Below are 115,343 nucleotides of genomic sequence, written 5' to 3'. Positions count from 1 at the left end.
TGTGCGCGTGTTCTTTGATCTGGTCAATGATGGCGAGGCGCGTTCAAGCAACCTTCGGGTATTTCTTCTTCACAAGGACAGGGTCCTTAGTGAAACCTGGACCATGCCGTGGGTTTTTTGATCCCGGATTTTCCGGACCGTGCCGTTCACACAGATGCGACATTCAGGTAGATGCAGATGAGTCAGAAGTCTGACCATAGAAACGAAAACATTTCAGAGACCCAGTATGACCCGACGGTCCAGTTACGTGGCCCCGGTGTTGGTCAGCGGCGTCTGTTTTTGTTCGGAGCGTCGATTGCTGCCACGGCCTATGCCGCATGGCTGATGACAGATGTTCTGGGTGCCGATCAACTGACCATCATGGAAATGGTGGTGGTGGCATTCTTTACCATCAACTTTGCCTGGATTTCACTTTCGTTCTTTACCGGGATTGTCGGGTTGATCCTGCGCGGGCTCAAGCTTGATGCCATCACGTTAAAGCGCCTGAAACCGATCGTGCGCAAGGGACCGCTGCGTTCCAAAAACGTTGTCGTGATTCCGGTTTATAACGAAGACCCCAACCGGGTCTTTGCCGGTTTGCGTGCAAGCTATGAAAGTCTTGCCAAAACCGGCGAGCTTGAAGCCTTTGACTTTTTTGTTCTGTCTGATACCCGCGATCCCGATATCTGGATCGCCGAGGAACTGGCATGGGCAAAGGCCTGTACGGATTTGAATGCGCGCGGGAAAATCTTTTTCCGCCGTCGTCCGGAAAACACCGAACGCAAATCGGGCAACCTCAAGGAATTCTGCGAAACCTATGCGGCCAATTACGATCACATGATCGTTTTCGATGCCGATAGTGTGATGTCGGGCGAGGCCATGGTGAATATGGCCTATCTGATGGAAAACAATCCGGATGCCGGTATTATCCAGAGCCCGCCGCAACCGACCGGTCGCCAGACCCTGTTTGCCCGAATCTTGCAGTTCATTTCGCGTGTGCATGGTCCGACCATGTCGGCGGGTTTGTCATTCTGGTGCATGGGCAGTTCGAACTATTGGGGCCATAACGCGATCATTCGCACCAAGGCATTCATTGAATGTTGCGGGCTTCCGGTTCTGTCGGGCAAACCGCCGATGGGTGGCCATATCCTGAGCCATGATTTCGTCGAGGCCGCCTTCATGCGCAAGGCAGGCTGGCGGTGCTGGCTGATCCCACAGCTGGAAGGCAGCTGGGAAGAATTGCCGCCCAACCTGATCGATTTTGCCATCCGTGACCGTCGATGGTGCCAGGGCAATATGCAGCATGCGCGCCTGATGGTTGCACCCGGTTTCAAACCGCTTAGTCGTTTGCACTTCTTTATGGGGGTGATGAGTTTTGTCTCATCGCCGCTTTGGCTGTTGCTGTTGCTGAGTTCGACCATTGCGACGCTGCAAAACACACAGCTGACATACAGCTTCTTTCCGGGGCATTTCACCATGTTTCCGCAATGGCCGGTGGACCGGTCGTTCGAGATGCTGGTGTTGCTGATCTTTACCATCGGGATGCTGGTTTTGCCGAAAATCATCTCGATCCTGATGGTGTGTCTGGGCCGTGACCGCAAGAAGTATGGCGGGGTCATGGTTCTGTTCAGTGGCTTGTTCGAAACGATCTATTCGGCCTTGCAGGCCCCGATCATGATGATGCTGCATTCCCAGTTCGTGTTTTCGGTTTTGACCGGCAATCAGGTTGGCTGGGATGCGCAGGAACGTGACGATGCCGGTGTGCCGTTCAAGGCAGCGCTTAAAACCCATCGGACGATCATTGTCATCGGTCTGGTCTGGGGGGCGGTTGCCGTCTTTGTCGATACGGCGTTCTTCTGGTGGCTGTCACCGATTCTGGCTGGACTGGTTCTGTCGCCGTGGCTGACCCATTATTCGAGCAGTCTTGCAATCGGCAAGGCCGCACGCCGGATGAAGCTTTTCCTGACGCCGGAAGAATATGACAGCCCCGATGAACTGCGCGGTTTGGCGCGGATCAGCGCCGAGCTGGTCGACGGGGACGTCAAGGATGGCCTGATGCGCCTGATCGAGGACCCGTATGCCAATGCCCTGCATTCAGCATTGCTTCCGGTCCGCAAACCCGATGCGCGGACCACGATCGAGATCGGCATCATCTATGAAAAGCTTGCCCGGCTGGGCATCGAAAGTCTGACACGTGATGAAAAAATCCTGATCCTGTCCTGGCCGGTCAAACCGCTTGACCAGATCATGGCGGGCCGGGATGTCAACGGGTCCTGATTTTCAAAAGCGCTTTGTCTAACCAATTGTTTTAAAAGAATCTTGTGCGCCACAAAAACGCCCAGATTCGAGCAAATTATCCCGCGTTTTTTCAGCGATGCTTATCCTTAACGAAGCGTTAATCGCCGATGATCGTTTACTGCCCGGAGGGCCAAACACATGACTGATATGACCGTTGCATCACAGGGTTTTTCCTATGCCGCATTTGAGTCGGCCGCAATGACCCGTCTGATCGAAGACACAGCACGCGCCTGGCTTCGGTCATTTGGAATCATGTCCGATGCACAGGCCAATCAGCGTCTGATCAATGCCCTGCGCGATGCGCTGGCCGCAGACAGTGTTGCAAGTCATGACCGGGCAAGCATGCAGGATATCCTCGATCAGGCCGCACATGACGCGATTGCCGGATGGCTTGCCCGTGTGACCGGTCAGCAGGATTGCTATGGATCGGCGTCATTTTCCATGTTGCGCTGCGCTTTCCTGTCGGCAAACCGTGACGGCATCTGGTCGAGCCGGTTCCTTGATCAGGATGGTGATCATCGTGATCTTGCCATGGCACTTTCGGTTCAGATGATGCTGCCGACACCCAGCCTTAAGGCCTGTGAGATGCCGCGCCAGACACTGGAAAAACGGGCACTCGAACGCCGGGCATCGTAACCCGGTAAATCCTTCGCCCACGCTTTTTCATCTTTACCCTCAACGTTAATGCGTTTTGCGAAGGTAGACACCGCCAGCAATTTGGCGGTGTCTTTATGTGTAACGGCCAAAGATTTTCAAAAAAAGAACCCGCCCCAAAAGGGCGGGTTTAGTTCAGCGGGCGAGAGAGCCCGATTTTCCGTGTGGGGTTTCCACGCTCGTCAAATCAGGCCCCTACCAGACGCCGGGACACACACTTCCCCGACGCCAAATCTTCAGGCTGCTTTGTGAAAGCGGCCCAGTTTTTCAAGAAGCCCTGCAACCGCGGGATCGTTCTTTCCGTTGCGATCAAGCTCAAGGAAGAAATCCGGATAGGGCGGTTTGCCCGGTGTCAGGTTGTAGGGTTCGAAATCGGTAATTCCGATGGCTTCAAGCACGGATTCATCGGTAAAGAAGCCGCCGGTCACTTCGCGTGCGGGCGCGGTCAGGATGGCGTGTGCGGCATCGGCCAGAATTTGCGGGGTGCGCGCGCGGCCCTGTTCCAGACCGGGGATCATATTAAGGGCGGCAGTTTCAATCACGGTGACCGGCCAAAGCGAATTGACGGCCACCCCGTCATCAGCAAATTCGGCCGCCAGACCAAGGGTCACCAGGCTCATGCCGTATTTCGAAATGGTATAGGCCGTGTGATTGGCAAACCATTGTGGTGACAGGTTGGGCGGTGGCGACATGGTCAGGATATGCGGGTTATCCGACTTCAAAAGATGCGGCAGGCAGGCCTGTGCGCAGGCAAAAGTCGCCCGTGTATTGACCTGATGCATCAGATCAAACCGCTTCATGGGTGTTTGCAAGGTCGGGGTCAGATTGATCGCGCTGGCATTGTTGATCAGGATATCGATGCCACCGAATGTTGCGACCGTTTTGGCAACAGCGTCGGCAATCTGTTCTTCGTCGCGAATGTCGGTCTTAAGGGCCAGGGCCTTGCCACCCGCTTCCTCGATCTCGGCAGCAGCCGAATGGATCGTGCCGGGAAGTTTGGGGTGAGGTTCATCGGTTTTGGCGATGATCGCGACATTGGCACCGTCGCGGGCTGCGCGAAGGGCAATTTCCTTGCCGATACCGCGAGATGCACCGGTGATGAACAGTGTTTTGCCTTTAAGACTAGTCATCGTTTATTTCCCTGGGTTCTTTTTATGATTTGCCAAAGCGCGGATTGCGTTTTTCAACAAAGGCGGTAACGCCTTCGCGGAAATCGGCACTGACGGCGCACTCGGCAAATGATTTGGCTTCGGCTGTCAGTTGTTCTGTCAGGGTTGCCTGTGGGGCGGCATTCAGAAGCGCCTTGGTACGTGCAATGGCACCGCGCGGACCGGATGCCAGACGGGCTGCATAATTCGCCGTCGCCGATGCCAGTTGATCGGCGGGCACAACCTTGTTGATCAGGCCGCAATCATGGGCTTCGTCCGCGCCGAAACGATCACCGAACAGGGCAATTTCCTTGGCCTTTTTCATGCCGACCAACCGGGTAAGCGAATGGGTCGAACCGCCATCGGGCGAGGTGCCGATATGGATATAGGCCAGGGTGAAAACGGTTTCTTCCGCAGCGATGGCAAGATCGCAGGCATTCATCAGGCTGACGCCAAACCCGGCAACCGCACCTTCAAGCTTGGCAATCACCGGACAGGGAAGGGCAGTCAGGCGGATAACAATGTCATGCACGCGGCTGATCATGGCATCAATCACCGAACGGGTTTCCTCGGCAGATGATTGCGTCATCTGATAGAAGAATTTGACATCGCCGCCTGCCATGAAAGTGCCACCCGATCCTTCAAGGATCACAGCACCGATTTGGCTGCTTTGAGCTTCGATCTTGTCAAGCGCATCGGAGAAACCGGCGATCATTGCGTGATCAAGTGCATTCATCCGGTCTGGCCGGTTTAGCGTGATCGTCGCGATGTCATCGGTGATGTTCAGCAATACGGCGTCGGTCGATGTCATGTGATTTCCTCCCGCGGGGTTGCCGCTTTTTTTGTTCCGGCTATCGTGGATTGGGCCGGTATTAAATCGCAAGCCGGGCTTCTATTGCGCTTTCCATATCGGGCCAGCCCGATAGCCAGTCGGGCATGACAGGCGAATTCTGGTCCGCCCCGACCAGACGACAGACTTCTTGCGGGGTGACGATACCTTCCGGACCGACAAACACGGCCTTGACCACGCCAAGCGCCAGGGTTTTGCCATCAGAAACAAAGCGTTGTTCAAGATAAAAACCCTTGTCATCCCAATAGAGTGCCTGGGTTTCGAGGGCGAATTTCTGGAACGGCTTGATCGCGCGCTTGAACCGCATTGTTGATCCCGACACCACCGGTTGCCATTTGCGTTTCAACATCTGTTTGGCGATGCCATTGCGGACAATAAGTTCGGTCCGGCCCAGATCCATAAGCGCGAAATAGCGCGAATTGGTCATATGGACATTGATATCAAGATCCAGTGGCCATGCCCGGAAATGCAGGCAGGATGGATCAAGCGGATGCAGGCGGGGCCGCAACAGCGACAGGATCACCACACGGATCAGCCGGAAAATCAGGTTCACGACATGTCTCCGTTTTCTGATGTGGTCTGACGATTTATGCGGCCCGCAGCCATGATCAGAACAGCTCCTCGTCGAGTGCCATCATGGTCGAAGACCCTGACATCATCTGACTGAACAGGGCACCTGATTGCGGCAGGATACGTTCCATATAGAACTTCGCCGTGATCAGTTTGGCCTTATAGAAGCCGTCCGGGTCATCATCCTGTTTTGCCAATGCGACTTCGGCCATCCGGGCCCACATGAAGCCAACTGCCACCAGACCGAACAGACGCAGGAATTCGGTTGCGGCGGCCCCGGCTTCGTTCGGGTTTTTCATGCCGCGCTGTGCCAGTTCACCCGTAGCCTGTTGCAGGCGCATGAACGCCTTTGCCAGCGGCTGGACATAGTCGCCAAGACCGTCCTTGGAGACATTGGCTTCGATATATTCCTGAACCGGGTGGAAGAAACGGCGAAGATAACGGCCGGCCTTTGTCGGCATTTTACGACCGACAAGGTCAAGCGCCTGAATACCGTTTGTACCTTCGTAAATCTGGGCGATACGGGCGTCACGGACATATTGCTCCATGCCCCATTCGCGGATGTAACCGTGACCGCCAAAGACCTGCACACCAAGGTTGGTATTGTCAAAGCCCCAGTCGGTGAACAGTGCCTTGACGATCGGTGTCATCAGCTGAACGAATTCGTCGGCTTCTTCGCGTTTGACCGGGTCTTCATGATGTTTGGCGGTATCAAGGGCACGGGCAACCCACATGCCCATCGCACGGCAGCCTTCATTGGTGGCCTTCGCGGTCAGGAGCATACGGCGCACATCGGGATGCACGATGATGGAATCGGCGGCCTTGTCGGGCGATTTTGCACCGGTCAGAGCACGGCCCTGAAGGCGGTCCTTGGCATAGGCACGCGCGCCCTGATAGGCGGCTTCGCCAAGACCAAGTCCCTGAATGCCGACTGACAGACGTTCCTGGTTCATCATGGTGAACATGGCGGGCATGCCCTGATGGGGTTCACCGACCAGATAGCCAATTGCGCCATCAAAGTTCATGACACAGGTGGCAGATGCCTTGATGCCCATCTTGTGTTCGATGGAGCCGCATTTTACCGCATTTCGATCCCCAAGCGATCCGTCATCATTGACCATGAATTTCGGAACAAGGAAAAGCGAGATGCCCTTGGTGCCCTTTGGGGCATCGGGTAATTTTGCCAGGACCAGATGGATGATGTTTTCCGTCAGGTCATGTTCACCTGCGGAGATGAAAATCTTGGTTCCCGTGATGGCATAGGACCCGTCATCGAGCGGTTCGGCCTTGGACTTGATGATGCCAAGATCGGTACCGCAATGGGGTTCGGTCAGACACATCGTCCCGGACCAAGTGCCTTCGACCATTTTCGGAAGGTATTTGTCCTTAAGTTCGTCGGACGCATGGGCATGCATGGCGGCATAGGCACCAAACGAAAGACCCGGATACATCCCGAATGACAGGTTGGTCGAACAAATCATTTCCTCGACCAAGGCATTGATCGATTTCGGTGCGCCTTGACCACCATAGGCCGGGTCACAGGCAATGCCGGTCCAGCCGCCTTCGGCAAAGGTCTGATAGGCTTCCTTGAAACCCTTGGGGGTGGTGACAACGCCGTCATCCCAGGTACAGCCTTCCTCGTCGCCCGACCGGTTGATCGGGAACAGGATTTCTTCACAGACCTTGGCGGCTTCTTCGAGAACGGCGTCAACGACGTCGGGGGTGAAATCCTCGCAACCGGGCAACTGATTGATATCGTTGTAATCAAACAGTTCGGTCAGGACGAAGCGCATGTCGCGCAGGGGTGCTTTATATTCAGCCATTTTACTTTTCCTCCCGGACCGGTTAGTTGCGCAACGGCTTGCCGGTCAGAAGCATATGCTCCACCCGGGCCATGGTGCCTTCGTTGCGGACCAGACGCATGAAACCTTCGCGTTCCAGTTCAAGAATGTCGTCTTCGGACAGTTCCTCGGTCACGTCGGTGTCACCACCGGCAAGAACCTTGGCCAACTCACCGGCCACCACGCGGTCATAATCGGTTGCCTTGCCAAGACGATGGAAACCATCGACAGCCATTTCAAAGGCAACCCGTGCAGACTCGCCCGGCAGGCGATAGGTGAATTCTTCGGGGGCGTCGTACCCATCGACCATCGAAAGTGCGCGTTCCTTGGCATCGGCCAGCAAACGGTTACGGTTCATGGTGATGCCATCCGTTTCGCGGAAGAACAGGTTTTCCTTGGCTTCCATCGCCGATTTGGCAACAGTCGCGACCGAGATGATTTCAAACGCCTTGGCACTCGGGGCCATCGGGCCTTTGACGAATTTCGGATTTTCCGCCCAGCGACGGATCATTTCCTTACACCCGCCCCAGGCCGGGATCAGGCCAACACCGGGTTCAACCAGCCCGATATAGGTTTCCCCGTGCGCCTGAACCGCATCGCAATGAAGCAGCACTTCACAGCCACCCCCAAGGGCAAGGCCACTTGGCGCACCAACCACCGGGAAAGGCGAATATTTCAGCGCCTTGTAGGTTTCCTGACCGGTTTCAACGAGGTTTTCGATTTCCGGCCATGCGGCGATATTGGCGGCAAACAATGCCAGACCAAGGTTTGCACCGGCCGAGAAATTGCTGGCTTCATTATAGATCACCATGGCCTTGAACTGCTTTTTCACAGCCCGGATCGATGTCTTGATCGCACCAAGAACGTCCGCATCAAGTGCATTCATCTTGGTATGGAATTCAAGGCAGGCGACACCATCGCCAATATCCCAAAGCGATGCCGCACGGTTACCGGCAACCGGTTCGGATTTGCGTTTGATGTCTTCAAGCAAAAGAACGCCGTCCGGGCGGGTGACCTTGGTGTAGTCGCCATCAAAGCCGAGGTAATAAAGTTCACCGTCTTCGACCTTGTAGAACGATTTGCCAGCAGCCTTTTTCAGCAGGGCCGGGACTTCAATGCCGTCTTCTTCGAGCATTGAAATCAGGACATCAACGCCAATGGCATCAATCAGCTCAAACGGACCGGTTTTCCATGCATAGCCGAGCTTCATCGCATCATCGACATCAAGGATGGAGTTTGCCGCGGACTCGGCAATAAAGGCAGCATAGGCAAGGGTTTTACCCATAACGGCACGGCCATATTGACCGCCCTTGTCGGTTGCTTCCATCATCTTGCGCGGGTCCTTGCCGGCGGCGCGAACACTGCTGATGCGAGCCTTTTCAGATTGGGAAAATTCGCCGGTTTGCAGATCAACCGATTCCTTGATCTTTTCACCGCCATCACGGTTCAGGCGATAGAACCCGCCTTTGCCCTTGCGACCGGTATAACCATCGGCAATCAGTTTGCCGACCAGTTCACTTTCGCGGTAAATGGCATGGAACGGATCTGATTTATCGAGAAGCCCCGCCATGCTCGACTGCACATGGGGCATCAGATCCAGACCAACAAGATCCATCAGGCCGAAAACACCGGTTTTGGGAATGCCAAACGGGCGGCCAATGACGCTGTCGGCTTCCTCGACGGTCAGTTTGCGATCCATGGCTTCGACCATGGCCGCCTGAATCCAGTAGACACCCAGACGGTTGGCAATAAAGCCCGGCTCGTCATGGCAGGTAACACAGGTCTTGCCCAGTTTGCGATCAGCAAAATCGGCAACCATGTCAATAACGCCATCACGGGTGACACCCGATCCAACCAGTTCCAGCAAACGCATATAGCGCGGCGGGTTGAAGAAATGGGTGATGATGAAGTCCTGGGCAAAGCTGTCATCCATGCCGCCAATCAGGGTGGCAAGCGGAATGGTCGAGGTGTTGGATGAAACGACCGATCCCTTGGCGCGGACGGCATCAATCTTGCGATACAGATCCTGCTTGATATCAAGGCGTTCAATGACGGCCTCGATGATCCAGTCACACTTGGCGATTTTATCAAGGTCATCCTCGATATTGCCGCATGTGATCAGCTTGGCGACCCGTTTGGACATGAACGGGGCCGGATCGGTTTTCAGCATTTTGGCAACCGCGCCTTCGGCAACCGCGTTGCGGTTTTTTGCCCCGTCGGGAACGATATCAAGCAGCAGGACCGGGGTCCCGGAATTGGCGATATGGGCAGCGATCCCCGCGCCCATCACACCGGCGCCGATAACGGCAACCTGTTTGATGGTGGTCATTACATCGCCTCCAGAATGGTCGCGATCCCCTGACCCCCGCCAATGCATTGCGAGGCCAGCGCATATTTGCCGCCGTCACGTTTCAGGATGCTTGCCGCCTTGCCGACGATACGCGCACCGGTCGCCCCCAGTGGATGACCGATGGCCAATGCACCGCCATCGATATTGACCTTGGCACCATCAAGTCCGAGATCGGAAATGCTTGCCATTGCCTGGGACGAAAACGCTTCGTTCAGTTCGGTAACGTCAATGTCCGCCGATGTCAGGCCGGCACGTGCCAATGCCTTTTTCGACGCGCCAACCGGACCAATGCCCATGATTTCGGGCAGGCAACCGTCAACCGCAACCGATTTGATGCGGGCAAGCGGGGTCAGACCGTTTTTGGCTGCAAATTCTTCGGAGCATACCAGAACCGCAGATGCACCATCGGTCAGTGGCGACGAGGTACCGGCAGTCACCACACCATCAGCGCGGAAGGCCGGTTTCAGGTCTGCGAGACCTTCGGCCGTTGTGTCACCACGAATGCAGCCATCTTCGGAAACGACGCCATCTTTGGTCTGGATCGGGATGATTTCATCAACGAACTTTCCGGCAGCCTGCGCGCTCGCCGCGCGTTTGTGGCTTTCGACCGCAAAAGCTTCCTGATCGGCACGGCTTAGGCTGTATTTGGCGGCAACGTTTTCGGCGGTATCGCCCATGCCCATATAGGCTTCGGGCATGGTTTTATAAAGTTCCGGGTTGGGAAGCGGGTTAAAGCCCATCATCGGGACACGGGTCATGCTTTCAACACCGGCACAGATAAATGCTTCGCCTGCACCAATGGCAATTGCGCCGGCAGCCTGATGGATCGATTGCATCGACGATCCGCAGAACCGGTTGACTGTGACACCGGCAACAGAGCGCGGAAGACCTGCAAGGAAGGTGACCAGCCGGGCAACGTTGAAGCCCTGTTCGCCTTCCGGAAAGGCGCAACCAAGAATCAAATCTTCGATTGCTTTGGGATCAATGCCGGTCTTTTCGACCAGACCTTTTACGACCTGTGCCGCCAGGTCATCAGGACGGACCTTGGCAAGGGCCCCTTTGCGGGCCGGGGTGAATGGCGACCGGACATATCCGGCAATAACGGCGTTGGTCATGGCTATGTCTTCCTTCCTGAGCTGTCCTCTGATCCGGGGATCTTGTTACGAATCCGGATTGATTCCTTTTTCTTCAAGCGCATCAATCGATTGTTGTTCGATGTCGCGCAATTCATCCAACGTGACGTCCAGTGCCTGGCGCTGTTCCTCCAGATCGGAAATCCGTCCCCGGACACGACGCAGCAACATTTTGATCTGTTCTGCCTGTGTGGGATCCGCGCCATAGAGATCCAGATAATCTGCAATCTCGTTCAGGCTGAACCCCAGTCGTTTGCCGCGCAAAATGATCAGAAGCTTCGCACGGTCCTGGCGGGTATAGACCCGGGTGGTGCCGGCACGCTGCGGATTTACAAGGCCCTTTTGCTCGTAAAACCGGATGGTGCGCGGCGTGATCCCCAAATCCTTGGCCAGTTCGGGAACGGTGTAAAACCGGTCATCAAGTTTGGTCATTTTTCGCCCCTAATCGTATATATTTTTATCTTAACGTCAATTAGTTTACGTTAACGTCACTTGGATTTTTTCCAGTGTGTGTTTGATGACGCTAACGCACTGCAACTAAGACGTTTTTCCCTCTCGCTTCAGGCGTTCTTCCTCGACCAGTTCTTTTTTCGACAGTTTGCCGACCATGGTTTTTGGAAGTTCCTCGCGAATTTCGATTTCGCGGGGCATCTCGATTCTTGAAATCTTGTCATCCAGAAAGGCACGCAAATCATCAGGGGTCACATCGGTGACACCGTCTTTCAGCCGGACAAAGGCTTTTGGGGCCTGACCGCGATATTGATCGGGAACACCGATACAGGTGACTTCTGCAATCTGTTCATGCAGATACAGTGCTTCCTCAATCGCACGAGGATATACGTTATAGCCGCTGCACAGAATGACATCCTTCAGGCGATCAACAAGGAAAGTATATCCCTGATCATCCTGATATCCGACATCGCCGGTTCGGAGCCATCCGTCGATGAAGGCATCTTGCGTTGCGGCGTTGTTCTGCCAGTAACCCGGCATAACCTGTGCACCGCGAATGCAGACTTCGCCTTTCTCGCCGACCGGCATGGTCTGGGACGGGTTGGCAAGTGACCTTATTTCGATTTCGGTACCTGGCAATGGCAAGCCGATGGACCCTTCCTTGTTTTCGCCTTTGACCGGGTTGCAGGTGCAAACCGGGCTGGCTTCGGAAAGTCCGTATCCTTCAACCACTTTCGAGCCGGTGATGTCTTCAAAGCGGTGCTTGACCTCGACCGGCAGGGGGGCACCACCGGAAATGCAGCACCGGATATGTGACAGATCGTGTTTGGGTGTTTCAGGCGAATTGTTGATCGCCGTATAGATGGTCGGAACCCCCGGGAAGATGGTGACCTTTTTCTTGTCGAGCGACTTCAGAAGGGCGCCGAGCTCAAACCTTGGATGCAGTACAAGTTCTGCTCCAAGATTGATTGAAGTATTGAGTGCCACTGTCATTGCGAACACGTGGAAAAACGGCAGAACACAAAGCGTGACTTCGTGTCCGGGATGGGCATCGGGCATCCAGCGGGTCAACTGATCGACATTGGCGCTCAGATTAGCGTGGGTCAGCATTGCCCCTTTGGGGCGACCGGTGGTTCCGCCGGTATATTGCAGAACGGCAAGGTCTTCGACCGACACATCGGCTACAGTTTCAACCGGCTTGCAGCCAATGACCCGCTCATAGGCAATATGACGCAGATCATTCGGGACTTCGGCCAGTTCGCTGCGTTTGAACAGCGAAAACAGAACGCTTTTGACCGGCGGAAGGATGTCGCTCATCTCGCAAACAACAATGCGTTTGAGACAGGTTTCATCCAGGCAGGCAGCAACCTTGGGGTAAATCTGTTTGAGGTTCAGCGTCACCATCATGCGACAGCCGGAATCCTCGATCTGATAGGCAATTTCACGCTTGGCATAAAGCGGGTTGAAATTGACCACCACGCCGCCGCATTTCAAAATCGCGTAATAACATACGACATAATAAGGCGTGTTTGGCAGGCAAAGGCCGACCTTGTCGCCTTTGCGCACGCCCAGTTGCTTGAACCCTTCGGCGGCACGATCAACCTGCTCGGCGATGGTTTTGTAATCATAGATCCTTCCCAGAAAATCCAGACACGGGCGTTGCGGAAACCGCTTGGCCGCGGAATCAAAAATCTCGTGAACCAGACGCGTCTGAATGGGCGTGCTGACATCAACGCCGTTTATCAGGATAGGGGATTCTTGAACGTTTACTTTGTTCACTTGCGTTAACTCCATTACGTTAACGTCACTTTGCGGGCAAAAAAAAGCAACCCGGTCGGGGCGGCTATTGCCGCCCCATGCCAGGCATTATAGCAGATCAGAACTTGAAATTCGCCTGCAGAGCGATGATGTCGACTTTTGCATCATAGTCTGCTGCATAGTTACCAAGTGCTGCAGAGGTGTGATCTACCCGTGCAGACTTAGCGAAAATGTGGGTGTATCCAAGATTCACATCCACCCAGTCAGCAACCTTGTAGGTGGTGCCAAACGATACCCAATAACGATCGGAATCGGGTAAGCGCACATTACGGTTGCGGGTTTTGATCGGGGTCTCGTCATAAGCAATACCCCCGGTGAAGGCCCAGTTTTCATCATGCTGGTAACGTGCACCGAGTGCCCCGAACCATGACGATCCCCAGTTGTAATATTCGGTTGTGCTGCCGCTGGTGGAAAGGTTGCTGTTGATTAGGCCGTCATAGTTAAAGACCAGCTCACTCACCGAGTTCCAGTTCGTCCATTGGACGTCGCCCATAATTGTCCATTGATCGTCGATATCGTGGGACATCCCGAATGCAATGGCTTCTGGGGTTGTGATCTTTGCCGAAGCATTGCGATCAGTATAAGGGGTCAGAAGGCCTTTCGCAGCGCTGTCAAACTTGATCTTGCCTTCGAGTTTGTGATCGACTTCGGAATTGTAGGACAGACCAAGGCGGGTTGCGTCGGTAAGCTCCCAGTTAAGGCCAGCTGTCCAGCCATACCCGATATCATCGCCTTTAAGCGATGAGTTCCCTTCCGTCTTGGCACCGGCCAAAGATGGAACAGCTTTGTCCAATCTTGCTTCAAAACGCTGAATTTGCGGCCCAGCTCCGATGCTCAGGCCGTTGTCAAAGCGATACGCCATCACGGGCTTGATATTGACGGTTTTGATTTTGGATGTTGTACCAAAGAAACGCCCTGCGAAATCTGAGTCGTTATCTGTTACCAGACCCCAAGGGGCAGTGATTGATACACCGAGATTAATTTGTTCGTTGAGTTTCCAGACTGCATGGGCATTCGGAACAGCAGCATCTTCTGCCATGTCCTTATAGCCGCCGCCAGTTTGGGCAATGGTTGTACGTGCACCATCTGTTGCGACAGTATTGGTCGCTTTTGCGACTGGCCGAATTACGGTGACGCCGGCACTGTATGTTGTCTCGGTGTATTGTCCGACCGAGCCGGGGTTGTAGGACATTGTGGAAGCATCGGTGGTCAGTGTCGACATCCCTGCAAAGCTTGACCCTTGCAGTGTGCCGCTGGTTTCGCGGACCTGGAAACCCGAAGCGTGTGCAGTGCCAATGGTTGCCAATGCACACAAAATTGCAGTACCCGAAGCTGCCCCCCAGAGGCAGCTCATCTTGAGCTTTGACATCAGTTTCTCCCTTAATCTTAAACGCTTCAAATTCTTAATTCGAAACGCCCGCTTTTATTTGTGAAGGCTCATCGCATCAACCCGAATGAAGTCGATGTCGTAACCCTTTCGTTTGAAGCTGGTTTTCAGCAGTTTTTTGTCAGGACCGTACCAAAGGTCGCGCTGGACATCCCCTGACATGATGTAATGTGTCGCCGGTGTTTCCCGGTTTTCGATCATTACATTTTCTGTGCCGACCTTCCGGATTTCTACGCCATAAGGTTCGGCATCAATGACGCTATAGAGGCTGGTTTTGGTTGTGACGTCTTCGGACCACAAACTTAGGGGCCAGGCACCGTCACAGGCGTCGCGTTTTCCGACACCCTTGCCGACAAGCTGGTAACAATCACCATCATAGCTTGCCTGCCAGCTATAGTGTGTGCCGTCATCATTGGTGGTGGTTTCGACCGAAGCCAGCGCGTCGTTTTGCCAAATCTCGGTGCGCTGATGGTCGTAATGGAACTTCAGGAACAGCACGCTGACATCGGTCAGGGTTTCTATCCTGACGGTATGTCCCGTATCTGTCGGTGTGATTTCGACTGTCTCGTGACCAATCGGTTCGCCGTCCTTGAGGACGCGAAAATTAAGGGTCTCGCCTGCTGATGCCATTGAAACAATGGCAGATTGGGCGAGTATGCCTGCTATCAACCCCGATACGGTGCGCTTCCAGTTGTGTTGGCGCATGTTTCCCCCGCAGAACGGATCATCCGGCCGCGTCAATCCAGCATGGATGACAATTTTGCCGCTATTCCCATGGATCCCTTGATTTTGAGTTTGCCAAGCGTGAAGGCAAGCATCGGGTCAAGTTTTCCGGCGATCAGTTTTTCGAGGTTGGCTTTTTTGATTTTCAAGATGCAATCCGCATCCGAAAGATCATCATCGCTGATGACCGGCTCGTCACCGGTGGCATCGACAACAATATGACCGTCATCCCCGCAATCAAATGCGACAACGGCATTAAGTCCGCGAAGCTGTGGCAGCTTTTCTTTTACGGTTTCGAGGATGTCATCCACGAACGCCTCCCTCATTTGGACGTATTTTTCTTATGATTGTGATCAGACTGTAATACAAAGTGACGTTAACGTAAATCAAATTACGATATGGACACTTCGTCAACGAATAAGGCATTGATTTCAAGTGATTTTAAGATGCGTATTTTCAAGGGCTGAATATAAAAAAAGACCCGGAAATACCGGGTCTTTGTATGTTTGGTGATCAGGTTTTAGAAGAAGGATGCGCAGCACATTCAGGATACGATTTGCCAGGATCCGTCAGCCTGACGGCATGCGGTGCCATAGGTTTCGTGCGGTGTTCCGCCAATATCTGCGGTTGCAGTATATTCACGGCAATAGCGGCCATCGCTGTTTTGCCAGCTTCTTGTCGGCACAACGTTATAGCTGTTCCCCGACTCCGGATTAAGCCACCGCACCGGCCGCCCATCGGGCACAGTTTGCAAGGTATATCCGGTACAGGCCACATCGCTTTGATCAAGGGTCTGACCAATATTATAGCCGCCCAGCATTCCCAGAATTGCCCCGCCAATCATCGCAGCAGTACGACCGTCACCCTTACCAATGGTTGAGCCGAGCGCCGCACCGGACCCGGCCCCGATCACCGCACCGATCATGTCGCGGTTGCAGCGCAGATAGCTGCCATTGGACACAAAGATGTCCTGATCGGGTCTTTGTTTGGGGTGATGTTTGTCGCCACGGCCATCATGGTGTTTGGTGCGATAACCATGCGCCGGGGCCCATGGCGGTGGATCGGCCCGGGCGACGTCGGCAATACCGACCGGTATCGCAAGGCCCAGTGCCGCAGCGATCATGATCGATTTTCTGATCATTTCCGGGCCTGTTCGTTTTCATGCATGATGTAACCGACACCGGTACCTACCGCGCCGCCGATCACGGCACCACAGGTGACGCATCCACCAGTGATAACGGTGCCGACTGCACCAACACCTGCACCGATGGCGGCACCACTTAGCATTTTCTGATTTCGGTCATTCAATCCGCTACAAGCTGAAAGCCCCAATGCGCTTGCAACGGCCAAGACAATGGCTGCCTGTCGCATTTCCCGTGTCCTTTCCGTCAATTTGGAACAGATCGTTTGAAAGCCTGTCTCCTGACTGGATCGTGACCGACAATTGCGAGAGAGGTTTGACCTTATTGGGGGATAATTCGGGCAGATATGACAATAAAAAGGCATCAAATCCCGGTAACGCGGCGGTTTGATGCCTTTTAAGGTCGGTTTTCTCAAGAACCGGGGACTTATCGCTCAAAAGTACCACGCAACAGCCGTTCCTTGCCGATCATTGCCACTTTGCCGCGCGCGATGACCGTTTCAGGTGCCAGCGCATCATCAAGAACCAGAATATCGGCATCATGCCCGCACCCAAGGTACCCTTTTGAACCGCCAAGCCCCAGCATCCTTGCCGGATTGCAGGTAATCGGCGCAAGTGCGGTAGGGATATCAAGCTTTTCGGATTCGACAAGATCGGCAAATTCACGCCCGACAGTGTCAAATCCGGCCACCGAAAGCCCGATCATTTTGCCATTCTTGTCGAAATCAGGCAAAGAACCGTTTCCGTCCGATGTCATGGAAATACGATCAAGGGGCACGCCATCTGCCAGGCATTCTGCAATGCCGGCTGATGTCTTGACCGACCCGGTTGGATCGCTTTCGGCATCAATCCCGGTTGTGAAATCGATATTGCCACCACGTTTGGCCCAATCCTTTGCCGCATCGAGCAGGGCACGTTTGCGGTTTACGTGGGTTGGAATGAACTGACCAATCGGGATTTCAGTATTTTCAACCACCCCGATCAATGGATCAAAGTGGCCGTCGCCATCGCCAAGATGAACGACCACGGCGCCGGATTTTCCCGATGTCATGCCGCCAATACGTGATTGGGATGCGATGCGGGCCAGTTCGTCAACGGTGCTTTGACTGCTGCGATGGTCCGAAATTGCGGTCTTAAGGCCGATACAGGCATCAAGGAATGTGACGTCATCGCCGATATTTCCGGTCAGCGTTGGCGATGGAACACGATACCCGCCGGTAAAGAACCAGGCCGAAAGGCCTTCGGTGCGCAGGGCTTTGGTTTTGGCATAAAGGGACGCGATATGGCGGGTTGCGGCATCCGTGCCCAGCAACCCGCAAATTGACGTGATACCGGCTTCGATCAAGTCGCCAATCGCCACTTCGGGGGTGCGGGTGGCAAATCCGCCTTCACCGCCACCGCCAATCAGATGTGCATGACCGTCAATGAAGCCCGGTACTGTCGTTTTTCCCCGAAGGTCAATCGTCCTGATTTCGGCCGGAACCGAGACCACAAGATCAGGGGCAATGGCGATAATCTTCTCACCACAGATCAGGATGTCATTGATCCCGAGTGCGGCAGGGGCGAACAGATTGGCGTTTTTAAGCAGCAGAAACATCGTTTGAAACCGTCTTTTGCGGGGAATTCCCGGTCATGTGCAGGGTGGCGCAGTCGGGCATCATAGCGACACTTCATTTCCGTTGAAACGGTTCTGCCAAGTATATAGCTTTGCAGGCAAACAAGGCGGGACCCAAGCCCGCGCCACCAAAAGGAAACGTCATGAGTTTTGCCGCCTGGTTGTCTGTGGCAACCATTTGTGTTCTGGGGGCGATGACCCCGGGGCCGAGCCTGGCTGTTGTTCTGCGCTATTCGGTCGGGCAGTCCCGTCAGGCAGGTTTCGCCTGTGCATTGGCGCATGGTCTTGGTATCGGCTTTTATGCCGTGATCTCCATGACCGGGCTTGGCATCCTGTTTCAGACCGTACCGGTATTTCACAATGCAGTCAGCATTCTGGGGGCGCTTTATCTGATCTGGCTTGCGATCAAGGCATGGCGTGCGGCAGGATCAGGAGCAAAGTTCAATGTTGACGGCACAGCCAAGCTTTCCGGATCAATCGGGCAGGCGGCGCGTGACGGGTTTATGATCGCGTTTCTCAACCCCAAGATCGCGCTGTTTTTCCTGGCCTTGTTTAGCCAGTTTGTATCCCCCGAATTCGAATGGAGCGGCAAGTTCCTGTTGGCATTTACCGCAGCGGCAATTGATGCGGGCTGGTATTGCCTGGTGGCGATCGGTTTGTCCCATGGTGCGGTATTGCCATGGCTGCGCGATCATGCTGCCTGGATTGAACGAATTATCGCCATTCTGTTTGTGCTGATCGCCCTTCGGGTTTTGTGGGGTGTTACCGCATTTGGATAAAGAACGGGTTCTTCCAACCTGTAATCAAGATGATCAGATCGTGCCACCATCACGACGTAACGCGGATCGTGTGTGATCCTGACGGAGTTTTCCGATGACTGACAAAACTGCCCCGACCACCGATCCAGCCCATGATGCGGGACGCGGGTTTAACCGCCTTGGTGCGCATATCGGCTTTTTGCTGGCTGTGTTGCTTTTGGCGGCCAATATGCGTGGAAGCATCGTCGGGCTTGGCCCGCTCGCCGAAATTATCGGCACCGATTTGTCTCTTTCGGGAACGGAGCTTGGCCTGTTGACCACATTGCCGGTTCTGAGCTTCGGTGTCTTGTCGATCTTTGCGCCGCGTCTGGGCCAGAAATTCGGTCTTGAGGCAACCTTGATGACCATGTTGCTGTTCATTGCGGTGGGGCAGGGGCTTCGGGCCAGCGGGGCCTATGACATCATGGTGATCGGGACCATCATTCTGGGTGCGGCGATCGCGGTGATGAATGTTCTTACCCCGTCACTGGTGCGGCGGAGCTTTCCGACCCATGTGGCTTTTGTGACAGCCCTTTATACCTTCACCATGTCAACCGGGGCCACCGTCGCTGCATTCATTTCTATTCCGATCCGCAATGCAGCCGGCGGGGATTGGCGCTGGTCGCTTGGCGTTTGGGCGGTGTTTGCGGCAATCGCCTTTGTGTGCTGGTTGCCGATGCTGCGATACCGGCACAAGGCTGCTGCACCGGCATTGACGGCCAAAATATCGCTTTGGAAAAATGTAGAAGCCTGGTGGCTTGCCCTGTTCTTTGGTTGTCAGTCCCTGATGTTTTACACAGGGGTCGCATGGCTAGCGAAGGTCTTTATTGATCACGGAATCACCGAGGCCGAGGCCGCGACACTTTTGTCGATCTTTAACGTATTTGGGATTCCCGCAGCCTTTGCCGCACCGCTGATCTATTCGAAAATTGCCAACAAGAAGCTGGCAATGCTGGTGTTGCATATCCCGTTGATCATCGCCATTCCCGGGTTCGTTTTTGCCACAACCGAACTTCCCTATATATGGGCGGTATGTCTTGGTCTGGGACAGGGCAGCATGATCAGTATTGCGTTAACGCTGGTGGGGATGCGCGGCGCGGACCCGCAAACATCGGCACGTTTGTCAGGCATGGCGCAATCGGTCGGATATCTGTTTGCGGCGATTGGCCCGGTATTGTTTGGTGCTCTTCACGACCTGCTTGGGGATTGGCAGGTCGCGCTTTATTTCCTGTTTGTTGTCGTGGCGATTCAGCTTGTGGCATCGATGCGTGCCGGATCACCAAACAAAATCGGCGAAGCCTGAGCGCGCAAATCAAACGACCAAAAAGACCCTGATCCCGATCATGAGGCTGCATTTCCTGTGTGGAAATGTGGCCTTTTTCACATTGAGCCGGCTTTGGGGGTAGAAGTTGCGAATTCGACGCAATTGCGCAGTTGACTTGCTTTCGCAAAATTCTATAAGAATGCAAATCATTATCAATTAAGGTGTCATTTGGACAAGGAGTTTGCGATGCCTGACATCGCAGCCAAATCAGAAAAGCCGGGAAAAACCGGTCAGGCAAGACAGATCCAGGTGGAAGATCTGATGGGAATGGATCGCGAGATCATCATTCTTCATCAGGGGGATGAATACCGCCTGCGCATGACGTCAAACAACAAACTTATTCTTACGAAGTAGGCGTCGCCCGACGCCCGACAATCAAATCACCAGATTTGCCAGCCAGCGCGCCAGTGCCCTGCACAAGCCAGCCAGCCAGCCGAAATCGGAAAAAAGCTGCCTTAGGGGAAGATCATGGCTCTTAGCAATTCTGCGCGCCTGCTTATGGCGACAGTATCCACATTTGCGCTTGCAACAGCGGTCCAGGCCCAGGACGCGGCATCGTCAACAAACGGCCAGCCGACCGAAACCGAAACGACTGCGGAAACTTCCGCGCAAACCGGAACAGTCGCCGTCGTCGCACTTGATGCCATCACGATTACCGCCAACAAACTGGAAACGTCGGTTATTGATGCCCCGGCATCCATTTCTGTGGTCGATGAAGAAGAACTTGAACGCCGTCAGGCATCTGATCTTTCCGATATTTTACGCGGAATGCCGGGGGTTGAAATTCATGGTGGTCCGCGCAGCACTGTACAGGAACCGATCATTCGCGGATTGACCGGTGACCGGGTTGTTGTGCGCGTGGATGGTGCACGCGCCAATATGAGTGTCGGTCACAAGGGTCGGTTCTTCTTTGATCCGGAGGTTCTGAAATCGGTCGAGGTGTATCGTGGTGCGGCATCGACCATGCAGGGCACCGGGGCACTGGGGGGTGTGATCGCCCTGACCACCAAAGATGCCAACGATCTTCTTGATCCCGGTCAGACATTGGGTGCGCGGGTAAAGGTTGGCTACGCATCGGTTGATCACGGCCTGACGACCAATGGCATGGCGTATGGCCGTCCGTCCGATAACACCGATCTGCTTGTAAGCGTGACCCGCGAAAGTACCGGCAATTTTGAATCCGGTGATGGCGACAAGCAACCCTACACCGATGATGACTACATTAACGGGATGCTCAAAGGTGGTATCGACATCAATGATGCTAGCCGGCTGACCCTGACCGTGCAGCGTTATAACGATGACCATCGCCTGCCGTCGGCACCCGATAGCGGTGCTGCACTGAGTACCAGCAACTATCTTGTGAATCGCGAAAGCGAAGAAACATCAATGGTGCTTGGCTATCGTTACCATGACTCCGCAAATGACTGGATTGATGCCAATTTGAATGCCTATGGCATGCGCACGGATCTGGATGAAAAACGGGTCAGTGACGGTCGTCACGATGAACGTACCCTTGATACCATTGGTCTGGATGGCAGCAACACATCGCGCTTTGATCTGGCGGGACGCGATCTGGCGGTGACCGTCGGTGGTGAAATCTATCAGGATTCCCAGGAAGGCCGTCGTAACGGTGTCGCCGTTTCCAACCTGTTTCCTGATGCCGAAATGACCATTTATGGCGTCTATGTCGATAATGCATTGGCGCTGACCGATGCGCTTGATGTGACCGCCGGGGTTCGTTTTGATTCCTACGATCTTTCCGCGGACGGGCAGCGTGCCCGCGAAGACAGCGCCATTTCACCGCGCTTTTCGGCAAGTTATCGCCTGACATCCTGGATGCAGCCCTATGTCAGTTACGCCGAGGCGTTCCGCGCGCCGGCAATGACTGAAATGTATGCAAGCGGCTATCATTTCCCGGGGAATAATTTTGTCGCCAACCCCGATCTCGAAGCCGAAAAGGCCAAAACGTGGGAATTCGGGACGAACTTCAAATCCGACAATCTGTTGACACATGGTGATGCGTTCCGCGCCAAGGTCGCCTATTTCCACAACAAAATCGAAGACTATATCGAACAGCAAGGCGCAACGTTTGGCAGTTCGGAAACCAAAAGCGTCAACGTTCCCGAAGCCGAGATTCAAGGGTTCGAAGCAGAGCTGACTTACGATACCGGTGTGATCTTTGGCGGATTGGCTGCATCGCGCATTCGCGGGGAAAATACCCGCACGGGTGCAAATCTTTCCGACATTCCCGCTGACAAGGTTGCCTTGTCAGGCGGCTACCGTTTCCAGGATCACGGTGTCGAGCTTGGTGGACGGGCCAATCTGGTTGATCGGTTGACCCGGATCGCATCGGGCAGCGAGGTTCCGGGATATGCAACCTTTGACGTTTTTGTCAGCTGGGATGCACATGAAACAGTGCCCGGCCTGACCGTCAATGCCGGGATCGATAACATTCTTGATCACAATTATCAGACAGCTGATCAGGGCCTGTATGAGCCGGGCCGCAATCTGAAAATTTCTGCAAGCATGAAATTCTGATGTCACGGGATCAGACGATGCAGCTTTTGCATCGTCTGATCTTTGAGGAGGTATTTAAACGCCATGAGTGAAAACAATTTCAAAACACCGCTTGAAGCCTGGTCGGCCTTTTCTGCCGGGGAGGCAAAGGGCTATGCGGTGGATATCGCAGCCGAGCTTGGCCTGACCGAAGGTGAGCTGGTTGCAGCGGGTATTGGCAACAATGTCGTGCGTCTGGATGCTGATTGGGGGGATCTGATCAAGCGCCTAGAAGAACTGGGCGAGGTCAAGATCCTGACCCGCAATCCCAGTGTTGTTCATGAAAAGATCGGAACCTTTGGCAAGGTCAGCATCAATGGCGAAATGGGCCTTGTCCTGAACGGCGATGTGGACCTTCGCCTGTTTTTGGGGCGCTGGGGGCACGGATTTGCGGTTGAAACCAACAATCCGCGCGCAGGGCGTCGCCGCAGCTTGCAGTTCTTCGATCATGAAGGCAAAGCGATCCACAAGATTTTCCTGACCGACAACTCAAACGCAGCGGGTTACGAGGCGCTGATTGCGGAATTCCGTGCCGGGAATCAGCAACCGGGTATCGAGACCCTGCCGCCATTGCCCAAGGCCGTGACCCGCAAGGATGAAGATGTCGATGTCGAGAACCTGCGCGCCCACTGGCGCAAAATGACCGATGTGCATCAGTTCCACGGTCTGCTTAAGGATTTCAATGTCGGGCGTCAGCAGGGCATGCGTCTTGTCGGCACCGAGTTTGCCGAACGACTGACCAACGATTCCCTTAAAACCATGCTGGAATCGGCATCCGAAAGCGGTTTGCCGATCATGGTGTTTGTCGGCAATGCCGGTGCGATCCAGATTCACACCGGCCCCGTGAACACCATCCGTGAAATGGGGGACTGGATCAATGTCATGGACCCGCGTTTCACCCTGCATCTGCGCATGGATATGATCGCCGAAGCCTGGATCGTGCGCAAACCGATCCGCGAAGGTGTGGTGACCACTGTTGAATTGTATGACGCGGACCTTAACAACTTCGCGATCTTCTGTGGTGAACGCGCGCCAAAAGAACCCGAAAACCCTGCCTGGCAGAAACTGGCGGAAGGACTTCCGCGATTTGATGCCGCTAAACAAGCTGTTGCGGAGTAACTGATGCGTCGTTTTATCGCATTCCTGATTGTCCTGATGTCCGGTACCGGTCTTGCTGTGCCAAGCCATGCCGACGAGCGTCCGGCGCGTGTCATTACTGTCGGTGCACCGGCAACTGAAATCGTCTTTGCACTTGGTGCCGGGGACAGCGTGGTTGCAACCGACACCACCAGTACCCGACCCGATCCCGTGCCGACTTTGCCCAAGGTTGGCTATATGCGGCAACTGGCATCAGAGGGGATCATCAGCCTGAAGCCCGACCTTGTTGTTGCTGTTGAAAAATCCGGACCCGAAAACGTGTTGCAGGAACTTGGCAATCTGGGAATACCGGTCGTCAAATTGCCGTCTTTGGACGAGATCAAGAACCTGCCAGATGCAATCGCGGTTGCGGGCAAGGCTCTTGGGCGCGACGAAGATGCGAAGTCACTGATCCAGAAAGTCCGTGACGATATTTCGGGTCTTGCTGCACGTGATGAAGCCGGACGTCCAAGCATCATCTTTCTGATGGCGGTTGGTCATGGCAAACCGCTTTCGGCAGGAAGCCACACGACGGCTTCAGAAATCATCGATCTGATTGGCGGGACCAATCCGATGGCAAGTTTTGACGGGTTCAAACCGGTTTCACCGGAAATCATTGCTGCCGATCAGTCTGATTATGTGCTGGTGCCGCAGTCGACGGTTGACCATTTCGGTGGCCTGGACGGTTTGAAATCCGACCCGGTTCTTGGTCTGAACAAGGCGGTTGCCAATGGCAAGGTTTTGACGGTTTCGTCTTCGACCATTCTTGGTTTCGGACCGGAATCGGCGTCAGAAATCCGTGATGTGGCGAAATCCCTTCATCAACAAGAACACGGTCAATGAAGTCTGTGAGGCAGGTGGAAACATCGCTTCGGCAATACTGGCAAATCAATCGGCCGGTGATGGTTCTGGTTCTTTTGATGGTTGCGCTGCTGGTTCTGGTGATCATTTCGCTGGGCACCGGCGGGGCGCGCATCGAACTTGGTGATGTGGTTGCGCATATCGCGCACCGGATTGGTGTCGCGGGTGTCGGCATTGATGCATTTGATGCGCGTGTCCTTGATACCTTGCGGTTGCCCCGGATTGCGCGTGCGATTGTGATTGGTGCGGGACTTGGTCTTGCCGGGGCGGTGATGCAAAGTCTGTTTCGCAATCCGATCGCGGATCCGGGCATCATCGGGGTATCTGCCAGTGCGGCCCTGGGGGCGGTTGCAATGATCGTGACCGGCCATATCATTCTGGGCAGTTATTATCCGGTTGTCGGGCCTTATGGTGTTCCGCTCGCGGCCTTTGGCGGGGCGGTGATCGCAACTGCCTTCATCCGGATTCTGTCACGTCAGGATGGCCAGACAGATGCCGCAATCATGTTGCTGATCGGGGTTGCCATCAATGCGATGGCCTTTGCCGGTGTCGGTGTCTTTACCTATATGGCCGATGACGCCCAGTTACGCAGCCTGACCTTCTGGCAGATGGGGGCACTTGCCGGGAACGGCCCGACCGATACACCAGCACTGTTCATCATGGCACTGGGCATTGCCTATCTGATGACGCTTGGCACGCCGCTTAACCTGTTCTTACTGGGCGAGGCCGAAGCACGCCATCTTGGCGTCGAGGTCGAACATCTTAAACGCCGGGCGACGGTGGTAACGGCCCTTGTGGTCGGTGCAGCCGTGGCTGTTTCGGGCATTATCGGATTTGTCGGGCTGGTGGCACCGCATCTTGTGCGGCTGGTTACCGGGCCTGATAACCGTTATGTCCTGCCGGCATCGGCAATTTGCGGGGCGATCATGCTGACCGGGGCCGATGCGGTGGCACGGATCATTGTTCTTCCGGCCGAACTGCCGATCGGTCTTGTGACCGGGATTGTCGGCGGGCCGTTTTTCCTTGGATTGCTGATGCGCGAAAAGAAAAGGCGTCGCCTATGAGTTTGGTGGCACAAGACGTTAGCTTTGTGGCGCGTGGCCGTTATTTGCTGCGTGATATTTCGCTTGAAGTCACACCGGGCGAGGTGCTGGCCGTGCTGGGGCCAAACGGGGCGGGCAAATCGACCCTGCTTCGGGTATTGGCCGGTGAATATCGGGCAACCAAGGGGACCATACGGCAAAGTGGTCAGGACATCACGGAAACCACGGCATTGGCGCTGGCCCAGTCGCGCGCCGTGATGCCACAGGCCGCCTCGATGACCTTTCCGTTTGCAGTGCGCGATGTGGTTGCGCTGGGTCGTGCACCATTTCGCAAGATATCAACCAGGCAACTTGATCAGAAGCTGGTTCGCCATGCGATCAGGCTTGCCGATATTGATCACCTTGCCGACCGTGCCTATCCGGCATTGTCGGGCGGGGAAAAACAGCGCGTGCATCTGGCCCGTGCCTTGGTTCAGGTCTGGGGAATGGATGGGCCGGAACGCAATATGGTTCCCAAAACCGGTCATGAGGATCGTGACCGGTTTTTGTTGCTTGATGAGCCGACATCGGGTCTGGATGTTTCCCATCAGCATGCGTTGCTTGGCGTTGCCCGGCGCGAAGCCCATCAAAACAGGGTTGGTGTTCTGATGATCTTGCATGATTTCAATCAGGTCACGGCCTATGCCGACCGGGTTGTTGTTTTGCAAAACGGGGAAATGGTTGCAAAGGGTGCGGTTGACGATGTCATGCGCCCGGATTTGTTGTCGGCCGTGTTTAAAAGCCCGATCCGCGCCATCCCTGATCCCGAAGGCGGTAGCGTTCTGGTCAGTCAGGCCGGTTGACCGGTTTTTCCGTCAGGTGCTGCTTTTTGAAACTGTTTGCGATGCTTCATCGGCAAGCTGCTTAAGGGCTGCAAGCACATCGGTCGTTGCGGCCTCCATCCTGGCAAAGGCCGCTTCGGCAGCCGGAATGTCATTATTGGCATAGGCCGCAATTGCGTCATGCCCGGCTTTGTGCTGATTTTCATGAGGTTGGCGCACGGCAGCAAATCCCGGCAGGTCCCGGAAGGGTTTGCTGGCGTCGCTGTCATACCATTTGCCAAACCGGCAACTGGTGGCGGCACCGATTTCAACATTGGCAGGATCGGCAAGCCCGGCCAGAACTTCGGCGACGGCCTTGAAATAGACGGCGTGCTCAGCCCGGGCACTTCGGATGGTGCGGTTGGGAATGTCATACCGCACAAGTTCGGAAACCTGTTGTTCGATCAGTTGTTCGACTTCACCAACGGTTGCGATTGCCGATTTGATGGCCGTAACCTGTCCGCCGGTCTGGTTGGCAATGCCACTGATGCCGGTGCGTACGGCGTCTGTGGCGCGGTTTTGTTCATCAAGAATGTTGGAAATGTCGGCAATGCGTTGGGTGGTGTCTTCCATTTTGTTGCCGATTTCACTGATGTCATGGGCGACCTCACCCATGACTTCCTGCCCGCGCGATACTGCTTCGGTGCCGAGATTCATCGCATCGACAATGCCGCGCGTTTCGTCCTGAAGGTTGGTGATACGGGTTCGGATTTCCTCGGTTGCACGTGCGGTTTGCTGGCTCAGTGCCTTGACCTCGTTGGCGACGACGGCAAATCCCTTGCCGGCTTCGCCAGCACGGGCGGCTTCAATGGTGGCATTAAGCGCCAAAAGATTGGTTTCCGATGCAATGGCTTCGATCGACTGGACAATTTCCCCGATCTTTGCCGATGCATCGGCAAGGATATCGACCCGGCGCGACGCATCCTGAACCGCGTTGGCAATGGCATTCATGCTGTCGACTGCGCCATTGACGGTTTCCTGACCGTTGCGGGTGACATTGATGGCGTCTTCGGCATTGTCGGCAGCAACCCGACCGTTTTCCGCAATGTGACTGATACCCGATACCATCTGATCGACCGCCGCTGAAATCGACTGGGCTTGCCGGTCGACATCGCTGATCACGTTCATCATCCGTGCATTTGAAATTGCACTTTCATTGATCGCGACTGACAAATCCATCGTGCGGTCAAGCTGTTGATCGGCAAAGGCGTTTTCCGATGCCTTGTGCCGGTTTTCGGCACTGGCATCGCAATAGGCCGTCAGGGTCAATTCGATATCAAGCAGCATGACCGATGTCAGGGCCGTGACGATTTTCCCGGCTTCGCCGGCACGCCAGCGGAATTTGACAATAATGGTTTCGATCAGCGCATCGGTAACCGCGTTATAAGCGGAAATATAAAGTTTGGGGGTGATGGCGTATTCTTCGTGGCGTTTCCCGATGGCAATGGATTGCCGCACAAAATCATCATCAATCTTGCCATCAAACAGCTTTTGCCAGTGGGATTGAAGGGCGTCGGTCAGCTGTGCTGTCACGCTATCGGAAAGGGAGGGCTGATCAGGACCGGCTTTTTGGGCGATGATCTTGTAAAATGTCCTGGCGCGTTTGGCCGCCCCATCGTGAATGTCCTTGGATGCCTTACGCAAAATGCCAAATGTGGCTGGCAAGACGTCGTAGCGTTCCAGGCGGTCTTCAAGTAACGACACGGATTGAATTCCCTTCTCCCACCCCCGGCCAGTTTGCCGGACTGCTCCCGAATATGCTTTTGAAAGCATTTTTCTATATGGGGATTGCGCGCAAAAATGCGGCCCCGACCCCCGGATGCGGAAACTTTAGGGATCGCTGGTTCAATCGGCAATCAATTTTCTGTCCACAAGAATAGTATCTGGGTTTTGTTCGGGTGGGATCAGCCCGGGCGGGCTTCCTGTTCGGTTTTGCAGGTCGCGATCAGCCAGTCCCGAAAAGCCCGCACTGCAAAGTTGTTTTCCTTTTCCTTGGGATAGACAACGTAATAGGCGTGCTGATTGGGGATCGAGACATCAAAGGGCGCAACCAGACGCCCGCTTTCGAGTTCTTCGCGCACCAGAAACTCCGGCAATAATGCCAGACCCAGTCCGGCGACCGCAGCCTGGATGACCATGTGGAAATGCTCAAACCGTGGCCCGGCCAGTTCATCGACCACAGCCACTCCGGTTGCGGCCAGCCAATCCTGCCAGGCGCGCGGGCGGGTGGAATGTTGCAACAGCGTGCAGTTGCGCACCCGTTCGCGCGCAATCGGCAGATCGTCATTTTCCTTAAGCAGTTTGGGGGCGCAAACCGCAATAAGCGTTTCACCCATCAGGCGATGGGACACACAGCCGGGCAGATTGTCATCCCCGAAATGAATGGCAATATCGATGCCTTCGCGGTCGAAATTGAACTCGCGCGTCTGGGTGATCAGATTAAGCTGGATATCAGGCCAGGTTGCCTTGAAATCCCCAAGGCGCGGCACAAGCCAGCGCGCACCAAATGTCGGCAAAGTCCCGACATTCAGCATCCCGCCGGCATCGGAATAGGCCATGACCTGAAGGGTGGCGGCTTCTGCCCGGTCCAGAAGATCGCGAACCTGTGCGGCATAGGCTTCGCCCGCAGCAGTCAGTTTCAGGCGTTTTTTCACCCGGCGAAACAGATCACGACCCAGATATTCCTCAAGCGCACGGATCTGGCGGCTGATTGCGCTTTGCGTGACGTTCAGTTCTTCGGCAGCCCGGGTAAAGGACAGATGGCGGGCCGAACTTTCAAAAAATTGCAGGGCAGTCAGCGATGGCAGGACGCGACGCATAAAGGATCCAGTTCATAACAAAATGGAATGATTTGGTGCGAATATATCGTTTGTTTGCTGTGCAGCCAAGGCGTAACGTTTTAAACGGTTCCAAGCCTCCTCGCGCCACCATATGAAGCGTTCAGGCCAAGAGCCATCGCGCTGGATTGCCGTCAGTTTGTAATGTTTCGGAAGGATGTCTCCCCCGTTTCGGACTTGGATGGCATCCAGCGCATAAAAACAAAAATGTCCGGGAAGAAGGCGTTCGGCCATTGGCCAGGGCTTCAACAATTTATCGGGTAGAAGGCAAGAATGGGTTCTGTTGACGCAAATTATGATGTGATCATTGTCGGTGGGGCGGTTATTGGCAGCTCCATCGCGTGGCATTTGACCGGCCGGGATGATTTCACGGGCCGGGTTCTGGTGATTGAAAAAGATCCCAATTACGAATTCTGTTCAACGGCCCTGTCGGCGGCATCAATCCGTCAGCAATTCTCGACCCCGGTGAATATCGAAATGTCGGCCTATGGCATCGATTTCCTGCGCAATCTGAAACGTGACCTTGATCCCGATGTCGATATTGCCCTGCATGAAAAGGGTTATCTGATTCTGGCAACCGATCAGGGGCGCGATATCCTGAAACAGAACCACGCGACCCAGATCGAATTCGGTGCGGATATCGTTTGGATGGAGCCCGATGAACTGGCCGCCAAATATCCGTGGATGAATACATCCGATCTGTCTGCGGGGTGCTGGGGCCGAACGGGTGAAGGCTGGTTTGATGCCTATTGCCTGATGCAGTCATTCCGCAAACAGGCCCGCCGGCGCGGAGCAGAATATATTGACGGCGAAGTTGTCGAACTTACCCGTCAAGGCGATCAGATTACCGGGGTTATCCTGAAAGACGGGCGCAGGTTTGGCTGTGGAACCCTGATCAATGCGGCGGGAACCGGTTGTTCGAAACTTGCAGCAATGGCGGGTCTTGAAATCCCGGTCGAGCCGCGCAAACGTTGCATCTTCGTGTTCAATTGCCGAGATGCCGAAGATATCAGTGCGTCCTGTCCGATGCTGATTGATCCAAGCGGGCTTTATGTCCGTCCCGAAGGCGAATTCTTTATCACCGGGATCGCCCCGCCCAAGGATCGTGACCCGGAATGCTGGGATTTCGAAGTTGATCACAGCCTGTTTGACGACATCATCTGGCCGGGCCTGTACGAGCGCTGCGAACGGTTTGAGGCGATCAAGGTCGTCAATGCCTGGGCTGGTCACTATTCCTATAACCTGCTTGATCAAAACGCGATCCTGGGGCGCCATACCGATGTGAAGAACTTCGTCTTTGCCAACGGGTTCTCAGGCCACGGGTTGCAGCAAAGCCCGGCTGTTGGTCGCGGGATTGCCGAACTTGTCACCACGGGCAGTTATCAGACCCTTGATCTGTCGGTATTCGGGTATGAGCGTATCCGCGATAACACCACGGTTTTCGAGCTGAATGTTATTTAATTCGATTTCGAAACGATAATGCGAAATCAACATGTTAAACCAATTGTCGGAGCAGGCCCCAATGCCCCGTGATGATGCCAACAAAACTGCTGAAACGCTTGGGACTTCCATTCGTGACCGTCAGGCCGTCTCGGTTTCAAGCGGGGTGCGCAATGTGCACCCGGTCTATCTTGATCGGGCGCTGAATGCCGAAGCCTGGGACAGTGATGGCAATCGCTATATCGATTTCGTTGGCGGGATCGGTGTTTTGACAGTCGGCCATCGCAACCCGGTTGTGATGGACCGGGTGATTGCCCAGTGCGACCGTTTTACCCACAGCTGTTTTAACGCACTGCCCCATGAGCCCTATGTTGCGGTGACCGACTGGCTTGCGAAAAACTGCCCGATTGAAGGTCCGGCAAAATCGATGCTGACCAATTCCGGGGCCGAGGCGATGGAAAACGCCCTGAAACTGGCCCGCGCCTTTACCGGCCGGACCGGAGTGATTGCTTTCGAAGGGGCCTTTCATGGCAGAACGCTTGCGACCCTGGCACTGACCGGGAAGACCAAGCCCTATAAAACCGGTCTTGGGCCGCTTCCGGGGCCGGTCTGGCATCTGCCATATCCTTGCCCGGAAACCGGTATATCGGTTGAGGATGCAATGGCGGCAATTGCCAAGCTGTTTTCGGTTTCTGCCGATCCGAAATCGGTTGGCGCCATCGTGATCGAACCGGTTCAGGGCGAGGGCGGTTTTCGTGCCTGTGACGGTGAATTCCTTGTCGCATTGTGCCGGCTTTGTGATGAAAACGGCATGGTTCTGATTGCCGATGAAATCCAGTCGGGCTTTGCCCGTACGGGCAAGATGTTTGCCATCGAACATGCCGGTGTTGCACCTGATATCCTTGTCATGGGCAAGGGGATCGGCGGTGGTTTCCCGCTGGCCGCGATCACCGGGGCAGAGGACGTGATGAGCGCGCTGGCACCCGGTGGCCTTGGCGGAACCTATTCGGGTAATCCGGTTGCCTGTGCGGCGGCAAAAGGTGTGTTCGAGGTTCTGGAAAAAGACAACATTCTTGGTCGTGCCAAGCAGCTTGGCGAGAAATATGCGACCCATATCGCATGGTTGCGTGATCTGCCCGGCGGGCATGTGATCGGCAATATGCGCGGAATTGGCGCCATGCGCGCGTTCGAGGTGATTGCAGATGACGGCAAACCGTCACCCAAACGTCTGCAAAGCTTGTTGCAACTGGCCCGTGAAAGCGGGCTATTGTTAATGCCAAGTGGTGAACACGCCAATGTGGTGCGCCTGCTGGCACCTTTGACCATTCCGTTTGATCAGGTTGATGAGGCCTTTGCCATCATCGCCAGACTTCTGCCCAAAGTGGCGCAGGTAACGCAATAGGTATCACGGGAAATGCCGGTGGGATCACCGGAAAGTTTAAAAAGAAGGGAGTTTTACTGTGAGTTTCAAATCCATCCTGACCGAGCTTGGTCTGTCTGACGCCGAGATCGCCAATGGCACGCTTAAGGTCCAGACCCCGGTTGACGGTTCGGAAATCGCATCTGTTGCCGAAACCGATCCGGCGGCAATGACCGACATCATCGGCAATGCCAAAAAGGCATTCGGTGAATGGCGTCAGGTTCCGGGTCCGCGTCGCGGTGAACTGGCCCGTCTTCTGGGCGAAGAATTGCGCGCAGCAAAAGAACCGCTGGGTCGTCTGGTGTCGCTTGAATGCGGCAAAATCTATCAGGAAGGTCTTGGTGAAGTTCAGGAAATGATCGATATCTGCGACTTCGCAGTCGGTCTGTCGCGTCAGCTTTACGGTCTGACCATCGCATCCGAACGCCCGGGCCACAAAATGATGGAAACCTGGCATCCGCTGGGCGTTGTTGGCGTGATTTCCGCGTTCAACTTCCCGGTTGCTGTCTGGTCCTGGAACACCGCGCTTGCGCTTGTGTGCGGTAACTCCGTGATCTGGAAACCGTCGGAAAAGACCCCGTTGACCGCCCTTGCCTGCCAGAAAATCTTTGAAAAGGCGCTGGCGAAATTCGGTGATGCACCCGAAGGCCTGCATCAGGTCGTGATCGGCGATCGCAAGATCGGCGAAGCCATGACCGACAGCCATGATGTGGCTCTGGTCTCGGCAACCGGTTCGACCCGCATGGGCCGCGAAGTTGCCCCGCGTGTTGCCGAACGGTTCGGGCGTACCATTCTGGAACTTGGCGGCAACAACGCCATGATCGTGACCCCGTCGGCCGATCTTGATATGACTGTTCGTGCGGTTGTGTTCTCGGCTGTTGGCACCTGTGGTCAGCGTTGTACCTCGCTTCGTCGCCTGATCGTCCATAAAGACGTCAAGGATCAGTTGCTTCCGAAAATCATTGCCGCTTACAAGTCGGTCAAAATCGGTGATCCGCTTGCCGATGGCACCCTTGTTGGTCCGCTAATCGATGAAGACAGCTTCAACAACATGCAGACCGCCCTTGCCAATGCCAAAAAGGATGGCGGTGTTGTTCATGGTGGCGAACGTGTGCTGGAATCCGAATATCCGAACGCCTTCTATGTCACCCCGTCGGTCGTTGAAATGCCGGGTCAGACCGATACCGTGCGCAACGAAACCTTCGCGCCGATCCTGTATGTCATGACCTATGAAACCCTTGAAGAAGCCATCGCGCTTCAGAACGGCGTGCCGCAAGGGTTGTCTTCGTGCATCTTCTCGACCGATGTGCGCGAAACCGAACTGTTCCTGTCGGCTGTCGGTTCCGATTGCGGTATTGCCAATGTCAATATCGGCCCGTCCGGTGCAGAAATCGGCGGTGCGTTCGGCGGCGAGAAAGAAACCGGTGGTGGTCGTGAATCCGGTTCGGACGCCTGGAAGGCCTATATGCGCCGTGCAACCAACACCATCAACTATTCCCGCGAGCTGCCGCTGGCTCAGGGCATCAAATTCGACATCTGATCACTCGCCCGATCAGGTTCGATCCAAACCCCGCCGGTTCGCCGGCGGGGTTTTTGTCTTTCCGGCAACGATAGCAGTCTAATTTTTCAAATTGCATGATAGAAGGTGATATTGATTAATTTGCATTGTGCTAAGCGGTCGAATAGTGAAATAGTTGATTTAGATTATTTCTGGTTGTTTTGTTAGCCTGAGAGATATTTGCATGCTAGATGTTCGTGGAAGCCTCAAGAACACTAAGCTTAGTTCAAACCCTTATGTTGTCTTTGATGAACTTCTGTCGAACTCTATTGATTCGTACTTAATTCGTAAGCACGAAGAGCCTGGTGCAGAACCTTTGGAGGTGCACTTTAAGGTTGAGTTTTGGGATATAGATTTGTTGGGCGCAGAAGCGCACGACTGCCAAATCACATGTAGCGACAATGGTTGCGGTATCGGAGAGGATCAAGCTCTCGCATTTTTGACTAAAGATACGTCATATAAGGATGATTTGGACGTAATAGGGATTGGAAAATGTAAGGGAGCGGGTAGGATTCAATACTTCCACCACTTCTCCCGCGTAAATGTTTCTTCAATTTTTCAAGAAGATGGGTCTTTTCGAGAGAGAACCTTAGAGTTTCACGAAGATCAAAAACAGATTAGTCCTGATATGTTCTCCGCTTCACCATCGAATGCCACAAGAAGCGGAACCGTCATCACACTATCAGATTTGAAGGAAACTGCGCGGAATAGAAAGTTTTTAGCGCAAGATTTGTCTGAAATCTTCTCAGCAAGTTCCCTCAAAAAGACTGTTCTCGTATCTTTTCTTCAAAGGTTGATTGGTCTTGAAGAGCAAATCGGTGATTTCAAAATCACCTTTGAAACAAAAGTGGGGAAGGACGGCAACCCAGCTAAGGCCTCGTTGAAAAAATCAGACCTACCCTCGGTGTCTGAGGTTCGTTCGGTTATGGTTAAGGAGCGTGACCCTCTTACTGGAGAGAAAACTCAAACTGAACAGCAGTTCACTGTGTCTCATTACAAACTTGATAAAAATGCGTATGACCTTCCAAAGAACGCCATTGCTTTTTGCGCGAAGTCCTCGCCCGTTAAAGACATCACTAAGAGATACCTAAGAACCAAAACTGAACAAAATAATCCGGTTGGAAAATTCCATCATATCGTTTTGATTGAGGGTGATTTTCTAGATAACCGCGTCAATGAACAACGGGATGATTTTGATGATCTTCCAGAAGAACTGGAAGGTGGTGACTTGGTGTCAGGTGCGCCCATTTCGTATCAAGATATTTACGATGTAATTGACGACGTTATTGCAGAATTCGTAACTCCCCCCGACTGGAATAAAGAAAAAGTGATGGATAGTGCTGCGAGGCACTTTGGGATTTCTGAGGCGATGCTTGCTGATACAGGTACGCGGGTGAGATATGGCGATACAGCGCATTCTGTCGTTGATCGAGTATTGAAGAAGTATCAGGAAAGGGTTGTTGTTGAGACAGAGAACATAGTTGATTTAAAGGATGAAATTCTCAATTTGGAACCAGATTCGGAGGATTTCAGACAGAAAATCAATGACCTTTCTTGGATGTATACTGCGTCGTTGAAAAACTTTGATATGGCCAACCTGTCGCAGCTGGTCGTGAGAAGGGCTGCAATCGTCGAGGTCCTGAGCTTAGCCCACCGAAAGCAACTGAATTTTCAAGCACCTGATGTTGAGGGGCGGCGTAAGGACGAAAAAATCATTCATAGCGTTTTCTTTCCTATGAAGAAGGATAGCAAAGAGGTAGCTGATCACGACATTTGGCTGCTAAATGAAGAGTACCACTATTACGAGTATATTTCATCCGATAAACCACTCGCACAGATAGAGTGGGAGGATGGATCGGCGTTATTCGATCCTGAAATTGATGTTGCATTTGAAAAAATCCTCGCAAAAAGAACGGATGATAATTCAAAGTTGCGACCAGATATTGCTCTTTTCAGTGAAGAGGGCTCAGCGATAATTATTGAATTCAAGGCGCCGGGCGTTAGCATGGATGATCACATTGGTGACTTGTCTGAATATGCTCATATACTCGCTGCCAAATCTAAAGGCAGAATCAAAAAATTCTATGGGTATATTATCGGTGACACGTTGAACCCTTTACGCATAGCGGGCTGGACTAGATTTCCAACTGGCAAGGGCTATTTTCGCACAAGTCCATTAGAAGACCCCGAGAGTTCACAGAATCTAGGAGAACTTTATCAAGAGGTTCTTTTCTACGAAGACGTTGTGGATCGGGCTAAAAAGAGAATTGGTGTATACAAAGAAAAATTAGGAATCGATTTGTCGGTTACCCAATAATTACTGTTGCAATTGTCTTGGATATAAAGAAAAAAGCGGCCCCAAAAAGGAGCCGCTTTCTTTAATCTCGTCTCAAAGCCGGGCTGATTAGCCGGCTTTGGAGAAGCGCTCTGCGACATATTCCCAGTTAACCAGGCTGTCGAGGAAGGCTTTGACATAGTCCGGGCGCGCGTTGCGGTAATCGATGTAGTAGGAGTGTTCCCAAACATCACAACCGAGCAGCGGGGTCTGACCGTGAACAAGCGGGTTTTCCGCGTTCGGGGTCTTGGTCACAACCAGTTTGCCGGATTTGTCGAGTGCCAGCCAGCACCAGCCCGAACCGAACTGGGTAACGCCAGCCTGAATGAAGGCTTCTTTGAAGGCATCAACAGAGCCGAAATCTTCGACGATTTTCTTTTCCAGTTCACCCGGAATGGCACCGCCGCCGTTGCCTTTCATCATCTGCCAGAACTCGATGTGGTTCCAGTGCTGGGCAGCGTTGTTGAACAGGCCGGCTTTGGATGCGTCGCCGTAAGATGCAACAACGATTTCTTCAAGCGACTTGCCTTCAAGGCCCGAACCTTCGAGCAGCTTGTTGCCGTTCACAACATAGGCGTTGTGGTGTTTGTCATGGTGAAACTCAAGAGTTTCAGCCGACATGACCGGCGCAAGTGCGTCATATGCATACGGAAGTGCTGGGAGTTCAAATGCCATGATACAGTTCCTCGACTTTCATTATTGGTCTGTGCGGTAACGCAACATATCCCTTTTTCCACCTTTGGTGAAAGTGAAAATCCCGTGCAACCTGTTGGAAACCTTTGTTGCAGGGCCACTTCACCGGGCAGGGAGGGGTGCCTCTGGGCCATAATCTAGGTCGGCTGGCATTTTATGCAATGCGCCGTTTGGCAATATGATATCGCCTGGCCCTGTTCACTGAACATCCCGGCCGGGAAAACGTTCCGGGGACTCGCCAAAAAAATCGGTGGCCCCGGCTATTCCTTATACAGGCCGGTGCGATGTTCGATATCCGTCCCGTTGCGGATCATGACGTCATATTCGCCCTTTGGCAGGGACGAAATATCCAGTTTGCACGGGAAGGTATGACAGTCACGATCAAGCGCAATGGTACCGTCCTGGTGTGTCAGAATGACTTCACCAGCCGGCTTTTCAGAGCTGATAGTAACACTGTCGGTCGTCGGTTTCGGGGCAATCCGGATGGCTGCCACAGCCGCGGTCGTTCCGGTCAGGATACAGATCAGGGCGATGGCGACCGGTTTGCTGCGCATAGATCTCAACATGATATCCCTCGCGCTTGTGTGCATCGATCTCATGGAAACAAGATGCACCCCGAAGCCGGAGAATTAGCGGCGCAATTGCGGCATTTCCGTGCGGTTTGCTGCGCGGGGCGGGGGACAGCCATGCGTCACTGCCATCAAAACCCCCGCCAGACCGGAAAATCGAGCGGGGGGTTTCACGATGAATTTCGGGTCAGGTATCTGATTTAACCGATTATTTCCGGGCTTTGATGGCATCAGAAATCTTGCGGGTGGCGCCTTCGGGATCGGGTTGTCCGCAAATTGCCGATACAACCGCAATGCCGTTCGCACCGGCTTCAAATACCGGGTCGACGTGATCGCGTTTCAACCCGCCGATCGCAACGGACGGCAAACCGGCGATCCGAACCAGACTGGCAAGGCCATCAAACCCGATGGCCGGTTTGTGATCGGGTTTGGTCGGTGTGGCAAAGACCGGTCCAATACCGACATAATCGACAATCGACCGATCAACCTTGCGGGCAACAGTTTCGTCTTCGATCGACAGACCAATGATCTTGTCCGGGCCAAGCCGGTCGCGCGCCGTTTTTGTCGGCAGGTCATCCTGACCGACATGCAATCCATCAGCACCAATGGCGATTGCGGCGTCGATATCGTCATTCACAATCAGCGGCACACCGGTACCGCGCATCGCATCCATCAGTTCGCGCCCGATGCGTATCAGACCTTCGGTACCGGCTCTTTTGTCGCGCAACTGGACGATGGTTGCCCCGCCTGCAATCGCTGCCTGGGTGGTTTCGACCATCGAATGCGTTCGGCACAGCTCGGGATCAAGCACCAGATAAAGGGACAGATCAAAGGATGTCATAGGGCCTCGATACGTGCAGTGCCGGCAAAGGTGGCAGCATCAAGATTATGCAGCCCGTCAACAAAGGCCGTCATGAAGGATGCCGGACCGTTGGCTGATTTTGCCGCGATGCTTCCCGCAACGGCGAAATTGGTCAGGGCGGCGATGGTGGCTTCAAATGCCTGATCTTTGGCGATTGCGGTATAGGCGCCAACAAGTGCGGTCAGCGAACAGCCCATGGCCGTGATTTTCGGCATCAGGTCCGAACCACCGGCAATGCGGACATTGCGTGTTCCATCTGTGACAAAATCAACCTCGCCCGTGACGGCAACGATGGCCTTCTGTGCGGAGGCAAGGGTGCGGGCGGCTTCTTCGGCCTGTTCGACCGGATCGCCACTGTCAACGCCCTGACCGGCACTTTGGCCGCCGCCAAGGGCGATGATTTCGGATGCGTTACCGCGAATAACGGTCGGGTTCAGTTTCAGCAACCGGGCAACCGTATCGCGGCGATATGTGGTGGCGAAATGTGCCACGGGATCAAGAACCCATGGTTTGCCCGCATCATTTGCCGATTTGGCCGCGGCAATCATGCCTTCGACCCAATGGGGGGAAAGTGTGCCGATATTGACGGTCAGTGCGCCTGCGATTGCGGCAAATTCCCCGGCTTCTTCGGGTGTATGGACCATTGCCGGTGATGCGCCGGCCGCCAGAAGGACATTGGCAGCATAGTTCATCGCGACATAGTTGGTGATGCAATGGACCAGCGGATTGGTCGCACGCATTTTTTCAAACAGCCCGGTCGCGGTGGTGGAAAGATCAGTCGTCATGTCGAGGCTCCAATGCAGCAAACTCAAGTGCGTTTGGAGACCCAGTTCGAAGTCGGAAAGATGGAGAACGCCGAAGATTTCGCGTTCGCACCGTCCCTACGCCAGTATGAACTGGATCAGGTTCAAAGGGTCACTGCGCGGCAGTTTCTCAGCCCCCTGACGGGGCTCCCCTTGGTGAATGCCCAAAATGGGTTTTAATGCGCTTTCTGTCAATTCATCCTGTCGGTCACAGCATGATCAGGGACCAAAATGCAAACGGCGGGGCAGCTTTCGCCATCCCGCCGTTTGAAAATGTCGTTGGTTCGTTGCGACTATTTGCGACGTTCCATCGCAGCCTTAAGGGCGGCTGCCATCGCACCGCCGTCGCCGCCGGAATTTCCGCTGGCATTACCGCGATTCCCGCCACCAGATGTGTGCTGCGGGCGACCGCCATGGCCACCGCGTGGTGCCTGCCCACGGTTGTCGGACCGTTTTTCACGCACAGCTTCGTAATCCGGGGCCGATTTCATCGAAAGCCCGATACGTTTGCGCGGTGCGTCAACTTCCATCACCGTCACCGAGACGATCTGACCGGCCTTGACCACCTGGCGCGGATCTTCGACGAATTTGTCGGCCAACTGGGAAATGTGAACCAGACCGTCCTGATGGACACCGATATCGACAAATGCCCCGAAATTGGTGACGTTGGTCACCGTTCCTTCAAGCTTCATGCCGGTGCGAAGGTCTTTGATTTCATTCACACCATCGGCAAATTTCGCGGTTTTGAATTCCGGGCGCGGATCGCGGCCGGGCTTGTCAAGTTCGGCCAGAATGTCGCGGATGGTCGGGACACCAAACGTGTCGTCAGCGAAGTCTTCGGCGCGCAGGGTCTTGATAAAGGCCGAGTCGCCAATCAGGGTCGCCAGCGGTTTTGATGCCTTTGCACTGATTTTTTCGACCAGCGGATAGGCTTCCGGGTGCACGGCCGATGCATCAAGCGGGTTTTGGGCGCCACGAATACGCAAGAAGCCGGCACATTGTTCAAACGCCTTTGGTCCCAGACGTTCGACCTTTTTCAGGTCGGCACGGGACTGGAACGCACCGTTTGAATCGCGATAGCTGACGATATTGCGCGCCAGCGTTTCGGTCAGACCGGCAACACGTGTCAAAAGCGGTATGGATGCCGTATTCAGGTCAACGCCAACACCGTTCACGCAATCCTCAACCACGGCATCAAGGGATCGCGCCAGTTTGGTTTCCGATACATCGTGCTGATACTGGCCGACACCAATGGATTTCGGTTCGATTTTGACCAGTTCCGCCAGCGGGTCCTGCAAACGCCGGGCAATTGATGCTGCCCCGCGCAGAGATACGTCCAGATCGGGGAATTCTTCGGCGGCGAATTGCGATGCCGAATAGACCGATGCGCCGGCTTCGTTAACGATGACCTTGGTGGCCTTAAGGGCCGGGAAGCGTTTGAGAAGCTGACCGGCAAGTTCATCCGTCTCGCGCGAGAACGTGCCATTGCCGATCGCGATCAGTTCGATCTTGTGACGGGCGGCAAGGGCTGCAAGGGTATTAAGTGCCCCTTCGACGTCATTGCGCGGCTGGAACGGGTAAACCGTTGCGGTATCGACCAGCTTGCCGGTGGCATCGACAACCGCGACCTTAACGCCGGTACGAACCCCGGGATCAAGGCCCATGGTGGCCTTTTGCCCGGCTGGTGCGGCCAGCAGAAGATCCTTGAGGTTATCGGCAAAGACCTTGATCGCGCCTTCTTCGGCGCTGTCGCGCAAGGTGCCAAACAGATCAAGCTCGATCGACAGCGACAGTTTGACGCGCCAGGCCCAGCGTACCGTATCAAGCAGCCATTTGTCGGCTGCCCGGCCCTTATCGGCAATGCCGACATGGGCGGCGATCATGATTTCAGCGCGGCCCGGCTGACTGCGCGGACGGTCTTCGTCCTCTTTGCCAAGGGTCAGTTTCAGCTGAAGGATATCTTCGTTGCGACCGCGGAAAAGTGCGAGCGCACGGTGCGACGGGCAGGTTTTGATTTTTTCGGAATGTTCGAAATAGTCGGAGAATTTCGCGCCTTCGGCCTGTTTGCCTTCGACCACGGTTGCGGTGATTTCGCCTTCGTTCCACAAATGGTCACGCAGTTTGGCGACAAGGTCGGCATCCTCGGCAAAGCGTTCCATCAGGATCTGACGGGCGCCATCAAGGGCGGCCTTGGTATCTTCGACGCCCTTTTCGGCATCAACAAACTTGGCGGCCTCGGTTTCCGGATCAAGGGTCGGATCATTGAACAGGCCATCTGCCAGCGGCTCCAACCCTGCTTCGCGGGCGATCTGGGCCTTGGTGCGACGCTTTTTCTTATAGGGCAGATAAAGATCTTCCAGACGCGTCTTGGTATCGGCTTCGTTGATCTGGGCTTCAAGTTCCGGGGTCAGTTTTTCCTGTTCACGGATGCTGTCAAGCACCGATGCGCGCCGTTCTTCAAGCTCGGTCAGATAGCGAAGGCGTTCTTCCAGCGTACGCAATTGGGTGTCATCAAGCCCACCAGTCTTTTCTTTGCGGTAACGGGCGATAAACGGAACGGTAGAGCCTTCGTTAAGCATCTCGATGGTGGCAATGACCTGTTCCGGACGAACCGAAAGTTCTTCGGCGATACGCTGGGGAATTGGACGCATGGTTTCTCCTTGTTTTGCTCGTATGCCTGAAATAGCGGCTTTGGGCGTGATCGAAAAGAGTCAGTTTTTCCAAATTTTTCCCAAACTCTGGATCAGGATTCCGTGTTTGATTCCAAGGGACTGAAATCCAATGTCTTTTGGCCGGTTCGATCGCCCGGCGCCAAGGGTTGCGAGTGGTGGCCGATGACGTTATTTCTTTGGCAAATGTGATTTCAGGGGCGATGCGCCCAAGCAGGAGAATTCGGATGGCCGGCAAATTCCGCGAGACCGTCATTCATAACGTAGAGCCCAAAGAAAAAGCCGAACCGCAAACCGATGCAGCAGCAGATAGCGCAGCCGGCGAAATCGCAGGTGCCGACACAGCCCCGCAATTGTCGCAAGATGCGATCAATGCGCTGGCCGAAGCAAAGGCCTTCAAGGAAGCGGCTGCCAAGGCCCGGGAAATCGGTGGCCCCAAAGGCCCGGAACCGACCCGCTTTGGCGATTGGGAAAACAAGGGGCGCTGCATCGATTTCTGATGCGACCTTACCCGGCCGGGCTGTGGGGCGGTAGGTCCGGGTTGTCTGGGCTTGCACGGCCGGTTGTTGGTAGATAATGGGTGCGCAGCGTGCGTGCATCGCGCTTGGTTACGGTTAACAGATCGCCTGACTGCACAAGCGCATTAAGTTCGCGCAATACAATGGCATGCGCCATCCCGAACAGCCGGGCAAAGGTCCGGCTGTCACGGGCGATATCTTCACGCGCGGCGACAAGAATGCCCGCTTGAACAGGGGTAAGTTCCGGCTGCGTTGCCATCAGGCGTTCGACCAGATGCAGAAACATCGCTGCATCCGGTGCAAGATCGCCATCCACAGGATTTCGGGCGTGGTTGTTCAAACCCGGCTTTCCGGGCGGAACGAAACCATCACCGATTTGGATGTCGGTGTATCGCTTTGTTCACCAGCACTGCCAAGCGGCACCAGAACGTTCAGTTCCGGGTAATAGCCAGCAACACTGCCACGCGGAATGTCATAGGAAACGAACCGGAAATCATTGGCAATCCGTTCGATCCCGTCATCATATTCACAAATGACATCAACGCGATCACCAGCCTTGGCACCCAGATTGGCAAGATCATCTGGATGGATGAAAATGACCTTTCGTTCGCCGTAAACCCCGCGATACCGGTCATCAAGACCATAAACGGTCGTGTTGTACTGATCGTGGGAGCGGAATGTCTGCAAGGCAAACCGCGATTGTGCGGCAGATGCGGGGCGGGTCTGGCGTGCCTGCTGGTGGACGGTTTGCTTGGGAAGCGGCGCATTGGAAAATGTCGCCTTGCCAGCGGGGGTATTCCATTCCCGGTGTGCTGCATCATTGCGCAGATGGAAGCCGCGCGGCTTGCGCAGACGGGTATTATAATCGGTAAAGCCCGGAACGGTCGCCTCGATATGGCTGCGGATCAGCTCGTAATCATCGGCAAGTGCCGCCCAGGATACGATATCGCTGCCAACCGTTGCTTCGGCAATTCCGGCAATGATGCCAACTTCGGACAGAAGATGCGGTGATGCAGGGCGATTGATACCAGCCGAACCGTGCACCATGCTCATGGAATCTTCGACACTGACCACCTGGGACTGACCACGGGAATTCAGGTCAATCTCGGTCCGGCCCAGACAGGGCAGGATAAAGGCAGTTTCGCCGGGCATAAGATGCGAATGGTTGGGCTTGGTTGCGATGTGAACCGTCAGTTTGAGGTTCTTCATCGCCTTTTCGACAAGGGCGCTGTCAGGCGTGGCCCGGGCAAAGTTCCCGCCCAGCCCGATAAAGGCCTTGGCACTGCCATCAAGCATCGCACCGATCGCGCCAAGAACATTGTGCCCGTGTTTGCGCGGTACCGTGAAACCGAATTCCTTTTCCAGCGCATCGAGAAAGGCCGCGGGCGGCTTTTCATTGATGCCGACCGTACGGTCGCCCTGAACGTTGGAATGTCCGCGGACCGGGCACAGACCGGCACCCGGTTTGCCGATATTGCCGCGCAGGAACATGAAATTGGCAATTTCACGAATGGTCGGCACGGAATGAAGGTGCTGGGTGATGCCCATTGCCCATGTGCAGATGACCCGCTCAGCCGACAGATAGACATTGGCGGCCTGTTCGATTTCCTGGCGGCTCAGCCCCGACTGATCTTCGATTTCCGACCAGCTGGTGGCATCAACCACAGCACGGTAATCGGCAAGTCCGGCGCAATGTTCATCAAGGAACGCGTGATCAAGAACAGAAGGTTCGCCCTTGGCAATCGCGGCATCGTCGGCGGCAAAGACCGCTTTGCTCATGCCGCGAACGGCGGCCATGTCACCGCCAAGGCAAGGCTGGAAATAATGGCTGGCAATCTCGGTGGATCCGCCATGCAACATTTCAAGCTTGTCCTGCGGGTCGGAAAACCGTTCAAGTCCGCGTTCACGGATCGGGTTGAAGACCACGATCTTTGCACCACGCATTGCCGCCCGGCGCAAATCGCCCAGCATGCGCGGGTGGTTGGTGCCCGGGTTCTGCCCAAGGACGAAAATGGCATCCGCCTTTTCGAAATCTTCAAGAAGAACCGTTCCCTTGCCCACGCCAATGGCCTGACGCAGACCAACGCCACTGGCTTCGTGGCACATGTTCGAACAATCAGGGAAATTGTTGGTGCCAAAGATGCGGACAAACAGCTGATAGAGATAGGCTGCTTCGTTGCTTGCGCGGCCTGACGTGTAAAACTCGGCCTCATCGGGGGTATTTAACCCCTTAAGGATGCTACCGATTTCAGCAAAGGCATCTTCCCACGCGACAGCTTGATAGGTATCGCTTTGCCGATCGTAGCGCATCGGGTGGGTGATGCGCCCGTTCAGTTCCAGTTCGTAATCGCTCAGTTTGCTCAGTTCGGTTACGGTATGCTTGGCAAAAAATGCCGGCGTCGCACGCTTTTCGGTTGCTTCCCATGAGACGGCTTTGACCCCGTTTTCACAGAATTCAAAAGATGACCCGTGCTCGGGATCGCCCCATGCACAACCCGGGCAATCAAAACCGTCAGGTTGATTGGCCTTAAGCATCGTGCGTGCGCCATTAAACGGGCTGCCGCTTTGCAACAGTTGCTTGCCGCAACTTTTCAGCGCACCCCAGCCACCGGCTGCCGACGATTTTTTTCCAATAAAGCTTTCATTCATGCAGGCATCTATTTGCCAGAACCGAAATTAGGTCAAGTATGCATACCTAATCGGTCGATAGAAAAAATTTATCAAAGAGTTCCGGCAATGATTTGAATGTGTTCAAAATGCAATCGGGGCCGGAACCCTGTGGTGATTCCGACCCCGAACAATCTTTGATGCTGCCTTTAACGCAAATTACGCGCCGCGAATAGCTTTGATATTGTTGGCATATTCCGACGGACCGCCTTTGAAGGTCGCAGAACCGGCAACCAGAACGTTGGCGCCAGCTTCGATGACTTGCGGGGCGATTTCCGGGTTTACACCACCATCGACTTCAAGATCGATATCGCGGCCGGTCGCATCGATCATCTTGCGGATGCGTTTGATCTTCTCAAGCTGGCTTGGGATGAATTTCTGGCCGCCAAAGCCCGGGTTCACGGTCATGACCAGAACCAGATCAACCAGATCCATGACATATTCAATGACACTTTCCGGAGTCGACGGGTTCAGAGACACACCGGCTTTTTTACCCAGTGACTTGATCAGTTGAAGCGAACGATGCAGGTGCGGGCCTGCTTCGGCATGGATGGTGATGATGTCGGAACCGGCATTGGCGAATGCTTCGATATACGGGTCGACCGGCGCGATCATCAGATGCACGTCAAATACCTTGTCGGAATGCGGGCGCAGTGCTTTGACCACATCCGGTCCGATGGTGATGTTGGGTACGTAATGGCCATCCATCACATCAATGTGGATATAGTCGGCGCCTGCTGCGTCAACAGCGCGGACATCAACGCCCAACTGGGCGAAATCGGCCGAAAGGATCGAAGGTGCGATTTTAATGTTCGACGTGGTCATGCGTCACGGGTCCTGAAGCAATGCGGGATATGGGAAATTCGCGCATCTCATAACGTAAAAAGGCAGCCCTGTCACCCGAATGGGGCTCATGGCTGCCTTGTTTGCAGGTTTGACGGCTATTCTGACGTGAAATCAGGACTTTTTGACAAGCCGGGCGCAGAAAAACCCATCCATGCCGCCGAAATCGGCCATATGGATCGGCAGAACCCGCAATTCACCATCCTTGTTGATGGCTTCATCCCAGCCACCAAGTTCGTCCGCCGTGATCGGTTTGCGTTCGTAATTGGGATGGTCGGCCAGGAACGATTTGACCTGATGTTCGCCTTCTTCGGGCTGCAGGGAACAGGTGCAATAGATCAGCTCGCCACCAACATTCAAAAGCTTGTCGGCCTGATTAAGCAGCTTGGTCTGGATCGGCAGCAGCGACCGCATCAATTTGTCATTTTGACGCAGCAAAATGTCTGGATGACGACGAATGGTACCGGTTGCCGAACAGGGTGCGTCAAGAAGGACCGCATCCGCACGCGGGGTATCGGGTGCAAGATCGGTGGCATCGCCGGTGACAACTGCGGCACCAAGGGACACGCGCTCAAGATTCTCAAACACCCGTTTCAGGCGGCCTTCGGATTTATCAACGGCGATCGCACTGGCACCAAGGGACGCCAATTGCATGGTTTTGCCACCGGGGGCAGCACAAAGGTCATAGATCGTTTTGCCCTGATAGGCGGAAAACAGGGTTGCCGGAATGGCCGCGGCTGCGTCCTGAACCCACCAGTCACCATCGCGATAGCCCGGAAGATCACGAATGCGACGACCACTTTCAAGGCGGACCGAACCGGTCGGCAGGACAAGGCCATCCATCTTTTCCGCCCAGTCGGCCGATGTGCTTCGATCCTTGATCGACAGATCGAGCATGGCATGGCCAAGGCATGCCTCGGCAATGGCTTGGCTGATTTCCGCCCCATAGGCCTTTTTCCATGACCCGCGCAGCCATGCCGGGATGTTAAGCTGCCAGTCTTCGACACCTTCGGGCCATTCAAATCCATCACGCTGCAATCCACGCAGCACGGCGTTGATCAGTTTGGTGTATTTATGCAGGCCTGCGTCGCGGGCCAGATTGACCGTACTGTCGACCGCACCGTAATCGGATGTGTCCATGAAGAACAGCTGTGCGACGCCAAGGCGCAGAATATTGGTCAGGCGGGCGGCAACCCGGTCTTGCGGTGGCTGATAACGCGGGGCCAGAACCGCATCGATTTCACCCAAATGGCGTAATGTGGTGCCAAGCAGCTGACGCAGGAAATTGCGATCAAGCGATGGCAGGCCATAGCCATGTTTTGACAGAAGTTCGTCCAGGGTCACTTCACCGCCGCGCAGTTCCTGCAAGGTTTTGAGTGCAAGCATCCGCGGATCGGGTGTCTCGACCGGCTGTTTGCGCGGGGCGTTGCGATGTGCTGGACGGGAACGGCGTTCTGTCAAAGGGATATCTCCGGTTTCGTGTTATGAAGGTTAGTTAAGCGTCGCGTGGCAAAGTGTAAAGCACCAAGCACCCGAATAGGTGGCATGGCTGCCTTGTGTTATCGGGCAGATGAGGGGGCAGATTACCTTGCTTAGGGTTTGGCTTAAGGTTTGAAAAGCCTTGCGATGGATGTGCGGTCCGGCTAATCCAGACGGATCATTTGACGTCGATAGTGACAGGAACGCCAGAACCATGACTTTCACCGGCCTTGCGACCTTTTCGAGCATCTTTCTGATTGGCTCGATGTTGCTGACCTGGGTGGTTTTGAACTATCTGCGACGCAAGGCGATCCTTGATATGCCCAACCACCGTTCCAGCCATGCCGTGCCGACGCCGCGCGGTGGCGGGCTTGCGGTCACACCGCTTTTGATCCTTTTGGTTGCGGTTGTGTTTATCCATACCGGGGTCACTTCGGTCAGTCATTGGTTGATGCTGGCAGCAGCAGCCGGGCTTGGATTGCTCAGCTGGCTTGATGATCGTCACGATCTTTCGGCTGCCATACGCTTTGCCATGCAATTTGTTGCGGTGATTGTCGGCGTTTTTGCCATCGACAAACCGGTTTTGGGTGGTTTGGTGCCTGTGTGGCTCGATCACGTTCTGGTGGTATTTGCCTGGGTCTGGTTTATCAATCTGTTCAACTTCATGGATGGCATTGACGGCATTTCCGGGGTCGAAGCCGGCTCGATCGGGCTGGGCATTTTTATTCTGGCGCTTCTGATGCCATTGCCGCAATTCATCGGGCTTGGCTATATCGGGCTTGGTATCCTGGCCATCATGATCGGGTTTCTGATCTGGAACTGGCATCCGGCCAAACTGTTTCTGGGTGATGTCGGATCCGTGCCGCTTGGCTTTGTTCTGGGCTGGGTGTTGCTTAAGACAGCGTCAGAAGGGGCATGGGTCGTCGCGTTGATTCTGCCATCCTATTATCTTTTTGATGCGACCTTTACCCTGGTCAAACGTGCGCTTCGTCGTGAAAAAATCTGGCAGGCCCACCGAGAACATTTCTATCAGTTGGCAACCCAGCGCGGCTTTTCCCATGCGCGGGTTTCGACCATGATTGCAATCAGCAATCTGATCCTGATTGCGGTGTGTTTTGCACAAAGCGAAACGCCCGGCTGGATGCGGGTATTTGCCGCCCTGATTGTGGTGTTTTCACTGGTCGGAATGATGGTGCGGATGCCGGTCAAGGGACGCACGGACAGTTAAGTATCGCACGGAAGTTGCGCATTGCTTGACTTGTGCCCGGACGGGCGCGAAAAGAATGCCTTGTCCGTCTTTTGGGCAGACAGGTATATCCTTTTAAAAACAGAAAACTGCCACTAGGGACCGCATGTCGCGCATTTTACAGCGAAGCCATATTGCCTTTGTCCATGATGTCTTCATGGCTGCGATTTCGTTCCCGTTGGCCCTTTATCTTCGGGTTGGCGATGGTGTGCGGTTTTATCAGGCTGACAATATCCTGTTTTCGGCTGCCTTGTTTACCCTGATTGCAGCGGCATCATTCTGGTATTTCGGGCTTTACCGCGGCATCTGGCGTTATGCGTCGCTTAATGATCTGACCCGTATTGCCAAGGCGGTTTCGGTTGCCGTGGCTGTTTTGTTCCTTGTGCTGTTTTTGACCACGCGTCTGGACTGGATGCCCCGTTCAGCACCTATAATCCAGTGGTTCCTGCTGATGGCGTTGCTGGGTGGATCGCGGCTGACCTACCGTATTGCCAAGGATAAATCCACCGCACGCGCACTGGTTCGTCAGGGAACAACGCGTCTGCCTGTTTTGCTGATTGGTGCCGGTGACGAGGCCGAGGCCTTTATTCGTGAAACCGAACGATCGGCAGATACCCCGTTCAAGGTTGTCGGCATTGTGTCTCTGACCGAAGGACGGGTCGGGCGCAACATGCATGGCGTTGATGTGCTCGCCACCGCTGATAAACTTGAAGACGTCATCAAAAAACTGGAAATGAGCCGCCATGGCGTTCCGCGTCGTCTTGTTCTGACCGGTGATGCGCTGCGCCACGAAGACAATGTCAAATGGGTGGAAATTGCTGATCGTTACGGTATGACACTGGCGCGTTTGCCGAAACTCGGTGATCTGCGCGAAGGTCTTGCCGATCCGCTGCAAATTCGCCCGGTCGCCATCGAAGATTTGCTGGGCCGGCCACAAGCGCGTCTGGATCGTGATCGTGTGCGTGAAATGATCGGGGGCAAGCGGGTTCTGGTAACCGGTGCGGGGGGCTCGATCGGATCAGAACTGGTGCGCCAGATTGCTTCTTATGGTCCGGCCAGCCTGACCCTGGTCGATGCGGGGGAATATAATCTTTATGCCATCGACATGGAAATGGCAGAAAAGTTCCCTGATCTGCCACGCGAAAGCATTCTGGGCGATGTTCGCGATCGTGTCCGGATCGGTCAGGTATTTGACCATGTGGCACCTGAAATCGTGTTTCATGCAGCGGCCTACAAGCATGTCCCGCTGGTCGAACACAATCCCAATGAAGGTATTCTGACCAATACCCTTGGCACCCGAAATGTTGCCGAGGCCTGCCGTGCAGCCGGTGTTGCGACCATGGTTCTGATTTCGACGGACAAGGCGGTAAACCCGGCCAATGTCATGGGGGCGTCCAAGCGTCTGGCAGAATGTTATTGTCAGGCGTTGGAGACATTGCCGCTTGATCAGCGCGGTCCGACCCGTTTTGTCACTGTGCGGTTTGGGAATGTTCTGGGATCGACCGGATCGGTTGTACCATTGTTCCGCCGCCAGCTTGAAGCCGGTGGGCCGCTGACCGTAACGCATGAAGGCATCACTCGATATTTCATGACCATTGCCGAGGCTGTCGAACTTGTCCTGCAATCAGCGGAACTTGGTCGCCATGGCGTGACCGATGGCGGAAAGATTTTCGTTCTTGATATGGGGCGTCCGGTCAAGATCATTGATCTCGCCCGTCAGATGATCCTGCTTTCGGGACTTCGTCCGGGCAAGGATGTCGAGATCAAGGTTACTGGACTTCGCCCGGGTGAAAAGCTGTATGAAGAACTGTTCCATGACAGCGAACCGCCGGTTCCCACCGAAACCGATGGCGTCATGCTGGCAAGCCCGCGTGTGGTTGATTATGCCGAAATCAAACAGGTTTTCGATGCGCTTGAAGACAGTGCAACCAACCGCAATACCCACCAGACACTCGAATTGATCAGCAAGCTGGTGCCGGAATTCCAGCCGCCCGAAATTGGTGTCAAATCGATCTTTGCCGACACCCCGGCGGAAACGGCCAATCAAGTGACCGGTGATACGGCCTAGTTATCGGGCCATTTTCAATCATCCACAGCCGAGCAATGGTGATGCAAGTTCATTCCTTCAATGAATGAACTTGTGCGGAATTGTCGTTTGTCATTGCCAAATGCGGGCCATATCTTGCGCTCAGAATGACAAATCGGAATGACCTTGTTGATGGTTCACCGATTTTCCTGACGATCCGTCTATTGGAGGCCCCGCATGTCGGCAGATGCTTTTGTCCACCCTGATGAAATCCGTTCGATGTTTTCCGGCGCGATGTCGGACATGTACCGTGCCGAAGTGCCGCAATATGGCACCCTGATGGAACTCGTTTCGGACATCAATCAGGAAAGACTTGCTGCTGATCCTGTGCTTCGTGACGGACTTGTACGCAGTGATGACCTTGATCGTATTGATCTTGAACGTCATGGCGCAATCCGTCTGGGCAAGCCCGAAGAACTGTTCAACATGCGCCGCCTGTTTGCGGTGATGGGCATGCATCCGGTCGGGTATTACGATCTGTCGGTTGCCGGTGTGCCGGTGCATTCAACGGCATTTCGCCCGATTGATGACGAAGCCCTGCGCCGCAATCCGTTCCGTGTTTTCACCTCGCTCCTGCGCCTTGAACTGATTGAGGATGCGCAACTGCGTACAGAGGCCGAAGCAATCCTGGCAAAGCGTGAAATCTTTACCCCAGATGCGCTGAAACTGATTTATCTGGCTGAAAAGAACGGCGGGCTTGATCGTGTTCAGGCCGAACAGTTTGTGGCCGAGGCACTGGAAACCTTCCGCTGGCACAGTGATGCCACGGTGTCACTTGAAACCTATCAGAAGCTTCATGATGCGCACCGCCTGATTGCCGATGTTGTCTGCTTCAAGGGGCCGCATATCAACCATCTGACGCCGCGGACCCTTGATATTGATGCGGTTCAGCGTGCCATGCCCGAACGCGGCATTTCGCCCAAAGCAATTGTCGAAGGTCCGCCATCACGCAAATGTCCGATCCTTTTGCGCCAAACCAGCTTCAAGGCGCTCGAAGAACAGGTCTATTTCGTCGGGAGCAATCCGAAGGGAACGGCGGGCACCCACACCGCACGCTTTGGCGAGATCGAGCAGCGCGGTATTGCCCTGACCGCCGAGGGGCGCAAACTTTATGACACGCTTCTGGCATCGGTGCGCCACGCGGTCCAGGTCAGTGCGGGCGGATCAAACGCACGCGATTATGAAACCGAACTGGCCGAACGTTTTGCCGCCTTCCCCGATGATTACGAGACGCTCCGTGTCGAAAAGCTGGCTTTCTTCCGTTACAGCGTGACGGACGCAGGTCGCGATGCGGCGGGTAAGGTTGATCGTGATGTTTCGGTAGACGAGCTGGTTGATCAGGGATACCTGCATGCAGACCCGATCATCTATGAAGATTTCCTGCCGGTCAGTGCGGCGGGCATCTTCCAGTCGAATCTTGGCAGTGACGAACAGAAAAACTACGCCGAACAGTCCAATCAGGATGTGTTCGAGAAATGCCTTGGCGCATCTGTTGCCGATGAATTGGCGCTTTATGCCGCCCATCAACAGGCATCTATTGATCAGGCGTTCGAAACATTGGGTATTCGGAAAAACGTCGCCTGATCCGATAGTTGGCAAAACCGATACGGGGTGGTCACTGTAACACCCCGTTTTCAGTATCGGATGCCCGGACAGTTGGCGGGTTTGCAAAAGGCCGCCATGCAAGAATTCGGGGTCCACATTTTGCGCCGCACATGATAAAGCTCCGCGCGAAACATGGTTCGGACTCATTGATCATGTGTCGGCCCGGATCGAAATGATGTCATTTCTGTCCCGTTAAAAGGCCGGTCTTGCCCGCAACACTGTCACGTCGCATGCACGAGCAGCCATGCGCATTTCTGATATTGTGGGCCGATATATCATCAATGGGTCCGCAACCTTCATCACATTGATGCATGAAAGCGAACCCAATGACTGCTCGTATTGCGCGCGCGCTTATTTCCGTTTCCGACAAGACCGGTCTGGTCGAATTTGCCAAATCCCTTCACGCCCAGGGTGTTGAAATCCTGTCGACTGGCGGCTCCGCCAAGGCGATCGAAGCTGCCGGTATTCCGGTCAAGGAAGTTGCCGATCACACCGGTTTTCCCGAAATCATGGACGGTCGTGTCAAGACTCTTCATCCGAAGATTCACGGCGGCCTTCTGGGCCGCCGTTCTCTTTCCAGCCACATGCAGGCGATGGAAGATAACGACATTTCCCCGATCGATCTGGTATGTGTGAATCTGTACCCGTTCGAAGAAACCGTTGCCAAGGGTGCCGATTTCGACACCTGCATCGAAAATATCGATATCGGCGGTCCAAGCATGATCCGCTCGGCGGCGAAAAACCATGAATCGGTTACCGTGGTTGTCGATCCGTCCGATTATGACCGTGTTCTCGCCGAAATGAATGACAATGCCGGTGCCACCACCGCTGAAACCCGTCGCGTTTTGGCCGCCAAGGCCTTTGCCCGCACCGGCGCTTATGACTCGGCGATTTCAAGCTGGTTTGCCGGTCAGCTTGGTGAAACCTTCCCGCAGCGCCTGAATGTTTCGGCCGAACTGAAACAGACCCTGCGTTATGGCGAAAACCCGCACCAGCAGGCCGCGTTCTACACCAACGGTAAAAACCGCCCGGGTGTGGCAACCGCGACCCAGCTTCAGGGCAAGGAACTGTCATTCAACAACCTGAACGACACCGATGCCGCGTTTGAACTGGTTTCCGAGTTTGACGAAAAACCGGCTGTTGCGATCATCAAGCATGCCAACCCGTGCGGTGTTGCCGAAGGCGCAACCCTGATCGAAGCCTATAACAAGGCGCTGTCTTGTGATCCGGTTTCGGCATTTGGTGGCATCATTGCGGTCAACCGCACCCTTGATAAGGAAACCGCCGAAGAAATCGCCAAGCTGTTTGCCGAAGTCGTGATTTGCCCGGATGCAGACGATGCCGCCAAGGAAGTTCTGGCAGCCAAGAAAAACCTGCGTCTGCTGGTAACCGGCGGCATGGCCGATCCGGAAGGCGAAGACATGACGCTTCGTTCGCTGGCGGGTGGTTATCTGCTTCAGAACCGTGATGCAGGCCGTGTGAAACGCGAAGAACTGAAAGTCGTCACCAAGCGCAAGCCGACTGATGCCGAACTTGATGATCTTCTGTTTGCGTTCCGCGTTGGCAAACATGTCAAATCAAACGCCATTGTCTATGTCAAAGACGGCAAGACCGTTGGTGTTGGTGCCGGTCAGATGAGCCGCGTTGACAGCTCGCGCATTGCCGCCTGGAAAGCAGAAGAAGCTGGCAAAAATGCCGGTGAAGCCGAACTGCGCACCAAGGGTTCGGTCGTGTCGTCTGATGCGTTCTTCCCGTTTGCCGATGGTCTTCTGGCCGCGGTCAAGGCCGGTGCAACGGCTGTGATCCAGCCGGGTGGCTCCATGCGTGACGAAGAAGTCATTGCAGCGGCCGACGAACATGACATTGCCATGGTCTTTACCGGCATGCGTCATTTCCGCCACTAAGCGCGGTCGGGATCACGTCGAGATCAAATTGAAAAACCCCGGGAACTTCCCCGGGGTTTTTTGTTGGCTATTTGACGCCAAGATGATCGGCAAGGGTATGACCGGAATATTCGGTGCGGAAAAGTCCGCGTTCCTGCAAACCCGGAACCACTTGATCAAGAAACAATTCAACCGACTGATGTGACCCGCTGGGCAAGGCAATGATGCCGTCACCGGCATTGATATCAGCCCAGGCCGCAATTTCGTTGACCGCATCCTCGGGCGTGCCGACCACGATCCAGTGCGATGACCCCATGACTTCCGGACGGGTCAGAAGATCCTTGACCGTTGGTTGGTCGCGTTCAATTAGACGACGGACAAGGTCGCCATGGGTCTTGCTGCGCACCACCGTATCAGCGGGGGGCAACATATCGGCAGTGACACGTGCATCCATCGGATGATCTGTCAGATCAAGGGCAATCAGTTCCTTGACCTTGGCAATCATGCGGCGCGGATCCATGCGGGCGTGGGTTTGGGCGAAAATTTCGCGGGCTTCTTCGCGGGTCGGGGCCAGATACATGTTAAGCCCGGGCAGGATGCGAATATCATCGGGGTCGCGGCCTTTGCTTGCCGCGCGTTCTCGCAAGTCACTGCGCAGTTCGCGCGCAACTTCCGGGTCCGGGGTGGCGGCAAAGATTGCATGGGCAACGGACGCAGCAAAGTCACGTCCGGCCGGCGATGCCCCGGCCTGGAACAACGGGACTTTGCCATTGCCAAAGGCCGGTGTGTTCAGCGGCCCGGCAACATCATAAAACTCCCCGTGATGATCAATCCGTGTCAGGGCGTCCGGGGTGCCATAAGTCCCACTTTCGCGGTCGGCAATGATGGCATCGGACGGATAGCTTGCCCAAAGTTTGTGGACCACATCGCTAAATTCGGCAGCCTGTCGATAGCGATCCTCGCTTGATGGCATTTCCGAAATCCCGAAATTCTCGTTGCCATCAAGGGATGTGACGATGTTCCAGCCGACCCGCCCCTTGGACAGGATATTAAGCGACTGGATCTGTCGGGCGACGATATAGGGCGGATAAAAGGTCGTGGACGCCGTCGTGACCAGTCCGATCTTGCTGGTATGTTCGGCCAGTGCCGCAAGCTGGATCGTCGGATCGAGACTGGAAAACCCGGGGGAACCGGCAATCATTTCCGGTTTCATGAAAAGCGTGTCAGGACGAAACAGGAAGTCGATCTTGGCCTTTTCCGCGCGTTTGGCAATCTCGACAAAAAAGTCTGTGGAAAAGACATTTTCGACATTGCTGTCATCACGGCGCCAGGCATCATTCATCAACCAGGTCGGGGCGACGGACAAACCGATATGGATGTGCTTGCGGGTCGTCATGGCGGGCAGAATTCCTTTGATCGTCGTCTGTTGCATGCTTGATAATATGAATGAATATCATTTGCAGCATAAAACGCCTTGATCTATGTTCTGGTCAGGATTGAAAAACCGGACCTTTGAACGTGCTGTCTGCCCAAAATCTTGTTGTTTCCTATGGAAAATCACCGGTCCTGAACGGACTTTCGGTGCAGTTCGACACAGGCGGTGTGACGGCACTGGTCGGGCCAAACGGATGTGGGAAATCCACACTGCTCAAGGCGATCCTTGGTCTTTTGCCAAAATCAGCCGGGACCATCACCCTTGATGATGTTCCGATCGACGATATTCCGCGGCAAACCCTGGCACGGCGCATCGCCTATTTGCCACAGGAAAACCATTGCCCGGATTATATCGTTCTGGGTGAGCTGATCGAACTTGCCGGATATGCACGCTATTCACTGTTTGGCGGGCCAAGTGCACAGGACCGGGCATTGTTTGCAGACGTTCTTCGCACCGTTGGGCTGGTCAATATGGCCCATGTGCCGGTCAATTCGCTTTCGGGCGGGCAACGCCAGCGGGCCTGGATCGCCATGGTTCTCGCACAGGATGCCGACATCATTCTGATGGACGAGCCGGTCAATCATCTGGATATGAAATACCAGTATGCCGTGCTTGAACTGGTGCGCCGTCTGGGTCAGGAGCACGGCAAAACAATCATCACGGTTTTGCACGACCTTAATCTGGCATCAGCATTTGCCGACCATGTGGTGATGATCCGTCAGGGCAAAGCAGGTATTTGCGGCCCGACCAAACAGGTGATCACACCGGAAAACATCCGCATGGTCTTTGATTTCGATGCCGATGTTTTCATGCGTGAAGATCGTCTTGTCTGTTTGCCGCGTCAGGACGCACAGATGCGGGCAAACGCAGAATGACCGGTCGTGCAAAGGTCTTTTCGGCCTTCATTCTGACCCTGATGGCAGCATTTTTTGCTAATCTGTCACTTGGGGCGACCAATATTGCACCCGAAGACATCCTTTTGGCGTTTTTCAGCTTTGATGTGGATAATTACGACCATTTTGTCGTGATCTATCAACGTCTTCCACGGGTATTGATTGCCGTTTTTGTCGGTTCGGTGATGGCATGCAGCGGTGCTGTGCTTCAGGGATTGATGCGCAATCCCCTCGCATCACCCGCACTTTTAGGGATCAATGCTGGTGCGACCCTGTTTGTGGTTGGCGGGGTGATATTTTTCGGGATTTCATCCGCATTTCAGGGAATTGCGGCGCTGATTGGCGGGATTTGCGGATTTGGCGCCTGTCTGATGGTTGCACGTATGTCGGGCATGGATGGCAACCCGCGGGGGTTGTCACTTATTCTGTCCGGGGCGGTGGTTTCAATGCTGTTTATCGGCATTGCCAATGCCTTGCTGTTATCGACGCCGGAACTGCGAAACGAGTTCCTTGGCTGGGTAACGGGCAATATCAACCATGTCTATATCGACCGCCTTCATCAGATGTGGCCGGTTGGCGTCGGTGGTGTGGTCGTGCTTCTGATCTTGTCGCGTGCGCTGACCCTTATTGCCCTTGGCCCGGAAAAGGCGGCATCGGCCGGTGTTAATATTGTCCTTGTGTCGCGTCTGGCAATTGCATCCGTGGTTCTTTCAAGCAGTGCGGCGGTCGCAATTTGCGGGCCGATCGGGTTTGTCGGTCTGGTTGTGCCCCATATTGTGCGGCCATTGGTCGGGGCAAAGCAGACAATGATCATTCCGGGCTGCATTCTGGTCGGGGCCAGCATTTGTCTGATTGCCGACATGGTTGCGCGACTGGCCTTCAGCCCGTTTGTTCTTCATACCGGCGTGATGATGGACCTGTTCGGTGGCGTTGTTTTTGCCTTTGTCGTGCGGCGCTATTACCTGACCCCCGGATTGCGGAGGTCGTTGTAATGCGTTTGACGACCGGCCTTCATGGATATGTCGTTCTCAGATTTTCCGGTGGTTTGGAAATCCGTCTGCATAATCTGATCTGTGCGGTGATCCTGATGATGGTTGCTGTGGTCGGTGGTGTGGCGCTTTTGACCACAGGATCAACCGACAGCACATTTTCCGACCTTGTCGGATTGTTTGATGGCGATGCTGTCTCTGGTGATGTCGCATTTGCAATTGCAGATGTCCGTCTGCCCCGCATTCTGATGGGGTTCATGGCAGGCTGGTGCGTTGCGCTGACCGGGGCGATGTTGCAATCACTTGCCCAAAATCCGCTGGCGGATCCGGGTCAGCTTGGGCTGAGCCAGGGGTCGCTTGTGGTCATCATGCTTGTTCTGGTTCTTTTCCCCGGATTGCCGTTGATCTTTACTCCCCTTGCCGGATTTGCCGGTGGGCTGGCGGTTGCCGTGCTGTTGATGGTACTGGTCGGGCGTCATCATTCCGGGGGGCTTGGCATTTTGCTGATGGGGATTGCGGTTGAAACCACTTTGTCATCGGTGACATCGATCCTGATCCTATATGCGCCGCCCGAACAGTCACACGCGATTTCAAGCTGGCTTGCCGGGTCGCTTTTCCATTCCGACTGGTCGGCTGTTGGCAGTTTTGCGACATGGTTTGTTATCTCCATTCCGGCAATTCTGGTGATCGGTCGCAAATTGCGCAGTCTTGACCTTGGTGACCATATGGCGCTGGCCCTGGGGGAGGCCGTTCATATCACCAAGCCGGCCATTCTGATTGTTGCCGTGCTGTTGACGGCCGCGGCGACGGCTGCGGTCGGTCCATTGGTGTTTCTGGGTGTGATGGCCCCGCATCTTGCCGGTTTCATATCCCCGGCAAAGGGTCGGGCGCGACTGTTTCTGGCGGCGATGACCGGGGGTGTTCTGGTGGTGGCGGCCGATGGATTGACGCGTCTTGGCTCTGATCAGGTGGCACTGCCGACCGGGCTTGCCATCATGATGATCGGTGCCCCGATTTTTATCATTTCCCTGCGTCTTCGTACCATTTCACAGGCTCGAACAGGTTGATACCCGATTGATTGGAGTTCCCATGCACAAGCTGTTTTTGACCCTGGCGCTAATTGTTGCAAGCGGACTGGCACATGCACAAAGTCACGATGTGCAGGATGATCGCGGGCGTACCGTGCCCATGCCCGATACGCCCGAACGTATCGTTGTCTTGCAAGAACCGCTATTGGGGATTCCGATCCTTGAACTCGGGCTTGATATTGTCGGGTCTTACGGGCGCAACGATGATGGCAGTTCGATGTTGCGGGTCGATTTCATCAAAACCGTTCTGGGCAAGGATGGCGCTGATCTGGGGATTTCAGGTATTGGTCCGCTGGGGAATATTGACCTTGAAAAACTGAGTGCCCTGAAACCGGATCTGATCATTGGTGGGGAAAGTGACGCGGATAAAGCCGATATCCTGTCATCTGTCGCACCGGTTTATCTCAAAAACATCCGGACCCCGGATATCACCGGGTTCAGCACCCAGCAAAAACTGGCAGACCTTCTGGGCGTATCGGATCGTTTCGATGCCCTGATGGCCGACTATAAAAGCCAGCTTGATGATGTGCGTGCCAAATTGCCCGAAGCCCCGAACGGAAAGACCTATCTGGCCGTGATCATTTATGACCAGATCAATGTCGTCAGTAACATGTCCGGTGTCATTCAGGCGATCGAGGATCTGGGATATCGTCGTGCAGACCTTCAAGGCAGTGGCAAGGCATCGGGTTATGGTCAAGGCTTCGCCGTGCCGCTGAGTTCCGAACAGTTCGCCCGCCTTAATCCTGATATTCTGATTATTATGAACAGTTATGTCAGTGCGGATCGTGGTCCGGCTGCCATTCGTGACCGGTTGAATGCCATTGTGCCGGGATGGGATCGTTTCCTGCGCCCGCACAAGGAAGGCCGGGTTCTTTATCTTGATTCGGTTGCCGTAACCACGCCAACGGTTGCCAGTGCGCGGCACACGCTTGATGCAATCGAGGCCTGGGCGACATCGAAATAGCATGGCTGATATAAACCAAACCCCCGCAACATGGTTGCAGGGGTTTGTTTCTTTGTCCGGGCCGGCACGATTTTAAATCGCGGGCTGGTTGCCTTTTGACGTCTGATCGGTCGGGGACGGGGCACCGTCATTATCATGGTCAATGACGGTGCCATCCTGTTCCAGTGCGACCGGATCTTTTGCACGGGTGTCAGGTGATTTGGCTGTGTTGTCCTGATGGACGCGCAGCGGGGCACGCCAATCCACGCTGCCAAATGAATGGCAGGACGGGCAGGATACGACCCAGCGATCAGTTTCCGCACCACACGCCCCGCAACGCCAATCCGGATCGGGATTGGCGTGGCTGGCCTTGATCAACAGATCGCGGGCTTTGGCGCCATCCTGATTTTCACGCAATTCCAGATCGGCCAGAAGCCGGTAATGGCGTGCCTCGGCTTTTGATGCCATCGCCTTTTCAAGGTTGCTGCGCGCAACCCCCCAAAGGTCCGCTTCAAGGGCGGCTTCGGCAAGGACGATCTGGCTTTCAACATGTTCGGGATTGGTTGCCACCAGCTTCTCAACCGATTTGACCTGTAGCAGCGGGTCGCCGGTCAGGGTTTCACGATAAATGGTGCCCAGTGCCGCTGACGGCGCAACACGCCAGCTTTGCATTACCACGTCACGGGCCTTGGCATCCTGTTTGAGGTCACGATAAAGACCCGCCAGCAGGACGGCCGCGCCGGTGAATTCGGCGGATGCGCTTAATGCCTTGCGCAGGAGTTTGATCGCCTCGGCATTTTCACCAGCTGCAATGGCGTCTTCGGCCTTGGCTGTGATCAAAAGGGCGCGACGACGTGTCAGTTCCTGTTCATCGAACACCGATGCCTTTTGCGCATCCACCAGCAGGCTTAATGCACGGTCCCAGCGTCGCGACGTCAGCAACAAGTCAAACAGGGTCACGATTACCGCCGGGTTGCGCGGACGCAAACGGTGAGCCCGTTCGGCGTAATCAAGTGCCGCTTCGCGGTCATCGGCCTTAAGGGCCAATTGCAACAGTCCACGCAGCCCGAAAAATGCCGAGTCCGGTTTTTCAAGCATGGCTTCGAACTGGCGTTTGGCAGCGTCGTTATTGCCATCCAGTTCGGCGGCCTGTGCTGTCAGAAGACGGGTCAGGGTGTCATCTTCAAGATAACGGTCAACCGCACGGGTATGTTTAAGGGCCTGACGCACATCGCCCGATGCCAGTTCAAGCAACCCCATGGTCAATGCCTGTTGGCCCTTTTTGCGGCGACGACTGCCAAGCAAACGCCCGATCCAGCCCGGCGAATTTGCAATCATTGTCCAGCCACGCCAGACCAGCACCAGCACCACGGTCAAGGCCAGAAGGCCAAGTGCAACCATGCCGATCGATCCGTCAAACCGGTATCCCAGCCAGACAATCGTCATGTTGCCGGGATTGTTGGCAAACCAGACGGTGCAGAAAACCAGAACAGCCGTGATCAGAATAAAGGTCAGAAGACGGATCATTGGCTGTCCTCCGCCCCGGTCAGAAGGCCGATGGCGTGGGCGCTAAGGGTTGCAATCGACGCGTTAAGGGTCTGACGGCGTTTAGCTGCATCAAGCCAGTCACTTACAGCTGCCTGTGCATGTTCACCTTCGACGCCGTTAAGTGCCGCGACTGCGCCATCAAGGTCATCTTGCGCCAGGGCGTTTTCTGCCAGAACAAGACGTCCCTCAAGGGATTCTTCGCCTGCGGCATCGACACGGCGGATCGGAACCAGCTTTTTGATGTTGGCCCAGGTCGCATCAAGGACACTCCCTGAATGATCGTCGGTCGCTGCGGCAACGGCCTCTTGCGCCATGATAGGGAAAGACTGACGCAGTTTTTCGATGGTCGGTGCACCCTGTTCGGCAAGCGGTTTAAGGGTTTCGATCTGATCAAGGATCACGGCGTCATCGCCGGCACTGCGTTCAAGCTGATTAAGGGCAATCATGAACGGTCCACCCCGCTGAAGCGCATCACGCAGGATGGTAACGGCCATGGCGATGGCCTGACCACGGCTTTCGACGCGAAGGCCGGTGGTGGCACGAACTTCTTCTTCCATGGTCGACAGGCGGGCGGACAGTTCGCGCATTTCATTGGCCACACCGGCCAGTTCGCTTTCGACGCGTGCCAGTTCCTCGATCGGGGCGGTACGGGTCTCGATCTCGGCCATACGGCGGGCAACCGTATTGTTAAGGGTATCGCCACGTTCGCTGTTCAGTCGTTCACGCAGCGCATTGATCGTTCCTTCAAGACGCGACAGTCGTTCGGTCAAATCCGGATCGACCACAACCGCCCCGTCCGGGATCGGTGCTGTGTCGGCTGTTTCGCTGTCCATACCGGTTACGGTCGGACGGGATTCTTCGTCGGTTTTGACTTCGGCGTCATCCTTTTCGGCCATTGCGGCATCTTCGTTTGGTGCCGGAATGGTGTTTTCTTCTGATCCGCCTGCGGCTTCCGGCGCGTTGGTGACTGTGATTTCACCACTTTGCGGATTGTCTGCGTCAAAGCCGTCCGGCGCAATTTCAGCCAGAATATCGTTGGGAACAAACTGTGCCAGATGCGGCTGGGCATCGCGCCACCAGATTGCGCGGGTCAACCAGCCAGCTGCCAGGCCGCCAACAATGATCAGGACAAAGATGACAATTGCCTTGCCACCTGCACCCTTGCGGGCTGCTGTGCTTGCCGGTTTTTCGTCCTGTTGCTTTGCACCCGTCGATGTGGAGCCAGGCTTGGTGGCATCCGCCTTTGCCAGATTTTCGGCCTTGGGACTACTATCGGGTTTCTTTGCCGAATTGTCGGACGTGCCGGGTTTTGATGCGGGGGTTGCATCTGCTTTTTTGGGGTCCGGGCTGGCATTGCCCTTGCTGTCAACGGAAATGGTTTCAGTTGGCTTTTCCGTATCGGTCGACTTTGCGGAAGCGTTGGTTTTTGGCGTTTCTGGTGTTTTCACGATCGGACCATTGCAGTTTGCGGTTATTCCCAAAACGGCGTCAGGTACGGCAAGCCGTTACGACGGACCCTAATAAGGAAAGAAGGTATTCTTGTGTCGGTTGTGATGCAACGTGCGTTCTATGCCATGTAAGGTCTGAGATCTTCGATTGCACTGCCGGGCTGAGGCAAATTGCATTCACCCTGTCCAGGTCACCTTCAAGTTTATAGCTTTGAACAAGCTTAACAAAGGTTTCCGCAGTGCGGGGAGAGAAAAATAAAACTGCATCAATGTGATGACGGCGAATGGCCGTCAGTACATCTTCGGGCAGTTCATCACTTGCGATCGCTTCATAAACTGTCTGGCGATCGATTTCATACCCGTCATCGCGCAGCATCGCGCCCAGATCACCGGCTGTTTTGCGTGCCGCAGGATGAAAAAGCGGCCCATCAGATGCCATGACTTTCTGACGAATAAGGGTCGCAAGGTCATGAATGTCGCCATTTGCCGAATGAACGGAATTGAAACCCGCCTCCTGGCACATGCGTGCCGTGGCATCGCCGACACAAAGTGCCGGTAAAGTGCGCTCGCTGCTAAGACCGATAAAGGCACGCACACCATTGGCAGATGTAAAAATCAGTCCCTGATAGTGGCTGATATCAAGTGGATTTTGTCGTGCCGGGAACGAGATATGCAGCATCGGAGCAGACAGGTGGCGGTAGCCGCGCGCATCAAGCGCGGCCACAAGGTCGGCAGAATCGGTTTCGGGCCGGGTATTTAACACCAAGGGTCCCATCTGCGTTCCCGTCCATTTATGGGATCAGGCCGAAATAAAGTCGGGCCCGCCACGTTGCTTCAATTCTTCACCGGCGTCTGTGCCTGCTGCTGCGGCGGATGCCATATCGGGTTTGGCAATCAGGCGTTCGGTATCAAGTCGTTCACTGCCATCCGGGCGTACGATGCTGACACGCAAGCGCATGCTGCCATCGTCATTGAATTCTGCCAGTGCGGCAATCGGGGTGCGGCATGAACCGTCCAGTGCCTTGAGTGCGGCACGTTCGGCCGCCACGCGAATGGCCGATTTTTCACAATGAAGGGCGGCAAGCCAATCTTTGGTCTGTTGGTCTTCTTCGCGGATGGTAATGCCAATCGCGCCCTGTGCGACTGCGGGCAACATGTCATCTTCGGCGATTGGTGCGGTTGCGATCTCCGGCTGACCCAACCGGTTAAGTCCGGCCATCGCAAGCAGGGTGGCATCAACCTGTTCCTCGCCCAGCTTGCGCAGGCGGGTCTGAACATTGCCACGGAATGTCACGACTTTCAGGTTTGGATATTTGTTCAGGATCATTGCCTGACGGCGAAGGGACGCCGATCCGATGACAGACCCCGCCGGCATTTCGGCAAAGCTTTTATATTTCAGCGAAATAAACGCATCGCGGACGTCTTCGCGCGGCAAAATGGTCGGCAGGATCATGCCATCGGGCAGGACTGTCGGCACGTCCTTCATGCTATGAACGGCAAGGTCAATTTCGCCCCCCATCAGGGCGTCATCGATTTCCTTGGTGAAAAGGCCCTTGCCGCCAATTTCGGACAAGGCACGATCAAGGATCTTGTCGCCGGTCGTGGTAATCACGGTAATGGCGATTGCACCGTCTTCTGCAAGTTCGGGATGCGCTTTTGCCAGTTTGTCACGGACCTCATGTGCCTGGGCAAGAGCCAAGGGTGAACCACGGGTACCGATGCGAAGTTTTGCTGTATCTGTCATGGCAGGAGTCTTAGTCGTAAAATCGTTTGGAAACAAGGTTCGCCAGCGGAAATCGGGTGCGAATTTTCCGGTCTGTCCACGGTGATGATAGCAACTGATTGGTTGCGCGCATTGACTTATATCGCGCGTGCCGTGGTGTCGGCGATGCGGGGGATTTGGATGAAAATTGCCGAAGTTGGGCGTGAAGCGCGATAACTGCATATGGCAAATGCGCCCGTCGGGGGTGGAAAGCAGGCAAACTTTCCGCTACATCATCGCCAGGCGTATTGTTGTATTCCGATTGCCGACTGTTTGGCACACCCTGACCGGATCAGACCCATGATCGTACTTGGTATCGAAACAAGCTGTGATGAAACGGCCGCTGCTGTCGTCAATGACAAGCGCGAAATTCTGGCAAACCGTGTTTTGTCCCAGCTTGACGATCATCGTCCCTATGGCGGGGTTGTGCCCGAAATTGCCGCGCGTGCCCATCTGGAACATCTTGACCGGCTGGTCGCCGAGGCCATGGATGATGCCGGTGTCGATTTCAATGATCTTGATGCGGTTGCCTGCACCGGCGGGCCGGGGCTTATCGGCGGGGTGATGGTCGGCACCATGACGGCCAAGGCCATTGCCTTTGCCGCCAACAAGCCGTTTCTGGCGGTCAATCATCTTGAAGGTCATGCGCTTACCGTGCGTCTGACCGATGATGTTGCGTTTCCCTATTTGCTGTTGCTGGTCTCAGGTGGTCATTGTCAGGTTCTGATTGTTGAAGGTGTCGGCAAATACAAACGGATCGGCACAACAATTGATGATGCGGTCGGCGAAGCTTTTGACAAGACTGCCAAAATGATGGGTCTTGGCTATCCGGGCGGTCCCGCCCTGGAAAAGATCGCGGCAAAGGGCGATCCGGATCGTTTTGGCCTGCCGCGCCCGTTGCGCGGCCGTCCGGGCTGTGATTTTTCGTTTTCCGGGCTCAAGACCGCTGTTCGCACATATATGGACGGTTTTCCTGTCGATCAGCAAACGGACGAAGTCAAAGCCGATCTTGCCGCATCTTTCCAGCGCGCTGTCGGTGATACGCTGATTGATCGGGCGCGCAATGCGGTGTTTGAATTCATGCGCGATTACCCGACGGGCAAAACGCTGGTTCTTGCAGGCGGGGTTGCCGCCAACAAATATCTGCGCGGCCGTTTGACGGAATTGACAGATCAGGCAGGAATGCAGCTTGTTGCGCCGCCACTTGATCTTTGCACCGATAATGCCGCGATGATCGCCTGGGCTGGGTTGGAACGGTTCCGGTTTGGCGAACGCGATGATCTTGATTTCAAGCCGCGTCCGCGCTGGCCACTCGACCCCGAAGCCCCCAAAAGACCCGGTGCTGGCGTCAAGGCCTAGTGGCTCTCGGGGCGGGTTACCACGATACGAAACGACTTCATTTTTGCCGGAACAATGAACATGAAAAAGCGCATTACAGTTGTTGGTGGCGGTGCCTGGGGAACGGCTCTTGCGGTGCAGGCGGTGCGTGCGGGCGAAGATGTCGAACTGATCTTGCGCAATCCCGACCTTGCGGACCGGATCAACAATAACGGCGAGAATGACTTTTACCTGCCCGGTATTTCGTTGCCAGGTGCGCTTCGCGCGACAACAAACTATGACGGTATTCGCGATTCAGATGCTGTGCTTCTGGTTACGCCAGCACAGCATTTGCGTGAAACCCTGACCCGGTTTGCCGCGCACTGGACGGATAATCTTCCGGCGGTGATTTGCTGCAAGGGGATTGAAAAGGAAACCGGTGCCCTGATGGCGCAGGTGGTCAATGAGACCCTTGGCAATGTGCCGGTTGCGGTGCTTTCCGGGCCAACATTTGCACAGGAAGTCGCGGTCGGCCTGCCCGCTGCGATCACGCTTGCCTGCGAAGACCGGGTGCTTGGAAAACGACTGGTCGATCTTATCGGGACCCCGGAATTCCGTCCTTATTTCAGCACTGATGTTGCCGGTGTCGAAGTTGCAGGCGCAATCAAGAACGTCCTTGCGATTGCAAGCGGTGTGGTTGCCGGGCTCAAACTTGGTGACAATGCGCGCGCGGCCCTGATTACACGGGGCATTGCTGAAATGTCGCGCCTTGCTGTTGCGATGGGCGGACGGGTTGAAACCATGATGGGGCTGGCGGGTCTTGGTGATTTGACCCTGACCTGTACCGGTACGCTTTCGCGCAATTACACCTTTGGTGTTGCCCTTGGCGAAGGCCGCAAGGCCAAGGAGATTCTTGCAGAACGTCGTTCCGTGACCGAGGGCGTTCATACCGCTGCGTCCATTACGGCGGTTGCGGCAAAATACGGTGTTGAAATGCCGATCTGCGCCGCGGTCGATCAGGTCGCAAACCATAATGCCGATCTGCGCAGCACGATTAATGCCCTGTTGCAACGTCCGTTCCGCGATGAACTGGAAAGTGCCGGCTGACGTCGGGCTGCTGTTTGTGCAAGCCTTGTAGTCCCGATTGGTTCGGCTTGAGAATGTCGGGTGGTTCTGTCACTTTATGGTCATTGATCCCATAAAGAAGCAGGAAACAGTCCATGCATTTCTATATCCGTTGCGTTGATAAGCCCGGTCATCTTGATGTCCGTAAGGCCAATCGTGATGACCATCTTGCCTATATCAAGGGTGGCTTTGCTGATCGTATTGTTGCGGCAGGTCCGACCCTTGATCCTGATCTTGAGGGCATGAACGGTTCGGTCTTTATCATCGAGTTCGATAAAATCGAAGATGCCCGCGAATTTGCGGCCAATGACCCCTATGCCAAGGCCGGGCTTTTTGAATCGGTTGTAATCCGCCCGTTCAAGAAGGTGTTCTGATCCATGGCATATTGGCTGGTCAAAACCGAACCGGGAAGCTGGTCGTGGGACGACCAGGTCAAGAAAGATGTCGAAGGCTGGGATGGTGTGCGTAACCATCAGGCCGCGAAGAATTTGCGCACCATGAAAATCGGTGACAAGGCGTTCTTTTATCATTCGGTGAATGAAAAACGCATTGTTGGCATTGTTGAAGTGGTGCGCGAATTCTATCCAGATCCGACCGATGCGACCGGCAAGTTCGTGCAGGTTGATTTCAAGACGGTCAAGCCGTTCAAAACGCCGGTGACCCTTGCCGATATCAAGGCTGATCCGCGCTTTGCCGAGCTGTCATTGCTTAAACAGTCGCGCCTGTCTGTGATGCCGATTGATGATGCCTCCTGGGCGGCGATCTGTGAAATGGGCGGGGTGACACCGTGATCAGTCTTCCGGAATCCGGGACCGTTTTGTGTGCGCTTTCTGATCTTGATGCGACCGGTGCCAAAGGCATCAATCTTGCTGGCACCGGTATCTTTGTCGTGCGAAGCGGTGGTGATGTGTTTGGGTATGTAAACAGCTGCCCACATATCGGTGTGCCGCTTGAAATGGAACCGGACGAATTCATCAGTGATTTTGGTGAAGAAATCATCTGTTCAACCCACGGCGCACGGTTCCGCATTGAAGACGGGGAATGTGTTTCGGGTCCTTGCTCCGGTGATGTTCTTGAACCGGTCGCCGTAAAGATCAAAGGCGAGAACGTGGTTCTCGCCTGATCGGAAAGTTGATGTTTTCGGACGATCGAAACGGCGATCCTAGGTTCCCTGGGACACCGTTTTTGCGATCACGTCATCCAGATGACCGGTAATGACATCAAGCTGATCGGGTTCGGACAAGCGATGATCACCGGTCTTGATCAGATCAACCCGAACATCATCGCCGACCAGTGCCTCGGTCAGGCGAATGGCGGTTTGCCAGGGCACATCGGGGTCTTGCATGCCTTGTACCAGCCGGACCGGACAGCAAAGATCAATCGGCTTGCGCAGCAAGAGCTGGTTGCGGCCATCTTCGATCAGATCACGCGTGATGGTATAGGGATCATCTCCGTATTCCGTGGGTTCGATCAGCGCACCATCCTCAAGGATCGCTTTTTTCTGTTCTTCACTGAATTGTGCCCACATCAGATCTTCTGTGAAGTCCGGCGCTGCTGCAATCCCGACCAGACCTGCGACCCGTTCCTTGCGTGCTAGCGCGGTCAGAAGCATGATCCATCCACCCATTGACGATCCGACCAATATCTGCGGGCCAGTTGTGATTTCATCAAAAATGGCAATGGCATCGCTGGTCCATTTGCCGATCGTCCCGTCTGCGAATTTCCCCGACGATTGTCCGTGACCGGAATAGTCAAAGCGGGTATAAGCCACCCCCTGCCGAACGCAGTGTGCCTCAAGGTGCGTGGCCTTGGTGCCGGTCATGTCCGACATGAAGCCGCCAAGGAACATCACGCCGGGAGTATTGGGGGCCTGTACGTCAGATGGCTTGCCCGGCACGTGATGGTATGCGATTTTTAACCCGTCAGGCCGGTCTAGAAATTGGGGCTTTTCACGCTGTGGCGTCGGCATGTCATGTGTCATCCGGGGCGGGATCCTTGGGTGTTGATGGTTGGAGTTGCATGAGCGCGTCAGAAGTAATGACAGAAACAGTCTATCGAACCGAGCCCCGAGTGCAAGACGGGGACTATCGTCCTGCCGTGATTCTGCAAGTGCTGCCCGAACTTGATGCCGGTGGGGTGGAACGCGGTACCGTCGATATTGCGCGTGCCATCGTCGATGGTGGTGGCAAGGCACTTGTCGCATCGCAAGGCGGGCGCCTTGAGCGTGAACTGGCCCGTTTTGGCGCCAAACACATCAACCTGCCGCTCAAATCCAAAAACATTCTGGTGATGCGCAGAAATATTGACGCGCTGGTCAAGCTGATCCGGGAAGAAGGGGTTGATATCATTCACGCCCGGTCGCGGGCACCAGCCTGGAGCGCGTATTTCGCGGCACGCAAGGCCGGCATTCCCTTTGTCACGACGTTCCACGGTACCTATTCCGGCTATACCAATCCGTTCAAGCGCCGTTACAACGCGATCATGACCATGGGCGATCAGGTGATTGCGATTTCCAAGCATATCGCCAATCACATCAACAAATATTACAAGGTTGATCCGGATCGGCTGAACATTGTGCCACGTGGTACGAATGTTGATCTGTTTAATCCGGAAAATGTCAGTCAGGAACGCCTGATTGCGCTTTCGACCCAATGGCGCCTGAATGGTGAAGAATATGTCATCATGCTGCCAGGTCGGATCACGCGCTGGAAAGGGCACAGTTTCTTGATCCGTGCCCTGCCAGCCGTTCTTGAGGAACTGGGCCACCGAAAGGTGCGTTGCCTGATTGTCGGATCGGACCAGGGGCGAACAGCCTACCGGGAGGAAATCCTGCAATTGACCCGCAAGCTCGGTGTTGAGGATGTAGTGCATATTGTCGACCATTGTGCTGATATGCCTGCTGCTTACATGTTGGCAGATGTTGTTGCGTGTCCGTCAATCCAGCCAGAGGCTTTCGGTCGCATTCCGTCCGAGGCCCAGGCCATGGGGCGGCCGGTTGTTTCAACAGCACATGGTGGCGCGATGGAGACGGTCTTGCCGGGTGAAACCGGTTGGCTGGTCAGTCCGAACGAGGTCGATCAGCTATCCCGTGCATTGATTCAGGTCCTGAGCCTGACGCCGGAAAAACGGGCAATTCTGGCGAGTAAAGGACGCAATCACGTGATTGCGGAATATTCGCTTGAACAGATGGCTGAGCGGACCTTGCGGGTTTACGCCAAGGCGCTCAAGCGCGTTACCAGGAACGCAGTATGACCGATCAAAAAATTGAAACCGGCCAGGATCCTGCGATTTCTCTCGCGGCTGATGATGGTGCTGTGTCTGCACAAGAACCGCATCGCGAGCGGATTCTTGTTATCAAGCTGTCGGCGCTTGGGGATGTCATTCTTGCCTTGGGGCCGTTTGCGGCCATTCGGGCAGCACATCCTGACGCGCATATCACCGTTTTGACCACCCGTCCCTATGTCGATCTGATGAAGGCAAGTGGTCATTTTGACTCCATCGCCATTGATCGCCGCCCCAAACTGAGCCAGCCACGTGAAGTTCTGGCACTGCGCCGTTTTCTGCGCAATGGCAGGTTCGATCGGGTGTATGATCTTCAGACATCAGATCGCAGCGGTTTTTATTACAAGCTGTTCTGGCCGGGCCCGAAACCGGAATGGTCGGGGATCGCCAGAGGCTGTTCGCATCCTCACGCCAATCCGCACCGGGATTCGATGCATTCAATTGATCGTATGGCCGAACAACTGCATGACGCGGGCATTTCCGATGTGCCGCTTCCTTATATTCAGGGTCCGGATATTGATCTTGAACGGTTCGGTATTCGAAGCCCGTTTGTCCTGATTTGTCCGGGCGGGGCGCCACATCGTCCGGCAAAGCGCTGGCCTGCTGAACGATTTGGTCTGTTGGCCAAGAAGCTTGCAGACTACCGTTTGACGCCGGTCCTGATCGGAACAGACAAGGAAGGCGACGTCCTTAAAAAGATTGATCAGATGTGCCCCAAGGCCAGAAACCTTATGGGACGGACCGATTTCCTCGAAATTGCATCGCTTGCCGCGCGTTCGGTGCTGACGATTGGGAATGATACCGGGCCGATGCATATCGCGGCTGCTGCGGGGGCACCGTCCATTGTGCTGTTTTCCCGCGAATCTGATCCGAAACTCAGTGCGCCGCGCGGACTTTCAAAGGATGCCGTCAGTATTATCCGCGAAAGTGATCTGCGTCAGTTGACCGTCAACCGGGTGATGGATGAAGTGCGTCATCGTCTCGATCTGACAGATTAGGTGTCTTGCGCAAATGCCGTTACAGGGGCTTGTGAATAAAATGCGCAGAAAATGGCGCTTTGCGTCCGGTTTAATTGCCTAAAAACATTGCTTTCTGAACGCACGCGGATATGCTAGGTGAGGTCGGAACGAAAACACTGTCGGATCAAGCGGTGCTTTTCGTCGTTTCTGTTTCTGACCGATTTGTTTGATTACCATAGGAGATTATCCATAGCACGACCACGCAAACCGATGCAGCCGACCAAGGAAGGTCCGCGCGTCAATGAGGATATCAAAGCCCGTTCCATCTGTGTTGTCGATGCCGAAGGCAATATGTCGGAGCCGATGACGGTGCGTGAAGGCATTGAAATGGCAGCGGAAGTTGGACTCGACCTCGTCGAAGTCGCGCCGAATGCTGAACCGCCTGTGTGCAAGCTGATCGACTACGGCAAGTTCAAATACGAACAAAGCAAGAAGCAGAACGAGGCCAAGAAGAAACAGAAGGTGATCGAGGTCAAGGAGATCAAACTCCGTCCGAACATCGACACCCATGACTACAATGTCAAACTGCGCGCCGCGCAGAAGTTTCTTGGCGGTGGAGACAAGGTGAAAGTCACGCTGCGGTTCCGCGGACGTGAAATGGCTCACCAGGATCTCGGTCTTGGCATGCTGCAACGTTTTTCGGGGGATCTCGACGATCTCGCAAAAGCGGAAATGATGCCAAAGATGGAAGGCCGTGTTATGATTATGGTGCTGGCGCCGCGTTAAGACGCGGCGTTTTGCCGTTTTGCCCCAAGGTCCAAGCCAAAGAGGGAATGCCATGCCAGCTGGAAATGATCTTCTGATCGTTGGTGTCGATGACGATCCCAAGAGTCTGGTTCTGCTCAAACGAATCGTCGAAAGCGGCGGTTTCTCGTTTGTCGGTGTTTCCTCTGGCGCGGAGCTTCTCAAGCTTCTGAAGACCAAGCGCCCCCGTATCATTCTGATGGATATCATGATGCCGGACATGAACGGGTTTGAAACCGCGCTGAATGTGCGTACCCAGTTCCCGGATCTGGCCTGTGCAATCATTTATGTAACGGCCCGTCAGGGCGAAGAAGATCTGCGCGGTGGTGTTGCTGCGGGGGGCAATGACTTTGTTCTCAAACCGGTCAATCGCGAAAAGCTGATGAGCCGAATCGACAAGTGGATCGGCCGCGCCCACACCATCAAAACCGCCGTTTGATCCCATAACCCCGGATCAGGCTGCAAACTTTCCTGTTAAAGTCCGTTTCGCGAAAATCAGATCGCAATGCACGTAATGTTGCCCCGTTTAAGTCGGGCGGGGCTAGGGTGCTATGTGCTCAAGCACGCCAATGATCTGATCGATATAAAACGAAAAGATCGAAAACGTAATCACACCCAATGCGGTCGTTACCAGCACAATCGATGAGCTGCGGACGATATATCGGTCATAGGTCGTCGCCACGACAAAAACATTGCCCGCAGTCGGTAACGCGGCCAGCAGAAATACAGCCTTTGCTTCAAGTGCACTAACGGTCCCCACCAGATAAAAGCCGACAAAAACGATCATTGGATGGACCACCAGTTTGGCGATCGACATGGCCGCAAGCTCGGCACGTTTTTCGGCAATCGGCCGACCGACAAGGGCAACGCCAATTGCAAACAGGGCGGCCGGCCCTGCACTTCGCCCAAGCAATTCAAGCAGATAGTCAATACCATCGGGCCAGCGAATATCCATCAGGCTGGCAAACACGCCAGCCATGATCGCCAGGACAACCGGGTTGGTCAGCGTCCCGCGAATGATCTTGCCAACCGATTTGCTGCCATTGGCATGTTTGGCCCCTTCCAGTAGCAAAAGGGATAGCGACAACATCACGATCAAATCAAAGGCCAGGGCGACGATCAGCGGAACAGTGGCCTCGGGCCCCAATAACCCGATAATAAGCGGCAATCCCATAAAGCCGACATTGGACATCGTTCCGGCAAAGGCAAACAGGGTTTGGCTGGTCGGGTCGAGATCAAAGATTTTGGCCGCCATCAGACGGATAAGCCCATAAACCACAAGTGTCCCGCCGCCATAAGCCAGTAGAATGTCTGGTTGCCAGATTTCTGCCGGCGTGCGGGTTGCAAGCGCGCGGAACAAAAGGGCAGGCAGGGCAAAATAAAAGACAAACCCGTTAATGCCGCGCATGCCTTCAGGCGTGACAATTTTGAACTTGCCGCCAATCCAGCCCAGACCGATCAGGGCAAAGAACGGCAAAATGATAGACGTGATTTGTGACATATGATCAGTCAGATAGCTGAAATCAGGACGCTTGCTGAGTGGATAAACAAACAAGCCTGCGCACAATGGCGGGTCAGAGCCGCAAAAAGCAAGGGGAAAGGGGCGAATTGGCCCTTGAAAAAGGCAATCCCGGAGTCTATAACCACCCGTCCCCAAAACAGGTGGTGAGGCTGGAAGGTCTGTAATGGTCCTTCAGGGCATGCCCAGCCGCCGAAGGGGATTTCGTTTTCATTGCTTATGCAAGGATAGAAAAATGCCCAAGATGAAGACCAAATCGAGTGCGAAAAAACGCTTTCGCCTGACTGCAAGCGGGAAGGTTCGTCACAACGTGGCAAACAAGCGCCACCTTCTGACTGCAAAACCGACCAAGATGAAGCGCCAGGCTCGTGGCACGGAGATCCTCTGTGACGCAGATGCCCGCATCGTCAAAAAATTCCTGCCGTACGGTTAAGGTTGAAGGAGAGTTAAATGGCTCGTGTAAAAGGGGGCGTGTCTTCACACGCTCGTCACCGCAAGGTTATTAAGGCTGCCAAGGGTTACCGCGGTCGCCGCAACAATACTTTCCGCACCGCCGTTCAGGCTGTGGAAAAAGGTCTGCAGTATGCATACCGCGATCGTCGCGTTAAGAAACGCCAGTTCCGTTCGCTCTGGATCCAGCGTATCAACGCTGGCGCACGTGAGAACGGCCTGAGCTACTCGCAGTTCATGAACGGCCTGAAGAAGGCTGGTGTTGAACTGGACCGCAAGGTGCTCGCCGACATCGCAGTGCGTGAACCGGAAGCTTTCAAAGCTCTGGTCACCCAGGCGCAGGCTGCACTCGGCTAATAAACCTTTGTCAAAAGGTTTAATCGGCACTTGCCTGATTTGATCGGGGGCGGCCATATTGGCCGTCCCCTTTCTTTTTCTTTATGTACTTTTTTAAACCCAAGCCAAAGCGTCGGAAGTTATGGAAAACATCGAAGCATTGCGCGAAGAGGTTCTGGCGGAAGTCGAAAAGGCAGTTGATCTTGCTGCTCTTGAAGAAGTCCGCATCAGCGCCCTTGGCAAGAAAGGCCGCATTACCGGCCTGATGAAAAACCTTGGCAAGATGGACCCGGATCAGCGTCGTGAATTTGGTCAGACGCTGAACCTTGTCAAAGACCAGGTAGCAGGCGCAATCGACACCCGCAAAACCGCCCTTGAAGATGCAGCCCTTGAGGCGCGTCTTGCCGGCGAACGGATCGACGTCACCCTGTCGTCACGCCCGGATGAAACCGCAGGCCGCATTCACCCGATCAGCCAGACGATTGATGAAATTGTCTCGATCTTTGGCGAGATGGGCTTTGCCCTGGCCGAGGGGCCGGACGTCGAAGATGACTTCCATAACTTTACCGCATTGAACATTCCGCCGGAACATCCGGCGCGTGAAATGCAGGACACCTTCTATCTGCCTGAACAGGAAGATGGATCGCGCCTTGTGCTGCGGACCCATACATCACCGGTTCAGATCAGAACCATGCAGAGCAAAACCCCGCCGATCCGCATCATTGCGCCGGGTCGTACCTATCGTTCCGATAGCGATATGACCCATACGCCGATGTTCCATCAGGTCGAAGGTCTGGTCATCGACAAGAAAACCCATATGGGTCATCTGAAGGGCTGCCTGCTTGAGTTCGTCAAAACCTATTTCGAACTTGATGATGTGCCGGTCCGTTACCGTCCGAGCTTCTTCCCGTTCACCGAACCGAGTGCCGAAATGGATATCGGTTGTTCGCGCAAAGGCGGCGAGCTGAAAATCGGTGAAGGCGATGACTGGCTGGAAATTCTCGGCTGTGGCATGGTTCACCCGCGTGTTCTCGCAGCTTGTGGTCTTGACCCGAATGAATATCAGGGCTTTGCCTTTGGCATGGGGATCGAACGTATCGCCATGCTGAAATACGGCATTCCCGATCTTCGCACCTTCTTCGATACCGATCTGCGCTGGCTGAAGCATTATGGTTTCGTGCCGCTGGATGTACCGAACATGGTAAGGGGCTGAGATTATGAAATTCACACTGAATTGGCTGAAACAGCACCTTGATACCGATGCATCGATCGAGGTGGTTGCCGAAAAACTGACCGATATCGGTCTGGAAATTGAAAGCGTCACCGACCGCGCAGCAGCCCTTGCTGACATCCGTGTCGCCTATATCGAAGAAGCAGGTCAGCATCCCGATGCCGACCGTTTGAAACTGTGCCGGGTCAATACCGGTGACAAGATGATCCAGGTCGTCTGTGGTGCGCCGAATGCCCGAACGGGCCTCAAGGTTGCACTGGCACAGCCCGGCGCGATCATTCCGATCGACGGTTCCAAGCTGAAACCGGGCAAAATCCGTGGTGTCGAAAGCCAGGGCATGATGTGCTCCACCCGCGAACTGTGCCTGGGCGAAGATCATGACGGTATCATCGAACTTCCCGAAGACGCCGAAATCGGTGCACCGGTTGCGGCTGTTCTGGGAGCGGATGATCCGATCATTGAAATCGGTCTTACCCCGAACCGCCCCGATTGTACGGGTGTGCGTGGTATTGCACGTGATCTGGCGGCTGCCGGTATCGGCACCCTTAAGGCGGATCCGCGTCAGGAAGCGGTTGCCGGTTCGTTTGATAGCCCGATTGGCGTGACCATTTCTGGCGAGATCGCAGCAAACAACGCGGTCCCGGCATTTTATGGGCGTTATATCCGTGGCGTGAAAAATGGTGAAAGCCCGGACTGGCTCAAAGCCCGTCTTGAGGCCATCGGTCTGCGCCCGATTTCGGCACTGGTCGACATCACCAACCTTGTGACCCACGATCTTGGCCGTCCGTTGCACGTCTTTGATGCCGACAAACTGTCGGGCGATATCAATGTCCGCTATGCGACCAATGGCGAAAAGATTGCTGCCCTTGATAACAAGGAATACGAGCTGTCTGACTCCATGGTTGTCATTGCCGATCAGGCAAAGGCACTGGGCATTGGTGGCATCATCGGTGGCGAAGAAACCGGCTGCCTTGATGAAACCGTCAATGTGTTAGTCGAATGCGCTCTGTTTGATCCGATCAGCATCGCCAAGACCGGCCGTAAGCTTCAGATCAATTCTGATGCCCGCTATCGGTTCGAGCGCGGCGTTGATCCGCAGTCGATCGGTTGGGGTATGGAAGTGGCCACCCACCTGATCACTGAAATCTGTGGTGGTGAAGTTTCCCACGTTGTTAAGGCGGGCGAAGTTCCCAATCCGCGCAATGCCTTTGATCTGCGCATTGACCGGATTCTTGAACTTGGCGGTGTTGCGGTTGAGGCCGACCGTGCAATTGAAATCCTGACCGCACTTGGCTTTGAAGTCAGCGGATCGGCCCCGGTTATTACCGCAGTCGCCCCGACCTGGCGTCCGGACATCATTGGTGAAGCCGATCTGGTCGAGGAAGTCCTGCGTATCGTCGGCTATGACAAGATCCCGACTGTTGCGCTGGAACGTGAAACCAGCCTTCCGGTTCCGGCCCTGTCGCCGATGCAAAAGCGTGTCGGTCTGACCCGTCGTGTTCTGGCATCGCGTGGTCTTTATGAAACCGTGACCTGGTCCTTTACCGATTCGCGCTGGGCAAAGCTGTTTGGCGAACTCAAAGAAGGTCTGTATCTGGCAAACCCGATCAGCTCCGATTTGGATGTCATGCGTCCGAACGCATTGATCAACATGATCGCCGCAGCAGGACGCAACCAGGCGCGCGGCTTTGCCGATCTGTCGCTGTTTGAAGTTGGTCCGGAATTCTTTGGCGATCAGCCCGGTGATCAGCGTCTGGTCGCAGCGGGTCTTCGTGCCGGTTCAACAACCCCGCGCAGCTGGACCGGTTCGCGTCGTGATGTCGATGTCTTTGATGTCAAAGCCGATGTCGAAGCACTGGTGGATGCCCTTGGTACCAATGCGGCCAACCTTCAGGTAAATACCGAAGGCGCACCGGCATGGTATCACCCGGGTCGATCGGCTGCCTTGCAGTTGGGGCCGAAAAACGTGCTTGGTTATTTCGGCGAACTGCACCCCAAAGTGCTCAAAGCACTTGGTGTCAAAGGCCGCGTCGTGGCGTTTGAGCTGTTTGTTGAAAACATTCCGATGCCCAAGAAAAAAGGCACCGCACGCCCGGCACTGAACGCATCGAGCTTCCAGTCGGTCGAGCGTGACTTTGCCTTCCTGCTTGACGACGACGTCAAAGCCGAAGCCATCGTAAAGGCCGCACGCAGTGCCGACCGTGCATTGATCACGGATGTGACGATCTTTGACCTTTATGCAGGCAAGGGCATTGAAGACGGCAAGAAGTCACTTGCCTTCTCGATCACCCTGCAGCCGACCAAGGCAACCCTGACCGAAGAAGAAATTGAAGCGGTCAGTAAAAAGGTTGTCGAAGCCGTTCAAAAGGCAACCGGTGGATCGCTGCGCGCTTAAGTGCCGTAAACCATGTAAAATCAAAACGGGCCGCGCATTGGAAAATGGGCGGCCCGTTTTCTTTTGGAAATTCCGACGGTGTGATAAACGCCGACCGGACAATATTTACCGACCCGGCCGTTTGCGCAGGATGGCATATTCTTCCTCGTCCAGATCAAGCGCAATCAAATCGGGACCGTTGGTATAGACATGCCATTCCATATCGGTGTCGTCGCATTCGATCGTCAACTGATCCATCATGGTGTTCCAGGCGCACCGTTCGCGATCATCGTCGGCTTCAAGGCGGCCTTCGCCATTGTCATAAAGATGCATGACCAAAAGCTGTTCATCTTCATCAATTGAGTAGACGGCATATGTTTCGTTTGCAAAACGGTAATTGATTTCCCGGCCGTCCAATCGTCTCCAGCCGCGGGGCAACGGTTCGCCCGGTTCATGTTCGGCAAAGAAATAGGCCAGTTTTTGCATGTGGCTGTTATTCATGGTGCGCATGTCCGAGCCACAGGCGCTTATGGTCAATGTACCGAGCATCACAAACAGGATGCCAAAACGGGGGCGGGACAGGGCCGAAAATCTGAACATGCGTCACTCCATTGCCACAACAGGGCAGCTTTTTCCTGGCAGCCCCGATACCCTGATATCAAAGCAATATGCTTGCCATCCGGTGTGACGTTCTGGCGATGCGACGTATTTCTGGAGTCTTCGGGATGCCCCGGCGGGGCAATTTCCCGATCAGTCCGGCCGGTTGACCCGTAATGTAAAGATGATGGTCGTGCCCGGGTCGCTGACCGGACGGCTGGTATCAAGCCAGATACGACCGCCATGCTGTTCCACGATTTTCCGGCATAATGACAAACCAAGTCCCGTACCGGAAAATTCATCCTTGTGAAGGCGCTGGAACAGCCGGAAGATGCGCTGTGCATGTTCGGGATGAATGCCAATCCCGTTATCGCGGATCGAGAACCGCCAGAAATCACCCATTACCGGGTCCGGTTCGACGGTGATTTCGATATGGGGCGGCACGCCCTGACGGCGGTATTTGATGGCGTTCGACAACAAATTCTGGAACAGCCGCGACAATGCGATCCGGTCGCCCTTGATGATCGGCAAATCGTCATGGGTAATGGTGGCATGTTCCTGACTGATCACGGCTTTCAAATCGGCCTGTGCTTCGTTCAGAACAAGATTGCAGTCGATTTCGGTGAAATCTTCGCTGGTGCCGGTTTTGGCATATTCAAGCAGATGACTGATCAGCTTGTGCATCCGTTTGGCACCATCAACGGCATAATCGATATATTCGTCGGCTTCCTGATCAAGGGTTCCGCCATAACGACGTTTAAGCAACTGGGTATAGCTTGCCACCATGCGCAATGGCTGTTGCAGGTCATGGGATGCAACATAGGCAAACTGTTCAAGATCTTCGTTGCTGCGCTTGAGCTGATCAAGGGTATCTCGCAACTTGTTGGCGTTTTCGACAAATTCGGTCACGTCGCGCGCACTGGCAAAGATCATGCCGTCAATCGGCCGCGTACCGCGCCAGGCCAGCCAACGCACCTGGTTGTGATGGTCACGCACGCGCAGTATCGAATTGCCGTCCCCGATCATATGTGCCGGGCCGCGGTCACGAAACGCGGTCATGGCAGATTGCTGATCATCCGGCTCAAAGATCTTGAAGAAATGTTTGCCGATCACTTCGTGCAATTGCAATCCGACAAGCTCTTCGAGTGCCGGACTAAAGCCGCGTAAAATCCCGTCCTGATCAATTGCGATGGATGGTTCGGGCGTGTGACGCAAATAGGTTTCAAACGGATGGCAAAGTTCCTGATGGCTTGCCGTTTCAAGCAGCAAAACCGAAATGGTTTCGTGATCATCTTCCTGAACGCGTTGCGCCATCAGATAGAAACGCTGCAACTGGCTCCCCGAAACCCGCAGATCGACCATCGCGCCAATCCGCTCGTCGGGCCATTTGTTCTGAATAAGGGGGCCCTGCAATTTGGCCCTTGATGCCGGCGACAGCCGATCAAGGAAATCGGTCATGAACGGGCCAACTGTTTCGTCGGTGGGGCCAAGGATTTCCGGCCAGTTCAATTGCGTGGAAAGCCTGCCATCATTGCTTTCGACCGGCCAGCTGATGACAGCGCATCCGCATTCCGAAAGCGTGTTTTCGGTTTCGCTGAAATGCTCCGTCAGGTTGATCGCCCGCAGATGCTGGCGTTTAAGGCGCTGCCAAAGCCAGATCGACAATCCGCACATGATCACCAGCGCCATGACAAACATCAGGGCATGCAGGATGATGGCTTCGCGCCAGCTTTCCATCAGGATGCTGCGCGGCGTATAGGCCACCACAATGCGGTCAAGTTCGGGCAATTTGCTGTATGCCAGAACCATGACCTGCTGACCATGCACGCAAATCAGTGAATCACGATCATTGTTCTGATGGCTGATATAGTCCGCCAGATCACCGATCAGATGCGGCGGGATAAACCCCTTGATCTGATTAAGGTCCTGATCAAGAACCCCGACGGTGATGGTGGAATTGTCATTAACGATCTGTTGCAGATCGACATCGTCATGTTGCAACAACATCGACCCCAGCCGGTAGGCCGTTGCTTCAAGCTGGGCACTGGCATGTTCAACCGCACTGTCATAAAGCGTCTTCTGAATAAAGAAGAACGAAAACAGCAAGACAAACACACCCGTAAGGGTCAGGGCCGCCAGCCTTTTGCGCAATTTCACCAGGCTGCGCCGTGACAGGGACGGCTCGATCGACGTCATGAACATGTTCTTCGCGTATCCCCGGCTGTCCCTGTCAGGAAGGTTGTTGTTTTTACTCTTTAAAACCTATGTTCTTTTCATGCGGTTGAAAAGATGACAAACAGATGAATTCATAGGTACTGCAAAAGAAAAAGCCTTCAACTGTGCCTGTTTGCGTGATCGGGTGATGCTTTGGCACCCGGTTGCGGCGTTCTGTTGATATGGGGTGCGTGTCTGGCATGTGAATTCGTTGGGCTGCAAACACAACACAACGCTTCTAATTGCGGGCAAAAACCCCTATAAACCCGCTGGTGATTGATCCGGAAAATTGAAAATGCGGTTTTCTGACGGATACGACGATCACGCAAGGCGGGTTTTCCTGTTTATGCCAGTCCGGTAACCGGATGTGATCCTACCTTTGAGTCGCCGCCACACAGGCGTGCAGACCGGGATGGATCGCAATGGGAAAGCTTGTTGATTGCGTGGATCGTAACCGCCCGGTTCGGGGGATCACACCAAATCGAAACATATGTGCCACGCGGCGAAATGCCAGCCAATTTTAGTGCCAGAAGCAGCCAAAATGACTGACCTTAAGAACATTCGTAACTTTTCGATCATTGCGCATATCGACCACGGCAAATCGACCCTGGCCGATCGTCTGATCCAGTTGACCGGTGGCCTGACCGAACGTGAAATGGCCGATCAGGTTCTCGATTCGATGGATATCGAACGTGAACGCGGCATCACGATCAAATCACAGGCCGTGCGTTTGAAATACACCGCCAAGGATGGGCAGGAATATACGCTCAACCTGATGGATACGCCGGGCCACGTGGACTTTGCCTATGAAGTATCGCGGTCGCTTGCGGCGTGTGAAGGATCGCTTCTGGTGGTGGATGCCGCCCAGGGTGTCGAAGCACAGACCCTTGCCAACGTTTATCAGGCAATTGAAAACAACCACGAAATCGTTCCGGTATTGAACAAGGTCGATCTTCCGGCTGCCGAACCCGACCGCGTAAAGGAACAGATCGAAGAAGTCATCGGCATTGACGCATCCGAAGCCGTGATGATTTCGGCCAAGACCGGCATGGGTGTTCCCGACGTGCTTGAAGCACTGGTGCATCGTCTTCCGGCACCGACCGGTGATGCGGATGCCCCGCTTGAAGTCCTTCTGGTGGACAGCTGGTATGACACCTATCTTGGTGTGATGATTCTGGTGCGCGTGAAGGAAGGGACGCTCAAAAAAGGGCAGAAAGTTCGCTTCATGAACGCCAAGGTCACCCATCAGATCGAACGTGTCGGCGTCTTTACGCCAAAACCGCTCGCCCTTGATGAACTGGGCCCGGGTGAAGTCGGCTTTATCAATTGCGGCATGAAAACCGTGGCAGAATGCGAAGTCGGTGACACCATTACCGAAGAAAAGCGCCCCTGTGCCAAGCCGCTGGCCGGTTTCAAACCGTCCATTCCGGTCGTGTTCTGTGGTATCTTCCCGGTCGATACCAGCGAATATGAAGTGCTGCGTGATGCGCTTGAAAAGCTGCATCTCAATGACGCATCCTTCCAGTTCGAACCGGAAAACTCGACCGCACTTGGTCTTGGTTTCCGCTGTGGCTTCCTGGGTCTGCTTCATCTCGAAATCATCCAGGAACGTCTGGAACGCGAGTTCGAGCTTGATCTGATCACGACCGCCCCGTCGGTGTCCTACAAGATCACCATGAGCAAGGGCGAAGAAATCCTGCTTCATAACCCGGCAGATTTCCCGGACGTCACCAAGATCAAGGCGATTGAAGAACCGTGGATCAAGGCATCGATCATGGTGCCCGATGATTATCTTGGCGGCATCCTGACCCTGTGTACCGAACGCCGTGGTGTGCAGCTTGACCTGACCTATGTCGGGAACCGTGCGATGGTGGTCTACAAGCTGCCGCTTAACGAAGTGGTGTTTGACTTTTATGACCGCCTGAAATCGATCTCGCGCGGCTATGCAAGCTTCGACTACGAGATCGCCGGCTATGACGAAAGCGATCTGGTCAAGGTTTCCATCCTTGTGAACGAAGAACCGGTCGATGCGCTGGCATTGATGGTGCACCGTTCGGCTGCTGAATATCGTGGTCGCGAGATTTGTAAACGTCTCAAGGACCTTATTCCGCGCCAGATGTTCCGCATCGCCATTCAGGCCGCCATCGGCGGCAAGGTGATTGCCCGTGAAACCGTATCAGCCCTGCGTAAGGACGTGACGGCAAAATGTTACGGCGGTGACGTTTCGCGTAAACGTAAACTTCTGGAAAAACAGAAGGCCGGTAAGAAAAAGATGCGTCAGTTCGGCAAGGTCGAAATTCCGCAATCGGCCTTTATCAATGCGCTCAAGATGGGCGACGATAAATAAGCTGAAATTACGATATCGAAACAAAGGCTGTATCCCGTTATGGGTGCAGCCTTTTTTCTTTGCTGTTTCCATCAATGCCAAAGCTGCGTTATGGATGAAGCAAGATCATCAAACACCGTTGCCAAGGAACCGTCCATGGATCTCGACCTTCTCGCCCGTCAGGAAGAAAAGCTGGTCTTTGATCGCTTTGACGAGGATACGGCATGGACCATCGGCTCAAAACTGGTTGCGGTCGCGCGCGCCCAGAATGCGCCTGTGGTGGTTGATATCCGAACCCCTGACCGCACACTGTTTCATGTATCCTTGCCCGGTGCCAAACCGGCCAATGACGCCTGGGCGCGTCGCAAAAGCAACCTGACCTTGCGCGAACATGAAAGTTCAATGCGTTTTGGCATGGCGCTTAAGGCCAAGGGCAAGACGCTGGCCGATCACGGGATTGATTTTGCCGATTTCGCCGATCATGGCGGCAGTTTCCCGATCCGGGTTGCCGGTGTCGGGGTCATTGGTGCGATTACGGTATCTGGACTGGCATCGCACGAAGATCACGGCATGATTGTTGATGTTCTGGCGGCCTATCTGAAAATAGATCCCGGTCTCTGACCCGGGGGGCAGGCCCGTTCTGCCAAGAACAAGCTGTCAGCTTTCTGCTTCTGATTCTGCTCCCGTTGTAGCCGGGCGTGCTTCTGCCCATTTCAAAAGTGCATCCAGTGCCGGGCACAATGATTGTCCCCAGTCGGTCATGCTGTATTCCACCTTGGGCGGGACTTGCGGGTACACCTTGCGCTTTATGATGCCGTCGGCTTCAAGTTGTCGTAACTGCTGGGCCAGCATTTTTTGTGAAATCGCCGGAATAAGACGTTCAAGGTCGGAATAACGCTGCGTCTTGCCACCGAACAGGTGAAACAGGATCACCAGTTTCCATCGACCTTCGAGCATCCGCAGAATGGCCTCGACATCAGATGCCGCACTATCGGGTGTGTATTGTTTCCCCATTTCCTACCTTATGCTCACTAACTTACTTTTAAGTGCGTACTTCACAAAAAGTAAGTTAAGGCAAAATATCGCGGTCTGACAATCATCCAATCAGGAGTCCAGACCATGAAACCGATCCTTCCATCACCGATCGATCGATATTTTTCCGGAAAGCATGACGGGTCCATTGATCTGCGGGCGTTTTCCAGTGACGCGGTCGTTCATGACGAAAGCAACACACATCGTGGCCATGCGGAAATCAACGCATGGCAGGCCGCAGCACGACAAAAATACGACTTCCACGCCGAACCCCAAGAACTGACCAATGATGCAGGCGACGTCATTGTGCGCGCCAAGGTGTCGGGAAACTTTCCCGGCAGTCCAGTGATGCTTGATTACCGCTTCACGCTTTGTGACGGGCTTATTCACCGTCTTTCAATTTCATAGTCACACCTGCCAACAGTTTTAACGAGTTGATGAAAGCGATGAACATGACCATGCATCAAGCGGGTTTCGACCAAGAATTCGCCGGCAAAACAGTTGTGCTGACCGGCGGAACCCAAGGGGCAGGCAAGGCCATTTACGACCGGCTTAAAACTGCGGGTGCCGACATTTTGACTGCGGGTCGGTCGTCAAAGCCCGATGATCTGGAACACGGGCCATATATACAGGCCGACCTGACCGATCCGGCCGATGTCAAAAGGTTTGGTGAGGCCGCATTATCGCACTTTGGGCATGTGGATATTCTTATTCATGTTGTTGGGGGCTCAACCGCGCCGTCGGGCGGATTTGCGGTCATTGATGATGATATCTGGATGCAGGAATTAAACCTGAACCTGCTTTCTGCTGTCAGGCTGGATCGCATCATATTGCCCGCGATGATCAGGAACGGGCAGGGTGTTGTTTTGCATACGTCATCTATTCAACGCCAACTGCCACTTCATGACGCAACCACGGCTTATGCCGCGGCCAAGGCGGCTTTGACGACATACAGCAAATCCTTGTCAAAGGAAGTTGGTCCCAAAGGCATCCGCGTCAACAGCATCGCCCCGGGCTGGATATATACCGATGCGGCCAAGGCGATGGTATCGCGCATCGCAAAGGGCGGAAACATGACCGAAGATGCCGCCAGGCAATCTATTCTTGATGCTTTGGGTGGTATTTCGCTGGGGCGGCCGGCTGTTCCGGATGAAATTGCCGAACTGGTGGCATTTCTGGTGTCACAACGCGCATCGGCCATTCATGGTGCGGAATATACGATCGATTGCGGCACGATCCCGACCGTTTGAATTGAATATCAGTCGATATGTTCGATATCGGGATCAATTCCGGCAAAGCTTTCAAGGGCGTTACGCATCCACAAATGTTTGCGGGCCTTGAACGGGCGCGGGTCGTCAAAGCTGCCAAGCCGGATGTCGATGGTGCTGTCATTGGCGCCATTCCGCCAGGTGATGCTTGATCCGCATTTCGGGCAAAATCCGCGAAACTTGCCAGGCGAGCTTTCATAATCGGTGGGCTTGCCATCCCACGTCACAGAACCGGTCGCAAAGGTGACAAAGGTCGAAACCCCCGATCCGCTGTCTTTCCGGCACATGTCGCAATGGCAATGATTGCCGCCAACCGGATCACCAGAAGCAACAAAGCGCACCGCGCCACACAGACATCCACCGGAATGGGTTGGATTATACGTGGTCATGGTGCGCTTTCCTGAAATGGTGGTTTTGGACCGGCTTCGATTATTCGTTGGGAACACCCGTGGTGGTCGAATATTCGAAGTGGAATTCCTTGTCCGGGAACAGATAGGAACGCGCCGCGTGGATTGCGCTGGCACCTTCGGCAAAGCCCGAAAGGATCAGTTTCAGTTTATGTTCATAGGTCGCGATATCACCGATCGCGAAAATGCCCGGAACCGATGTCTGCATCGTACCCTGGGTTACGCCGATATGGCTTTTATCAAGGTTAAGGCCCCAGTCGGCAATCGGACCAAGTTCCATGGCAAGGCCAAAGAACGGCAGAAGGTGATCGGCTTCCAGTTCGCGCTCTTCGCCCTTAAGCGTCGCGACAACCACATGTGACAGATTGCCGTTTTCACCCTTAAGGCCCTTAAGCTGATAGGGGATGACCATTTCGATCTTGCCGGCTTCTGCCAGTGCCTGAAGCTTTGCGCTGCTGTCGGGCGCGGCGCGGAATTTCGGGCGACGGTGGACAACCATCACCTTTTCGGCGACATCATGAAGCGACAATGCCCAGTCAACGGCCGAATCACCGCCACCGGCAATCACAACCTTCTTGCCGGCGAAATCGGCACGACGTTTGACGTAATACTGAACGCCACCGGAACCCTCGTAATCTTCAAGGCCATCCATCGGCGGCTTGTTCGGGCCAAAGGCACCGCAACCAGCGGCAATCACGACCGCACCGGCGTCAATCACCGTGCCGGTATTGGTTTCAAGCGTGAAACGGCCATCGTCGCGTTTTTCAAGTTTGATGACCTGCTGGCCCAGGTGATAGGTCGGCTCGAACGGCTCGGCCTGTTTGGCCAGCTGATCAATAAGGTCCTGACCGGCAATCTGCGGATGGGCCGGGATGTCGAAAATCGGCTTTTCCGGGTAAAGGGCGCTGCACTGGCCGCCAACCATTTCAAGCGCATCAATCACATGGGATTTAAGCCCCAGCATACCGGCTTCGAAAACCGCAAAAAGCCCGACCGGGCCTGCGCCAATAATGGCAATATCTGTGCTGTTTGATGCGTCTGACATACTTATTCCATCCAACTAAAATCAAGTTTGGGCCAGGTCGCGACCTTTGCCCGACGATCTGCGGGAAAACTGTTAGCTGCGAAATAGCATCTGGGGGCATTTATCGCAACGTAAACCGGGCAAATTTGCCATGTGCGGCCTGTTTTGCTGTGCATGCAATCGGGATTTTGTAAAATCATTGCGAAGGGACGGTCAGTCACCCTACAACAGAACAAACAGATCCCATTCAATGAACGGATATCATGAGCAAGACAGTCACTGTCAGTGATCAAACCGGGACCGAAGCCTTTGCCACGCGCCTTGCCGCCATCGCCAAGCCGGGTGATGTGATTTTGATGCATGGCACATTGGGCATGGGCAAAAGTGCGTTTTGCCGGGCCTTCATCCGGGCCGTTGCCGATAATCCGCATGAAGAAGTCCCAAGCCCGACCTTCACGCTGGTTCAGATTTACGAACTTGATCGTCTGCCGGTCTGGCATTTTGATCTCTATCGCCTGTCTGACCCCGAAGAAATCCACGAACTCGATATCGAGGACGCCTTTGCCGATGCCGTCAGCCTGATTGAATGGCCCGACCGGCTGGAATATCTGACCCCGGAAAACCGTCTTGATATTCATATCGAACCCGGATCAACCCCCGATGGGCGGGTGTTCATCCTTGAACCAAGCGGGGATGACTGGGTGAAGCGCATTGATCAGCTGGCAGGGGACGGGGTATGAGCCGCGCGACCCCCGATCAGGAACGCCGCAATTTCGAACGCCAGGATTTTCTGGTGTCGTGTGGCTGGCAAAATGCACAGGTTTCCCCGCTGGTCGATGATGCATCAGCGCGCAAATATTTCCGGCTTGAACGTCGTCATGACACGGCCCTTTTGATGGATTTCCCGCCCAGTGCGATCCATGTCGATCCGCATGGCATTTACGATGATCCCGAACGCCCGGCATCGGTTGCCCCGGTTCTGCATACGACGCCGCTGTTTGAACGTGCCGGTTGGCGGGTGCCGCACATCCAGGCGTCCGATGAAAAACGCGGTCTTGTCCTGATCGAGGATTTTGGCGATATCACCTTTACCCGCGCGCTTCAGGCCGGGGCCATGATGGATGGGACAGGCAAGGACGGGCTTTATCTTCGTGCGGTCGAACAACTGATCATTCTGCATCGCTTCTGCGATGGTGGTGGCATGCAAGACAGTGGCCTTGTCCAGTATGGCCCGGATAACTTCCGCAAGATGCTGGCCAGTTTCAAGAATGACTATCTGCCACTGATCATTGACGACGAAGCCAGGCGCGCCGACGCAATTGCCGCATTTGACCGGTTACTGGATGATGTATTGCCGATGTGCTGGCAGGCGGGTGAAGTGATTATTCATCGTGATTATCATGTCGATAACCTGATGCTGGTCGAAAATGGCGATGGCGGCGATGATTGCGGCATCATTGATTTTCAGGATGCCGCGATTGCCACGCGCCCCTATGATCTGGCGTCGCTTATGCGCGATGTGCGCCATGATATCGGCCCTGATCTTGAAAACCGGATGAAGCAGTTTTATCTGGCGGCCTTTCCGAATGTTGATCATTCCGATTTCGAAACGTCATATGTGGCGACATCGATGGTTCGTAATTTCCGTATTCTTGGTCGGTTTGGCTGGCTTGCGGTCAAGGCCGGGAAAACGCGATATTTTGACTATATCCCGCGCTGTTGGGATCTGATCCTGCGCGGGGCGGGTGACCATTTGCCAGCCCTTGCAGACTGGGTCCAAACCCATATCCCCGAACCGGCACGTAAGGCACCCGATCTTGCGACAAATTTGGCCACCACCCCGACCCGAAAGGCGCATCCATGACCAGCAACAATCATCGCGCACAGGCAATGGTACTGGCCGCCGGTCTTGGCAAACGGATGCGCCCGATCACCGATACCATGCCCAAACCGCTGGTGCCGGTGGCAGGCAAGCCGATGCTTGATCATGTGCTTGATAAGCTGGCAGCGGCCGGGTTTGATCAGGCGGTGGTCAATTGCCACTACCTTGGCCAGATGATTGCCGATCATGTTGCGGCACGGGCGGCACCGATGGTCGTGACCTCGCCGGAAGTTGACCTTCTGGAAACCGGGGGCGGGGTGAAAAAGGCCCTGCCGTTGCTGGACCGTGAGGCGATCCTGATTGCCAATGCCGATGTCTTCTGGACCGAGGGACGGGAAGCCTTGTTTGATCGCCTGATCAGTGCCTTTGATCCTGATCATATGGATGCGCTTTTGGCGATCTATCCGGTGGCGGATGGATATGGCTATGATGGCGCCGGTGATTTCTTCTGGCAGGTTGATGGGCGGTTAAAACGTCGCGGCGACGCGGCAAGCGCGCCTTATTTCTTTACCGGGGTTCAGGTCCTGTCCCCGCGGCTGTTTGAAAACACCCCGGACGGGGCCTTTTCGCTGAACGTCGTTTATGACAAGGCGCTGGCAGAAGGGCGGTGTTACGGGCTTGTCCATGATGGCGGGCATTTTCATATCGGAACCCCCGAAGCCCTTTCGGACTCCGAACCGGTCATTGCCCGGGCGCTTGAAATCGAACGCGACAAACAAGCCGCAGCCGGGGGCAAGTAATGGCGGACCTATTTGATTACATGGACGCACCCGAATATCCCGATGATGGCGGCGCGGACCCGTTTGGCGGTGAAGAAGCGCTTGCGCAAAACCTGTTCTTTATCCCGCCGGGCGAAGCTTTTGCCGATCTGATCGCCAGGCAACTGATCGCAGAAACCGCTGATCAGCCAGTCGCCTTGCCCGATTATGTTTTGATGGTGCCCAATCGCCGGTCGGCCAAGGTGATGCGCGATGCTTTTCTGCGCCAATCGAATGGCGCGGTCACCCTGCTTCCGACCATCCGGCCACTGGGCGAGGCCGACGAAGACGAACTGGCGATCTATGGTGCCGGCGGGGAACAGGCGGCCCTTGATCTTCCGCCAGCCATTCCGGACCTGCAACGAAAACTGCTTTTGACCCGGTTGATCATGAACCGGCCCGATCACCGCGGTGAAAAACCGACCGCCGATCAGGCCGCCCGTCTTGCCGGGGAACTGGCCCGTTTCCTGGATCAGGTACAGACCGAAAACTGCGCCTTTGATGATCTTGAAGGCTTGGTGCCCGAAGAATTTGCCGAGCATTGGCAACTGACGCTTGAATTCCTGCAAATCCTGACCCTGCATTGGCCGGGTATTCTGGCCTCCCAGGATGTCAGTGACCGGGCGATGCGCCGCAATGCCCTGATCAAGGCGCAGATTGATCTTTGGGATGCCAATCCGCCACAAAACCCGGTTTTGATTGTTGGGTCGACCGGGCCGTTTCCGGCATTGCGTGATCTGATGCGTGCAGTTCTTGGGATACCCAAGGGGCGCGTGGTTCTGCCCGGTCTGATGAAGGGGCTTAATCACGAAGACTGGGCCGCGATCAATGAGGACGCCACCCATCCCCAGCATTTGCTGGGCAAGACATTGCGCCATATCGGACGTCATGCCGACAGTGTGCTGCCATGGCCCGCACTAGGCGAAGAGTCGGATGCCACCATCGAACGCCGTCGTCTGGCCCGCGAAGCCCTGCGTCCGGCCAAAACCACCCATCACTGGCGGCATATCACGGGCTTTGCGCCTGATGTGCTTGATGGGGTGTTGCGTGTTGACTGTTCGGGTGCTCGGGAAGAGGCAACGACAATCGCATTGATGATGCGCGAGGCCCTTGAACATCCCGGCAAGACCTGTGCGCTGGTGACCCCCGATCGTGGCTTGGCACGCCGTGTTGCAACCGAGCTTCGCCGGTGGGAAGTTGAAATTGATGATTCGGCGGGTATTCCGCTTCATGACACGGCGCCTGCCATTTACCTGCGCCTTGTCGTGCGTGCGGTTCAGGAAGAATTCGCACCGGTTCCGTTGCTGGAGCTTCTCAAACATCCCTTGTCGGCTGCCGGTTTGTCGCCGGAAACATTCCGTGTTCTGACCCGACTTCTGGAAAAGGAAGTGTTGCGCGGGGCGCGTCCGGGCCCCGGACTGGATGGTTTGCAAACCGCCCTTGATGGTTGGCGTGACGAGGCTATCGAACGCCTGACGGCAAGCGGATCGGACAGTGCCCCGGCCCGGTTTGAACGGATACGCGATGATCATGATCGGCTGTCTGATCTGGTCGCGCGTTGTGCGGCCTGTCTTGAAAGTCTGTCGGATCTGAATGCGGAAAAGGCCCTGTCGCCGGTTCATGCCCTGCGTTGTCATATCACCGCAGCCGAGGCATTGGCCGCAAGCGATACCCAATCGGGTGCAGACCGACTTTGGCGCGGCGAAGCGGGCGAGGCATTGGCCGATTTCGTGCATGAATTGCTGAATGCCCTGGGCGAGTTTGTGCCAATGCCGGGCAATCGTTATGGCGCGTTTCTCGATGCATTGATGGCTGATCGTGCGGTGCGCCCGCGCTATGGCAAACATCCGCGTTTGTTTATCTGGGGTACGGTCGAAGCCCAGATGCAACAGGCCGATCTGACCATTCTGGGGGGCCTGAACGAAGGCGTCTGGCCGCCAGAAGCCGGGGCCGACCCGTGGATGAGCCGCCCGATGCGTCGTAATTTCGGTCTTCCGGCCCCCGAACATCGGGTCGGGCAATCGGCCCATGATTTTCAGCAACTGTTTTGTTCGCCAGATGTGGTGATGACCCGCGCATTGCGTATCGAAGGCACGCCGACAGTACCGTCGCGGTGGTTGTTACGGATTGAAAACATTCTGCGGAAATCGGGTGTTTCGATGGAAAAATCCGATGCGGCCGACTGGCGTGCCTTGGCCGAAACCCTTGACGAGCCGACTGACGAAATGCGGATCAGGATCGGGCGTCCGGCCCCAAGACCACCGGTATCGGCCCGTCCGCAACGTTTGTCGGTAACCCAGATCGAAACATGGATGCGCGATCCTTATGCGATCTATGCCCGCCATATTCTGGGTTTGCGCAAACTTGACGGGGTTGATGAAGATCCCGGCGCGGCGGATTACGGCAATCTGATCCATGATGCCCTTGATCAATTCATTGCCCGCCATCCCGATCATTTGCCACCCGACGGCGAACAGGAATTGCTGATTATCGGGCACGAAGTCTTCCGGCCGCTGGCAGCACGCCCGGGGCTTTGGGCATTCTGGTGGCCGCGCTTTGAACGCATTGCCAAATGGTTCATCCAGACCGAAGCCACAAGGCGTGATGCGGTGCGCCGGTCCTATACCGAACAGGCCGGAACCCTCGATACCAGCAGCGGTTTTCAGGTCTATGCCCGGGCCGATCGTATTGATCAGCTTCGTGATGGTGGCATTGCGATCATTGACTATAAGACCGGTGCTCCGCCCAGTCAGGGGGACGTTGCCAACGGCTTTGCTCCACAATTGCCGCTTGAAGCCGCGATTGCCGAAAAGGGCGGATTTGGCGATGTGCCCGCCGGGCCACCGGCCAGCATGGCATTCTGGAAGCTATCGGGCGGTGATCCGGCCGGTGAAATTGTCGAGATTAATACCGCCCGCATGAAAACCACGCCCGCCGCCCTGGCGCACGAGGCCGTGGAAGGTGTGAATGGTCTGGCCGCAGCCTTCGCTGATCCCGACACGCCGTATCTGAGTGTCCCGCACCCGGATCACGCGCCGAAATATTCCGATTATGTGCATCTGTCGCGCCTGCGTGAATGGATGGGCAGTGAGGATATCGACGCCCATGCGGACGGTGCGGAAAATGGTGATGTTAGCGCTAAGATCGTTGCAAATCCTGATGCGGGAAAAGGGGAAAAGTCATGACCGAAATGCGCGGTACGGATCCCAATGTCCTGCAACGCAATGCGTCCGATCCAACTGCATCGGTGTGGGTGTCGGCATCGGCGGGGGCAGGCAAGACCAAGGTGTTGTCTGACCGGGTATTGCGGTTGATGCTGTCGGGCACCGAACCCCATCGCATTCTGTGTTTGACCTTTACCAAGGCAGCCGCCGCCGAGATGGCCAACCGTGTCAATGAACGGCTGGGCCGCTGGGCGACGATGGAAGACCGCGCATTGCATGATGATCTGGCCAATCTGGCCGGATCGGCGCCCAGTGCCGATGAAACCATCCGTGCGCGTCAGCTCTTTGCCCGTGTTCTTGATGCGCCGGGCGGGATGAAAATCCAGACCATCCACGCATTCTGCCAGTCACTGCTGCGTCGTTTCCCGCTTGAAGCGGGCCTTGCCCCGCATTTCGAAATCATGGATGACCGCACAGCCGCCGAAACCATGGCCGATGTGCAGGAAGAAGTTCTGGCCTTTGCCCGTACGGGGCGCGACGAAGATCTGGCCAAGGCACTTTCGGTTGTCACCGGACAGGTCCGCGAAGGCGCATTTGGCGAAGTCATGGGCGAACTGGCCCGCGAACGTGGCCGTCTTAAACGGATGCTGGCCAATCTGGGTGGGGCCAATCGCATGCGCGAAGCGGTCTATAAGGCGCTTGGCGTGCCGGTCGGTGTTAACGAGGAAGCCATTCTTGCCAAGGCGCTATCCGATGATGCCTTTGACCGTGACGGATTGATGCGCGGTCTTGCCGCCCTTGAAGCCGGAACCAAAACCGATAAGGCCCGTGTGCCGGCACTGGCGCAATTTTTGGAAAAGACCACGGTCGAAGACCGCTTGGCGGTGTTTAATGATTATCGCAGCGTGTTCTTTACGACCGCGGGTGAACCGCGCGCCAAACTGATCACCAAGGGGGCGGCGGAAAACCACCCGATGGGGGCCGATGCCCTTGAACAGGAATGTGCGCGTCTGATCGAAATTGACCGTCAGCGCAAGGCGGCTTCCATGGCCGGGGCGACATCGGCGCTAATTACCATCGGTAATGCGATGCTTGATCGCTATGCCACCAAAAAGGCGCTGCATGCGCGGCTTGATTACGATGACCTGATCCTGACCAGCTTGCAGCTTTTGCAACGTCAGGCCGGGATTGCCGGGTGGGTGTTGTTCAAACTCGACGAAGGCCTTGACCACGTCCTGATTGACGAGGCGCAGGATACCAACCCCGAACAGTGGGAAGTGGTGCGCATCCTGGCCGAGGAGTTCTTTATCGATGCCGGTCGGCATGCCGATAAGCCACGCACGATCTTTGCCGTCGGGGATGCGAAACAATCGATTTACAGCTTCCAGCGTGCCGATCCGGAAAAATTCGCCGAAATGCGCCGTTATTTCCGCGAACGGGCAAATGAAATTGCTGCCGAGTGGCGCGAAGTGCCGATGAACATTTCCTTCCGCTCTACCGATGCGGTGTTGGGCACGGTGGATCGTGTCTTTGCCGGACCGGTGGCCAAGCAAGGGGTCGGGGATGATGGTGCGGATGTCGCCCATAGCCCGTTTCGCGTCGGGCAGGCAGGCCGCATTGAACTTTGGCCTGCGGTCGAGCCACAGGAACGTGCCCCCGAAGACCCGTGGACGCCACCGACCCGGATTGTGCGCCTTGAAGACCCGGAAATCAGGTTGGCCCGCGTCATTGCCGGGCGCATTCGCCATGCAATCGATGCAAAGGAAATCCTGACATCCCGCGGCCGTCCGGTGCGCGCCGGTGATTTCATGATCCTGGTGCGCCGTCGTACCGCGTTCGTTGACGAGGTCGTCAAGGCGCTGAAAGAACGCAATGTTCCGGTCGCCGGTGTTGACCGTATGCAGATCACCGATCAGCTTGCAGTGATGGATCTTGTGGCATTCGGGCGGTTCCTGTTGATGCCCGAAGATGACCTGACACTGGCCGAGGTGCTTAAAAGCCCGTTGATCGGCTTGAACGATGACCAGTTGTTTGAAGTTGCCCATAACCGCCCAAGAACGCTTTGGCATGCCTTGCGTGAAAAGGCCGGGGCGGTGGATGACGGATCGATCTTTGCCCGTGCCTATGCGTTTTTGTTCAAATGGCTGGGCCGGGTTGATTACGAACGCCCGTTTGAACTTTATGCCGAATTGCTGGGCGGGCGCGGTGACGATGCGCGCGGTGTTCGGGCTCGTCTGGTCGGGCGTCTCGGGATCGAGGCCAATGATCCGATTGACGAATTCCTGAACCTTGCCATGGGTTATGAGGCCGATCACGCCCCGACCTTGCAGGGTTTCCTGCACTGGCTGATGGCCGGGGATGCCGAAATCAAGCGTGACCTTGAACAAAGCGGCCGCGATGAAGTTCGCATCATGACCGTACACGGGGCCAAGGGCCTTCAGGCACCGATCGTGTTTTTGCCCGATACCATGCAAGTACCGACACAGGCCCCCAACCTGTTCTGGCAGGAAGACAAAAACCTGATGTTCTGGTTGCCGCGCGTGGCACTGGAAACCGATGTGGTGTCGCGTCTGCGCGATGCCATCGCCGTTAAGCGCGATCAGGAATATAACCGCCTGCTGTATGTTGCCCTGACCCGTGCCGAAGACAGGCTTTACATTTGCGGCTGGCAGGGGCGGCGCAAGGCAGCTGAACATTGCTGGTACAATCTGTGCCAACAGGCGATGGAAGGCTATGCCAAACCGGCCCAGATTGATCTTGGTGCCTATTCCGGTTCCGGCTGGTCGGGCGAAGGATGGATTTGGGAAACCGATCAGTCCGAAGAACCCAAACCCGACCGGGTTGAAACCGGTACGGCAACCCGACAAACTGCCGCGCGCAGCCTTATTCGGGCGGTCGCACCACAAGAATCCTTCCCGCCCAAACCATTGGCCCCCAGTCGTCCGCTCGAAGAAGAACCGGCCGTTCAATCGCCCTTGGGCGGGGATCAGGGGCAAAGCTTCAAACGCGGCATTTTGATTCACAAGCTTCTGGAACTGTTGCCTGATCTGCCCGCAGATATGCGTCGCGGGGCGGCGGAACGCTTCCTGGCACAGCCTGTTCACGCGCTTGAACCGGATCAGCAGGCCGAAATTGCGAATGAAACCATCGCCATTTTCAATAATCCCGATTTTGCCCCGGTCTTTGCGCCGGGATCACGGGCCGAGGTGCCGTTGGTCGGTATTGTTGGCGGTGATGTGGTGTCGGCCCAGATTGACCGTCTGGTCGTGCGCGATGACGATGTCATGATCGTTGATTACAAGACCAACCGCCCGCCGCCACGTGATGTGGAAGGCACGCCAAAGGCATACCGTCGACAGATGTCGATTTACCGGGCGGCCCTTGCTCAAATGTATCCGGGCAAAAAGGTCCGTTGTTTCATTTTGTGGACCAACGGGCCATGGATGGTGGAGCTTCCCGACCATATTCTGACATTTGGCTGATCGAGATAAAAAGGGCCTTGGCCGACTCTGCAAAACACGGGGTCTGGCGTGGGTGACATGGCCGCTAGTCGCCCAATGCGCTTGACGTTTGCGTCAGTGCTGCCTACCTTGGCCTCATACAGCGGATCGAGGTTAACGGGGAAACCCTTTGCCTCGTAACAACTAGGATCTGAAAGTATGACCACGATTAAAGTCTCCGACGGTTCGTTCGATTCCGACGTTCTGGGTTCCAACGACCCGGTTCTGGTCGATTTCTGGGCTGAGTGGTGCGGTCCGTGTAAGCAGATTGCGCCTTACCTCGATGAAATTGCCGGTGAACTGGGCGGCAAGCTCAAGATCGCCAAGGTAAATATCGACGAAAACCCGAACACCCCGGCGAAATACGGTGTTCGTGGCATCCCGACCCTGATGATCTTCAAGGGCGGCGAAGTTGCGGCAATGAAAGTTGGCGCCCTTCCGAAAAGCGCACTTGTTGACTGGATCAACCAGTCGATCTGATCTTCGGGTCAAAGAATTCAAAGAGGCGGGCCAATCTGGCCCGCCTTTTTTCATGGCATGATGGTTTTACGACAAAGATCAATGCTGTTTCGCGCGCTGCCCATGGCCCCGGGAACGGTCGGATACCGTGCTTTTGTCTTTCGGGATTTGGGGTATCCGGTCTAAAAGTAAGGGCCATTCATCCCGGAACTGTTGCGGACTTCCCATGAACCTCAAAGCGCTACGCCTATTTCGTTTGACGGTCTTGCAAGGGACCCTGTCGGGAGCAGCGGCAAGCGCAAATCTTAGCCAGTCTTCGGCAAGCCGGATGATTGCCACCCTTGAGGCGGAACTCAAGATCAAGCTGTTTGAGCGGATCAACCAGCGCCTTGTCCTGACGGCAGAAGGCGAACGCTTTTTTCAGGAAGCCGAGCATATCCTTAACGGGGTCGAGGAAATTCCGAAAATTGCCCGCGACATTCGTGCCGAAATTGATGAAACCCTGCGGATCATTACGGTCGGGCCGATCGGGGCCTCACTTTTGCCGCCGGTCATAGATATCCTGCGTGACGAAAATCCCGGTTTGAAATGCAAGATCGATATCGGAACCCGTTCTGACGTCGAAAGCCAGGTCGGGTCGCGGCGCTATAATCTTGGATTGCTGTCGCTGCCGGTAAAAAACAACGTGGTCGAACTCGGAATCGAACCGATTCTTGAGGCCCGCACACAGGTTTTATTGCCGATTTCCCATCCCCTGGCGGCACTTGATATTGTCCCGGCAGAAGCCTTTGCCGATGAACCGTTTGTATCCTTGCGCGCCAATCAGATCTGGCGACAGCGCCTTGATCGTGTGTTTGAAAGCATCGGAAAACTTCCCAATATCAGTCTTGAAATCGGATCAAGCCTTCTGGTGCCGAAATTCGTTGAAAGCGGCTATGGGCTTGGCGTGATGGATATGATCAACAGCGCATTCAGTGATTCAACCAAGACCGTTCTGCGCCCGATCGCACCGGAATTCTGGTTGCCTTATGCCTGCGTCATGCCGCCAGCCGGCCGCAACCGGTTGGCGATGCATTTCGTGGAATTGTTAAGACAGTATGTGACCCGCCGATGCGAAGATGATCCGGTCTATGGTCAGGCTGTGCGCCCGGTTCAGATGTCCTGACCAGACAGCTTTCTGGCATGCTTGGCGACCATTTCGGCGCTTTCTGCACCCGCATTTGCAAGTTTTGATGCAATTTCGGCACTGCATCCGGTGTAGGTCGCAGGATCAAGCAGACCGGCAAGCGTGGTCTTGTCCTTGAAATGGCTGGAAACTTCCTTTTCCTGCCACAGGGCGTCGGCAAAACTGGTGGCATCACGTTCCGAGACAACAATCGCATGATGGACGATGTCATGTGCGTTCTGACGTCCGGTTGATTTTGCCAGTTCCAGCATGATTTTTTCCGACATCAATGGTGCCGGATTGATCATCAAATTGCGATACATGGCAGCTTTGTCGCATTCAAGATGGGTCAAAAGCGTCTCAAGACGGGTGACAACGCCGTACGCCGATATGCCCGCCGCATCAAGCAGGTCATAAAGCCGGAAATTGAATGCCGCATCGCCTTCGTGGCTGGGGCGGCATGCTTCAAGTGCCGGGGCGACCATGTTGCGCAAATGTGCACTTTCGGCAAGCAAGGCGACGACATATTTCGGATTGGTCTTGTGGGGCATCGTGCTGCTGCCAACCACATTTTCGCTTTGTCTTTCAAAAACTTCGCCAAATTCATTTGCCATAAGGGTGTAAAGCTCGTTACCCATGCGTTCGCAGGCAACGGCCAGCAAACCCAATACCGCGACATATTCGCCAAGCCCGTCATTGGTGGCACGCGAATGCACCGCTGATACTTCCAGTCCCAAAATGTCGGCCAGTTTCGCAGACAATGCAAACCCGTTCGGGCCATAGCTGTGCATGGCACCGCTTGCCCCGCCAAATGTCAGAACAAAGGTCCGCTTTTCGACTTCGATCAGGCGTTCGACACAGCGTTGAAATTCATCAATCCAGCCTGCAACCTTGTATCCGAATGTGATGGGCAGGGCCTGACGACGGTTGGTGCGCGAAATTGTCGGCCAGTCGGCCGTTTTGCGGGCCATATCCGATAACAGGGTCAAACAACGGCCAAGACGCTCCAGCGTCAGGGTATGGGCCTTGCGCAACTGTAACATCTTGCCGGTAATGATGATGTTCTGGGTGGTTGCACCCCAATGCACATATCCACCGGCATCGCCGTCACAGCGTGCGGCCATTGCACGGACGATCGCCATGACCGGTGACATGCTTTGGGTGATTTCGGCTTCAAGCGCATCAAGGTCATAATCCTCAATGCGCATATGGCGCCGAATTTCAGTGGAAGCGGCAAGGGGGATCATGCCTGTTTCCCCCTGTGCCTGTGCAAGTGCCCCTTCTACCATTAGCCATGATTGCCAGGTTGCCTGCTTGGAAAACAGGTCCTTGGTGTCATTTGGCAATGTGGTCAGCTTGGTCATTTTGTTTACTCGTGTCCGTGGATCGAAGAGGCAGATGGAAGAAGTTACGAGGCTGACAGGAACAGCACATTGTAAGTGAACAGGACGATCAGCGCGCCACCCAGCGGGATTGCCGTTCGTTTCACGATGTCAATTGGCGAACATCCGGCAACTTCGGATACGGCAATGATAACGCCGGATACTGGTGACAATGACCGCGCAATACCCGCGGTGAATTGCAGCGGCAGCAAAAGCGATACCGCCCCGGCACTCGAACTGGCGGTAAGTTGCGGTGCCAGATTGGCAAACGAGAAGAATGCCGCATTGCCCGAACCGGTCAGAATGGCTGTTACCGCGACAAGGATACAGGCAACAAACATCATGCCGACCAGACCAAAGCCCGCGCTTTCGGCTGTGACAATCATGAAGTCGATGGCACCAATTGCCTTGAGGCCGCCGGCAAAGAATTCCGCACAGATGATCAGCGAAATAATGCCCGAGAACATCGTTCCCATGCCCTTGAAGAAGACCATAAAGCCCTTGAAAACTTCACGAAGGTCATGGCGCAGGCGGATCATTTCACAGAAAAGACCAAGCAACGCCCCCATGATCATTGCGGTTACCACACTGATTTCGATATGGGCGATGAACAGCTTGCTGAAAATCAGGATCATGGTCAGTGGCAAAATCGGCAGCAATGCATAGAAGCCCGGTGCCGATTGTGCCACCGGTTCCGGATCCATTGTTCCGACCGGCGCGGAATGGCCCGCGACAACAACGTGACCATCGCGGCTGTCGAAATATTTGGCACTGAAATAGGTCAGAACACAGATCGTCGGAATGATGAATGCCGCAAGCGGGATCTGATATTGGGTAAAGAAGATTGCAACATCGATATTGGCGGTATTTGCCGCAAGGTTTGCAGTGCCAGATGCCGGACCAAGATCAAGAACCGATGTGGTGCCAATCATTGCTGCTGCTGCGGCCTTGCTGACGCCAAGGCGCACAAGTGTCGGATACAGCGTTACCAGCAACAGCATGGCAAGCCCGGCTGCACTGGGGATAAAGATATTAAGGACCTGACCAACCGCATAGCCGATTGCCAGAACAAGATAAGGCGCGTGAATGCGCGAAAGCGGCTTGATGCTGATATCGACCATGGCGTTGGTTGCACCGATATGGTCCATATATTTGGCAAAACCGCCAGCTGCCATAATGATCAGGCCAAGCCCGGCCAGCCGGTATGACATGATGCCGTGAATATGTTCAAAGATGTCAAACCCGGTCCAGCCGGTCGGATCGGTTTTGCGGAAAATGACACTTTGTTCAGGGAAAAACAGTGCGGTTGCCGCAAACAGCGTCAAACCTGACAGCAGAAGAACAGTATGCGGCTGATATCTTTTGATTATGAGTGTTGCTGCAATCACCGTGACAGCGATTGCAATTATTAATGCGATCATTGGTTTCCTCCCAGACGTTTCCGCGCACACGTTATGGGCGGAGCAGCCCGGGTGTATATTGCTATAACGCGATAAGTTGATCGCATTTTTGCATAAACTATAACGCAAACCAGCAACAAAAAAGGCAGGTCGCGTGGACCTGCCTTCGGGTTTGTACCGGTTTGATAATCGGTAGCTGTTGCGTCAGGCTGCCCGGATATCGACCAGGAATTGCTTAATCTGACCAAGAAGCGCCTGCGACTTGTCGCCAAGGCTGTTGGATGCATCAAGAACATCGGTGGATGAATGACGTTCTTCCTCGGCCGATTTGCGCAGGCCAACGACATTGCGGGCGACTTCCTTGGTGCCGGATGCGGCTTCGGAAACGTTTCGGGCAATTTCCCCGGTTGCGGCATCCTGTTCACTGACCGCAGCAGCAATGCCGCCAGCGACTTCGTTCAATTCCTTCATCCGCGCCGAAAGATGTTCGATCGCGCCCAGTGCCCCCTGGGTACTGTCCTGAATGCCGCTGATATGTCCGGAAATGTCTTCGGTTGCACGGGTGGTCTGGTTGGCAAGGTTTTTGACCTCGGCGGCAACCACGGCAAACCCTTTGCCTGCTTCGCCAGCCCGTGCGGCTTCGATCGTGGCATTAAGCGCCAGAAGGTTGGTCTGTTCGGCGATGGACTGGATCAGTTCGACAACCTCGCCGATCCTGTCCGAAGCATTTGCCAGTTCGGCAAAGATCGTGCTGGCATCATCGGCCTCGTTTGCACCCGATTGTGCGATGTCGGAACTGCGCGCAACCTGAAGGGTGATTTCATCAATCGCGCTTGCAAGTTGCTGGGCTGCCGATGCGACCGTGTCGACATTGGTGGCGGCCTGTTCGGTTGCCGCGGCGACATTGGCAGCCTGAACGGTGGTTTGATCCGATTGCGTGGCCATGCTGGTCGCCGTGCTGCGCAATTGTGCAAGGGCGGCATTGACTGTCGTCAGGTTGCTTTCAACTTCCTGTTCGAACCGGGCAATGCGGTCATTGACGTTTTTGGCACGTGCAAGTTCGGCGGCATTGGCGGCTTCCTGCTGCTGATGCAGGCGATCGGCTTCTTCGCGGTTGGCGCGGAAGACCTCAAGCGCCCGGGCCAGATCACCGATTTCGTCCTTGCGGTCGATGGCATTGTTTTCAACCGACTTGTCACCATTTGCCAGACGCGAAAGTGCATCGGTGATGCTACGCATCGGTCCGGTCGTGCTGCGTTCAACCGCAAGACCAAGTCCGCCAATAACCACCATCATGGCAATCAGGGTAAAGATATCGACCTGGGCCCGTGACCAGAAGGTTGCCTCGACATCATCGGTATAGACACCGGCTGCAACCACAAGACCCCAATTCTGTGTGCGTTTGGCAAAGGCCAGCTTGGGTTCGTTTTCCTTGCTGCCCGGATGGGGCCAGACATAGCTGACATAGCCGCCATCGGGATTGCGTGCCGCCGTGGCAAGATCGGCAATCGGGGTTGCACCGGTCGGGTCCTTGACCGATGCGGCACTTTTGCCATTGAGGGCAGGGGACATCGGGTGCATGACCATGGTGCCGTCATGATCGGTGACAAAGACATAGTTGTGATTGTCAAAACGCTGTGCCGCAACCAGTTCAAGTGCCTGCTTTTTCGCGTCTTCTTCTGAAAGAAGGCCCGATTTGGCGCGCTTGGCAAATTCGTCAATGATGCTTGCCGACTGATCGACCACATATCGCAGGGTGACTTCACGGTCATTGAGCATGGTGTTGTACAAGGACAAAAGATTGATCGCGGCCATCGCAGCCAGCGCAATCGCCACCACAACATTGACGCCGCGCAACTTCCACGCGAACGAATAGTCAGAAAGCTTCATATAGCACCCATTTGATAGCGGTGTGGCGCATTTCAGGTGAAATGCCCTGAAAGACAGTGAACAGTTGTGCACTGTTTCGCGCATTCGCGCGCGGGGTGCTCTGATCTATGGCAAACAATTCAAATTATATTTGCCAAGTTCATGATAAATCACATCTTCCTGTTCAAACGGGCCAATCGCGTGGTGATTGCCATTATCCGTGCCGGAATGTCGCGGGCCGGACATGAAAAAAGGCGGACCCGATCAGGTCCGCCTTTTTTGAGTATTTGGGGCCACAGCACCCGGTTGTACTGGCCCGTCTTGGTGATCAGTATTCGTACGGGCTGCCATCCATGTTTTCCATCAGCACTTCGCGCTTGCCGACATGGTTGGCAGCAGACACCACGCCGTTTTCTTCCATCTGTTCGATGATGCGGGCAGCACGGTTATAACCGATCGACAGTTTGCGCTGGATGAAGCTGGTAGATGCCTTTTTCTCGCGAAGGACAATGCCGACCGCCTGATTATAAAGATCATCATCCGAACCGTTCCCGCCGGCACCGGCATTGCCGCCACCCATATAGGCGGCCATCGGATCTTCTTCGGGTTCTTCGGTAACGGTTTCGAGATAGGCCGGATCGCCCTGATCGCGCAGATGCTTGACGATGCTTTCGACTTCTTCATCCGATACAAACGGGCCATGAACACGCTGCAAACGGCCACCCTGACCCATGTAAAGCATGTCGCCTTGCCCCAGAAGCTGTTCGGCGCCCATTTCACCAAGGATGGTGCGCGAATCAATTTTCGAGGTCACGGAATAGGAAATACGCGTCGGGAAGTTCGCCTTGATCGTACCGGTGATCACGTCCACCGACGGACGCTGTGTCGCCATGATCAGATGCAGACCCGCCGCACGGGCCATCTGTGCCAGACGCTGGATCGATGCTTCGACATCCTTGCCCGCCACCAGCATCAGGTCGGCCATCTCGTCAACGATGATGACGATAAAGGGCAGCGGCTCCATCGGCAGTTCCTGATCTTCAAAGATCGGTTTGCCGGTTTCCGGATCAAAGCCGGTCTGAACCCGGCGCGTAAGCTGTTCGCCCTTGGCGGCTGCTTCCTTGATGCGTTTGTTGTATCCGGCAATGTTACGCACGCCCACCTGACTCATGGCGCGATAACGGTCTTCCATTTCGCGCACTGCCCATTTAAGGGCGACGACTGCCTTGTGCGGGTCGGTCACAACCGGGGTCAGAAGATGCGGGATGCCGTCATAGATCGACAGTTCCAGCATTTTCGGGTCAATCATGATAAAGCGGCATTCTTCGGGCTTCAGACGATAAAGCAATGACAGGATCATTGCGTTCACCCCGACCGATTTACCCGAACCGGTCGTACCGGCAATCAGCAAGTGCGGCATTTTCGCAAGGTCGGCAATCACCGGGGTGCCGCCGATATCCTTGCCCAGACTCATATTGAGCTTGCCGGTATTCTTGTCAAAGTCGCTCGATGCCAGAATTTCATGCAGATGCACGGTTTCGCGACGCGCATTTGGCAATTCGATACCAATCACGTTGCGGCCCGGCACCACGGCGACACGGGCGGCAATCGCACTCATGGACCGCGCAATATCATCGGCAAGGCCGATCACGCGCGATGACTTCACACCTGCGGCCGGTTCGAGTTCATAAAGGGTCACAACCGGACCCGGGCGGACCTGAACGATTTCACCCTTTACGCCAAAGTCCTGAAGAACGGTTTCAAGCAGACGGGCATTCTGTGCCAGGGCTTCCTGATCAATCTGGGCGGCATCGGCCGGGTCGGGCTCGTGCAGCAGATCAAGCGGCGGGAAGCGATATTCATCCGAGCCAAGATCAAAGGATGCCTGGCGCTGGGCGGCGGCCTTCTGGCTTGGTTGCAGCTTGGCAGCCGGTGCGGCGACGATATGGACCGGCGGTTCGTTATCGACGCTGTCATCATCAAAATCGTCGTCATCACTGTCATCGGGGGCCAGTTTCGGTTCCGACTTGCGGGTCGAAATGGCCGAACCCAGCTTGGATTTCGATTTATCAAGTGACGGTTCCTGACGCGATCCGGGGGCGCGTTTGGAAATCGGCTCGTCATTGCTGCCATGCGGGATGACGGCGCGAATGCCGGCAATCACCTTGCCCGCGGCATAGGACAGAACCCCGCCCAGGCGTTCCCAATCCGACAGAGAATAGGCCATGCAATAGATCGTCAGAACAAAGCCAAGGATCATGGATGTCAGCGCAATCAGCGCGCGTGCCCCGGGAACGCCGATCATGGCAAATCCGGATTGAAGCTTTGCCAGCAATAGATCCCCGGCAAACCCGCCAAGACCCACGGTCAGCGGCCAATGCATGCCCGGCTGGATCGCGGCTGCTGAAATGGCAACCAGCAACAGCGCAAGCGGCAGAACCAGAAACCGCACCCACATCCAGCTGAACGGTTTGACCGCAATCAGGCGCAATCCCCAGCCCAGCATCAGAACCGTCAGAAGCGCCGATGCAAGACCAAGCGTGCGGAGCATCAGATCCGCCCCATAGGCGCCGACAATTCCCAGCGGGTTGAAAATCGGTCCGCGGTCTGTGGCGTGGTTAAAGGACGGATCGCCCGGATGGAACCCGATCAGCATGATGAACAGGGCAATGGCAATGAAAACCAGACCAAGGCCGCAAATCCGCAAACCGCTACGCTTCAGCAAAGTCACGAGACTGCCGGGCATAAACGCGGTTCCAAGAGTGTTCGACTGACTGCTCATCTGGGTATCCGTTCTGGTTAAGTCCTGTTTGGGGTGAATGATGGCAAGGGCGCGAAAGGCTTAGCTTTCAAGCGCCCCGGCAATCCGCGTCAGCCCGTCGCGTGTGGTTGCAAGATCATGGACAAGGGCAATGCGGATAAACTGTTTGCCCGGATTGTGGCCGTTCTTGTCGGTGATCGAAAGGTAACTGCCCGGGATGACCTTAACCCCGGCTTCCTTCCAGATCTTTTTGGTCGCTGCTTCGTCATCGCCGACATCAAGCCACAGGAAAAATCCCCCGGGCGGGCGGTAAAAGCCAAACCGGTTGCCGAAAACTTCGGCCGCGACATCGATCTTGGCACGATACAGATCCCGGTTTGCCTCGGCATGGGCATCGTCATTCCACAAATCCACCGATGCGGCCATGATCGGCATCGGAATGGTCGCTGAACAATAGCTGCGCAAGGCGGTAAAGCGTTTGACGATTTTGGCATCCCCGGCGACAAAACCGGATCGCAGGCCCGGTGCGCTGGATCGTTTCGACAGGCTGTGGAACACAAGGACATTGTCCATGTTTCCGCCCTGTTTGGCACAGATTTCAAGGGCGCCGACCGGTGCTTCGCGGTCATAGATATCGGCGTAGCATTCATCCATCGCCAGAACGAAATCATGCTTGCGCGCCAGATTGATCATGCGTTCGATATAGTCGGCCGATGCGATCGCGCCTTGCGGATTGGCGGGCGAACACAGGAAAAACAGCCGACAGGCATCAAGTGTCGCCTCGTCAATCAGATCAAGATCAGGCAGAAAACCGGTCTCAGGACCGGCCGCCAGCGGCACCATTTCCGCGTCATTCAGAACCGCTGCGCCGCAATAGACCTGATAAAACGGGTTGGGCAGCAGCACCTTGGGCTTTTGGCCCGGCTGATCTTGCGGAATGACGGTGGTGGCAATCAGATAAAGGGCTTCACGCGTGCCTGCGACGGGCAAGACATGGTCATCGCGATGGATCATGCCGGTCGGCAGGTTATAGCGGCGATCAAGCCAGTTTTTGATGGCGTCGCGCAATTCGGGTGTGCCGGAACCGGGCGGATATTTGTGCCAAAGCGATGCGTGTTTGACCATCGCCTCGGTGATCATTGCCGGGGGTTCATGTTGCGGTTCGCCAATCGACATCACCAGCGGGGATTGCCCGGGTTCGATCCCGTCAAGCAGGGCCGCCAGTCGCGGAAACGGATAGGCAGGCAATTGATCCAGGCGTTCGTTAAACATGGTCGTCGTCAATCCAGCTTGATCTGTGCCCCGTCACACTGAACGCGGCCGTTATGCAGAATATGGGTAAATTCCCCTGACTTTACCCCTATGCCAAAAGTGCAAAGAAAGATTTAAGAGACCGGCGACAAAGGTGCAAAAAGCCCGGAAAGGCTGGCTTTCCGGGCTTTGAAAAATCTTCTCGGGATGTCGGGGCGGTCTTAGCTTGCCCGCAGGTCATCCTCGGGATAGGCGCCGATTTTATGAATCGAAATATCCGCGCCATCAAATTCGTCTTCTTCGGAAAGACGGAACCCGACGGTTTTCTTGATCGCGCCATACACGACAAAGCCGGCAATCGTGGCAAAGGCAACCCCGATCAACGATCCGGCAAGCTGCGCGCCAAGCGACACGCCGCCCATGCCGCCAAGGGCCTCAAGACCAAAGATACCGCATGCAATACCACCCAGCAGGCCACACATGCCATGCAACGGCCAGACACCCAGAACATCATCGATTTTCCATTTGGCCTGACACTGGTTAAAGCCCCAGACAAACAGAACTCCGGCAAGCCCGCCGGTCACCAATGCCCCGATCGGATGCATGACATCGGACCCGGCGCAAACCGCGACAAGCCCGGCAAGGGCACCGTTATGGACAAAGCCCGGATCGTTGCGCCCGGCAAACAGTGCGGTCAAAATGCCGCCAACCATTGCCATCAGCGAATTCACGGCAACAAGACCGGTAATACCCGAAACCGATTGTGCGGACATGACGTTAAAGCCGAACCAGCCCACGCACAGAACCCACGATCCCAGTGCCAGGAACGGAATATTGGACGGCGGAATACCGATCAGTCCGCCGGTTTTGCTGTAACGACCGCGCCGAACGCCAAGGCTGATGACAGCCCCAAGTGCGATCCAGCCCCCGACCGCGTGCACGACGATGGATCCTGCAAAATCATGGAACGGCGCGCCAAATGTGGCTTCGATCATGTCCTGGAAACCGAAATTGTTGTTCCAGACCATGCCTTCAAACAGCGGATAGCACACACCGACCAGAATGGCCGTCGCAAGAAGCTGCGGATAGAAACGTGCGCGTTCCGCGATGCCACCTGAAATGATGGCCGGGATTGCTGCGGCGAATGTCAGCAGGAAGAAGAATTTGACAAGATCATAACCGCTTGAGGCAAAAACAGGCACGCCGTCGCTGCCTGCATGGCCGCTCAATACAGCAGCACTTGTAAGGAAATCAACACCATAGGCGATGCTGTATCCGACAAAGAAATAGGCGATTGTCGAAACGGCAAAATCGACAATGATCTTAACCAGAGCATTGACCTGGTTCTTTTTTCGCACGGTGCCGACTTCAAGAAAGGCAAAACCGGCATGCATCGCAAGCACCATAATGGCGCCCATCAGGACGAAAAACACGTCCGAGGCAGTCTGGAAGGCCTCCATAAGGCATCCCCCTTTATAGCGTTTCCTCTCGGTCCGGTCTTTTCGGGGCAGCCGGACTCTGGTTCGGAGCTGCCAAGATCAATTTTCGTGCCAGAAATGGTTCGAACCGCCATCAGGCCAGCAGCATCAACGGTCTGGCGTCGAAATCGTCGCTCGGGGTGGGGGATGTGCGACTGCTGTGAAAAACGGGTTTTGCCTTCGCAGTGACCAAATCGCTGCCCAAAAAGGCAGCACTGCATACAAAAAGCCCGCCTGGGATGCATCCCGGGCGGGCCAGTTGGTCTGACAGGCAGGGTATCGGGCGAACCCGATACCCGTCAGGAAATCTGTTTGCTTAGAAGCGCTGGGAACCCTTACCGAATTCCGGGTATGCTTCCAGACCAAGTTCAGCAGCATCCGAACCCATTGCCTCGTCTTCTTCAGACAGGCGGATACCGATGGTGAACTTCAGGATGAGCCAGACGATCGCCGAAGCAACGATGGTGAAGGCACCCATTGCAACGATACCGGTCAGCTGAACACCGAACGATGCACCGTCATTGGTGAACGGAACAGCAAGCGTGCCCCAGATACCGCAAACAAGGTGAACCGAAACCGCACCGACAACATCGTCGATTTTCAGTTTGTCGAGCAGCGGAACCGCGATGACAACCAGAATGCCGCCGATTGCGCCAATGATGATGGCAGAACCGATGGTCGGGGTGTCCGGACCAGCCGTGATCGATACCAGACCAGCCAGCGCACCGTTAAGTGCCATGGTCAGGTCGACCTTTTTGTAAAGGATCTGGGTCAGGATCGCCGCAGCAACCACACCGCCGGCAGCAGCCATCGAGGTGTTGCCATAGATGTTGGCAATCGCGATAACGTCAGCAGCCGAACCCATGGCAAGCTGGGAACCACCGTTGAAGCCGAACCAGCCGAGCCACAGAACGAAAGTACCGAGCGTTGCAAGCGGAAGGTTCGAACCCGGCATCGGATGAACCGAACCGTCTTCGCCATATTTGCCTTTACGTGCTCCAAGGATGATCGCACCGGTCAGAGCAGCCCAGCCGCCGACCGAGTGAACGATGGTCGAACCGGCAAAGTCAGCAAAGCCCATTTCCGAGAGCCAGCCGCCACCCCAGGTCCATGCACCGGTAATCGGGTACAGAACGCCGGTAAGAACAACGACAAAGATCATGAACGGCCACAGTTTGATGCGCTCGGCAACAGTACCGGAAACGATCGAAGCTGCGGTTGCAACGAACACCATCTGGAAGAACCAGTCAGACGTTGCAGAATAACCGCCAGAGAAGTCACCACCCAGAGCGGCTGCATCATCAGCGCTCCAGAGGCTGAGCGAGCCGATCCAGCCCGAAACATCCATATACATCAGGTTGTAGCCGATCAGGTAATACATGATACCTGCAACAGCAAACAGCGCGATGTTCTTGAACAGAATGGTCGAAACGTTCTTGGTGCGAACGAGGCCGGATTCCAGCATCGCAAAACCAGCAGCCATCCACATGACCAGCGCGCCGCTGAACAGGAAGCTGAAGGTGTTGAGAATGTATTGGGTCTCAGCCGAAACGCCTGCGTCCTGAGCAAAGGCCGGAGAAGCGATTGCCAGAAGGGCGGTAGCTGCAACAGCAGCAAGGCCGGTTTTCTTCATGGAAATAGTCATAAATGTCTCCCCTTGTCTCTGGACTTACAGGGCGTCATCGCCGGTTTCACCAGTACGGATACGGACCGCCTGGCTCACATCAAGAACGAAAATCTTACCGTCCCCGATTTTCCCGGTTTGAGCAGTTTTGGTGATGGCTTCGACAACCTGATCGACCAGATTATCCGTGATGGCGACTTCCAGCTTCACCTTCGGCAGGAAGCTGACCATGTATTCAGCACCACGATAAATTTCGGTCTGGCCTTTCTGACGGCCAAAACCTTTAACTTCGGTGACCGTCAGACCCTGAACGCCAAGCGCGCTGAGCGCCTCGCGGACTTCGTCGAGTTTGAACGGCTTAATGACAGCAGTAACAAGTTTCATAATATTGCGACCTCCCGGCATATCCGTTGAGTACCAACGTGGTAATCACGATTTCGCAGTCGCAGTTTCCAAACCAAGAATCGTGCCAGACTCAAAATAAAACTGTTAAACAATTGATTTGTAATGAAAAATTTAAAGATCGTTTGAGTTGAGCCAGAACATTCCAATGGAATTGGTGGATTAAAATATGCACAGAATCTGTTTCTGTTTAAAAAATGTGCATATTTTTTAATCAAAGAAATACAACAGCAAAAACCTGTTGTAGCTCAAGGCGATGGCAGGTCGCAGATTACGCAGATATTGGCGCTTTTTCGGGGATGGGTGGTCTGTGCGGTGGCGGGATTCCGCCATTATTTAATGGGAGCCTGTCGCGGATCTGGCCTGTGATCCGGGCGTGGGCAGACCGCCGTAAATATCATCACATGACAATTCCCGGGCCAGAGTGACCGGGGCGGGTTGTGGGGGCGTTCCGGGCGGGGTAAATATGGGCTGTAATCAATTGCGGTTATGAATATTGCGTCAGGTCAACGCCGTCCCGTGATCAAAGGTCGTATGACAGCGGGATCGAGGGAGCCGACTGAAACAGGATATTTCGAGATGCATGATCAACAGGCACTTCATACCGATGTCGTCATTCTGGGCGGTGGTCTGAACGGGGCGGCGATGGCGCTTGCTTTGGCCCACGGGGGCATGAAGTCGGTTGTGATCGATTACGCAGATCCCAAAACGATCCTGAGTGCAAATTACGATGGCCGTACCTGTGCGATTGCTGCGGCGTCCAAATCGGTGCTTGATGTGGTCGGGGCCTGGAAACATATGGCTGACGAGGCCGAGCCGATCCTTGATATTCGGATCGCGGATGGTCAAAGCCCGCTTTTCCTGCATTACGACCATCACGATATTGGTGACGAGCCGCTGGGTTATATTGTTGAAAACCTTGTGACCCGCGGGGCGCTTTATCGTGCAATCGCCAAAAACGATCTGGTGGAAATGATTGCACCAGCCCGTGTTTCTGAAATTGCGCGTGACCAGGGCGGCATGACCATCACCCTTGATGATGGCCGTTCTGTACGCGCACCTCTGGCTGTCGGGGCCGAAGGCCGCAATTCGATGCTGCGCAAATGGGCAGGCATCAAAACCTATCAGTGGAGCTACAAGCAAAGTGCGGTGGTCTGCACGGTCAAGCACAAGCAGCCCCACAATGGTCTGGCGGTCGAGCATTTCCTGCCGGCCGGTCCGTTTGCCATCCTGCCAATGACCGATAACCGCTGTTCAATCGTCTGGACCGAGGGGACTGACCTTGCCAATTATCTGGTCAATCTTGACGAAGAAACCTTTGTTGATGAATTGCATCGTCGTTTCGACGGCTATCTTGGTGATCTGGAAGTTGTCGGGCCGCGCTTCTGTTATCCGCTCGGGCTTCAGCATGCCTATCACTATACCCAGGATCGCATTGCGCTGATCGGGGATGCGGCACATGGCATGCATCCGATTGCCGGTCAGGGCCTGAATATGGGAATCCGCGATGTTGCGGTTCTTGCCGAAATCCTGGTCAATGCGCGCCGTCTGGGCCGTGATATCGGCAGTGCCGATGTGCTGGCCGAATATGAACAATGGCGCCGGTTCGACAATACGGTGATGTTGGCGGTGACCGATCTGACCAACCGGCTGTTTTCCAATGACATTGCCCCGATACGCTGGGCACGCGATATCGGTCTGGCAGTGGTTCAGAAAATCCCGCCGCTTAAAAAGACCTTCATGTCCCATGCCATGGGCTATGCCGGAACACTGCCGAAATTGATGCAGGGCAAGTCGCTTTAACGGTCATTACTGATCAATGTTCATTTAAAACCATTCAAAACACTGTCGTTTTTAGTCAGTGACTGTTGATATGTGTCAACAAGTCATCAATCAGAAAGGCGCAATGTCCCCTTCGATCTGAACTACGGAAAAAGGGGACAGACAATGTCATTCTTGAAGAAAACGATGGGCGCGACTGCATTGGGTGGCCTGATGGCAGCGGCCTTGCTTACCGGCAATGTGGCCTATGCACAGTCCGCAGAATTCAAAACCAAACAGGCTGGTGACATTGTTATTCGTGCTCGCGGTATTGCGATGGTACCGGATGAAGACACTTATGACGATACGATTGGCAGCGGTGAAGGTAAGCTGAGCAATGACGTCGTGCCGGAAGTCGATTTTTCATACTTCCTGACCAACAACCTGGCGCTTGAGCTGATTGCAGCAACGACCAAGCATGATCTTGACTGGCAGAACCCTAATCTGGACGCCGGCTCGGTTCGCCTGTTACCGCCGACCTTGACTCTGCAATATCACTTCATGCCGGAAAGCCGTTGGAGCCCGTATGTCGGTGCAGGTATCAACTATACCTTCTTCTACGATTCCAAGCCGGGTCAGTTCAACTCGGTCAAATATGACGATGGTTTCGGTTACGCGTTCCAGGCCGGTTTTGACTATGCCATTTCCGGTCCGTGGTCGGTTAACTTCGATGTGAAGAAAATCTTCCTTGATACCGATGTCAGCATCAATAACGGTGCGAATACCTCCAAAGCACATCTTGACCCATGGGTCTTCGGCGTTGGTGTTGGCTATCGCTTCTGATTTCGATCTGTGACACAAAGTGTCACGGTCTGAAGACGCAAAAACGGTCCTGCCGCTGGCAGGGCCGTTTTTTATTGGTCATGAATGACGGGAAAGTTTGCAGGTTAGCGCTTCGGATCGCGCGACAGGCCGCGTGCTTCAAGTGCGGCAAGGTAATCCGCCCACAGCGTATCCTTCTTGTCGTGCAATTCGCGCAGATATTGCCAACTGTAAAGTCCGCTATCATGCAGGTCATCAAAGCCGATGCGCACGGCATAATTGCCGACTGGCGCAATATCGATGATCCCGACATGTCGACGTCCGGCGATGATCTTTTTCTCGGACGGGTGATGGCCCTGCACTTCGGCGGACGGGCTTTCAACACGCAGAAGCTCTGCGCTTAGACGTGTCGATACGCCGTCATCCCAGATGACCTCAAGAATGCGGTCATCGCGCAGATAATTGATCTCGACGGGGGTGAATTCCGGTGTGAAGCCGTCCTGTGACATGATGGCCTGATCTGATCAGTCTTCGATCGGGCGGGCTTCGTCGGGCAACATGATCGGAATGCCGTCACGGATCGGATAGGCCAGACCGGCCTTCGGGCTGATCAGTTCGTTGTTTTCACGATCATATTCAAGCGCCTGCTTGGTTACCGGGCAGACAAGGATTTCAAGCAGTTTCGGGTCTACCGGGCTGTGGGTCGCAGTCATGAATTCGGCCTTTGGGTTCGGGTGCCATCACAAAGGATGGCATGGACAATCAATTGGCGCTGCCATGTACCTGTTTGGGGCCAGCATGGACCGCCATTTCAAGCAGCGTGGTCAGCATATCGCCCCGATCATACAAGGTTGTGCATTCGAGCAAAGCCTGTTTTTCAAGCGGACTGAGCCGACACCCCATCGAAATGGTCGTAATCAGCATTTCATCATCGCTGTCGGCCAGTGTATCCCAGCATGATCGCAGGGAATGCTGGGCAAAATAGGCCTCAAGTGCGATGCGCAGCCGGTCGCGATTGATCGGGGTGTCATCGGCCGGGATATCCAGATCGTCTTTCCATGGGGAAAAATCGCCGCGGACCGTGCGATATCCGCCATCGGTACAAGGCAATTCCTCGATCACGTTAAAGCGGCATACGCCGGTCAGCGTGATCAGAAACCGGCCATCGTCGGTTTCGCTGAAGGCGGTAATGCGCCCGGCACATCCGGTCGAAAAGATTTCCGGATGGTCCGGGTCCATGAAATAGTTTTTATGCTGGTCGGGGCGCGGTTGAATCATCCCGAAAATGCGGTCCTGTCCCAATGCGTCGGCCACCATATTCATGTAGCGTGGCTCGAATATATTCAGCGGCAAATGCCCGCGCGGCAGTAAAAGCGCACCACTAAGCGGGAAAACCGGCATGACATCAGGAAGATCCGAAAAGGCCGGATCAAATGGACCGCATATGCTCATGAAAACAGTACCGTCGATAGGGCCCGGCGTCCGGCAACACTGGCAGGATCCATCGGGCCCCAGGCTTCAAAAAACTTCAGGAGCTGTGTGCGTCCTGCATCCTCGTTCCATTGCCGATCGGTGCGAATGATCTTGATCATGGCATCGACGGCGGCATCGCGCTGATTGGCAGCAAAGCACGCCATGCCGTAATCAAACTGTGCCTGCAAATCATCGGGGTTGGCTTCGGCCCGTGCGCGGGCTTCTTCAAGGTCATCCCCCGATACGCCCGTCTCGGCCAGTTCAAGCGCGCTGATGGCTTCGCTGACCGGGCCTTTCAGGCGCAGCTGTTCTGGCATGTCATCGACATACTGGCGCGCTGCTTCAAGTTCTTCCATCGCGACCAGACAACGGATCACGCCACCTGTGGCCTGTTCGTTTTCGCCTTCGCCATCCCGTTCAAGAACGCCACCGTAAAGGCCATAGGCCGACTGGATGTCATCATTGGCAAGGGCGGTGGCTGCTTGCTCAAGAAGTGCTTCGACCGGGCTTTCGATCGGGCCACCGGCAAGGCGCTCGTAAAAGGCGCGCACTTCGCTTTCGGGCTGACCACCCTGAAAACCGTCAACCGGGCGACCGCCCTTGAAGGCATAGACAGTCGGAACCGACTGGATGCGCAGCTGCATCGCCAGTTCCTGGTTTTCATCAATGTTGATTTTGACGAGCTTTACGCGACCGCCAGCTTCGCGGGTGACTTTTTCAATCACCGGCGTCAGGTTTTTGCACGGACCACACCACGGTGCCCAGAAATCGACCACCACGGGAACTTCCATGGAAGGCTCGATCACGTCCTGGACAAACGTTTCTACACTGCTGTCCTTGATCAGGTCAGAAGCCTGATTCTGATTGGTGGCGGTCTCAGGCGCATTCGCGTCAAGAATAATCGACATAGTAGGTCACTCGCTAATTCTGAAATTCTAGATGATGCCGCCGTGCCCGGACGACAAGAGGCAGGCATGTGAAATAGGTGTATTACTATAGTTAAATATAAGTATTTATAAGGGTTTACCTTAGGTGTCCGCCATTCAGTTAGGGGCTGCCGGTTCCGGTTCTGCGTCGAAATCAATGACCAGGGCTTCGTAGCCTAGGGAGTCGATGAATTTCAACAGGTCTTGGGACGAAATTGTCGTGGTGCGGTCATTTCGCAAGGGGTGAAAATTCAAAACATCGCCCCTGGCCAGCTTCGCATCCAGCGCCAGATTGACCTGTCGTTCCCGGTCATTGATCAGCGCAAAGGGGGTGACAGAGCCCGGTTTGACCCCCAATGTTTCGATCAGCAATTCCGGTTTGCCAAAAGACAGGCGTGCACAGCCCAGCCGTTTGTGCAGGTGGTTCATGCGGATTTCCGTTTCTTCCTCGGCCACGACCAGCCACATCGCCCCTTTCTTGTCTTTGACAAAAAGGTTCTTGGAATGAAGGCCCGGCAGATCCCCGCGCAGCTTTTGCGAATCCTCGACCGTAAAAAGCGGAACATGCTCGTGAGTCGTCGTTTCGATTCCCAATTTTGCCAGCTGATCGAAAAGTACGGTTGATGGATCGCTCATGCTCTTTCCCTTGCGGATGTAGTGCGCGAAGATAGCCAAGTTCGGAACGGGACGCAAATTTGCGTCGGCACGGTCGGATTTCGGCAATTGGACCTCGTAAAGTCAAGGAAAACCGCCAAAATTTGCAATGTTACGATTTCGTGGAAAAAAGGGTTGCAATCGCTCTTTGTTGGGCTATTATCCGCGCCGCTCCACAGGGGCAGGAAACAAA

The 115,343-nt window shown here is 55.0% G+C and carries 101 protein-coding genes and 1 riboswitch (1 of these 102 running past the window's edge); of the genes, 50 read left to right on the top strand and 51 right to left on the bottom strand.

The genetic code is table 11. The annotated features are described in order from the left end of the window. The 3 genes from CU041_RS08945 to CU041_RS08935 all read left to right on the top strand — a co-directional run. Positions 1-121 carry the final stretch of a glucan biosynthesis protein gene (locus CU041_RS08945; RefSeq protein WP_101246568.1) on the top strand. The gene continues 1,655 nt to the left of window position 1, outside the view, so only the last 121 of its 1,776 coding nucleotides appear in the window; the start codon falls outside the window, past its left edge; its stop codon occupies positions 119-121. A gap of 56 nt (positions 122-177) precedes the next feature. Further along, positions 178-2,256 carry a glucans biosynthesis glucosyltransferase MdoH gene (gene mdoH, locus CU041_RS08940; RefSeq protein WP_233433055.1) on the top strand — a complete coding sequence of 693 codons (2,079 nt, stop codon included), beginning with the start codon at positions 178-180 and terminating at the stop codon, positions 2,254-2,256. A 159-nt stretch (positions 2,257-2,415) separates the two neighbouring features. Then, positions 2,416-2,913, top strand: coding sequence for a hypothetical protein (locus CU041_RS08935; RefSeq protein ID WP_101246567.1), 498 nt, complete (start codon positions 2,416-2,418; stop codon positions 2,911-2,913). 254 nt (positions 2,914-3,167) lie between these two features. On the opposite strand, the gene CU041_RS08930 is transcribed toward CU041_RS08935, so the two are convergent. From CU041_RS08930 to iadA, 14 genes are all read right to left on the bottom strand, one after another. Beyond that, positions 3,168-4,061 (bottom strand): SDR family oxidoreductase, encoded by an 894-nt coding sequence (locus tag CU041_RS08930; RefSeq protein WP_101246566.1) that lies wholly within the window; start codon positions 4,059-4,061, stop codon positions 3,168-3,170. A gap of 22 nt (positions 4,062-4,083) precedes the next feature. Further along, positions 4,084-4,890, bottom strand: a complete 807-nt coding sequence (locus CU041_RS08925) for an enoyl-CoA hydratase/isomerase family protein (protein WP_101246565.1) — start codon at positions 4,888-4,890, stop codon at positions 4,084-4,086. Positions 4,891-4,951: 61 nt separating this feature from the next. Beyond that, positions 4,952-5,482: a thioesterase family protein gene (locus CU041_RS08920; RefSeq protein ID WP_101246564.1), complete on the bottom strand. Its 531-nt coding sequence runs from the start codon at positions 5,480-5,482 to the stop codon at positions 4,952-4,954. A gap of 55 nt (positions 5,483-5,537) precedes the next feature. Further along, entirely contained in the window at positions 5,538-7,322 is a 1,785-nt protein-coding gene (locus CU041_RS08915) for an acyl-CoA dehydrogenase C-terminal domain-containing protein (RefSeq protein ID WP_101246563.1), read from the bottom strand. A 22-nt stretch (positions 7,323-7,344) separates the two neighbouring features. Beyond that, entirely contained in the window at positions 7,345-9,669 is a 2,325-nt protein-coding gene (locus CU041_RS08910; protein ID WP_101246562.1) for a 3-hydroxyacyl-CoA dehydrogenase/enoyl-CoA hydratase family protein, read from the bottom strand. After that, entirely contained in the window at positions 9,669-10,805 is a 1,137-nt protein-coding gene (locus CU041_RS08905) for a thiolase family protein (protein ID WP_101246561.1), read from the bottom strand. Before CU041_RS08905 ends, CU041_RS08910 begins: the two co-directional genes overlap by 1 nt. 45 nt (positions 10,806-10,850) lie before the next feature. Then, positions 10,851-11,255 carry a MerR family transcriptional regulator gene (locus CU041_RS08900; RefSeq protein WP_101246560.1) on the bottom strand — a complete coding sequence of 135 codons (405 nt, stop codon included), beginning with the start codon at positions 11,253-11,255 and terminating at the stop codon, positions 10,851-10,853. A 105-nt stretch (positions 11,256-11,360) separates the two neighbouring features. Then, positions 11,361-13,052, bottom strand: a complete 1,692-nt coding sequence (locus CU041_RS08895) for a long-chain-fatty-acid--CoA ligase (RefSeq protein WP_101247004.1) — start codon at positions 13,050-13,052, stop codon at positions 11,361-11,363. A 97-nt stretch (positions 13,053-13,149) separates the two neighbouring features. Further along, on the bottom strand, positions 13,150-14,460 hold the full coding sequence (locus tag CU041_RS08890; RefSeq protein WP_101246559.1) for an OmpP1/FadL family transporter: 1,311 nt from the start codon (positions 14,458-14,460) through the stop codon (positions 13,150-13,152). Between the two features lie 54 nt (positions 14,461-14,514). Beyond that, on the bottom strand, positions 14,515-15,183 hold the full coding sequence (locus CU041_RS08885) for a DUF6134 family protein (protein WP_101246558.1): 669 nt from the start codon (positions 15,181-15,183) through the stop codon (positions 14,515-14,517). A 32-nt stretch (positions 15,184-15,215) separates the two neighbouring features. Beyond that, positions 15,216-15,512, bottom strand: coding sequence for an SCP2 sterol-binding domain-containing protein (locus CU041_RS08880; protein ID WP_101246557.1), 297 nt, complete (start codon positions 15,510-15,512; stop codon positions 15,216-15,218). A 233-nt stretch (positions 15,513-15,745) separates the two neighbouring features. Beyond that, positions 15,746-16,342 (bottom strand): RT0821/Lpp0805 family surface protein, encoded by a 597-nt coding sequence (locus CU041_RS08875; protein ID WP_101246556.1) that lies wholly within the window; start codon positions 16,340-16,342, stop codon positions 15,746-15,748. Beyond that, positions 16,339-16,572, bottom strand: coding sequence for a hypothetical protein (locus CU041_RS08870; RefSeq protein WP_101246555.1), 234 nt, complete (start codon positions 16,570-16,572; stop codon positions 16,339-16,341). The genes CU041_RS08875 and CU041_RS08870 overlap by 4 nt, the downstream gene beginning before the upstream one ends. Before the next feature lie 197 nt (positions 16,573-16,769). Beyond that, complete coding sequence (gene iadA, locus CU041_RS08865) at positions 16,770-17,939, bottom strand: beta-aspartyl-peptidase (protein ID WP_101246554.1); 1,170 nt, start codon at positions 17,937-17,939, stop codon at positions 16,770-16,772. 161 nt (positions 17,940-18,100) lie between these two features. On the opposite strand from iadA, the gene CU041_RS08860 reads away from it, so the two are divergent. The 8 genes from CU041_RS08860 (at position 18,101) to CU041_RS08825 (ending at position 26,517) form a co-directional block, all read left to right on the top strand. Continuing rightward, positions 18,101-18,736 (top strand): LysE family translocator, encoded by a 636-nt coding sequence (locus CU041_RS08860; RefSeq protein ID WP_101247003.1) that lies wholly within the window; start codon positions 18,101-18,103, stop codon positions 18,734-18,736. 94 nt (positions 18,737-18,830) lie between these two features. After that, positions 18,831-20,057 carry a CynX/NimT family MFS transporter gene (locus CU041_RS08855; protein WP_101246553.1) on the top strand — a complete coding sequence of 409 codons (1,227 nt, stop codon included), beginning with the start codon at positions 18,831-18,833 and terminating at the stop codon, positions 20,055-20,057. A 207-nt stretch (positions 20,058-20,264) separates the two neighbouring features. Beyond that, positions 20,265-20,432, top strand: a complete 168-nt coding sequence (hemP, locus tag CU041_RS21010) for a hemin uptake protein HemP (RefSeq protein ID WP_101246552.1) — start codon at positions 20,265-20,267, stop codon at positions 20,430-20,432. A 114-nt stretch (positions 20,433-20,546) separates the two neighbouring features. Further along, complete coding sequence (locus tag CU041_RS08845) at positions 20,547-22,616, top strand: TonB-dependent hemoglobin/transferrin/lactoferrin family receptor (protein ID WP_101246551.1); 2,070 nt, start codon at positions 20,547-20,549, stop codon at positions 22,614-22,616. A gap of 63 nt (positions 22,617-22,679) precedes the next feature. Next, entirely contained in the window at positions 22,680-23,753 is a 1,074-nt protein-coding gene (locus CU041_RS08840) for a hemin-degrading factor (protein ID WP_101246550.1), read from the top strand. A 3-nt stretch (positions 23,754-23,756) separates the two neighbouring features. Beyond that, positions 23,757-24,614 carry a heme/hemin ABC transporter substrate-binding protein gene (locus CU041_RS08835; RefSeq protein WP_101246549.1) on the top strand — a complete coding sequence of 286 codons (858 nt, stop codon included), beginning with the start codon at positions 23,757-23,759 and terminating at the stop codon, positions 24,612-24,614. Continuing rightward, positions 24,611-25,696, top strand: coding sequence for a FecCD family ABC transporter permease (locus CU041_RS08830; RefSeq protein WP_101246548.1), 1,086 nt, complete (start codon positions 24,611-24,613; stop codon positions 25,694-25,696). The genes CU041_RS08835 and CU041_RS08830 overlap by 4 nt, the downstream gene beginning before the upstream one ends. After that, positions 25,693-26,517 carry a heme ABC transporter ATP-binding protein gene (locus CU041_RS08825; RefSeq protein WP_101246547.1) on the top strand — a complete coding sequence of 275 codons (825 nt, stop codon included), beginning with the start codon at positions 25,693-25,695 and terminating at the stop codon, positions 26,515-26,517. Before CU041_RS08830 ends, CU041_RS08825 begins: the two co-directional genes overlap by 4 nt. Before the next feature lie 12 nt (positions 26,518-26,529). Here the strand turns inward: CU041_RS08825 and CU041_RS08820 are convergent, their stop codons facing one another. From CU041_RS08820 to CU041_RS20605, 3 genes are all read right to left on the bottom strand, one after another. Then, a complete protein-coding gene (locus CU041_RS08820) occupies positions 26,530-28,239 on the bottom strand; it encodes a methyl-accepting chemotaxis protein (protein ID WP_170310184.1) in 1,710 nt (569 codons plus the stop codon). Positions 28,240-28,439: 200 nt separating this feature from the next. Next, the gene (gene gcvA, locus CU041_RS08815) at positions 28,440-29,354 is read right to left on the bottom strand and encodes a transcriptional regulator GcvA (protein ID WP_101246545.1); all 915 of its coding nucleotides are present in this window, start codon (positions 29,352-29,354) and stop codon (positions 28,440-28,442) included. Between the two features lie 12 nt (positions 29,355-29,366). Beyond that, positions 29,367-29,606, bottom strand: a complete 240-nt coding sequence (locus tag CU041_RS20605) for a hypothetical protein (RefSeq protein ID WP_170310183.1) — start codon at positions 29,604-29,606, stop codon at positions 29,367-29,369. Positions 29,607-29,645: 39 nt separating this feature from the next. Between CU041_RS20605 and CU041_RS08810 the strand changes: the two genes are divergently transcribed. The 4 genes from CU041_RS08810 to CU041_RS08795 all read left to right on the top strand — a co-directional run bounded on the left by CU041_RS08810 (position 29,646) and on the right by CU041_RS08795 (position 36,107). Further along, positions 29,646-30,833, top strand: a complete 1,188-nt coding sequence (locus CU041_RS08810) for an NAD(P)/FAD-dependent oxidoreductase (protein ID WP_101246544.1) — start codon at positions 29,646-29,648, stop codon at positions 30,831-30,833. Between the two features lie 61 nt (positions 30,834-30,894). Then, entirely contained in the window at positions 30,895-32,214 is a 1,320-nt protein-coding gene (locus CU041_RS08805) for an aspartate aminotransferase family protein (protein ID WP_101246543.1), read from the top strand. Between the two features lie 58 nt (positions 32,215-32,272). Then, a complete protein-coding gene (gene amaB, locus CU041_RS08800; protein ID WP_101246542.1) occupies positions 32,273-33,772 on the top strand; it encodes an L-piperidine-6-carboxylate dehydrogenase in 1,500 nt (499 codons plus the stop codon). 202 nt (positions 33,773-33,974) lie between these two features. After that, positions 33,975-36,107, top strand: a complete 2,133-nt coding sequence (locus tag CU041_RS08795) for a hypothetical protein (protein WP_101246541.1) — start codon at positions 33,975-33,977, stop codon at positions 36,105-36,107. A gap of 87 nt (positions 36,108-36,194) precedes the next feature. Here CU041_RS08795 and CU041_RS08790 read toward each other — a convergent pair whose 3' ends face one another. The 5 genes from CU041_RS08790 to CU041_RS08770 all read right to left on the bottom strand — a co-directional run bounded on the left by CU041_RS08790 (position 36,195) and on the right by CU041_RS08770 (position 41,703). Continuing rightward, complete coding sequence (locus tag CU041_RS08790; RefSeq protein ID WP_101246540.1) at positions 36,195-36,800, bottom strand: superoxide dismutase; 606 nt, start codon at positions 36,798-36,800, stop codon at positions 36,195-36,197. A 278-nt stretch (positions 36,801-37,078) separates the two neighbouring features. Beyond that, the gene (locus CU041_RS08785; protein ID WP_101246539.1) at positions 37,079-37,384 is read right to left on the bottom strand and encodes a hypothetical protein; all 306 of its coding nucleotides are present in this window, start codon (positions 37,382-37,384) and stop codon (positions 37,079-37,081) included. Between the two features lie 211 nt (positions 37,385-37,595). Further along, positions 37,596-38,228, bottom strand: a complete 633-nt coding sequence (gene thiE / locus CU041_RS08780) for a thiamine phosphate synthase (protein ID WP_101246538.1) — start codon at positions 38,226-38,228, stop codon at positions 37,596-37,598. Continuing rightward, positions 38,225-39,034: a hydroxyethylthiazole kinase gene (gene thiM / locus CU041_RS08775; RefSeq protein WP_101246537.1), complete on the bottom strand. Its 810-nt coding sequence runs from the start codon at positions 39,032-39,034 to the stop codon at positions 38,225-38,227. Before thiM ends, thiE begins: the two co-directional genes overlap by 4 nt. Before the next feature lie 76 nt (positions 39,035-39,110). Beyond that, positions 39,111-39,216: riboswitch (TPP riboswitch) on the bottom strand. Positions 39,217-39,345: 129 nt separating this feature from the next. After that, complete coding sequence (locus CU041_RS08770) at positions 39,346-41,703, bottom strand: Tex family protein (RefSeq protein WP_101246536.1); 2,358 nt, start codon at positions 41,701-41,703, stop codon at positions 39,346-39,348. A gap of 245 nt (positions 41,704-41,948) precedes the next feature. Here CU041_RS08770 and CU041_RS21070 point away from each other — a divergent pair, with 245 nt between their 5' ends. Further along, a complete protein-coding gene (locus CU041_RS21070) occupies positions 41,949-42,221 on the top strand; it encodes a DUF1674 domain-containing protein (protein ID WP_101246535.1) in 273 nt (90 codons plus the stop codon). Between the two features lie 7 nt (positions 42,222-42,228). Here the strand turns inward: CU041_RS21070 and CU041_RS08760 are convergent, their stop codons facing one another. The 4 genes from CU041_RS08760 to CU041_RS08745 form a co-directional block, all read right to left on the bottom strand. Then, positions 42,229-42,579, bottom strand: a complete 351-nt coding sequence (locus CU041_RS08760) for a hypothetical protein (protein ID WP_212733785.1) — start codon at positions 42,577-42,579, stop codon at positions 42,229-42,231. After that, positions 42,576-44,888 carry an FdhF/YdeP family oxidoreductase gene (locus CU041_RS08755; RefSeq protein ID WP_101246534.1) on the bottom strand — a complete coding sequence of 771 codons (2,313 nt, stop codon included), beginning with the start codon at positions 44,886-44,888 and terminating at the stop codon, positions 42,576-42,578. The genes CU041_RS08760 and CU041_RS08755 overlap by 4 nt, the downstream gene beginning before the upstream one ends. 177 nt (positions 44,889-45,065) lie before the next feature. Beyond that, positions 45,066-45,731 carry a ribulose-phosphate 3-epimerase gene (gene rpe / locus CU041_RS08750; RefSeq protein ID WP_101246533.1) on the bottom strand — a complete coding sequence of 222 codons (666 nt, stop codon included), beginning with the start codon at positions 45,729-45,731 and terminating at the stop codon, positions 45,066-45,068. A 132-nt stretch (positions 45,732-45,863) separates the two neighbouring features. Further along, on the bottom strand, positions 45,864-47,210 hold the full coding sequence (locus CU041_RS08745) for an RsmB/NOP family class I SAM-dependent RNA methyltransferase (protein WP_101246532.1): 1,347 nt from the start codon (positions 47,208-47,210) through the stop codon (positions 45,864-45,866). 232 nt (positions 47,211-47,442) lie between these two features. Between CU041_RS08745 and CU041_RS08740 the strand changes: the two genes are divergently transcribed. From CU041_RS08740 to purH, 4 genes are all read left to right on the top strand, one after another. Beyond that, positions 47,443-48,456, top strand: a complete 1,014-nt coding sequence (locus CU041_RS08740; RefSeq protein ID WP_101246531.1) for an MraY family glycosyltransferase — start codon at positions 47,443-47,445, stop codon at positions 48,454-48,456. 124 nt (positions 48,457-48,580) lie between these two features. After that, the gene (locus CU041_RS08735; protein WP_101246530.1) at positions 48,581-50,542 is read left to right on the top strand and encodes a polysaccharide biosynthesis protein; all 1,962 of its coding nucleotides are present in this window, start codon (positions 48,581-48,583) and stop codon (positions 50,540-50,542) included. 195 nt (positions 50,543-50,737) lie between these two features. Further along, positions 50,738-52,144 carry a 2-oxoadipate dioxygenase/decarboxylase HglS gene (hglS, locus tag CU041_RS08730; RefSeq protein WP_101246529.1) on the top strand — a complete coding sequence of 469 codons (1,407 nt, stop codon included), beginning with the start codon at positions 50,738-50,740 and terminating at the stop codon, positions 52,142-52,144. A gap of 347 nt (positions 52,145-52,491) precedes the next feature. Continuing rightward, positions 52,492-54,069 (top strand): bifunctional phosphoribosylaminoimidazolecarboxamide formyltransferase/IMP cyclohydrolase, encoded by a 1,578-nt coding sequence (purH, locus tag CU041_RS08725; RefSeq protein ID WP_101247002.1) that lies wholly within the window; start codon positions 52,492-52,494, stop codon positions 54,067-54,069. 67 nt (positions 54,070-54,136) lie between these two features. Here purH and CU041_RS08720 read toward each other — a convergent pair whose 3' ends face one another. Further along, a complete protein-coding gene (locus tag CU041_RS08720) occupies positions 54,137-55,444 on the bottom strand; it encodes an NtaA/DmoA family FMN-dependent monooxygenase (RefSeq protein WP_101247001.1) in 1,308 nt (435 codons plus the stop codon). A 122-nt stretch (positions 55,445-55,566) separates the two neighbouring features. Here CU041_RS08720 and CU041_RS08715 point away from each other — a divergent pair, with 122 nt between their 5' ends. From CU041_RS08715 to CU041_RS08700, 4 genes are read left to right on the top strand one after another with little or no spacing between them, the layout of a single operon-like run. Further along, entirely contained in the window at positions 55,567-56,358 is a 792-nt protein-coding gene (locus CU041_RS08715) for an ABC transporter ATP-binding protein (RefSeq protein ID WP_101246528.1), read from the top strand. Further along, positions 56,355-57,368, top strand: a complete 1,014-nt coding sequence (locus CU041_RS08710) for a FecCD family ABC transporter permease (RefSeq protein ID WP_101246527.1) — start codon at positions 56,355-56,357, stop codon at positions 57,366-57,368. The genes CU041_RS08715 and CU041_RS08710 overlap by 4 nt, the downstream gene beginning before the upstream one ends. Then, positions 57,368-58,432 (top strand): FecCD family ABC transporter permease, encoded by a 1,065-nt coding sequence (locus tag CU041_RS08705; RefSeq protein WP_101246526.1) that lies wholly within the window; start codon positions 57,368-57,370, stop codon positions 58,430-58,432. Before CU041_RS08710 ends, CU041_RS08705 begins: the two co-directional genes overlap by 1 nt. Before the next feature lie 22 nt (positions 58,433-58,454). Next, complete coding sequence (locus tag CU041_RS08700; protein ID WP_101246525.1) at positions 58,455-59,417, top strand: ABC transporter substrate-binding protein; 963 nt, start codon at positions 58,455-58,457, stop codon at positions 59,415-59,417. A gap of 72 nt (positions 59,418-59,489) precedes the next feature. On the opposite strand, the gene CU041_RS08695 is transcribed toward CU041_RS08700, so the two are convergent. From CU041_RS08695 to hemC, 4 genes are all read right to left on the bottom strand, one after another. Further along, on the bottom strand, positions 59,490-60,923 hold the full coding sequence (locus CU041_RS08695; protein WP_101246524.1) for a heme biosynthesis protein HemY: 1,434 nt from the start codon (positions 60,921-60,923) through the stop codon (positions 59,490-59,492). Beyond that, complete coding sequence (locus CU041_RS08690) at positions 60,920-62,392, bottom strand: COG4223 family protein (protein WP_101246523.1); 1,473 nt, start codon at positions 62,390-62,392, stop codon at positions 60,920-60,922. The genes CU041_RS08695 and CU041_RS08690 overlap by 4 nt, the downstream gene beginning before the upstream one ends. Positions 62,393-62,432: 40 nt before the next feature. Further along, positions 62,433-63,116, bottom strand: a complete 684-nt coding sequence (locus CU041_RS08685) for a uroporphyrinogen-III synthase (RefSeq protein WP_233433054.1) — start codon at positions 63,114-63,116, stop codon at positions 62,433-62,435. A gap of 75 nt (positions 63,117-63,191) precedes the next feature. Further along, positions 63,192-64,136 (bottom strand): hydroxymethylbilane synthase, encoded by a 945-nt coding sequence (hemC, locus tag CU041_RS08680; RefSeq protein WP_101246521.1) that lies wholly within the window; start codon positions 64,134-64,136, stop codon positions 63,192-63,194. Positions 64,137-64,454: 318 nt separating this feature from the next. Here hemC and tsaD point away from each other — a divergent pair, with 318 nt between their 5' ends. From tsaD to CU041_RS08655, 5 genes are all read left to right on the top strand, one after another. Further along, positions 64,455-65,513 carry a tRNA (adenosine(37)-N6)-threonylcarbamoyltransferase complex transferase subunit TsaD gene (gene tsaD, locus CU041_RS08675; protein WP_101246520.1) on the top strand — a complete coding sequence of 353 codons (1,059 nt, stop codon included), beginning with the start codon at positions 64,455-64,457 and terminating at the stop codon, positions 65,511-65,513. Positions 65,514-65,573: 60 nt separating this feature from the next. Continuing rightward, a complete protein-coding gene (locus CU041_RS08670; RefSeq protein ID WP_101247000.1) occupies positions 65,574-66,578 on the top strand; it encodes an NAD(P)H-dependent glycerol-3-phosphate dehydrogenase in 1,005 nt (334 codons plus the stop codon). Positions 66,579-66,691: 113 nt separating this feature from the next. Beyond that, the gene (locus CU041_RS08665) at positions 66,692-66,970 is read left to right on the top strand and encodes a YciI family protein (RefSeq protein ID WP_101246519.1); all 279 of its coding nucleotides are present in this window, start codon (positions 66,692-66,694) and stop codon (positions 66,968-66,970) included. A gap of 3 nt (positions 66,971-66,973) precedes the next feature. Further along, entirely contained in the window at positions 66,974-67,387 is a 414-nt protein-coding gene (locus CU041_RS08660) for an EVE domain-containing protein (RefSeq protein ID WP_101246518.1), read from the top strand. Continuing rightward, the gene (locus tag CU041_RS08655) at positions 67,384-67,719 is read left to right on the top strand and encodes a Rieske (2Fe-2S) protein (protein WP_233433053.1); all 336 of its coding nucleotides are present in this window, start codon (positions 67,384-67,386) and stop codon (positions 67,717-67,719) included. Before CU041_RS08660 ends, CU041_RS08655 begins: the two co-directional genes overlap by 4 nt. A gap of 39 nt (positions 67,720-67,758) precedes the next feature. Here the strand turns inward: CU041_RS08655 and CU041_RS08650 are convergent, their stop codons facing one another. After that, positions 67,759-68,577: an alpha/beta hydrolase gene (locus tag CU041_RS08650; RefSeq protein WP_101246517.1), complete on the bottom strand. Its 819-nt coding sequence runs from the start codon at positions 68,575-68,577 to the stop codon at positions 67,759-67,761. Between the two features lie 116 nt (positions 68,578-68,693). On the opposite strand from CU041_RS08650, the gene CU041_RS08645 reads away from it, so the two are divergent. The 4 genes from CU041_RS08645 (at position 68,694) to CU041_RS08630 (ending at position 72,080) form a co-directional block, all read left to right on the top strand. Next, the gene (locus CU041_RS08645; RefSeq protein WP_323133578.1) at positions 68,694-69,848 is read left to right on the top strand and encodes a glycosyltransferase family 4 protein; all 1,155 of its coding nucleotides are present in this window, start codon (positions 68,694-68,696) and stop codon (positions 69,846-69,848) included. Beyond that, complete coding sequence (locus CU041_RS08640; RefSeq protein ID WP_101246515.1) at positions 69,845-70,876, top strand: glycosyltransferase family 9 protein; 1,032 nt, start codon at positions 69,845-69,847, stop codon at positions 70,874-70,876. Before CU041_RS08645 ends, CU041_RS08640 begins: the two co-directional genes overlap by 4 nt. Positions 70,877-71,107: 231 nt before the next feature. Next, entirely contained in the window at positions 71,108-71,623 is a 516-nt protein-coding gene (gene infC, locus CU041_RS08635) for a translation initiation factor IF-3 (protein ID WP_101246514.1), read from the top strand. Positions 71,624-71,675: 52 nt separating this feature from the next. Next, positions 71,676-72,080 carry a response regulator gene (locus CU041_RS08630; protein WP_101246513.1) on the top strand — a complete coding sequence of 135 codons (405 nt, stop codon included), beginning with the start codon at positions 71,676-71,678 and terminating at the stop codon, positions 72,078-72,080. A gap of 102 nt (positions 72,081-72,182) precedes the next feature. Here CU041_RS08630 and CU041_RS08625 read toward each other — a convergent pair whose 3' ends face one another. After that, positions 72,183-73,142 carry an AEC family transporter gene (locus CU041_RS08625; protein WP_170310182.1) on the bottom strand — a complete coding sequence of 320 codons (960 nt, stop codon included), beginning with the start codon at positions 73,140-73,142 and terminating at the stop codon, positions 72,183-72,185. Positions 73,143-73,395: 253 nt separating this feature from the next. Here CU041_RS08625 and rpmI point away from each other — a divergent pair, with 253 nt between their 5' ends. The 4 genes from rpmI (at position 73,396) to pheT (ending at position 77,572) form a co-directional block, all read left to right on the top strand. Then, positions 73,396-73,593: a 50S ribosomal protein L35 gene (gene rpmI, locus CU041_RS08620; RefSeq protein ID WP_044829755.1), complete on the top strand. Its 198-nt coding sequence runs from the start codon at positions 73,396-73,398 to the stop codon at positions 73,591-73,593. A gap of 17 nt (positions 73,594-73,610) precedes the next feature. Further along, positions 73,611-73,967 carry a 50S ribosomal protein L20 gene (gene rplT, locus CU041_RS08615; RefSeq protein ID WP_101246511.1) on the top strand — a complete coding sequence of 119 codons (357 nt, stop codon included), beginning with the start codon at positions 73,611-73,613 and terminating at the stop codon, positions 73,965-73,967. A 121-nt stretch (positions 73,968-74,088) separates the two neighbouring features. Further along, positions 74,089-75,159: a phenylalanine--tRNA ligase subunit alpha gene (pheS, locus tag CU041_RS08610; RefSeq protein WP_101246510.1), complete on the top strand. Its 1,071-nt coding sequence runs from the start codon at positions 74,089-74,091 to the stop codon at positions 75,157-75,159. Positions 75,160-75,163: 4 nt separating this feature from the next. Beyond that, positions 75,164-77,572, top strand: coding sequence for a phenylalanine--tRNA ligase subunit beta (gene pheT / locus CU041_RS08605; protein ID WP_101246509.1), 2,409 nt, complete (start codon positions 75,164-75,166; stop codon positions 77,570-77,572). Positions 77,573-77,677: 105 nt separating this feature from the next. Here the strand turns inward: pheT and CU041_RS08600 are convergent, their stop codons facing one another. After that, positions 77,678-78,151, bottom strand: coding sequence for a hypothetical protein (locus tag CU041_RS08600; RefSeq protein WP_101246508.1), 474 nt, complete (start codon positions 78,149-78,151; stop codon positions 77,678-77,680). Positions 78,152-78,301: 150 nt separating this feature from the next. Continuing rightward, positions 78,302-80,344: a sensor histidine kinase gene (locus CU041_RS08595; protein WP_228194758.1), complete on the bottom strand. Its 2,043-nt coding sequence runs from the start codon at positions 80,342-80,344 to the stop codon at positions 78,302-78,304. 559 nt (positions 80,345-80,903) lie between these two features. Between CU041_RS08595 and lepA the strand changes: the two genes are divergently transcribed. Further along, entirely contained in the window at positions 80,904-82,709 is a 1,806-nt protein-coding gene (gene lepA, locus CU041_RS08590) for a translation elongation factor 4 (protein ID WP_101246506.1), read from the top strand. Between the two features lie 135 nt (positions 82,710-82,844). Next, a complete protein-coding gene (locus CU041_RS08585; protein WP_101246998.1) occupies positions 82,845-83,309 on the top strand; it encodes a heme-degrading domain-containing protein in 465 nt (154 codons plus the stop codon). 36 nt (positions 83,310-83,345) lie between these two features. On the opposite strand, the gene CU041_RS08580 is transcribed toward CU041_RS08585, so the two are convergent. Beyond that, positions 83,346-83,702 (bottom strand): winged helix-turn-helix transcriptional regulator, encoded by a 357-nt coding sequence (locus CU041_RS08580; RefSeq protein WP_101246505.1) that lies wholly within the window; start codon positions 83,700-83,702, stop codon positions 83,346-83,348. 105 nt (positions 83,703-83,807) lie between these two features. On the opposite strand from CU041_RS08580, the gene CU041_RS08575 reads away from it, so the two are divergent. Together CU041_RS08575 and CU041_RS08570 are read left to right on the top strand one after the other, a co-directional pair. Further along, entirely contained in the window at positions 83,808-84,128 is a 321-nt protein-coding gene (locus tag CU041_RS08575; protein WP_170310181.1) for a nuclear transport factor 2 family protein, read from the top strand. Between the two features lie 44 nt (positions 84,129-84,172). Further along, entirely contained in the window at positions 84,173-84,970 is a 798-nt protein-coding gene (locus tag CU041_RS08570; RefSeq protein ID WP_101246996.1) for an SDR family oxidoreductase, read from the top strand. An 8-nt stretch (positions 84,971-84,978) separates the two neighbouring features. Here the strand turns inward: CU041_RS08570 and CU041_RS08565 are convergent, their stop codons facing one another. Together CU041_RS08565 and CU041_RS08560 are read right to left on the bottom strand one after the other, a co-directional pair. After that, on the bottom strand, positions 84,979-85,377 hold the full coding sequence (locus CU041_RS08565) for a GFA family protein (protein WP_101246504.1): 399 nt from the start codon (positions 85,375-85,377) through the stop codon (positions 84,979-84,981). Positions 85,378-85,417: 40 nt separating this feature from the next. Next, positions 85,418-86,440: an NAD(P)/FAD-dependent oxidoreductase gene (locus CU041_RS08560; protein WP_170310180.1), complete on the bottom strand. Its 1,023-nt coding sequence runs from the start codon at positions 86,438-86,440 to the stop codon at positions 85,418-85,420. A 242-nt stretch (positions 86,441-86,682) separates the two neighbouring features. Here CU041_RS08560 and tsaE point away from each other — a divergent pair, with 242 nt between their 5' ends. The 7 genes from tsaE (at position 86,683) to CU041_RS08525 (ending at position 97,347) form a co-directional block, all read left to right on the top strand. Further along, a complete protein-coding gene (tsaE, locus tag CU041_RS08555; protein WP_101246503.1) occupies positions 86,683-87,159 on the top strand; it encodes a tRNA (adenosine(37)-N6)-threonylcarbamoyltransferase complex ATPase subunit type 1 TsaE in 477 nt (158 codons plus the stop codon). Further along, on the top strand, positions 87,156-88,283 hold the full coding sequence (locus tag CU041_RS08550; protein WP_101246502.1) for an aminoglycoside phosphotransferase family protein: 1,128 nt from the start codon (positions 87,156-87,158) through the stop codon (positions 88,281-88,283). Before tsaE ends, CU041_RS08550 begins: the two co-directional genes overlap by 4 nt. Then, complete coding sequence (locus CU041_RS08545) at positions 88,280-89,041, top strand: nucleotidyltransferase family protein (protein WP_101246501.1); 762 nt, start codon at positions 88,280-88,282, stop codon at positions 89,039-89,041. Before CU041_RS08550 ends, CU041_RS08545 begins: the two co-directional genes overlap by 4 nt. Continuing rightward, a complete protein-coding gene (gene addB, locus CU041_RS08540; protein ID WP_233433052.1) occupies positions 89,041-92,244 on the top strand; it encodes a double-strand break repair protein AddB in 3,204 nt (1,067 codons plus the stop codon). The genes CU041_RS08545 and addB overlap by 1 nt, the downstream gene beginning before the upstream one ends. Beyond that, positions 92,241-95,705: a double-strand break repair helicase AddA gene (gene addA, locus CU041_RS08535; RefSeq protein WP_101246500.1), complete on the top strand. Its 3,465-nt coding sequence runs from the start codon at positions 92,241-92,243 to the stop codon at positions 95,703-95,705. The genes addB and addA overlap by 4 nt, the downstream gene beginning before the upstream one ends. Positions 95,706-95,882: 177 nt before the next feature. Beyond that, the gene (gene trxA, locus CU041_RS08530; protein ID WP_101246499.1) at positions 95,883-96,203 is read left to right on the top strand and encodes a thioredoxin TrxA; all 321 of its coding nucleotides are present in this window, start codon (positions 95,883-95,885) and stop codon (positions 96,201-96,203) included. 205 nt (positions 96,204-96,408) lie between these two features. Then, the gene (locus tag CU041_RS08525) at positions 96,409-97,347 is read left to right on the top strand and encodes a LysR family transcriptional regulator (protein WP_101246498.1); all 939 of its coding nucleotides are present in this window, start codon (positions 96,409-96,411) and stop codon (positions 97,345-97,347) included. Here CU041_RS08525 and CU041_RS08520 read toward each other — a convergent pair. The 8 genes from CU041_RS08520 to CU041_RS08485 all read right to left on the bottom strand — a co-directional run bounded on the left by CU041_RS08520 (position 97,335) and on the right by CU041_RS08485 (position 109,496). Beyond that, the gene (locus tag CU041_RS08520; protein WP_101246497.1) at positions 97,335-98,711 is read right to left on the bottom strand and encodes a lyase family protein; all 1,377 of its coding nucleotides are present in this window, start codon (positions 98,709-98,711) and stop codon (positions 97,335-97,337) included. The two genes, CU041_RS08525 and CU041_RS08520, sit on opposite strands and share 13 nt — an antisense overlap. 44 nt (positions 98,712-98,755) lie before the next feature. Next, on the bottom strand, positions 98,756-100,150 hold the full coding sequence (dcuC, locus tag CU041_RS08515; protein WP_101246496.1) for a C4-dicarboxylate transporter DcuC: 1,395 nt from the start codon (positions 100,148-100,150) through the stop codon (positions 98,756-98,758). Between the two features lie 183 nt (positions 100,151-100,333). Next, positions 100,334-102,019, bottom strand: coding sequence for a methyl-accepting chemotaxis protein (locus CU041_RS08510; RefSeq protein ID WP_101246495.1), 1,686 nt, complete (start codon positions 102,017-102,019; stop codon positions 100,334-100,336). 307 nt (positions 102,020-102,326) lie between these two features. Then, positions 102,327-104,780 (bottom strand): DNA translocase FtsK, encoded by a 2,454-nt coding sequence (locus CU041_RS08505; RefSeq protein ID WP_101246494.1) that lies wholly within the window; start codon positions 104,778-104,780, stop codon positions 102,327-102,329. Between the two features lie 60 nt (positions 104,781-104,840). Then, positions 104,841-106,031, bottom strand: a complete 1,191-nt coding sequence (locus CU041_RS08500; RefSeq protein ID WP_101246493.1) for an aminotransferase class I/II-fold pyridoxal phosphate-dependent enzyme — start codon at positions 106,029-106,031, stop codon at positions 104,841-104,843. Positions 106,032-106,231: 200 nt separating this feature from the next. Beyond that, entirely contained in the window at positions 106,232-107,470 is a 1,239-nt protein-coding gene (locus tag CU041_RS08495) for an ammonium transporter (protein WP_101246492.1), read from the bottom strand. Positions 107,471-107,804: 334 nt separating this feature from the next. After that, complete coding sequence (gene amt / locus CU041_RS08490) at positions 107,805-109,133, bottom strand: ammonium transporter (RefSeq protein ID WP_101246491.1); 1,329 nt, start codon at positions 109,131-109,133, stop codon at positions 107,805-107,807. 24 nt (positions 109,134-109,157) lie between these two features. Further along, complete coding sequence (locus CU041_RS08485; RefSeq protein ID WP_007088725.1) at positions 109,158-109,496, bottom strand: P-II family nitrogen regulator; 339 nt, start codon at positions 109,494-109,496, stop codon at positions 109,158-109,160. A 597-nt stretch (positions 109,497-110,093) separates the two neighbouring features. Here CU041_RS08485 and ubiH point away from each other — a divergent pair. After that, entirely contained in the window at positions 110,094-111,317 is a 1,224-nt protein-coding gene (gene ubiH / locus CU041_RS08480; RefSeq protein ID WP_101246490.1) for a 2-octaprenyl-6-methoxyphenyl hydroxylase, read from the top strand. Between the two features lie 144 nt (positions 111,318-111,461). Continuing rightward, the gene (locus CU041_RS08475; RefSeq protein WP_101246489.1) at positions 111,462-112,118 is read left to right on the top strand and encodes an OmpW/AlkL family protein; all 657 of its coding nucleotides are present in this window, start codon (positions 111,462-111,464) and stop codon (positions 112,116-112,118) included. A 104-nt stretch (positions 112,119-112,222) separates the two neighbouring features. Here CU041_RS08475 and CU041_RS08470 read toward each other — a convergent pair whose 3' ends face one another. The 5 genes from CU041_RS08470 to CU041_RS08450 all read right to left on the bottom strand — a co-directional run bounded on the left by CU041_RS08470 (position 112,223) and on the right by CU041_RS08450 (position 115,219). Further along, positions 112,223-112,606 carry a gamma-butyrobetaine hydroxylase-like domain-containing protein gene (locus tag CU041_RS08470; protein ID WP_101246488.1) on the bottom strand — a complete coding sequence of 128 codons (384 nt, stop codon included), beginning with the start codon at positions 112,604-112,606 and terminating at the stop codon, positions 112,223-112,225. Positions 112,607-112,621: 15 nt separating this feature from the next. Further along, the gene (locus CU041_RS08465) at positions 112,622-112,810 is read right to left on the bottom strand and encodes a Trm112 family protein (protein WP_101246487.1); all 189 of its coding nucleotides are present in this window, start codon (positions 112,808-112,810) and stop codon (positions 112,622-112,624) included. 49 nt (positions 112,811-112,859) lie between these two features. Continuing rightward, the gene (locus CU041_RS08460; RefSeq protein WP_101246486.1) at positions 112,860-113,549 is read right to left on the bottom strand and encodes an LON peptidase substrate-binding domain-containing protein; all 690 of its coding nucleotides are present in this window, start codon (positions 113,547-113,549) and stop codon (positions 112,860-112,862) included. Further along, a complete protein-coding gene (gene trxA / locus CU041_RS08455; RefSeq protein WP_101246485.1) occupies positions 113,546-114,478 on the bottom strand; it encodes a thioredoxin in 933 nt (310 codons plus the stop codon). The genes CU041_RS08460 and trxA (CU041_RS08455) overlap by 4 nt, the downstream gene beginning before the upstream one ends. Before the next feature lie 135 nt (positions 114,479-114,613). Next, positions 114,614-115,219: a prolyl-tRNA synthetase associated domain-containing protein gene (locus CU041_RS08450; protein WP_228194738.1), complete on the bottom strand. Its 606-nt coding sequence runs from the start codon at positions 115,217-115,219 to the stop codon at positions 114,614-114,616. Positions 115,220-115,343: the final 124 nt, after the last annotated feature.

Origin of the sequence: Thalassospira povalilytica (assembly GCF_002844235.1) — a bacterium.
GTDB lineage: Bacteria > Pseudomonadota > Alphaproteobacteria > Rhodospirillales > Thalassospiraceae > Thalassospira > Thalassospira povalilytica.
Note: the sequence above shows the minus strand (reverse complement) of the source record. Positions and strands in the feature narration are given on the sequence as shown.

Excerpts from the sequence above, each read along its gene's own strand:
- mdoH (WP_233433055.1), top strand. The coding sequence starts at position 178 with ATGAGTCAGAAGTCTGACCATAGAAACGAAAACATTTCAGAGACCCAG.
- CU041_RS08935 (WP_101246567.1), top strand. The coding sequence starts at position 2,416 with ATGACTGATATGACCGTTGCATCACAGGGTTTTTCCTATGCCGCATTT.
- CU041_RS08930 (WP_101246566.1), bottom strand. The coding sequence starts at position 4,061 with ATGACTAGTCTTAAAGGCAAAACACTGTTCATCACCGGTGCATCTCGC.
- CU041_RS08925 (WP_101246565.1), bottom strand. The coding sequence starts at position 4,890 with ATGACATCGACCGACGCCGTATTGCTGAACATCACCGATGACATCGCG.
- CU041_RS08915 (WP_101246563.1), bottom strand. The coding sequence starts at position 7,322 with ATGGCTGAATATAAAGCACCCCTGCGCGACATGCGCTTCGTCCTGACC.
- CU041_RS08910 (WP_101246562.1), bottom strand. The coding sequence starts at position 9,669 with ATGACCACCATCAAACAGGTTGCCGTTATCGGCGCCGGTGTGATGGGC.
- CU041_RS08905 (WP_101246561.1), bottom strand. The coding sequence starts at position 10,805 with ATGACCAACGCCGTTATTGCCGGATATGTCCGGTCGCCATTCACCCCG.
- CU041_RS08900 (WP_101246560.1), bottom strand. The coding sequence starts at position 11,255 with ATGACCAAACTTGATGACCGGTTTTACACCGTTCCCGAACTGGCCAAG.
- CU041_RS08890 (WP_101246559.1), bottom strand. The coding sequence starts at position 14,460 with ATGTCAAAGCTCAAGATGAGCTGCCTCTGGGGGGCAGCTTCGGGTACT.
- CU041_RS08885 (WP_101246558.1), bottom strand. The coding sequence starts at position 15,183 with ATGCGCCAACACAACTGGAAGCGCACCGTATCGGGGTTGATAGCAGGC.
- CU041_RS08875 (WP_101246556.1), bottom strand. The coding sequence starts at position 16,342 with ATGATCAGAAAATCGATCATGATCGCTGCGGCACTGGGCCTTGCGATA.
- CU041_RS08870 (WP_101246555.1), bottom strand. The coding sequence starts at position 16,572 with ATGCGACAGGCAGCCATTGTCTTGGCCGTTGCAAGCGCATTGGGGCTT.
- iadA (WP_101246554.1), bottom strand. The coding sequence starts at position 17,939 with ATGTTTCTGCTGCTTAAAAACGCCAATCTGTTCGCCCCTGCCGCACTC.
- CU041_RS08860 (WP_101247003.1), top strand. The coding sequence starts at position 18,101 with ATGAGTTTTGCCGCCTGGTTGTCTGTGGCAACCATTTGTGTTCTGGGG.
- CU041_RS08855 (WP_101246553.1), top strand. The coding sequence starts at position 18,831 with ATGACTGACAAAACTGCCCCGACCACCGATCCAGCCCATGATGCGGGA.
- hemP (WP_101246552.1), top strand. The coding sequence starts at position 20,265 with ATGCCTGACATCGCAGCCAAATCAGAAAAGCCGGGAAAAACCGGTCAG.
- CU041_RS08845 (WP_101246551.1), top strand. The coding sequence starts at position 20,547 with ATGGCTCTTAGCAATTCTGCGCGCCTGCTTATGGCGACAGTATCCACA.
- CU041_RS08840 (WP_101246550.1), top strand. The coding sequence starts at position 22,680 with ATGAGTGAAAACAATTTCAAAACACCGCTTGAAGCCTGGTCGGCCTTT.
- CU041_RS08835 (WP_101246549.1), top strand. The coding sequence starts at position 23,757 with ATGCGTCGTTTTATCGCATTCCTGATTGTCCTGATGTCCGGTACCGGT.
- CU041_RS08830 (WP_101246548.1), top strand. The coding sequence starts at position 24,611 with ATGAAGTCTGTGAGGCAGGTGGAAACATCGCTTCGGCAATACTGGCAA.
- CU041_RS08825 (WP_101246547.1), top strand. The coding sequence starts at position 25,693 with ATGAGTTTGGTGGCACAAGACGTTAGCTTTGTGGCGCGTGGCCGTTAT.
- gcvA (WP_101246545.1), bottom strand. The coding sequence starts at position 29,354 with ATGCGTCGCGTCCTGCCATCGCTGACTGCCCTGCAATTTTTTGAAAGT.
- CU041_RS20605 (WP_170310183.1), bottom strand. The coding sequence starts at position 29,606 with ATGGCCGAACGCCTTCTTCCCGGACATTTTTGTTTTTATGCGCTGGAT.
- CU041_RS08810 (WP_101246544.1), top strand. The coding sequence starts at position 29,646 with ATGGGTTCTGTTGACGCAAATTATGATGTGATCATTGTCGGTGGGGCG.
- CU041_RS08805 (WP_101246543.1), top strand. The coding sequence starts at position 30,895 with ATGCCCCGTGATGATGCCAACAAAACTGCTGAAACGCTTGGGACTTCC.
- CU041_RS08795 (WP_101246541.1), top strand. The coding sequence starts at position 33,975 with ATGCTAGATGTTCGTGGAAGCCTCAAGAACACTAAGCTTAGTTCAAAC.
- CU041_RS08790 (WP_101246540.1), bottom strand. The coding sequence starts at position 36,800 with ATGGCATTTGAACTCCCAGCACTTCCGTATGCATATGACGCACTTGCG.
- CU041_RS08785 (WP_101246539.1), bottom strand. The coding sequence starts at position 37,384 with ATGTTGAGATCTATGCGCAGCAAACCGGTCGCCATCGCCCTGATCTGT.
- thiE (WP_101246538.1), bottom strand. The coding sequence starts at position 38,228 with ATGACATCCTTTGATCTGTCCCTTTATCTGGTGCTTGATCCCGAGCTG.
- thiM (WP_101246537.1), bottom strand. The coding sequence starts at position 39,034 with ATGACGACTGATCTTTCCACCACCGCGACCGGGCTGTTTGAAAAAATG.
- CU041_RS08770 (WP_101246536.1), bottom strand. The coding sequence starts at position 41,703 with ATGCGTCCAATTCCCCAGCGTATCGCCGAAGAACTTTCGGTTCGTCCG.
- CU041_RS21070 (WP_101246535.1), top strand. The coding sequence starts at position 41,949 with ATGGCCGGCAAATTCCGCGAGACCGTCATTCATAACGTAGAGCCCAAA.
- CU041_RS08755 (WP_101246534.1), bottom strand. The coding sequence starts at position 44,888 with ATGAATGAAAGCTTTATTGGAAAAAAATCGTCGGCAGCCGGTGGCTGG.
- rpe (WP_101246533.1), bottom strand. The coding sequence starts at position 45,731 with ATGACCACGTCGAACATTAAAATCGCACCTTCGATCCTTTCGGCCGAT.
- CU041_RS08740 (WP_101246531.1), top strand. The coding sequence starts at position 47,443 with ATGACTTTCACCGGCCTTGCGACCTTTTCGAGCATCTTTCTGATTGGC.
- CU041_RS08735 (WP_101246530.1), top strand. The coding sequence starts at position 48,581 with ATGTCGCGCATTTTACAGCGAAGCCATATTGCCTTTGTCCATGATGTC.
- hglS (WP_101246529.1), top strand. The coding sequence starts at position 50,738 with ATGTCGGCAGATGCTTTTGTCCACCCTGATGAAATCCGTTCGATGTTT.
- purH (WP_101247002.1), top strand. The coding sequence starts at position 52,492 with ATGACTGCTCGTATTGCGCGCGCGCTTATTTCCGTTTCCGACAAGACC.
- CU041_RS08720 (WP_101247001.1), bottom strand. The coding sequence starts at position 55,444 with ATGACGACCCGCAAGCACATCCATATCGGTTTGTCCGTCGCCCCGACC.
- CU041_RS08710 (WP_101246527.1), top strand. The coding sequence starts at position 56,355 with ATGACCGGTCGTGCAAAGGTCTTTTCGGCCTTCATTCTGACCCTGATG.
- CU041_RS08705 (WP_101246526.1), top strand. The coding sequence starts at position 57,368 with ATGCGTTTGACGACCGGCCTTCATGGATATGTCGTTCTCAGATTTTCC.
- CU041_RS08700 (WP_101246525.1), top strand. The coding sequence starts at position 58,455 with ATGCACAAGCTGTTTTTGACCCTGGCGCTAATTGTTGCAAGCGGACTG.
- CU041_RS08695 (WP_101246524.1), bottom strand. The coding sequence starts at position 60,923 with ATGATCCGTCTTCTGACCTTTATTCTGATCACGGCTGTTCTGGTTTTC.
- hemC (WP_101246521.1), bottom strand. The coding sequence starts at position 64,136 with ATGACAGATACAGCAAAACTTCGCATCGGTACCCGTGGTTCACCCTTG.
- tsaD (WP_101246520.1), top strand. The coding sequence starts at position 64,455 with ATGATCGTACTTGGTATCGAAACAAGCTGTGATGAAACGGCCGCTGCT.
- CU041_RS08670 (WP_101247000.1), top strand. The coding sequence starts at position 65,574 with ATGAAAAAGCGCATTACAGTTGTTGGTGGCGGTGCCTGGGGAACGGCT.
- CU041_RS08665 (WP_101246519.1), top strand. The coding sequence starts at position 66,692 with ATGCATTTCTATATCCGTTGCGTTGATAAGCCCGGTCATCTTGATGTC.
- CU041_RS08660 (WP_101246518.1), top strand. The coding sequence starts at position 66,974 with ATGGCATATTGGCTGGTCAAAACCGAACCGGGAAGCTGGTCGTGGGAC.
- CU041_RS08650 (WP_101246517.1), bottom strand. The coding sequence starts at position 68,577 with ATGACACATGACATGCCGACGCCACAGCGTGAAAAGCCCCAATTTCTA.
- CU041_RS08640 (WP_101246515.1), top strand. The coding sequence starts at position 69,845 with ATGACCGATCAAAAAATTGAAACCGGCCAGGATCCTGCGATTTCTCTC.
- infC (WP_101246514.1), top strand. The coding sequence starts at position 71,108 with ATGCAGCCGACCAAGGAAGGTCCGCGCGTCAATGAGGATATCAAAGCC.
- CU041_RS08630 (WP_101246513.1), top strand. The coding sequence starts at position 71,676 with ATGCCAGCTGGAAATGATCTTCTGATCGTTGGTGTCGATGACGATCCC.
- CU041_RS08625 (WP_170310182.1), bottom strand. The coding sequence starts at position 73,142 with ATGTCACAAATCACGTCTATCATTTTGCCGTTCTTTGCCCTGATCGGT.
- rpmI (WP_044829755.1), top strand. The coding sequence starts at position 73,396 with ATGCCCAAGATGAAGACCAAATCGAGTGCGAAAAAACGCTTTCGCCTG.
- rplT (WP_101246511.1), top strand. The coding sequence starts at position 73,611 with ATGGCTCGTGTAAAAGGGGGCGTGTCTTCACACGCTCGTCACCGCAAG.
- pheS (WP_101246510.1), top strand. The coding sequence starts at position 74,089 with ATGGAAAACATCGAAGCATTGCGCGAAGAGGTTCTGGCGGAAGTCGAA.
- pheT (WP_101246509.1), top strand. The coding sequence starts at position 75,164 with ATGAAATTCACACTGAATTGGCTGAAACAGCACCTTGATACCGATGCA.
- CU041_RS08600 (WP_101246508.1), bottom strand. The coding sequence starts at position 78,151 with ATGTTCAGATTTTCGGCCCTGTCCCGCCCCCGTTTTGGCATCCTGTTT.
- CU041_RS08595 (WP_228194758.1), bottom strand. The coding sequence starts at position 80,344 with ATGACGTCGATCGAGCCGTCCCTGTCACGGCGCAGCCTGGTGAAATTG.
- lepA (WP_101246506.1), top strand. The coding sequence starts at position 80,904 with ATGACTGACCTTAAGAACATTCGTAACTTTTCGATCATTGCGCATATC.
- CU041_RS08585 (WP_101246998.1), top strand. The coding sequence starts at position 82,845 with ATGGATCTCGACCTTCTCGCCCGTCAGGAAGAAAAGCTGGTCTTTGAT.
- CU041_RS08580 (WP_101246505.1), bottom strand. The coding sequence starts at position 83,702 with ATGGGGAAACAATACACACCCGATAGTGCGGCATCTGATGTCGAGGCC.
- CU041_RS08575 (WP_170310181.1), top strand. The coding sequence starts at position 83,808 with ATGAAACCGATCCTTCCATCACCGATCGATCGATATTTTTCCGGAAAG.
- CU041_RS08570 (WP_101246996.1), top strand. The coding sequence starts at position 84,173 with ATGACCATGCATCAAGCGGGTTTCGACCAAGAATTCGCCGGCAAAACA.
- CU041_RS08565 (WP_101246504.1), bottom strand. The coding sequence starts at position 85,377 with ATGACCACGTATAATCCAACCCATTCCGGTGGATGTCTGTGTGGCGCG.
- CU041_RS08560 (WP_170310180.1), bottom strand. The coding sequence starts at position 86,440 with ATGTCAGACGCATCAAACAGCACAGATATTGCCATTATTGGCGCAGGC.
- tsaE (WP_101246503.1), top strand. The coding sequence starts at position 86,683 with ATGAGCAAGACAGTCACTGTCAGTGATCAAACCGGGACCGAAGCCTTT.
- CU041_RS08550 (WP_101246502.1), top strand. The coding sequence starts at position 87,156 with ATGAGCCGCGCGACCCCCGATCAGGAACGCCGCAATTTCGAACGCCAG.
- CU041_RS08545 (WP_101246501.1), top strand. The coding sequence starts at position 88,280 with ATGACCAGCAACAATCATCGCGCACAGGCAATGGTACTGGCCGCCGGT.
- addB (WP_233433052.1), top strand. The coding sequence starts at position 89,041 with ATGGCGGACCTATTTGATTACATGGACGCACCCGAATATCCCGATGAT.
- addA (WP_101246500.1), top strand. The coding sequence starts at position 92,241 with ATGACCGAAATGCGCGGTACGGATCCCAATGTCCTGCAACGCAATGCG.
- trxA (WP_101246499.1), top strand. The coding sequence starts at position 95,883 with ATGACCACGATTAAAGTCTCCGACGGTTCGTTCGATTCCGACGTTCTG.
- CU041_RS08525 (WP_101246498.1), top strand. The coding sequence starts at position 96,409 with ATGAACCTCAAAGCGCTACGCCTATTTCGTTTGACGGTCTTGCAAGGG.
- CU041_RS08520 (WP_101246497.1), bottom strand. The coding sequence starts at position 98,711 with ATGACCAAGCTGACCACATTGCCAAATGACACCAAGGACCTGTTTTCC.
- dcuC (WP_101246496.1), bottom strand. The coding sequence starts at position 100,150 with ATGATCGCATTAATAATTGCAATCGCTGTCACGGTGATTGCAGCAACA.
- CU041_RS08510 (WP_101246495.1), bottom strand. The coding sequence starts at position 102,019 with ATGAAGCTTTCTGACTATTCGTTCGCGTGGAAGTTGCGCGGCGTCAAT.
- CU041_RS08505 (WP_101246494.1), bottom strand. The coding sequence starts at position 104,780 with ATGAGCAGTCAGTCGAACACTCTTGGAACCGCGTTTATGCCCGGCAGT.
- CU041_RS08500 (WP_101246493.1), bottom strand. The coding sequence starts at position 106,031 with ATGTTTAACGAACGCCTGGATCAATTGCCTGCCTATCCGTTTCCGCGA.
- CU041_RS08495 (WP_101246492.1), bottom strand. The coding sequence starts at position 107,470 with ATGGAGGCCTTCCAGACTGCCTCGGACGTGTTTTTCGTCCTGATGGGC.
- amt (WP_101246491.1), bottom strand. The coding sequence starts at position 109,133 with ATGACTATTTCCATGAAGAAAACCGGCCTTGCTGCTGTTGCAGCTACC.
- CU041_RS08485 (WP_007088725.1), bottom strand. The coding sequence starts at position 109,496 with ATGAAACTTGTTACTGCTGTCATTAAGCCGTTCAAACTCGACGAAGTC.
- ubiH (WP_101246490.1), top strand. The coding sequence starts at position 110,094 with ATGCATGATCAACAGGCACTTCATACCGATGTCGTCATTCTGGGCGGT.
- CU041_RS08475 (WP_101246489.1), top strand. The coding sequence starts at position 111,462 with ATGTCATTCTTGAAGAAAACGATGGGCGCGACTGCATTGGGTGGCCTG.
- CU041_RS08470 (WP_101246488.1), bottom strand. The coding sequence starts at position 112,606 with ATGTCACAGGACGGCTTCACACCGGAATTCACCCCCGTCGAGATCAAT.
- CU041_RS08465 (WP_101246487.1), bottom strand. The coding sequence starts at position 112,810 with ATGACTGCGACCCACAGCCCGGTAGACCCGAAACTGCTTGAAATCCTT.
- CU041_RS08460 (WP_101246486.1), bottom strand. The coding sequence starts at position 113,549 with ATGAGCATATGCGGTCCATTTGATCCGGCCTTTTCGGATCTTCCTGAT.
- trxA (WP_101246485.1), bottom strand. The coding sequence starts at position 114,478 with ATGTCGATTATTCTTGACGCGAATGCGCCTGAGACCGCCACCAATCAG.